The following is a 115,343-nucleotide window of genomic DNA, read 5'->3' on the forward strand; positions in this document are numbered from 1 at the left end:
GACGACCTCGTTGAACGAGCGCGCCGAACGAGGCGTCACCCGCGCGGCGGGTGCGGCCAGCGCGGCTGGCGGCCAGTTGGATCACGCGGCGGGCCAGGCCCATCAGGTGAGCGCGGAAGGAACTGCCGCGGCAACGAGCGGTACCGGCTCGACCTCCACGCCTTCCACGACGACTTCCGCGCCTTCGCCTTCCTCGCCGGCGTCCCCTTCCACGCCGGCCTCGCCCGAGCGCGCCCACGGCGCGCAGGCCAGTGGCAGCGCGAAGGCCTCGGGCTCCGCGCAGGCCAGCCGGGACGGCGGTCGGGTGAGCGGGCAGGGCAGCGCGAGCACCTCGGCCGAGGCCAAGGCCGGCAAGACCGGCGGGCAGTGAGCCCGAAGCGGCGAGGGCGGGCCGCTTACCGCGGCGCCCTCAGCCGCGCCACTTCATCCAGCGGCGTGGCGCCGAAGTAGCGCTTGAACTCGCGGCTGAACTGCGACGGGCTCTCGTAACCCACGCGCGTGGCGGCGACCCCGGCCTTCACGCCTTCGTTCAGCATGATCAGCCGCGCCTTGTGCAGCTTGTAGCTCTTCACGTACTGCAGCGGCGAGGTGTTGGTGACCGCCTTGAAGTTGTGATGGAAGGCGGACACGCTCATGTTCACGAGTTTGGCCAGCTGCTCGACGTTCAAGGGCTTGGCGTAGTTCGACTCGATGTGCTGCAGCGCCTTGGTCACCTGCGCGAAGTGCGTGTGCCGGTGGGCCAGCGCCTGCAGCGCCGCACCGCTGTCGCCGCACAGCACGTGGTAGACGATCTCCTTGACGATCAGCCGGCCCAGCACCTTGGCGTCGCGCGGATGGTCCATCGCGTCGACCAGCCGCTCGAGCGCGCACAGCACCTCCTCGGTGAAGGGCGCGCTGTTGACGCCGGGGCATTCGAGGCTGGCGGGCCGGTCGAAGTCCTCGTCCTCCAGGTCGATCAGCAGCTCCTGCAGCATCGCCGTGTCAATGTCGATCGACACGCCGACGAAGGGCTCCTTGCGGCTCGCGATCGTCTGGCACTCGAAGGGCAGGGGCACCGTCAGCAGCAGATAGTTGTCCGCGTCGTAGCGGAAGGTCCGGTCGCCCACGTGCCCCACCTTCGCGCCCTGCGCCACGATGACGATCGACGGTTCGTAGAGCACCGGCGTGCGGGGATGCGGCGTCTCGGTGTAGAGCACGCGCACGCCGGCCACCGGGGAGGGCGTCGCGAAGGACCCGGTCGAGAAGCGGGTCGCGGCGTCGACGATGCGCCGGCGGATGCTGTCGTTGAGGGTGGTCGCCATGGGATCTGAAGGACATCGGGCGCGGAAGGACCCAGGTCCGTCCGCGCCGCGCGAGGGGAAGGCCGTCGGCTCAGCGGGCCGCTTCGAGGATGCGCTGGCTGTCCTCGAGGCGGATGTCCTGGTGCTCGCCCAGCGCCGTGCCGCCGTGTTCCTGGAGCTTGGCGATCATCGCCGGGATGGTGCTGCCGTCCAGGCCGTAGGCTGACAGGCGCGTGCCCACGCCCAACTGCTCGAAGAACGCGCGCGTGGCCGCGATCGCGCCGTCGATGCGCTGCGCCTCGGTGCCTTCGCGCAGGCCCCAGACGCGCTCCGCGTACTGCAGCAGCTTGGCGCGCTTCTGCTCCTTCTTGTAGGCCAGCACCGACGGCAGCACGATCGCCAGCGTCTGCGCGTGATCGAGCCCATGCATCGCGGTCAGCTCGTGGCCGATCATGTGCGTCGCCCAGTCCTGCGGCACGCCGGCGCCGATCAGGCCGTTGAGCGCCTGCGTCGCGCTCCACATCACGTTGGCGCGGACGTCGTAGTTCTCGGGCTCGGTCAGCGCGCGCGGGCCTTCCTCGATCAGCGTCTGTAGGATGCCCTCGGCGAAGCGGTCCTGGATGCGGCCTTCGGCGGGATAGGTCAGGTACTGCTCGACGGTGTGGACGAAGGCGTCGACGACGCCGTTGGCGACCTGGCGCGCCGGCAGCGAGTAGGTGGTCGCCGGGTCGAGCACCGCGAACACCGGATAGGTGAAGGGCGAGAAGAAGGGCAGCTTGTCGCCGGTCTCCCGGCGGCTGATGACGGCGCCGTTGTTGGACTCGGAGCCGGTGGCCGGCAGCGTCAGCACGACGCCCATCTTCACCGCGTCGGCGACCTTGGCGCCGCGGGTCAGCAGGATCTCCCAGGTATCCGGCGAGGCCTCGTAGCGCGCGGCCGCGGCGATGAACTTGGTCCCGTCCGCGACCGAGCCGCCGCCCACGGCCAGCAGGAAGTCGATGCGCTCGGCCTTGACCACTTCGACGGCCTTCATCAGCGTCTCGAAGGTGGGGTTGGGCTCGATGCCGGCGAACTCGAGCACCGTGCGGCCGGCCAGCGCCGCGCGGACCTGGTCGAGCACGCCGTTCTTCTTGATGCTGCCGCCGCCGTAGGTGATCAGGATGCGCGCGTCGGCGGGAATCTCCTGGCCAAGCTGGGCGATCTGGCCCTGGCCGAAGAGGATCTTGGTGGGGGTGTTGAGGATGAAGTTGTTCATGGCTTGCGGCTCCGTGGCGGTGATCGAAGGATCGACTCGATGGGGCGGATTGTTCCGCCGGCGCCCAGGAGCCGACAAGGCACGAAACTGCTTTCGTCTTGCCCATTCCTGCTTGCGCGGGGATGAATGGGCAAGGCGGCGGGACCGATCCAGGAGGCGGCCGACGCCGGGTTACCCCGATGGTTGAACTAATTGTTTGGGGGCTGAATTAATTGGCCGGCTGACAACGCTGACATCGCGCGCGGTCTTCACGGCATCCTCACATCAACAACACACGGAGACCTATGAACCTCACCCATCGCACGCTGCTCGCAGCCGCCTTCGTCACTACGCTGGCCGCGGCCGCACCGGGCGCGCAGGCCGCCACCTGGGCCGCTTCCTCGCCGGCGACGTCCTCCTGCTCGGCGCCCAATCTCTTCGCCACCTGGACCTACGGCAGCTACGGCTTCAACAACGACGTCTGGTCGCCCTGCAGCAACCTGGCCGCCGGTGCCCAGACCATCTGGGCCAACTCGAACGCCGACTGGGGCGTCTGGTCCGATCAGCCCAACACCGGCGGGATCAAGTCCTACCCGCACATCGGCTACGCGGTGAACCGCACGATCAGCTCGCTGTCCACGCTGACGTCCACCATCAGCGCGACCACGCCATCGGGCGGCGCCTGGGAGTCGACCTACGACATCTGGGTCGGCAACAACGCCCACGAGATCATGCTGTGGCTGAACTACACCGGCACCGCCGGTGGCTGCGGCAACGTCAAGCCGATCTCCTACAACTGGACCTCCGCGGGCTGCGCGATCCCCGTCTACACCAACGTCTCGGTGGGCGGCTCCACCTGGAATGTCTACCGCGGCAACAACGGCAACAACATGGTGTATTCCTTCCTGCGCACCACGAAGACCAACAACACGACCGTGGACGTGCGCGCCATCCTCAACTACCTGAAGAACCTGGGCTGGATGGGCGACCTGGTGGTCGGCGATGTGCAGTACGGCTTCGAGATCACCTCCTCGGCCGGCGGCATGAACTTCGGTGCGAAGAACTTCTCCGTCACCGTGAAGTGAGCCGGTGCCGCCGCGGTGGGGCGGTGCCTCGCCGCGGCGGCACTGCGGCATCGTAGGCGGCGTCCTGGGCGGCGCGGACCTTCTGCGAAACTCGTCCCGATTCGCTCGAGAAGGTCGTGTTCATGAAATCGGATGAGAGGGAGGCCGCCGACCGGCGGCGCTTGCAGATGGCGGACATCGCGCGGATGGCCGGCGTGTCCGTCTCGACGGTGTCGCGCTGCCTCAACGGCAGCCCGCTGGTCAACGCGGAGACGCGCCGGCGGGTCGAGGAACTGGCCAAGTCGCTGAACTACACCATCAACCTCGGCGCCAAGAGCTTCCGGCTGCAGGAGAACCGCACCGTCGCGGTGGTCGTGCCCTACGACCGCGACTCCCGCCAGCACATCTCCGATCCCTTCTTCCTCACCATCGTCGGCGCGATCGCCGACGTGCTGACCGCGCGCGGCTTCGACATGCTGCTGTCGCGCGTCGACGCGGACCATCTCGACCAGGCCGTGCGCGGCGTCGAGATGGGCAAGGCCTGCGGCCTGCTGCTGATCGGCCAGTGGCGCCACCACGACCAGCTCAACGAACTGGCCGCGCGCCACATGCCGGTGGTGGTCTGGGGCGCGGAGCTGCCGCAGCAGCTCTACTGCACCGTCGGCGGCGACAACCATGCCGGCGGGCTGATCGCCACGCGGCACCTGATCGAGGCCGGCCGCCGTCGCATCGCTTTCCTCGGCGATGCGCAGCTGCCCGAGGTGCTGCATCGCCGGCAGGGCCACTGGCAGGCGCTGCGCGAAGCCGGCCTCGCGCCCGACCCGGCGCTGGAGCTGCCGGTCTCCTTCGCGCCGGCTGCCGCGCGGGTTCCGATCGAGGCCTTCTTCGCCGCGCACCGGGAGGTCGACGCGGTGATGGCCTGTTCCGACCTGCTGGCCCTGGAGGCGGTGCGCGCGCTGCGCGCGGCGGGGCGCTCGGTGCCGGGGGAGGTGTCCGTCACCGGCTACGACGACATGGCGCTCGCGGCTTACGGCACGCCCTCGCTGACCACCGTCCACCAGCCGGTGGCCGAGGCGGCCGAGGCGCTGGTCGATGCGCTGATGCAGATGCTTGCCGGCGAGCGCGTCGCGCCGTTGACGCTGCCGGTCCACCTCGTCGTCCGCGACAGCTCGCTGCGCGCAACGGGCTGAGGCTCGACTGCGGACGTGCGCCTCACGGCACTCTGCAACACTGAATGCAACCGATTGCATTTGATAGCCACCGATTGCACCCATTGCTGCGGTGTGCATTTAGCCCCATAGGTCCTTAATGCCGATCATGACGTGCCACCAGCGATTGTCACGGCGTTGGACTTAGGGTTTTCGCTGTTTTGCAATCGATTGCAATGAACGGCCGGGTCGACCACAATGCATGCAGGCCGCCACCAGTGCGGCGATCCACGCCGACCCACGTCGAGGTCGGTGCGGCACAACGACCGGAGACACCCGACATGCGTCCTTCCTCGCCCTTGCGCCGGCTGCCGCTGGCGATCGCCCTCTCGCTGGCTTTCCCCGCCGCCTGGAGCCAGACCGCCACGCCCGAGGCCGCGCCGCCGGCCGCCGCGCCCGCTACGGCCAATGAGCACGCCAGCGAGCCAGCCGCCGCTGCGGCGCCTCAGGAGGCGTCGACCGACGCGCTGTCGCTGAACCAGGTCGTCGTGACCGGGACCTCGACCAGGACCAGCAAGATGAAGCAGAGCCTGTCCATCAGCTCGATGGGCAGCGAGCAGATCGCCAAGACCGGCGCGACCAGCGCGGCGGAACTGCTGCGCGCGGTGCCGGGCCTGCGCTCCGAGTCCTCCGGCGGCGAGGGCAACGCCAACATCACCGTGCGGGGCGTGCCGCTGTCGGCCGGCGGCTCGCGCTACGTGCAGATCCAGGAGGACGGCCTGCCGGTGCTGCTGTTCGGCGACATCGCCTTCGGCACCGCCGACCAGTTCCTGCGCGCCGACGTCAACATTGACCGGCTGGAGGTGGTGCGCGGCGGTTCGGCCTCGACGCTGGCCAGCAACTCGCCGGGCGGCCTGATCAACTTCATCAGCAAGACCGGCAAGGGCGAGCAGGGCGGATCGATGGCGCTGACCGGCGGCCTCGATCACCGCCTGTGGCGCGTGGAGGCCGACTACGGCGGCTCGCTGGGGCGCGGCACCAGCTTCCACATCGGCGGCTTCCAGCGCCAGGGCGAGGGCGGCCGTCCCACCGGCCGCACGCTGGAGCAGGGCGGGCAGATCAAGGCCAACCTGACCCAGACCTTCGACGCCGGTTACCTGCGGCTCAACCTCAAGGCGCTGGACGATCGCACGCCCTCGTTGATGCCGGTGCCGGTGCAGGTCGTGAACGGCCAGATCCGGACCGTCGCCGGCATCGATCCGCGCCAGGCCTTCTTCCTGACCTCGGGCCTGCCCGCCGACACCACCGTCGACAGGAACGGCAATCCCGTCACCACGAGCACGCGCGACGGGCTGCGGGTCAAGAGCTTCGCCATCGGGCTGGAGACCAGCCTGGACCTGGGCCAGGGCTGGACGCTGGAGGACCGCTTCCGCCGCAGCAGCAATTCGGGCCGCTTCATGGCGCTGTTTCCCGCGGACAACGGCAACAACGGCAGCAATGCCTTCTTCACCGGCACGCTGTTCAACACCTCGCTGGACGACCTGGGCAACACCTTCAACGATCTGAAGCTGAGCCGCAAGTTCGCGCTGGCCGGCGGGTCGGCGACGGTGCTCGGCGGCCTGTTCAACGGCGTGCAGCAGGTGGCGCAGACCTGGTTCTGGAACCAGTACAACCTGAGCTTCAGCAACAACGGCGCGCGTGTCGTCGATGCCGCCGGACAGCCCTCGACGCTGCCGGTGAGCAGCGGTTGGGACACCTGGGGCGGCTGCTGCGCGCGGACCTTCGACGTGCAGTACACGCAGACCTCTCCCTACCTGGCGCTGGCCTGGGAAGGCGGCCCGGTCAACGTCGACCTGAGCGTGCGCCGCGACGGCCAGCGGGCCAGCGGCTACACGCTGGCCGGCAATGCCCAGACGCGCAACTGGGATCCGGCCTCGCGCCAGGAGGTGGACTACAAGGTCTCCCACACCTCCTATTCGGGCGGCGTGAACTATGCGGTCAGCAGCGACCTGGCGGTGTTCGGGCGCGTCAGCAACGGCGTGGCCTTCTCCGCGGATCGCCTGCTCTACGGCAATCCGCTGGACGGCTCCGTGCCGGTGGCGATCAACGAGATCGACCAGACCGAGCTCGGCCTGAAGTGGCGCGACAAGTCCGGCCTGAGCCTGTTCGTCACCGCCTTCGATGCCCGCACCAACGAGAGCAACTACGAGGTCACGACGCGGACCTTCACCGCCAACCGCTACCGCGCCCGCGGCCTGGAGCTGGAAAGCGCGTACACGAGCGGCCCGTGGCGGCTGACCGCCGGCGCGACCTGGACTCATGCCCGCATCCGCAGCGCCAACGACCCGGCGCTGGTGGGCAACAAGCCGCGCCGGCAGGCCGCGCTGGTGTGGCAGCTGGCGCCGTCGTACACCATCGGCGACCTCGAACTGGGCGCGGCGGTGGTGGGCTCCGGCAAGTCCTACGGCGACGATGCCAACACCATCACGATGAAGGCTTATGCGGTGGTCAATGCCTTCGTGAACTACGCGCTGACGGAGAAGATCATGCTGGGCCTGTCGGCCAACAACCTGTTCGACAAGCTGGCCTACACCGAGATCGAGGGCGACGGCCACGCCGCCCGGGCGCTCAATGGCCGCACGCTGCGCGCCACGCTGAAGATCGACTTCTGAGGTCCGCGCATGCACGATCCGACCCCTTGGCGGGCCGCGCTGGCCGCACCGGAGCAGCCATGAACGGCATCAAGCCGCGCCTGAGCCTGGCGCAGATCGTCAACATGAATGTCGGCTTCCTCGGCATCCAGTTCAGCTTCGGTCTGCAGCAGAGCAACATGAGCCCGATCTACAAGTACCTCGGCGCCGACGAGGCCACGCTGCCGCTGCTGTGGCTGGCCGGCCCGGTGACGGGGCTGCTGGTGCAGCCGCTGGTCGGCGCGGTCAGCGACCGCACGGTCACGCGCTGGGGCCGGCGCACGCCGTACTTCCTGTTCGGCGCGCTGCTGTGCAGCCTGGGGCTGCTGCTGATGCCGATGAGCCCGGCGCTGTGGTTCGCCGCGGGGCTGCTGTGGATCCTCGACGCGGCCAACAACATGACGATGGAGCCTTACCGCGCCTATGTCAGCGACCGGCTCGACGAGTCGCAGCACGTGCCCGGCTTCATGATCCAGAGCGCCTTCACCGGCCTGGCGCAGACGCTGGCCTACCTGACGCCCTCGCTGCTGGTGGCGATGGGCATGAGCCGCGACGCGGTCGGCGGCAACCACATCCCGCAGACGACGACGGTGGCCTTCGGGCTGGGCGCGCTGCTGTCGTTCACGACGGTGTGGTGGTCGGTGCGCCGCGTGCCGGAGCTGCCGATGACGCCACGCGCGCTCGACGCGCTGCGCGCCCAGCCGCGCACGCCGGGCGCGATCGTCGGCGAGATCGTCTCGGCGCTGCGCGAGATGCCCGAGACGATGCGCCGGCTGTGGTGGATGAAGCTGTGCCAGTGGTACGCCATGATGTGCTACTGGATCTACATCGTGCCGAGCCTGGCGCGCTCGCTGTTCGGCACCAGCGACGCGTCCTCGGCCGGTTTCCGCGAGGCGGGCCTGCTCAACGGGCAGATCGGCGGCTTCTACAACTTCGTCGCCTTCCTCGCCGCCCTGGCCATGCTGCCGCTGACGCGCCGGCTGGGCGCGCGACGGGTGCATGCGGCCTGCCTGGTGGCCGCCGGCATCGCGATGTGGAGCCTGCCGCTGGTGCGCGAGCGCGCCTGGCTGTTCGTGCCGATGCTGGGCATCGGCGTCGCCTGGGCCAGCATGATGGGCAACCCCTACGTGATGCTGGCCGGCTGCATTCCGCCGGAGCGGGCCGGCGTCTACATGGGCATCTTCAACATGTTCATCGTGATCCCGATGCTGCTGCAGATGCTCACGCTGCCCTTGCTCTACGACACGGTGCTGCGCGGCGATCCCGCCAACGTGCTGCGCCTGGCCGGCACGCTGATGCTGCTGGCCGCGCTGGCGACGCTGCGGGTGAAGGCGCCCGCGCGCGCGCCGTCGCTCCCGCCCCCCGTCACCCTCGACCGTCCATGAAGAACCAAGTCCAACTCATCACCTATGTCGACCGCCTGGGCGGCGGGGATCTGCGCGCGCTGCAGGCGCTGCTGACGCAAGGCGAGGGCAATCCGCTGCGCGGCCGCTTCGGCGGCGTGCACCTGCTGCCGTTCTTCCATCCGATCGACGGCGCCGACGCGGGCTTCGATCCGATCGACCACACCCGGGTGGACCCGCGCCTGGGCGACTGGTCCGACCTGGCGGCGCTCGCGGCGCCGGAGAGCGGACTGGACGTGATGGCCGACGTGATCGTGAACCACATGTCTTCGCAGTCGCCGCAGTTCCTCGACTACCAGGCGCGCGGCGAGGCGTCCGAGCATGCCGGCCTGTTCCTGACGCTGGACGCCGTGTTCCCCGACGGCGCGAACGAGGCGCTGCTGACCGCGGTCTACCGGCCGCGCCCCGGCCTGCCGCTGACGATGCTGCCGGCGGGCGATGCGCGGCGCCTCTTCTGGACCACCTTCACGCCGCAGCAGATCGACATCGACGTCGAGCATCCCAGCGGCGAGGCCTACCTGGACGCGATCCTGCGTCGCTTCGCCTCGGTGGGCATCCGCAGCATCCGGCTGGATGCGGCGGGGTATGCGATCAAGCGGGCGGGGCGCTCGTGTTTCATGATGCCGGAGACCTTCGACTTCATCGCCGCCTTCAGCGCCAAGGCCCGGGCGCTGGGCATCGAGGTGCTGGTCGAGGTGCACAGCTACTACCGCCGCCAGATCGAGATCGCGCGCCAGGTCGACTGGGTGTACGACTTCGCGCTGCCGCCGCTGTTGCTGCATGCCTTCGCCTTCGGCACCGCCGGGCCCTTGAAGCAGTGGGCGGCCATGCGGCCGCGCAATGCGCTGACGGTGCTCGACACGCATGACGGCATCGGCATCATCGACATCGGCGCGGACGCCGCCGACCGCGCGGGATCGCCGGGACTGGTGCCGCCCGAGGAACTGGATGCGCTGGTCGAATGGATCCACCGCAACAGCCGCGGCGAGAGCCGCCTGGCCACCGGCGCGGCGGCCTCCAACCTCGACCTGTACCAGGTCAACTGCACCTTCTTCGACGCGCTGGGCGGCAACGAGCGCGACTACCTGCTGGCGCGGGCGATCCAGTTCTTCCTGCCCGGCATTCCGCAGGTGTACTACGTCGGCCTGCTGGCCGGGCGCAACGACCTGGCGCTGCTGCAGCGCACCGGCGTCGGGCGCGACATCAACCGCCATCACTACACCCGCGCGGAGATCGACGAACGCCTGCGCGCGGACGTGGTCCAGCAGCTGTTGCGGCTGATCGAGCTGCGCAATGCGCATCCCGCCTTCAACGGCCAGTTCGAGATGCGCGGCGGGAGCGACGAGGAACTTCGACTCGCCTGGACCCACGGCGAGCACCAGGCCGAGCTGTGGATCGACTTCAAGGACCCGGCGCGGCACGGTTTGCGCTTCTCGGGGACCACGGGCGAGGAGACTTCGCTGCGCTTGGGCTGAGGGACTTCAGCGAGGCAGGGGGAGCCGTTTTCAGTGCGGCGGCCGGGCGCCCCACAGGGCCTGATCGATCAGGTCGGTGCGTGTGGCGTCGATCTCGCCAAGCGTCCGGGCCAGCGCCCATTGGGCCTTGTCGCGGCGGTCCGGATCGCTGATGCGCCGCACCAGCGCGATGGCCTCCAGCGGCTGGTGTCGAGCCAGCTCGTCCTGGGTCGCATGCGCGGCGATGACGCTGTCCAAGCCTTCCTGGCTGCCCTGCGACAGGATCCAGTCCCGGGCGCCGACGCCATCCAGAGCCAGCCAGCGCGACAAGGACTCCTCGAGCAGGGCCTGCCCGGCGCCGCGAGGCAGCATGCTCGCGAAGACGGTCGCCGATCGGGCGTCCTGGTTGATCCAGCGGTCCTGGATCTGCGCGAGCAGATCCGCCGTGCCCGAGCCGCCGCGCGCGGCCCAGGCCGCGGCCTGGGCCGGGGCGGCTTCGGCCCAGCGCATCGCGGTGTCGGTCCGCCATCGCTCCCGCAGGTCCGCGTCCAGGGGCAGGCCATCGAGCTCGCGCAACAGCAGTTCGAACTCGCGGCGCTGCCACATCGGCGCCAGCAAGGGCGCCACGATGTCCCCGGTCCAGGCGGCATGCCGCTGACTCAACTGGAGGGCGTGGCGCCATGCCAGGGGCGCATCCAGGTTCAGCTCGGACAGCAGCAGCGCCGTCCACAGGGGCAGGGCGCGGGGGCCGAGGTCGGGCAGGCGTGACCACACCGCCTGCGGTCGACGCAGCAGCCAGGGCCCCAGGCGGGACAGGCTGTCGGACAACAGGGCCGGATCGGCGGCCCGGCCCTGTCGCGGCAGCGGTTCGCGCTGCCAGCGCTGCGCCAGCGAGGTCACCAGGGCCTCCAGTCCGGCCTCGTCGACGGTCTGCGCCAGCGTCGATGGCACGACACCGGAACTGGCCGACGGGCCGGAGGCGGCGTCGACCAGGGCGGTCACCGGAGCCCTCCCGGAAGACGGGAGCGCCGGATCGCCGCCGGTGGACGCGACCAGGGCCGCACCGCCCGCGACGGCGGCCAGCAGGACCAGGGCGCCCCAGGGCCCCGGCGCCGACCGGGTCGCCCAGCGCGCGAAGGCCAGGCGCCCACGCATCACTTGAAGACGCAGCTGCGCGCGATGTGGCTCGCATTGGTGTCCCTGGGAGGATCGCTGCCCTTGCCCGTGCCCACGTAGGTGTCGCACCGGGTCTTGGAGCCGGCGTAGACCAGGTCGACGATCGTGGCCACGTCGTACTGCCCGGAGATGCCGGACTTGCTGTCGTAGCTGCTGTTCACGCCCACCGCGGCCACGTTCAAGGTGCCCAGCCGGACGCCGGAGACGGTCGCCTTGCGCGCGTACTGGGTCGAGCAGTTGCCGCAGGAGCGGTAGAGCTTGCCCACGTTGTCGGCATAGAAGTCGGAGATGACCAGCGTGCCGTCGCCGTTGTGCTGGAAGACCTTGTCGGCGGCCTTGAAGGCGGCACCGCCGGAGATGGTCAGCTTGCTGGTGACGCCGCTGAGCTTGAGCAGCGTCGCCGCGTCCTCGCCCACATCGGCCCAGTACACGTTGGTGATGTTGCACACGCCATGGCAGTGGACTCCGTCCGCCCCGCCGGCCGCGAGGTTGGTGCCGGAGCCCAGCGCGCCGTCGCCGATCACGACGTTCTTCAGCGTCGCCCCATTGTTCAGCTTGAACATGGGGATCTGGCTTTCGCTCTGGGTGCCCTTCATGTTGGACGGGCTTCCCACGAGGCAGACCCACTTGCCGTACTTCGCCACGCCGTCCCAGGTGGTGCCCGCGGGCACGTCGATGGTGGCGTTGACCGAGACCTTCGTGCAGCTGGGCACCGAGCGCGCCGCCGGTGCCGCGTGGGCCAGCGCGGCCCCCGCGAGCAGGGCCAGGCCCGACAGGATCCGGAGCCACGCGCGCCGGGAGGTCCATCGAATCGATGAGGTCATGGAACTGTCCTTTGAAGAATGGATGAGGGAGAGCGGCAGGCGCGTGCGCGCCTGGACGGGAGGGTCGGCAGGACCCGCGCGCTCGAGGGCTTGGACGTTCCATGACCTTCACGGGACCTCGCGGAGGGAGGCGTGCGTGGCTGGAGCCCGGGTGACGGCCGTCAGGGCCGACGTGTCCGAGGGAGGTCAGCGGCTGTGGCTGACGCCCTCCTGAGGATCGGGCCATTGTGAGGAGGGCGGCCCGCTTCGGACATCTGTAAGAACTGTCAGGGCCCGCCGGGCGGCGACGCCTCGATGTCGCCGCCGGCGCTCGTCGCGAAGTAGGCCACGCGCAGCACCGCGGGCCCCCTTGGCGCGATGGCCGGCTGCCCGAGGCGCTGGACCTGCACGCCGGAGATGCGCAGCTCCAGCGCCGCGTCCCGCGGGTCGACGCCCGCGAACAGCACCGCGTGGCTCCCGTCCGGCGCCAGGCGCGAGGTGGTGGCGCCCGGTCGCCAGCCGAGCTGCTGGAAGTAGCGGGCCAGTTGTCCGCCAGCCTCGACCATGCGCTGGCGCTGGGCCTCGTCGGGGGCGTTGCCGGTGGACCAGACGACGTTGACGTGGATCAGCCGGTGCGAGGTCGCGCCCAGGAGGTAGCTGATCGTCGCGGCGCCCGGACCGGGCTCGAGCGCAGCCAGCCGCAGCACCAGCGCGCGGGTGCCCTCGGTCGGGTGCCCGGTCACCTGCAGCGCGTCGGCCGCGCCCCCGAAGTCCCGCGCGATCGCGGCGCGCAGCTCGTCCTCGTCCATCCCGAAGCGCGCCGAGCGGAAACCGGTCACGCGGTGCGGCGCGACGGGCTGCCCCGGCTCGGAGGCGGACGCGGCGGACGCCGTCGCCGGCGCGGAGGCCGGGCTCGGTGCGGCCGCCAGCCGCAGCCGCAGCATCGACGGCCCCGGCGGCGCGACGCGGTGTTCGCGCGCGCGTGCCGGCGAGGCGGCCGTGCGAGCCCGCGGCTCGACGTCCACATCGACGCCGGTCAGCCGGATCTCGGCGCCCGCGCCCTCGGCATCGCGGCCGGCGAACACGATCAGCGTGCCGTCGGGCAGCAGGCGGCCGCGCGTCGTCGCCAGCGGCGGCCAGCGCCAGCCGGCCATCGTCGCGCCGACCGCCTTCGCGGCCTCGACCAGCGCCGTGCGCTGCGCCGCGGTGGCGGGGCCGTCGGTCCGCCATTCGGCATCGATGGCCACCAGCCGGCCGCCGGGCGTGCCGCCATCTGTGCCGCCATGTGCGCCGAAGTGGTAGCGCAAGCTGCCCGGCAGCGCCGCCGGCGCGAGCGACGGCACCTGGATCGTCCAGGCGACGCCGCCCGTTTCCGGATCGGCGTCCTCGCGCAGCGACGCGAGGGCCTTGGGATGTTCCCGGCCTATCACCGCGCGCAGCTCGGCGACGCTCATGCCGAAGCGGGCACCGCCGTGGCCGGTGATGCGGTAGGGCGCGCCCTCGACGAGGTAGCGGGTCGGCTGGCCGGTCAGGGACACCTCGAACGGACCCTCCGGCGCGACCTGCGCCGCGCAGGTCGTCGCGGCGAGCAGGGCCAGCAGCGCGGCGACCGGCGACTGCGCGGCACGGGACAGGCCTGGCCGCCAGGCCGCACGGGTGATCATGGACATCCTCCTCATCGACCGCCCCCGGCGACGTAGGTGACCTGGCCGTCCACGACGGCCAGTTGCACGCCGAGCTGCCGGGACAGCCCCTGAAGCGCGCTTTCCTCGTCGCGGTTGGCCTGGACGAAGTTGCCGCTGTGCGACATCTCGATCGCCGCTTTCGGGTCGGTCTTCAGCAGGTCCAGGAAGCGGGCCTGGTCGGTCTGCTCCTTCTTGATCAGGGTCTGCGTGCGGCTCAGCAGCTGGTTGTAGGTGTTGAAGAAGTTCTGCATGTTGTCCCAGTCGGTCCGGGCGTCGGGGTTGCTGTCGTAGTTCCACGGCCGGTCGCGCCACCGGGTGTTGCCGGCCAGGTAGTTGTAGCGCTCGACCGGATCGCCGATCGAGGCCGCATGGCGCGAGTCGGCCTCCGAGTAATGGTTGTCGGGCTCCCGGTGATTCATGCCGAAGGCGTTGATGACGAGATCGCCGACCGGCGAGTTGGCGATCGCGCCCGCCAGTCCCATCGGGTCGATGGAGAAGTTCAGCGACAGGCCCAGCCCGCCGAAGCCCAGTTGCGCGCCGAGGTCCAGCGAGACGCTGATCGCGCCGTCCGACAGGCCGACCGAGTAGTTGAAGGTGCCGCCGATGGAGCCCGGCGTGTAGACCGTCGCGCCGCCGCCGACCGAGCCGGTGCTGCCCGACACACCGGCCGAGACGCCCGCCGACGAGCCCACGCCCACCGCGTTGTCGAAGCGCTGCACGACCTGCCCGTCGCGCAGCATGTACTGCTCGTCGGCGCGGGCGTAGACGAAGGTGCTGACCGTCGTGTCCGCATGCGCGTCGCCCAGGCCGTCCACATGGCCGCTGGCGCCGGCCTGCGCCGACACGCCGGCGCGCGCCTCGGCGCCGATCCGCAGCCCGTTGCGTCCCAGCGAGCCGATCGCGTAGGCGTCGCCCTGCGCGCCGAACATCACGTAGCCGGGGCCGCTGGTGATGGTCACGTCCACATGCGCATCGGCGCTGGCTTCGAGCCGGACGCCGGTGATGCCGAACTTGGCCAGGCCGGCGATCTCGCCGCTGGCCTGGGCCGACAAGTCGGCTCCGCCCAGATCGACGCTCCCTTCCACCACGCCGCTGGCGCGGCCGGAGACGCCTCCGCCGGTCGGACCGAGCGCCACGCCGCCGACGATGCCGGTGGCGTCGATGTTGCGTCCGAAGTCCTCCTCCTGCCCGCTGCCGCTGCTGCGGAACTGGCCGTTCAGCGGCGGCGCCACCGGCAGGGCCGGCGAGGCGACCGGCGCGACGGTCGGGATGACCGGCGGCGTCGGCAGCGGCTCGACCAGCCCCAGCCCCAGCGAGCTCGACGCGAAGACGTCCAGCGTCCCCGCCGGGCCGTCGCCGACGCGGTAGTCATGCGTATCGGCTCCCGTCAGGCCGGTGACCCGGAAGGTGTAGCGGCCGACGGTCAGCTGGCTCAGGTCGGAGACCGGCCGTCCCTTGGGGTCATAGGCGGTGACGATCGGCGCGATGTCCAGGCGGCCGGTGATCGGGCCCTGCAGGTCGGACAACGTCGCCTCGCCGGGCGTGCCGTACAGCTGGCCCAGGAACACGCCGCTGCTGACCGTGTAGCTCAGCGGCATTGGCAGGATCTTGTAGAGGCCGGGCCGGCTGCCGCTGTCGGCGATCCGGTAGTTCTTCGCCGAGTCGCCGGTCAGGCCGGTGAGGACCTGGAAATAGGTGCCGGCATGGGTGCTGCCGTCGATCGTGATGAGCTGGCCGGTGAGGTCGGTGAAGGCGACGTTGCCGCCGAGCGTGTCGCCGGACAGCACGCCCTGGAATGTCGTCGCGCCCGGCAGGTAAGGCAACGGCGTGCAGCCGGACGGCGTGCAGGCGCGGGTGTAGTTGCCGTAGACGCCTTCGGCGTCCTTGATGCCGTAGATCACGTCGCGTCGCGCGATCGAGACCCGGCCGCCGATCGGATCGACGACGTAGTTGCCCCGCCGGCTGCCGGTCAGCGACGCGCTCCAGAGGTGGTCGCCGGCATCCACGCGCGTGGCGTAGTTCAGCGTGCCGTTGCCGTTGAGGAGCTGCTGCGACTGGAACCCGTCGCCGGCCTCGAGGCGCACGCCGACGTCGTCGCCCGGCAGCACGCCCGACAGCGCGCCCAGCGTGAGCGCATCGCCGTAGACCGCGGTGGTGCTCGCGGCCGGCGTGAAGGTGAGCGGCTTGCGCGCGATCGTCAGCGGTGCCGACGCGCCCGGGGTCGACACGAAGACGTAGTTCTTCGTGTAGTCGGGCATGCCGCTGAAGCCATTCTCCAGATGCAGGCCGGTGACCTGCTGGGTGTAGCTGCCCGCGTTGCTGCGGTCGTTGTAGGTCAGGAAGCCGCTCGCGCCCACGACGTCGAAGTTGGGCTTGACCCAGTTCTGCTCGCCATTGACCAGCCCCCAGACCGACACGGACGGTGCCACGTAGCTGCCGTAGACGGTGCTGATCGGGTCGATGGTGACGGTGACCGGCTTGGGGGCGATCGTGACGGTGCCGGCATCCCCGCCGCTGACGTAGTTCGCCGCGTCGCGTCCGCTCAGCCGCGGCACGTAGCGATACGTGCCGACCGCCAGCGAGGTGGACAGCGCCGTGTCCCGGCCGTCGAGGACCGGCAGGCCCTGGACCTGGGTCGGCACGACGACATTGGTCATGAAGACCTCGTCGCCCGGCAGCACGCCGCCGGTCAGGCGCAACTGCGGCAGCGTGTCGCCGTAGGTGATGCTCAGGCTGCCGGGATCCATCGCGCGCTGGAGGCTGCGCGGCAGCACCGTGAGCTGGCCGCTGCGCGACAGCGGCAGGCCGGGCGCGCCGAAGTTCTCCGGGCTCAGGGCGTAGTTCCCCGCTTCCGCGCCCGCCAGTCCGGTGGCGTGGATGCCGTACTGGCCCGCAGGCATCCGCCCGTTGCTGGCGGGCACGCCAGCGATCGCCGTCGTCACCGAGACCGTGTCGCCCGCCAGCACACCGTACAGGTTGCCCCCCGTCGCCGGCAGCGCGTCGCCATAGGTGCTGGCGGTGTTGTCGATCACGGCCGTGAGCAGCTTGGGTACGACGCGGAAGGTGCTCGTGGACGCGCGGAGCATCACGTAGTTGCCCTTGTCCGCGCCTAGCAGCTCGCTGTCGACGCCGTACGTGCCAGGGGTCAGGCGCGCGGGCAGCGTGGTCGAGCGGCCGCCGGGGAGATCGGCCCAGGCGCCCAGCGCGACGTCGTCGCCGGCGAAGGCGTTGAGGAGCTCGGTCCTGAGGGTGTAGTTGGCCGCGGACCCGTAGGTGGGCGAGACGTCGGTGTGATCCGTTCCTTGCACCCAGGCCGCATTCGCCACCACGGCAGGCGTGATCCTCAGCGTCGCGAAGCGGTTGCCCGCCGCGGCCATCACGTAGTTGCCGGCGTCCGCGCCCTCCAGGCCGGTGGCGCTGAAGGTGTAGGTGCCGACGTTGAGCCGCCCCGTGCGGGACCGCGTGATCGGCGTGGTGGCGGTCGTCACCGCGACCTGGTCGCCGGCCAGCAGGCCGTTGATGCTGCCGCTGGCCCGCGGCGTGTCGCCCGTCCCGTAGGTGAGCGCCCGGTCCATGAAGCTGTCGTGGAAGCCGCCGAACATCGTGAAGTAGCCCTGCACCGTGACCGTGACCGGCTTGGGCGCGACGATGAGCGTGCCCGTCGTCGAGCCTGTCTCGGTGGGGACGTAGTTGGCTGCATCGGCGCCGGTGAGGCTGCGCAGGCCCAGCGTCCAGCTGCCGGCCGCGGTGCGCTCGGCGGGCGCGACGCCGCTGGCGAGCAGGACGGCCGGGCCGGCGCCGACGCTGTCGCCGGCCAGCACGCCCTGCACGGTCACCGCGCCCGGCGTGGCCGCGGTGCCATAGGTCGACGAGGCGTCCTGCGCGATGTAGCTGATCGGCCGCGGCTGCACGGTCAGCGTACCGGGCGCGTTGCCCGCGCTGGCCAGCAGGTAGTTCGGATTGCCGGTGAGCGCGGTGACTGTCTCGGTATAGGCGCCGGCGCCGGTGCGCGCGCTCAGCGTGACCGGCGTCGAGCCCGCGAGGATCGCGGCCGTGTAGCCGACCGAGTCGCCGGCGAGCACGTTGTTCAGCGTCACCGCGCCAGTCGTGGCGAGGTTGCCGTAGACCGAGCTCGCATTGGCCACCGAGAAGGTGACCGGACGCGGCGTCACGGTGAGCGCGCCCGCCGTATTGCCGCTGCCGGCGAGCAGGTAGTTGGCCGCGTCGGGGCCGCTCAGACCGGCGACGCCCGCCCACCAGGTGCCGCCAACCGTCGGCCGGGCGACCGGCGCGCCATTGCCGTCCAGCGCGGTCAGCGCCGGGCTCACCGACGCGCCGGGCAGCAGTCCGTCGAGGACCGTGACGTTGGTCGACGCGGTCGGCGCATTGCCGTAGATTGCCGATCCGGCCGCGACGCTCCAGGTGATCGGCTTGGGCGTGACGGTCCACGTGCCGTTCGTGTTGCCCGCCGCGGCGATCGTGTAGTTGCCGGCGCCCGCGCCCGACAAGGAGCCGGCGACCACCGTCGAGGTGTAGGTCCCCGCGCGGGAGCCCGCGTCCAGCAGCCAGAGATTGCCGCCTGATTCGATCGCCGGGGCGGCCGTGACCTGGTCGCCCGCGACCACGCCGGAGAGCGCCGGCATCGCACCGCTCTGCGGCGTGCCGTAGACGTTGCTGCCGGTGGCCGCGACATAGGTCAGCGCCTTGGGCAGCACGTTGACGGTCGTCGCGGTGTTGCCGCTGCCCGCGATCACGTAGTTGCCGGCGTCAGCGCCGGTCAGCCAGAGCAGCGTCGTGGCGTACTGGCCCACCGGCCACGCCTGCGAATGACCGCTGCCTGCATCCACGCGCAGCGCATCGACCTTCTGGAAGCCGGCGACGACGTCTCCCGCCAGCACGCCGTTGAGCACCGGCGAGGGCAGGGCAAGGCCGTAGACCTGGTCGACCGTGGTGCCGGTGTAGGTGACCGGCTTCGGGGCGACGACGAACTGCCCGGGCGTGTTGCCGCTGGTGGCGAGCGCGTAGTTGCCGGCGTCCGCGCCGGTCAGCGCGGACACGATCGCGGTGTAGGTGCCGGCGCGGGTGGTCGCGGCCGGCGCGAACACGGTCGAGCCGCCATCGGCGCTGGGCGAGACAGTGCCGTTCACGACGTCGCCGGCCAGCACGCCGCTGAGCGTCGCGCCGCCGAGCGAGCCCAGCGTCCCGTAGACGCCGCCGCCCGCGCCGACCGACCAGGTCAGCAGCTTCGGGTCGACGCGATAGACGCCGTCGTGGTTGTTGATCGTGCCCACGCTGTAGTTGGACGCGGAAGCGCCGCCCAGCGAGGTGACCGAGGCGACGTAGCTGCCCGCGGCCAGGCGGTCGTTCACCGCGACGGGCGTGCCGCCGGACGAGAGTCCGACCACCGGCGTCACGTCGTCGCCGGCCAGCATGCCGCCGATGAAGGCCGTGGGCATCGTGTGTGTCGAGCCATAGGTCTGCGAGCCGTTGCCGACGAAATAATCCAGCGGCTTCTTCGCGATCGACAGCTGGGCGCTCACCATGCCCGACAGGTCCAGCGTGTAGTTGGAGGCCGCGCTGCCGCCGAGGCCGGTCAGCGTGAAGTTCCAGCTGCCCGCGCCGACCCGGTCGGCGAAGCCGTAGCCGGCGCCGTTCGCGCCCATCGCGACGCCGCCTTGCGCGCCGAGCGTCGCGATCGGCGCGACGTTGTCGCCGTTCACGACGCCGGCCAGGCTCACGACCGCGCCCGGCGAGCCGTAGACATAGCTGCCGTTCGAGACCGTCGGTGTCAGCGCGCGGCGCGTGATCGTGAGCGGCATCGTCGCCGCGCTCAGGTCGACGAAGAAGTTGCCGACGGCCGCCGCGTCGATGGCCGCGGAGCCGGTGGCCGACAGCGTCAGCGTGCCGCTGCCCGCGGGCGCGGCGACGCCGGGGCCGGTCACGCTCAGCGAGCCGGCGGCGAACAGCCCATCCACCGAGGCCGGCGTCCCGCGCACCACATGGACCGGCGCGCGGCCGAGGTGATCGGCATCCGGCTCCGCGTCGCCATAGACGCGGGTGACCGCCGTGCCGGTGTCGTTGCCGAGCGCGACGCGCGTCGCGTCGACGCCGCCCAGCCGCGCGAGCCGGGTCACGATGCCGTTCTCGACGAAACGGAACCCGCCTTCGCCGAGGATCGTGTCGCTGCCTTCCGTGGTCCAGGTGACGGAGCCGCCAGCGACTTCGCTGGCGCCGCTGACGCGGATCGGGCCGCTCAGCGTGGCCGCGCCCGCCACCGACACGTCGCCCTGCAGGATCAACTCGGCGGGCGAGCCGCCGCCGGTCGTGGCCGTCGTCATCACCGTCGCCGTCAGCGACTGGCCGGCGAAGGCACCGATGCGCAGCGCGCCCGCGGTGCGCTCGGTGTTGCCGGCGCCGTCGGCCAGCAGCAGCGTCAACGGACCGTTGTCGTTGATGAAGCGCGCGCCCGACAGGTCCAGCGAGGCCGGGCCGGCGCCGCGCTCCGCATCGATGACGCCATGCGCGGCGGTGTCGTTGGCGGTCAGCGTCCAGTGGCCGCCGCCGTTGCTGAAGACGCCCGAGAGCGTGATGGTGCGTCCGGCCGCCAGCATCAGGTCACCCACCGGCGCCGCGCCGCGCGTGATGCCGGTGAAGAAGGTCGACCAGCTGATGTCCTGGCTGGCCTGCAGGCGGACGCTGACGCCGCTGCCCAGCAGCGCGGCCAGGTCGGCCGAGTTCAGCGTCGTCGCCGTGCCGGGCGCGTCGCCGTAGCCGATGTCGCCGGGCGGCGTGACCGAAGCGCCGTCGCCGATGACGATGTCCTGCGGATCGAGCAGCAGGCGCGCGCCCGCGCCAAGGGTCAGGCGGTTCAGCGCGACCGATTGCACCGTCGAGGCGGACGAGATCTCCACCGCGCCGCCCGATGACGCGCCGCTCGCATCGAGACGGCCGAGCATGCGCGTGGCGCGCTCGCTCCACAGCACGGCGGTGCCGCCCAGGCCTTGCGGGCCGCGCGCGGAGACGTCGATCCGGCTGCCGGCGTCGACCGACACCTGCTCGGCCGAGGCCAGCGCGGGCAGTGGACCGAAGCGGTCGAGGAAGCGTTCATGTCCATCGGCCTGGGCGCCGCTGGCCTTGCCCCCCTGGAAGGCGCCGCCGACGCGGACCAGACCGCCGCGGGTCGCGCCGCTGGCATCGAGCGCCGCGCCGGCCAACTCGACCCGCTGGCCGGTGATGTCGATGCGCCCGCCCGCGGCATCGGCCGACGAGGCGTCCACGCGGCCGCTGACGCGCACCGTGCCGCCGGCGCCGCCGTCCAGCACGATCGCGCCATCGCTGCCGGAGAGCGTCGTCGCGCGGATCTCGCCGGGCAGGTGGATGGCCTCGCGCAGCGCCTCGCGGACCGTGGCGGCGCGCAGCGCGACCAGGCCAGCCGCGATGCGGCCGCTGCTCTGCACGAGCGGCCGGCTGTCGCCGTCGACCGCGTCGGCCGGCAGGATGACCTGCAGGAACCCATCGCCGGAGAAATCCAGCGTCGCGACCGAGGCGCTACCCAGCGCGACCTTGCCCAGCGGGGCCAGGATGACGCCGTCGTTCTGGACATGGCTGCCCAGCAGCGCGACCTGACCGCCGCCGCCGGCCGTGATCAGACCCTGGTTGAGCACGGTGCCGCCGCGCCCGTTGAAGCGCAGCCGGCCGGCCATGAAGTCCTCGTCGGACAGGCCCAGCGTCGACGCGACGAAACCGGCGCGCGTGTCGACGACGCCGCTCGGCGTGATCGCGATGCCTTGCGGGTTGATCAGGAACAGGCTGCCGTTGGACTTCAGCGAGCCGGCGATCTCGCTGCCCAGCGGGCCGGTGACGACGTTGAGCGTCGCGGCCTGGGCATTCGGCAGCTTGAACTCGACGGCGCTGCCGGCGCCGACCGAGAAGCTGTCCCAGCGCAGCACCGCGCGCTGCGACTGCTGCAGGATGTCGAGCCGGTGGCCGGCGGGCGCGCCGATGACGGCCTGGCCGGCGCTGACGCTGCCGTTCCTGGGCAGCGTCGGCGATGCGGCCGTCTGGGCGCCACCGGTCAGCGGCAGCAGGCCGGCGAGCATCGCGGCGGTCAGCGCCGTGAGGCGCGGGCGCCGGACCGGAGCTCGGCGGGAGCCCGCGGGGAGGGCGGGGAGAGCGGGGAAGGAGGAGGGGGTGGGCAGGAGGCGGGTCATGGTCGTCAGAACTGGACTTGCGCTTTCACGAAGGCCTGGAACTCGTCCATGCCGAAGGGGCGGTAGCGGCGGCGGCCGGCCTCGACCGAGAGCTCGGCGCCGCGCCATTGGGTGCGCAGGCCCGCGCCGCCGGACGCGGCCAGGCGATGGCCCGCCGCGGGCAGCTCGGACATCGGCCGGCCCAGCGCCGCGAACAGGTAGGGCTGCAGGAACAGGCCGGCGCCGCCCAGCGTCGGCGACCAGGCGCGGGAGAGCTCCTGGCGCAGCGTCCAGCCGCCGTCGTCCGAGATCGCGCCCGAGCGGAAGGTCGACAGCGCGTCCTCGCCGTCGAGGCTGAAGAGCTCCGCGCTCGGCAGCACGCCGCCGAACGAGTCCTGCAGGCGCGCCGAGGTCCGCGCGTTCAAGCCCCAGGGCAGCGGCAGCTCGACGCTCGCGTTGGCCTCGAGCTTGGTGAAGTACGGTTTCGCGCCAGGCCGTGAGACCGGGATGCCGGTCGCCGCGAGGTCGGCGGCGGTGCGCGCGCCCAGCCCGGGCAGGCCGCGCGACAGCGTCACGCCGGCGCGCAGCCGGGCCGCGTCGCTGTTGCGGCTCCAGTCGACGGTGAGCCGGCCGACGCGCAGCTTGTCCTCGCTCATCGTGAAGTCGAAATCGGGCAGCGAGTCGACCTGCCGGCTGGCGTCGAGCGTGGCGGTCAGGTTGATCTCCTGGGCGCGTGTCAGCTGCAGCGGATAGATCAGGCGCAGGCTGTAGCGCTCCAGCTGGCTGCGCGAACGCAGGCTGCCGGCGGGCACGCGTGGCTGCGTGTCGGAGACGGTGAACTCGGGGTTGAGGCTCAGGCCGTCGGCGCTCAGCGGCACGATCGCGCCGCCGCCCAGCACGCGCCGCGGCGCGTCGTCGCGCCAGGCGGTGCCCCAGTCCTTGCCGCCGGAGACGTAGCTGTAGAACTGCTCGCCGCGCCGCAGCGGCTGATTGAGGCGCAGCTGGATCGTCGTCTGCCACGGGCCCAGCGATTCGCCCAGGCGGCGGTCGGCCGAGACGGTGAGCGCCGTCGCCTGGTGCTCGCCTTCGAGCACCAGCACCGTGCCGCCGAGCTCGCGGCCGGCGCCCAGCGCGCTGCGCAGCTGCAGGCCGGGACCGCGGCCGGCGATCGTCAGCGCGCGTTCGAGCTCCTCGCCGCGCAGCCGGCGGCGGCCCAGCAGCGGGGCGAGCGAGCGCTCGACCGCATGGCGCGCGCGCTCCGGCACGGCAGCGGTGTCGATGCGCTCGATGTGGCCGTCGACCACGCGCAGCGCGAAGACGCCGCCATCCTTCACCGACTGCGGCGGCACGACCACGCGCACCAGCGGATAACCGGCCTCGCGGTAGGCCGCCTCGATCGCGTCGGCCAGCTCGTAGAACGCCGACACCGGCAGGCGCTGACCGCGCAGCGGCGCGGTGAGGGCCTCGGTGGCGCTGGCGAGTTCGGGGAAACCGTCCTCGACGCGGATCCCGGCGGGCGACACGCGCAGCGCACGGGCCTGCGCCGGAACGGCGTTGGGCGCGGGCGTGGGCAGCGGCGCGGCGGAGGCGGCGGGCTCGGGCGGACGCAGGTCGCGCGGCGTGACCTGAGGCGCTTGCGGGGCCTGCTGGGCGAACGCGCCGCCGGCGGCCAGCGCCAGGATCGCGCCGCTCAACGCGGGGGACGGGAATCGACGGGGAGAGAGCATGCCGCCACTGTCGACGCCAGGCGCGGCAAAGTCCTGAAGCCCGTCTGAATCGTTCCGAAACGATTCAGCAAGGTGGCGTTTCAGGATTTTTCAGTGGCGCGCCGTCCTGCTTTCTGCGGGCCTGCTCGCGCGCCGGCGCCGAGGGCCGGGGCCCCGTCAGTCGACGTCGGTCAGCGCGAACGCCAGCGCGCCGATGTCGGCGTTGCGCAGCAGCATGCCGTCCTGCTTCAGGCGCTCGAACTCGGCCGCGCCCAGCGCTTCCCGCGCCAGCCGCTGGGCGCGGGCGCCCGCCAGGGCCTCGTTCTCGCCGAAGCGCAGGAGGCCCGCGGTGCCGGACTCCACATGGCCCGCGAGCCGGGCCGCGGCGCGCGGCCGGCCCTCGAGCGCGGCCAGCAGCGACAGGTACTGGCACCAGTAGCGCTGCAGGTCGGCCTTGGCCGCCAGCGGCCAGCCTTGCTCCGCCAGCGGGCGGAATGAGCGGGTGTCGCCGAGCGCGAGATACGCGGCCGCGGTGTTGAGGCGGGCATAGGCGAGCCCGTACTCGTCGCGGCCCGGTTGCAACTGCGCCAGCAGCGCGATGCCGGTGCGGATCGCGCCTTCCGGATCGCCCGCCAGCAGCTGGGCGTCGGCCAGGTTGGCGAGGTAGATCGGGTTGGCGTCGCCGCCGGCGCGGCAGTTGGCCACGATCCGGTGGCCCAGGCGCAACTGCTCCCGCGGATCGGACCGGTTGAGCATCAGGCCGATCAGGCCGTAGTGCAGGCGCTGCGGCGGCCAGTCGGGATCCTCGAGCGCGCACAGTTCGGCGTCCTCGTCCTCGCGGCCGGCCGGCGGCATGGCCAGGGACATGGCGAGCGCGCGGTACAGGTGGAAGCGGCCGTCGGGCGCGTCGATCCGCGCGCGGGCGACCTCGACCATCCGCCGCATGTGCGCCTGGGCGCGCGGGTTGTGGACGCTGTTCAGGTATTGCATCGCCACGCCGAGGCTGGCCTGCAGCCACATCGGGCCCTGGGCGCCGCCGGCCAGTGCGTCGAAACGGTCGCACAGCGCGTTGCGTTCAGCGTGCAGCGTGCGCGGCAGCGCGAAGAGCAGCATCGCGATGATCGCGAGCGCCGCGTCGGTGTCGCCCAGCGCCTGCGCGCGCAGCAGCGCCTCGCGTGCGTTGTCGAGGTCGGCGCGGGCGCGTTCTCCCCAGGCATCGACGCCGATCTCGCCGCTCAGGCGCGCGTGGTGCAAGGCTTCGCACAGCGTCGCCACGGCGCGCGCGTGCCGGTCGCGGACCAGATCGTCCTCGTCCGACCGCGCCAGCAGTTCGCGCGCGAAGGCCCTCGGGCTGTCGAGCAGCCGGTAGCGCGGCGGCGACTCCGCGTCGTCGCCGACGACGCACACGAGCAGCGAACGCTCGACCAGCACCGTCACCGCGTCGAGCACGGCCCACTCGTCGAGCTCGACGGGGTCCTGGGCGTCGAGCGGCCCCTGGACCGGACGGCCGCCCGGCGCGTCGCCGGCCACCTGCTGGATCAGCTCGAGCGAGGCGCTGCCCGCGATGACGGCCAGGCGCCGGAACACGATTCGCTCGCGCTCATCGAGGAAGCCGTGGCTCCACTCCAGGGCCGCACGCAGCGTCTGCTGGCGAGCCGGCGCGTCGCGGTTGCGGCTGCTGGTCAGCAGGCGCAGCCGCTCGTCCAGCGATGCGGCGAGCCGCTGCACGCCGAGCATGGGCGCCCGGGCCGCGGCGAGCTCGATCGCGAGCGCCAGGCCGTCGAGCGCGCGGCACAGTTCGATCACAGCCGGCGCATTGGCGTCGGTCAGCGCGAAGCGCGCGTCCGCGGCCTGGGCGCGTTCGACGAACAGCGCGACCGCGCCGAAGTTCAGCGCCTGCGCCGCGGACACCGCCCCCTGGGGCGTGGACAGCGCTTCCAGTCGGTAGACGCGTTCCGGCGGCAGCTTCAGCGGGGCCTGGCTGGTCACGACGATGCGCAGGCCCGGCGCCGCGGCGTGCAGCACGCCCGCGATCCGCGCGGTGGCATCGAGCAGGTGCTCGGCGTTGTCGAGCGCGAGCAGCAGGGTCAGGGACGCGAGGGCGGCGGCCAGGCCGTCCAGCGGCTCCTCGCCGGCGCCCAGCCGGATGCCCAGGGCCGCGGCGATCGCGCCCGGCAGTGCCGCGGCGTCCGTGACCGGGGCCAGTTCGACCCAGCACACGCCATGCGGATAGGCCTTGGTGCGGGAGTGCAGCAGCGCCTGCGCGAGCCGCGTCTTGCCCATGCCGCCGGCGCCGACGAGGGTCACGAGGCGGTGGTGCTCGATCAGGCTGAGCAGGGCGGCCAGGTCCTCGTCGCGGCCCAGCAGCCGCGGCAGACCGGCCGGCAGGTTGGTCCGCAAGGCGAGGGTCGCGGGCGGCGGCGGGGAACGGGGCGAGGAGAGGGGCGAGGAGGGAAGCGAGGTGCGCGGCGGCGCGGCGTGCGTTGCGTCCTCGACGCGCGCCGTGAAGCGGTAGCCGCGGCCGGGAATCGTCGTGATGACATCGCCGCCCAGCACCTTGCGCAGCGCGCTGACCTGCACCTGCAGGTTGTTCTCCTCGACGACGACGCCGGGCCAGGCCAGGTCGATCAGCTCGCTTTTCCCGACCAGTTCGCCAGCGCGCTGGATCAGCGCGATCAGCACGTCCAGCGCCCGGGAACCGAGCGTCGCGGGCTGGCCGTCGACCAGCAGGCGTCGCTCCAGCGGTTGCAATTCGAAGCGGTCGGCGAATCTGAGGCTGGCGGCGCGCATGAAGGGGACGGGACGGGGCGGGGACGGCGGGCAGGCCCGGGGGCCGGCGACTGGGGCGCGCACGGGCGCGGAGGTGCGCGCAGGATAGCGGAGCGGGAGCCCCCCTGAAGAATCCTGAAACCGGCCGCGTTGCGACTTTCCGGACGATTCAGCCGCAATTCATCCGGGGCTCAGGACTTTCAGGTCGCCGCGGCGCAGAGTGCGGGGCGACGGCTCATCCCATGGGGCTCGATACGTCCAGGAGTGACCGGCGCATCCTCCGCCCGCCCGCCGCTCAACCGAGATCAAGCACCAGCCGGTCGCTCCGTGCGCGCGAGCAGCAGGGCGTGAACTGATCGTTGGCCGCCTGTTCCTCCGGCGTGAGGTACAGGTCGCGGTGCTCGGGCTCGCCGGCCAGCACGCCGGTCAGGCAGGTGCCGCAGACGCCTTGCTCGCAGGACGTCAGCAGCGGGACGCCCGCCGCGATCAGCGCCTGCGCGGCGCTCTGGCCGACCGCCACGGGAATGACGCGGCCCGAGCGCAGCTCGAGCTCGAACGGGCGGTCCTGGCCCGGCGCCGGTGCCTCGGCGCCGGCGAAGAACTCGTGATGGACCCGGTCGCCCGCCCAGCCCAGTGCCCGGGCGGCCTCGGTCACGGTGTCGATCAGGCGCTTGGGTCCGCAGACGTAGACATGCGTGTCGGCCGCCTGCGCCGCCAGCAGCCCAGGCACGTCCAGCCGGTCGGGGCCGACATGGAAGCGGGCCGCGCCGGCCCAGGCGCTGGCCTCGATCTCCGCGCGGAAGGCCATGCGCTCGAGATCGCGGGCCGCGTAATGCAGCGCGAAGTCCGCGCCCGCGCCGGCGAGCTGGCGCGCCATCGCGAGCAGCGGCGTGATGCCGATGCCGCCGGCGATCAGCAGGCTGCGACGGGCCGACGGCACCAGCGGGAAATGATTGCGCGGCGCGCCGATCTGCAGCGTCTGGCCCGGCATCAACTGCTCATGCACCGCGCGCGATCCGCCGCGCGAGGTCGCTTCCAGCAGCACGCCCAGCACGTAGCGATGGGTCTCGGCGGGATCGTTGCTGAGGGAGTACTGCCGCACCAGGCCGCCCGGCAGATGGACGTCCACATGCGCGCCGGCGGTGAACGCGGGCAGGGCGCCGCCATCGGCGGCCACGAGGGTGACGGCGCAGACGTCCCGCGCGGCGGCGGCCTTGGCCTGGACGCGGACGGGGATCAGCGCCGTGATGGGCGCGAGGATCGGCGCGCTCATGCCCGCGCCGCCATCAGCCGATCGATGACTTTGCGCGACTGCACGCCGCCGCCGTCGATGTTGAGCATCAGCAGCTGGCGTTGCGGCCAGGCCAGCAGGTTCTGCTGCTGGCGCTCCAGCATCTCCTGGTCCTCGGCGAAGATCCGGCCCTGGCCTTCGCGGATCTGCTCGGTGAGCGCCGGGTCCTGGGGTTTGAACTTGCGCGCCATGCCCCAGAAGTAGTGGATGGAGGTGTCGGTCTCCGGGGTGATGAAGTCCACCACCCAGCTCGCCGCCTTGACCTCGTCGGGCGCCTCGTAGCCCCCGTGGCCGGCCAGCGCCACGCCGACCTCGATCATGATGTGGCTGGGCGGCGTGAAGTGGCAGATCTGCCAGCGGTCCACCGGCTGGTCCTCGGGCAGGCCGTTCATGCGCAGCGCCATCCGCCAGAACGGCGGCGCCTCGATGCCCTGCATGTGGCGCTCGGTGATGACGTGGTCGCCGTCCACGCGCGTGGTGCAGGGGATCTCGTCGATCTCCTTCTGGCCGATGCTGCCGGCATGCACGTAGGTCTCGTGGGTGAGGTCCATCAGGTTGTCGATCATCAGCCGGTAGTCGCAGGCGATGTGGTACAGGCCGCCGCCATAACCGAAGGCCGGGTTGCCCAGCCACTCGAAGGCCGGCAGCGCGGCCAGGTCCGCCTGCGCGGCGTCGCCCGGCCAGACCCAGATGAAGCCGTGCGCCTCATGGACCGGGAAGCTGCGGATGGCCGGAAAGCCACGCACGCGCTGGCAGGGCATGGACACGGTCCTGCCGTCGCCGCCCATGGCCAGGCCGTGGTAGCCGCAGACCAGCGTGTCGCCGTTCACGCGGCCCAGCGACAGCGGCGCGCCGCGGTGCGGGCAGAAGTCCTCCACCGCGCGGACGGCGCCGGCGCTGTCGCGGAAGAAGGCCATCGCGTGGTTGCAGACCTTGCGGCCCAGCGGCTTGTCGGTGCCGACCTCCTCGCTGCGGGCGGCGACGTACCAGGTGTTGGTGATGAACATGGGAACTCCTCGGGAACGGACCTGGGGCGGGACCGGCGCGCTCAGCGCGGCGCCATGCGCAGCGCGCCGTCGAGGCGGATGACCTCGCCGTTGAGGTGGCCGTTGGCGACGATGTGCGCGGCCAGCGCGGCGAATTCCTCGGGCAGGCCCAGGCGCTTGGGGAAGGGGATGGCCGCGGCCAGGTTCTGCTGCACCTCCTCGGGCAATTCCTTCATCAGCGGGGTGGCGAACAGGCCGGGCGCGATGGTGCAGACGCGCACGCCGAACTGGGCGAGGTCGCGCGCCAGCGGCAGCGTCATGCCGACGATGCCGCCCTTGGAGGCCGAGTAGGCCTCCTGGCCGACCTGGCCATCGAAGGCGGCGACCGAGGCGGTGTTGACGACGACGCCGCGTTCGCCATCGGCCAGCGGCGCCAGCGCCGCGATGCGGCTGACCGCCAGGCGCGTCATGTTGTAGGTGCCGATCAGGTTGATGCGCACGACGCGTTCGAAGTCCTCCAGCGGCGCCGGCGAGCCGTCGCGCTGCACGATGCGCTTGGCGGTGCCGATGCCGGCGACGTTCATGAGGATGCGGGCCGGGCCGTGGGCGGCCGTGGCGGCGTCCAGCGCGGCGGTGACGGAGGCGGCATCGGTGATGTCGCAGCGCAGCGCCAGCGCGCGGTCGGCGCCAAGGTCGTCGGCCACGCGGCGCGCGCCGGCTTCGTTGATGTCGAGCAGCGCGACGCGAACGCCTTGGGCGGCGAGGGTGCGGGCCACGGCTTCGCCGAGGCCGGAGCCGGCGCCGGTGACGAGGGCGGCTTGTCCAGTGAGGTTCATGGTGGTCAGCGGTGGGGGGTGATGACGTCGGGATGGCCGTCGGCGGCCTCGTGCAGCAGCTCGACCAGCGCCGCGCGGCGGCTCAGCACCGCGCGCTGGTTGATCGAGCCCTTGTCGGTGATCTCGCCGCCGTCGATGGACGGCGGCTCGGCCAGCAGCAGCAGCCGCGCCGGGCGGTTGGCGCTGCCGGTGCCCTGGGCCCAGAGCTGGTCGGCCAGGTCCTGGAAGAAGCCGCGCACGATCGCATGGGCCAGCACCTGGGCGGCGGGCAGGCTGTCGGGCAGCTCCGCCAGCCGGCGGACCTCGCCCAGGCGCGGCACGATCAGCAGGCCGATCTCGTCGCGCCCCAGGCCGGTGACGACGGCGTCGTGCACGCAGGGGAAACCCAGCGCGACCACGCGGGCGCGCAGCGGTCCGACGCTGACGAAGGTGCCGGTGGACAGCTTGAAGTCCTCGGCGATGCGGCCGTCAAACATCAGGCCCTGGGCCGGGTCGGCGGGATCGGCGGGCCGCGCGGCGTCGCCGGTGCGGTAGTAGCCCTCGTCGTCGAAGGCCTCGCGCGTCAGCTCGGGCTCGCGCCAGTAGCCGGGCATCACGTTGGGGCCGCGGAAGCGCACCTCGTGCTTGTCGCCGGCCGGCACCAGCTTGACCTCCACGCCGGGCACCGGGCAGCCGATGAAGCCGGGCCGGCTGTCCTCGGGGATGGCGAAGGTGCAGGTCGGGGCGGTCTCGGTCATGCCCAGGCCCGCGGCCAGGCGGATGCGTTCGCCGATGGCAGCCTCGGCAAGCTGGTTGAAGGCGTCCAGCGTCTTGGCCGAGAGCCCCGCGCCGCCGCATTCCACCAGGCGCAGCCGGCTGAAGAAGTGGTCGCGCAGCGCGGTGTCGGCCCGCAGCGCCGAGACCAGCTCGTCATAGCCCTTGGGCACGTTGAAGAAGATCGTCGGCGCGATCTCGCGCAGGTTGCGCAGCGTGTCCTCGAAGCGGCCCGGCACCGGCTTGCCCTCGTCGATGTAGAGGCTGCCGCCGTTGTAGAGCACGATGCCCAGGTTGTGGTTGCCGCCGAAGGTGTGATTCCACGGCAGCCAGTCCAGCACCACCGGCGGCTCCTCCGCCAGGAAGGGCAGCGTCTGCAGCGTCATCTGCTGGTTGGCGCACCACATGCGCTGCGTCACGATCACGCCCTTGGGCGCCTTGGTCGAGCCCGAGGTGAACATCAGCTTGACGATGGTGTCCGGACCCACCTGCGCATGGGCGGCGTCCAGCGCGGACCCCGGCGCGGTGTCGAGCAGGTCGTCGAAGCGCTCCGTGGCCCGGCCGGCGAGCCGGCCTTCGCCGAGGATCACGCAGGTGCCGGCGTCGACCACGGCCTCGATGGCCGCCGCGTAGCCGGGATCCGCCGCGTAGACGGCGCCCGGCGTGGCCTTGCCCAGGATGTGGCGCAGGCGGCCGAAGTCGGTCGACACCAGCGAGTAGGCCGGCGAGATGCTGACGCTCGGGATGCCGGCCCACATCGCGCCCAGCATCAGGCTCAGGTGCGGGAGATCGTTGTCGGACAGGAGGACCAGCGGCCGGTCCACACCCAGGCCGCGGTCCAGCAGCGCCTGGCCCAGCGAGCGCGCCCGCGTCAGCATGTCGGCGTAGCTGAGAGCGCGCCAGGCGCCGTCCGGATCGCGCTTCGCGGCGAAGAGCCGGTCCGGCGCGGTCCGCGCCCAGTGCTGGAGACGCTCGCCCATGTGCCGGGGATAGGCTGCCAGCGCCTCGGTCGAGCGCAGCACGAAGCCGCCGTCGTCGCGCGGCTCGACGCGGGTGTGGTCCAGGCAGCCGCCGATGGCGACGGGGCGGTAGCGCGGCTTCATGACTTGACGATCTTGGGGCTGCGTTTCTGCAGGAAGTCCTGCAGCCGTTGCTTGGCCACTTCGTCGCCCTGGGCGATGGCGGCCATCAGCGACTCCATGAACAGGCCGTCGGCCTGCGGCAGGTCGGCGATGCGCGGCAGCGCCTGGGTCACGGCGAAGTTGGACAGCGGCGCATTCTGCGCGATGCGGCCGGCCAGTTCGATGGCCTTGGCGACGGCCTCGCCGGGCGGCACCACGTACTGTGCCAGGCCGCGCCGCTCGCCCTCGTGGGCATCCAGCACGCGGCCGGTGAGCATCATGTCGGTCATGCAGGCCGTGCCGGCCAGGCGCGGGATGCGGGCCGAGCCGCCGCCGCCGACGAAGATGCCGCGCTGGCCCTCGGGCAGGCCGAAGTAGGCGGTCTCGTCGGCCACGCGGATGTGGACGGCCGCCGCCAGTTCCAGCCCGCCGCCCACGACCGCGCCGTGCAGCGCCGCCACCACCGGCACGCTGCAGAACTGCAGCGCGTCCATGACCACATGCCAGCCGCGCGAGTGCAGCACGCCTTCGGCCACGCTGCGCTCGCTGAGGTCGGACAGGTCCAGGCCGGCGCAGAAGTGCGCGCCTTCACCGCTGACGACCAGCGCCCGCGTCGACGCCGGCAGGTTGAGCAGGGCGGTGTGCAGCTGCCGCATCAACGCCTCGTTGATGGCGTTGCGCTTGGCGGGGCGGTTCAGGCGCAGGTGCGTGACGGCGCCGGCATGCTCGATGAGCAGCAGGTCGAGCTGGGCCAGCAGGCCGCTGGCGGGGAGGAAGTCGGTGGCGGCGTTCATGCGGGGCTCGCGGAGGTGAGGGCGGCGGCCAGGCCGCCCCAATGGTCGCGGAAAAGTCCGGCGTCCATGGTCTTCACGTCGCGCATCAGCGGGCGGAATTCCATGTGGGCCAGCACGTCGCGCTCCAGGTCGATGCCGGGCGCGATCTCGGTCAGTTCCAGGCCGTTCTCGCGCAGCGCGAAGACGGCGCGCTCGGTGACGAAGAGCACCTCCTGGCCGCGGCGCGCGGCATCGCGACCGTTGAAGGTGATCTGCTCGACCTGCTCGACGAACTTGCGCGCGCGGCCTTCCTGGTGGATGCGCAGCTGGCCGTCGGCAACGGCGAGCTCGACGCCCCCGGCGGTGAAACTGCCGCAGAACACGAGGCGCGGCGTCGAGGCGGTGATGTTGATGAAGCCGCCGCAGCCGACCGGGCGGCCGTTGAACTTGCTGACGTTGACGTTGCCATGGCGGTCGGTCTGGGCCAGCCCCAGGAAGCTGCAGTCCAGGCCGCCGCCGTCGTAGAAGTCGAACTGCGAGGACTGCTCGATGATGGACTCGGGGTTGTAGGCCAGGCCGAAGTCGCCGCCCTGCGCGGGCACGCCGCCGTTCACGCCGCATTCGACGCTCAGCGTGAGCAGGCCCGCCACGCCTTCCTCGGCCGCCACCGACGGCACGCCGGCCGGGATGCCGATGCCCAGGTTGGTGACCGCACCGGGCCGCAGCTCCATCGCGGCGCGGCGGGCGATGACCTTGCGCTCGTCCAGCGGCAGCGCCGGCACGCGGTCCAGCGGCACGCGCACGTCGCCGCTGAAGGCGGGATTGAAGGCGGTGGTGATGGTCTGCAGGTGGTTCTCCGGCTGGGCGACGACGACGTAGTCCACCACCAGGCCCGGCACCTTGACGCTCTTGGGATGCAGGCTGCCGGCGGCTACGACCGCCTCGACCTGCGCGACCACGATGCCGCCGCAAGCGCGCGCGGCCTGCGCGATGGTGAGCTGCTCCAGCAGCACGCCTTCCTTGTCCATGCTGAGGTTGCCCCGTTCATCGGCATAGGTGGCGCGGATGAAGGCGACGTCGATGCGCGGCGCGGGATGGAAGAGCCACTCCTCGCCTTCGAACTCGACCAGGCGCACCAGGTCCTCGCGCGAAGCGGCGTTGAGCCGGCCGCCTTCCTGCCGCGGGTCCACGAAGGTGCCCAGGCCGACCTTGGTCAGCAGGCCCGGCGAGCGGCTGGCGATGTGCCGCGTGAGGCTGGACAGCGAGCCCTGCGGGAAGTTGTAGGCCTCGACCTCGCCGGCATGGACCCGGGCCATCATGGCCTTGCCCGTCTGCCCGAAATGGCCGGCGACGACGCGCTTGACCATGCCCGGATGGGCCAGGTGGGCCATGCCGCCGCTGCCGGCGTTGCCGATCGCGCCGCAGGCCCAGGTGGTGAGCTGGTTGGGATGGCCGGTGGCGAGGAAGTGGCGCTCCAGTCCCTGCAGCACTTCCTCGGCCAGGCCCATCATGGCCAGGCCGCCGAGGAAGAGGGTGGCGCCATCCTTGACGAGGGGACCGACCTGGTCGGCGGTGATGATCTTCATGGGGGCCTCAGGCAGCGGGGTTTTCGATCAGCAGGGCCATGCCCTGGCCGCCGCCGACGCAGGCGGAGACGATGGCGTAGCGGCCACCGCGACGCTGCAGTTCGCGCGCGGCGGTGAGGGTCAGGCGCACGCCGGTGGCGGCGAGCGGATGGCCCAGCGCGATGGCGCCGCCGTTGACGTTGAGCCGGTTCAGGTCCAGGCCGAGCTCCTTCGCGCAGGCCAGGGTCTGGGCGCCCTGGGCCTCGTTGATCTCGAAGAGGTCGATGTCGGCCAGCGTCAGCCCGCAGCGCGACAGCAGCGCGCGGATGGCCGGCGCGGGGCCGATGCCCATGATCTCGGGCGGCACGCCGGCCGCCGCCGCGCCGCGCAGGCGCGCCAGCGGCCGCAATCCGCGATCGCGCACCTGGGCGCCGGAGGCCACGACCACCGCCGCCGCGCCGTCGACCAGCGCCGAGGAGTTGCCGGCCGTCTGCACGCCGCCTTCGTACACCGGCCGCAGCGCGGCGAGTGCCTCGAGCGGGGACGGGCGCGGATGGGTGTCGCGATCGGCGACGGCGACCTTGCGCGGCAGCTTGATGCCGCGCGGCTCATAGCCGTCGAGCTCGAAGCGCTCGCTCGTCACCGGCACGATCTCGCCGGCATGGAAGCCCTCGGCCTGCGCCCGCAGCGCGCGCTCGAACGAGGACGCGGCATAGGCATCGACCTCGGCGCGCGAGATGCCATATTTCCGCGCAAGGTTCTCGGCCGTCTGGATCATCGAGACCTTGGCGGCCGGGTCGTCGAGCGCTTCCCACAGGAAGTCCTTGAACTCGACCGGCGCGCCGAGCCGGAAGCCGCCGCGGTGCGTGTAGGCGCAGATCGGATTGCGCGACATCGACTCCGCGCCCACCACCAGCGCCAGGCTGGCGTAGCCCAGCGTGATCTGGTCGGCGGCCTGGCGAATGATCTCGAAGCCGCTGCCACAGATGCGCTGCACCAGGATGGCCGGCACCGCGATGGGTACGCCGGCGTACAGGCCGACGTGGCGCGGCAGCATGTAGGCGTCGAAGGAGGCTTGCGCCATCGAGGCGGTGACGACCGAGTCGATGGCGGCGCCGGGCACCTGGGCGCGCGTCAGCGCGGCGCGGGCCGCCTTGATGCCCAGGTCGATGGGCGAGACCTCGGCCAGCGCGCCGCAGTAGTCCACCAGCGGCGTGCGCGCGCCGTCGAGGAGCCAGTGATCGTCGAATCGGGCGGAGAAGTCGGGCATGGGGGCGTCTGGCGAGGCCAGCTGCTTGGCTGCTGATGATTAACAGTATTAACTAAAAGAAGAGTGAGACATTCAGGGTTTGCACGGACATCGGAACCGCAATCAGCGGCTTCACTGGCACCTGATCGGCAGTGCGGCGCAGGCTTGCGCGGCCGCGGCGATGTCGCCGGCGGCTATCAAGCGATGGATTGATTACTGAAATGAATTGATTGCCACAGCCAAAATGGCCGCAGTTCAGCCGGCCGGCGCTGGCGGCTGCGCCGCGCGCTGCAGGCGATAGGCCAGCTGCGCCCGCGTGAGACCCAGGCGGCGGGCGGCGGCGGCGAGGTTGCCGTGCTCGGCCTCGGTGGCCTCGCGCAGCAGCTGGCGCTCGATGGCGTCCAGCGCGACGTGGCCGGCGCTGCCGAGGTGCAGCGCCTCACCGAGCAGGTCCAGCAAGCGCGGCGCCGGCGCGCCGCCCTTGCGCAGCGTGCCGTGCGCGCCGATGGCCAGCAGCGCCTCGTCGCTGAGCTGCTCGCGCCGGAACATATGGGCCACGTCGATGGCCTGGCCGTCCTCGGCCGAGATGACGCCGCGCTCGACCAGGTTCTGCAGCTCGCGGATGTTGCCGGGGAAGGCGTAGTGCAGCATCGCCCGCACGGCGCGGGGCGTGAAGCCGGTCGGATGGCGGCCGTGCCGCTGGGCCTCGCGCCGCAGGAAATGCGCCATCAGCAGCGGGACGTCGTCGCGCCGCTCGCGCAGCGGCGGCAGGTGGATGGGGTAGACGTTGAGGCGGTAGTAGAGGTCCTCGCGGAAGCGCCCGGCGCTGACCTCGGCCTGCAGGTCGACGTTGGTCGCGGCGACCACGCGGACGTCGACCTCCAGCACGCGCGTGCCGCCCACGCGCTCGATCTCGCCCTCTTGCAGCGCGCGCAGCAGCTTGCCCTGGCTGACCAGGCTCAGCGTGCCGATCTCGTCCAGGAACAGCGTGCCGCCGTGCGCCCGCTCGAAGCGCCCAGGGCGCGACTGGCTGGCCCCGGTGAACGCGCCGCGCTCGACGCCGAAGAGCTCGCTCTCGATCAGCGTCTCCGGAATGGCCGCGCAGTTCACCGCCATGAAGGGCCCGGCCGCGCGCGGACTGACGCGGTGCAGCCGGCGCGCGAAGGCCTCCTTGCCGACGCCCGATTCGCCGGTGAAGAGCACGGTGGCGCGGGTGGGCGCCACGCGCGCGAGCTGGTGGCAGGCGGAGTTGAAGGCGGAGGAGGCGCCGACGATGTCATGGCGTTCGGCTTGGCGGTCTGCGTGGCCTTCTGGGGGCGCTCCATCCCGCTCCTTGACTCGCTCGCCGCTGGTGTCGGCCGGCGCGGCCGGCGACGACGGGGCGGGCTCCGCGGCGGCGTTGATGCGGCGGAAGTCCTTGGCCTCCAGGTAGCGCAGGTCCTCGCTGATGTCGCCCCAGGCCGCGGCATGGCGGCCAATCACGCGGCAGACGCTCGCGCCCATGGCGCGGCACTCCACCTCGCGGAAGATCACGAGCTGCCCGAACAGGCTGGTCACGTAGCCGGTGGCGTAGCCCACCTGCGACCAGCAGGCCGCCTCGGTGCCGATGCCGTAGGCGCTGATGTGCTCGTCGTCCTCGCTGGAGTGCTCCCAGAGGAACTCGCCCTCGTAGGTGCCGCGGTCGATGTCGAAGTCGAAGGCCAGCGGCGTCACCTTGACCACGCCCTCGAGCGCATGCAGCCGCGTGCCCGCCATGAAGACGTTGGCCGCGTCGGCCTGCGGCCAGCGCTCGCGCACCAGCTGCGCGTCGCGCGCGCCAGACACGTAGCCGGCTCGCGTGAGCAGGCCGCGCGCGCGCTCCAGGCCCAGCGTGTCGATCAGCTCGCGCCGCAGGTGCCCGACGGCGGAGCTGTGCAGCAGCAGCATGCGCTGGTCGTTGAGCCAGATGCGGCCGTCGCCGGGCGAGAAGAACAGCGACTCGGTCAGGTCGTCCATCGTCGGCTGCTGTGCCTCGACGAAGTGCCGGCTGTCGCCGCGGCGCAGCATCGCGCCGGTCTGGCGGGCCACTTCGGCCAGGGAGATGCGAGGCGGCTTGGTCATGGCTTGATCAATTGAGCAGGTCGACCGCGGGTCGGGTCCTCAAATTGTTTTCATTTCATAAATATCGATGACCCGGGATAACCCGTGACAGTGGCATTCACATTGAGGGCAGGGAAAGTCCCAGGGCGGGCGATGGTTTCACTCTGAAAACGATCCAGGCCGGCGCATCGATGCACCGCGGCGGCGCGCCGCCCTGGCATGGCGCGGCACGGGCGTTGCACTGGAAGAGGGCGAGCGAACACCGGGTTCGTGCCTTTCAACCTCTTCAGCGTGGCCTGACATGACCTCTCGACCCTTCCTCGACCCCGCCCTGTGGCAGGAGCACGTGTACAGCGGTGGCTGGCGCGCCGCCGCCGAGTCCGCCGACCTGATCGAGCCCGCCACCGGCGCGGTGCTGACGCGCACCGGCGTTGCCGTGGCGGCCGACGTGGCGCCGGCCGCGCGCATCGCCGCGCAGGCGCAGGCGGGCTGGGCGGCCACACCGCCGCGCGAGCGCGCCGCCGTGTTCCTGCGCGCGGCGCAGCTGTTCCAGGATCACTTCGACGAGCTGGCGCTCTTCGTCACCCGCGAGAGCGGCGCCATCCTGCCCAAGGGCCAGCACGAGCTGCGCGAGGCCATCGCGTTCTGCCAGATCGCAGCCTCCATGCCGCTGCAGGCGCAGGGGCAGGTGCTGCCCAGCACGCCGGGGCGGCTGTCGGTCGCGCGGCGCGTGCCGCTCGGCGTGGTGGGGGTGATCTCGCCCTTCAACTTCCCGCTGGTGCTGACGCTGCGCGTCGTGGCGCCGGCGCTGGCCGCGGGCAACGCCGTCGTCATCAAGCCCGACCCGCGCACGCCGGTCAGCGGCGGCTTCCTGATCGCCCGCGTCTTCGAGGCCGCCGGCCTGCCCGCCGGCCTGTTGCACGTGCTGCCGGGCGGCGCGGCCGTGGGCGAGGCGCTGGTCGAGGATCCGGCCATCGCGATGATCTCCTTCACCGGCTCGGTCGGCGTGGGGCGCCGCATCGGCGAGCTGGCGGGCCGCCATCTGAAGAAGGTCTCGCTGGAGCTGGGCGGCAGCAATGCGCTGGTCGTGCTCGACGACGCCGACCTCGACCTGGCCGCGAGCAACATCGCCTGGGGCGCCTGGCTGCACCAGGGCCAGATCTGCATGGCCAGCAACCGCGTGCTGGTGCACGAGGCCATCGCTCCCGCCATCACCGAGCGCCTGGTCGCCAAGGCCCGGCAGCTGCCGGTGGGCGACGGCGCCACCGGCCAGGTCGCGCTGGGGCCGCTGATCGACGAGCGCCAGCGAGACCGCGTGCATGCCGCGGTGCAGGCCAGCGTCCGGGCTGGCGCCCAGCTGCTGGCTGGCGGCACGTTCGATCGCCTCTTCTACAAACCCACCGTGCTGGCCGGCGTGCTGCCCGGCATGCCGACCTACGACCACGAGACCTTCGGCCCCGTCGTCAACCTGGTGACCTTCAAGACGGACGAGGAGGCCGTGGCGCTGGCCAACGACAGCCAGGGCGGGCTGGCGGCCGGCGTGATCTCGCGCTCGGTCGGTCGCGCACTGGCGCTGGGGCGGCAACTGCGCGCCGGCATGGTCCACATCAACGACCAGACGGTCAACGACGACGCGGTCAATCCCTTTGGCGGCCCCGGCATCGCGGGCAACGGCAACTCGCACGGCGGCCCCGGCGACTGGGAGCAGTTCAGCACCTGGCAGTGGCTGACCGTCAAGGACGCGCCGCCGCAGTTCCCGTTCTGACGCGCGCCGCGCGAGACGGCGCGGGCCCGCGGCAGCAGACAGACGACAACACACAAGGAGACAAGCATGAACTTCCATGGCAAGACCATCGTCATCACCGGCGCGAGCTCCGGCATCGGCGCCGAGACCGCGCGCTTCCTGCGCCTGAAGGGCGCGCGCGTCATCGGCGTGGATCGCAACGAGCCCGCGCTGACGCTGGACGGCTTCATCAAGGCCGACCTGTCGGAGCAGGCCGCCATCGACGCCGCCTTCAAGCAGCTGCCCGAGCGCTTCGACGCGCTGTGCAACATCGCCGGCGTGCCCGGCACCGCGCCAGTGGACCTGGTGGCGCGGGTCAACTACCTCGGGCTGCGCCACCTGTGCACGCGCGCCATCGAGCGCCTGCCCCATGGGAATCACGGCGGCGCCATCGTCAACATCGCGTCCATCCTCGGCGCCGAATGGCCCGAGCGGCTGGCGCTGCACAAGGCCCTGGCCGAGACGCCCAGCTTCGAGGCGGGGCTGGCCTTCCTCGCGAAGAAGCCGGTGGCGCAGGACACCTGCTACCAGTACTTCAAGGAAGCGCTGATCGTCTGGACCGTCACGCAGTCGCAGAAGTGGTTCCTCGGTCACGGCGTGCGGATGAACTGCGTCGCGCCCGGTCCGGTGATGACGCCCATCCTGGGCGACTTCGTGCAGATGCTCGGCGAGGAGCGCGTGCAGAAGGATGCCCACCGCATCAAGCGCCCGGCGCTGGCGGATGAGGTCGCGCCCGTGATCGCTTTCCTGTGCGCCGATGAGTCGCGCTGGATCAGCGGCGTGAACCTGCCGGTCGACGGCGGGCTGGCCTCGACCTACCTCTGATTCATTCAAGCGGGCCACCGAGCCCGCACCACCCTCGAGGAGACAACATGACCCGACCCACCCGCCTCGCGCTGGCGGTGGCGGCAGCTTTTGCCCTGCCGGCCGCCCACGCCTTCGACATCGACCTGCCCAGCAGCGACTACAAGCTGCGCCTGGACCTGACGCCCAAGTACAGCACCGCCGTGCGGCTCAAGAATCCGTCCGCCGCGCTGACGCGGCTGGACGTGGCCGTCGATCCCGGCACCGTCAACGAGGACGACGGCGACCACAACTTCAAGCGCGGCCAGATCTCCAACCGCTTCGACCTGCTGGCCGAGCTCGACCTCACCAGCCAGAACTTCGGCGCGCGGCTCAGCGGCAACGCGTGGCGCGACGCGGTCTACCTGCGCAAGAACCGCTACGCTGGCACCGAGGTCTACGCCGGCGGCAACGACCTGGGCACCGCCGTGTCGACGTCCAACGGCTTCCCCGGCCAGGCCGCCAACGAGTTCCTGCCCGACACGCGCCGCCAGCACGGTCGCAGCGGCGAGTTCCTCGATGCCTTCGTCTACTTCAAGGGCGAGATCGCCGGCATGAAGGGCACCGTGCGCGTCGGACGCCACACGCTGCAATGGGGCGAGAGCCTGTTCTTCGGCCAGAACGGCATCGCCAACGCGCAAGGGCCGGTTGACGTGGCCAAGATCATGTCGGTGCCCGGCTGGCAGTTCAAGGAAGTGCTGCTGCCGGTGGAGCAGGTGTCGGGCTCGCTGCAGATCGCCGAGGGCCTCTCGCTGGGCGCGTACTACCAGCTCAAGTGGCGGCCGAGCAAGATCCCCGGCGTCGGGAGCTACTTCTCCAACCAGGACTACGTCGGAACCGGCACCGTCAACTTCGGCCAGGCGCCCGACGGCAGCCCCATCCTGCTGACCTACGACAGGAGCCGTGACCTGCGGCCGCGCGACTCGGGGCAGGGCGGCGTGCAGCTGCGCATCAGCCCGACCGGCAGCGACTACGAGTTCGGCCTCTACGCCGCGCAGTACCACGACAAGACGCCGGCCGTGCCGGTGTTCGACTTCGTCAACGGCAATGTGCATCTCGCTTATGGCGACGACATCCGCACCCTCGGCGCGAGCGTCACCTCGTCGATCGGCCAGTTGAACTGGGCCGTCGAGGGCTCGCTGCGCTGGAATGCACCGCTGAACAGCGACCCCGCCGTGCTGGGCCTGGGTCCGGTGCTGAGCTGCGGTGGCAGCGACTCGCCGTGTTTCGCGGTGGGCCGCACCGCCCACCTGCAGGCCTCGGGCATCTACGTGCTGCAGCCCGGCGCGTTGTGGCAGGGCGGGGCGCTGCTGGCCGAGCTGGCCTACAACCGCCGGCTCAGCGTGACCAAGGACATCTTCGCCGCCAGCAATGGCGCGAGCCAGGGCATCGGCGGACTGGACCCGAACACCACCAAGGGCGCCTTCGCGCTGCGCGTGCTCTTCGAGCCGCAGTACTTCCAGGTGCTGCCGGGGCTGGACCTTTCGGTCCCCATCGGCCTGGGCTGGAACTTCGGCGGCCGGTCCTCGGCCATCGCCAACTTCGCTGGCGGCGCGTCCAAGGCCGGCGACTACAGCATCGGGCTCAAGGGCAAGTACCAGAACGCCTGGAACGTGGCGCTGACCTACAGCGACTTCTTCGGCACCGCCAGGACCTTCACCGAGACCTTGGTCGCCGGCAGCGGCTCGCCGCGCCAGCTCACCTTCGGCCAGACGCTGCGCGACCGCGCCTTCGTCAGCCTCGCCGTCTCGCGCACCTTCTGACGCTCCACGAAAGACCTCCCATGAATCGCATCCCTCTCCCGGCGCGCGTGTTCGCCGCCACTGCTGCCTCCGCCGCTGCCGCGGCCGCCATGCTGCTCTCCGGTCCCGCGCTCGCCGCCGTCACGGCCGAGGAGGCCGCCCGGCTCAAGACCACGCTGACCCCGCTGGGCGCCGAACGCGGCGCCAACAAGGACGGCAGCATCCCCGCCTGGGACGGCGGCATGACCAAGGCGCCCGCGGGTTTCAAGGCCGGCGACGCCCGGCCCGATCCCTTCCCGGGCGAAAAGCCGCTGTACTCGATCAGCGCCAAGAACATGGCCCAGTACGAGGCCAAACTCAGCGACGGCGTGAAGGCGCTGATGAAGAAGTACCCCGACTTCCGCATCGAGGTCTATCCGACCCATCGCACCGCTGCCGCGCCGCAATGGGTCTACGACAACACCTTCAAGAACGCCACGCGCGCCAAGCTCGTGGATAACGGCCACGGCACCGAGGGCGCCTATGGCGGTACGCCGTTCCCCATTCCCAAGGATGGCTACGAGGTGTTCCAGAACCATCGCCTGGCGTGGACCGGCACCTACATCCAGGCGCCGGTGCGCGTGTGGGTCGTGACAGCGGACGGCAAGCGCGCGATGGCCTCCGGCGGCACGCAGAGTTTCCGCAAGCAGTTCTACGATCCCGAGGGCAGCCTCGAGAAGTTCGATGGCTACTACCAGCTCGGCAAGTTCGCCGTCAGCGAGCCCGGCTCCAAGACCGGCGAGGCCATCCTCGCGCACGACAACCTGAACGCGAGCAACCCGCGCGGCCTGTGGCAGTACCTGGTGGGGCAGCGCCGGGTGCGCAAGGCGCCGTCGGTGGCCTACGACACGCCGGACTCGGTGACCTCGGGCATCGGTTTGTTCGATGAAGCCTTCAACCTCTTCGGCCCGATCGACAAGCACACGCTCAAGCTGGTGGGCAAGCGCGAGCTCTACATCCCCTACAACAACAACCGCGCGGCCTCGGCGAAGGTTGCGGACCTGGTGACGCCGGGCACGCTCAACCCGAGCCTGGTGCGCTGGGAGCTGCACCGCGTCTGGGAGGTCGAGGCCACGCTCGCCGAGGGCAAGCGCCACGTCGTGCCCAAGCGCAAGTACTACATCGACGAGGACAGCTGGCAGATCATCCTGTTCGACGGCTGGGACGCCAAGGGCGACCTCTGGCGCACCAACTACACGCTGACGCTGCTGGCGCCGGACATCCCGGCCCTGGTCGGCAACATGTACTGGGGCGGCTACGACCTGCAGACCGGCGCCTACTACCTGAACATGGCCAGCAACGAGCTGCCCAGCCAGTACAAGGTCGTCGCGCCGCTGCCGCGCAGCTTCTTCAGCCCGGAGGAACTGGCCAACGAAGGAGCGCGGTGATGCGGAGGCTGGCCGCCTTGGCGCTGCTGAGCGCCGTCTCGGCGCAGGCCGCTGCGCCCGCGCCCAGTGCGGGCACTGCGCCCACTGGGATCTTGGCACCCGGCGTGAGCGCCAGGGCCGGCGCGCCGGTCGAGCCGATGGCGCCCACCGCGGTCACCGCGCCGGCCGTGGTCGCACCGGCCGCACCGGCCGCGCTGGCGGAACCAGCCCTGATCAGCCCCAAGGCGCTCGGCGCGGCCACGTTGGCCGTGGCTCGTGCCGGCGATCGCCTGGTGGCCGCCGGTGAGCGCGGCACGGTGCTGTGGTCCGACGACGGCGGCAAGACCTGGCAGCAGGCCCGGGTGCCGGTGCGCGCGGGGCTGACGGCGCTGCGCTTCGTCGATGCCCGCACCGGCTGGGCCGTCGGCCACCTCGGCGTCATCCTGAAGACGGAGGACGGCGGCAAGACCTGGACGCTGCAGCTGGACGGGCTGCGCGCGGCCCAGGCACTGCTGGCCGCCGCGACCGATGACGCCAGCCGCCGCGCCGCGCAGCGCCTGGTGGAGGAGGGCGCCGACAAACCCTGGTTCGATCTGGAGGCCCTCGACGGGCAGCGGGCCATCGCCGTCGGTGCCTACGGCCTGGCCATGGCCACGCGCGACGGCGGCCGGACCTGGGACCCGCTGCCGCTGCGCGCGGTCAACCCGCGCGGCCTGCACCTGTACGGCGTGCGCGCCGTCGGCGGGCCTGGCGGCGCGTGGGTCATCGCCGGCGAGCAGGGCCTGCTGCTGCGCTCCAGCGACGATGGCGTCTCCTTCACCGCGCTGGCCTCGCCCTACAAGGGCAGCTTCTTCGGCCTGCTGGCCACGCGCAGCGGCGCGCTGCTGGCCTACGGCCTGCGCGGCAGCGTCTACCGCTCGGGCGATGCCGGGACGAGCTGGGACAAGGTCGAGCTCGGCACGCCGGTCAGCCTGCAGGCCGGCCTCGAGCGCGCCGACCGCGGCGAGCTCACGCTGCTGGCGCAGAACGGCGAGCTCTTCGTCAGCACCGACGACGGCCATCGCTTCACGCGCCGTCCCCCGCCCGCCGGGCCGCTGCCTGCCGCTGGCCTGGCCGCCGCTCCCGATGGCGCCTGGGTAATCGCCAGCCTGCGCGGTACCCGCCGCGCCTCACCCGCACCCTGATCCACTCCCTGACACCAACGATGCACGCCGCCACCGACCCGGCCGGCACCCCACCCGTGGTGACCCGGCTCGACGACTTCGACACCCGCTCCGGCTCCTGGGCCGAGCGGCTGCTCTTCAACCACCGGCCCTGGGTCATGCTGCTGTGCCTGCTGGCCACGCTGTGGCTGGGCCAGCAGGCCTTGCGGCTGACGCTCAACGCCAGCTTCGAGAAGACCATCCCGACCCAGCATCCCTACATCGTCAACTACCTGACGCACAAGGGCGACCTCGGCGGCCAGGGCAATGCGCTGCGCATCGTCGTCGAGGCGCGCCAGGGCACGATCTACGACAAGCGCTACCTCGACACGCTGCAGAAGATCAGCGACGAGGTCTACCTGATGCCCGGCGTGGACCGGCCCTTCATGAAGTCGCTGTGGACGGCCAACACGCGCTGGGTCGCGGTGACGGAGGAGGGGCTGGACGGCAACACCGTCATGGGCGACAGCTACGACGGCTCGCCCGAAGCGCTGGCCGAGGTCCGGGCCAATGTCGAGCGCTCCGGCGAGATCGGCCAGATCGTCGCCGGCGACGCGCGCTCCAGCATCGTCTTCGCACCGCTGCTGGACGTGAATCCCAAGACCGGCCAGGCGCTGGACTACGGCGCGCTGGGCCGGCAGATCGAGGCGCTGCGCGCGAAGTACGACGGCGACGTCGTCACGCTGCACGTGACCGGCTTCGCCAAGGTCATGGGCGATCTCATCGAGGGGCTGCGCCAGGTGCTGGTGTTCTTCGGCGTGGCGCTGGTGATCTGCGCCGGCGTGCTGTGGGCCTACACCCGCTGCGTGCGCAGCACCGTGCTGGTCGTGGCCTGCTCGCTCATCGCCGTGGTGTGGCAGTTCGGGCTGCTGGCGCTGCTGGGCTACGCGCTGGATCCGTACTCGGTGCTGGTGCCCTTCCTGGTCTTCGCCATCGGCATGAGCCATGGCGCGCAGAAGATGAACGGGATCATGCAGGACGTGGGTCGCGGCACGCACCGGGTGGTCGCCGCGCGCTACACCTTCCGCCGCCTCTTCGTCGCGGGCCTGACCGCGCTGCTGTGCGATGCCGTCGGCTTCGCCGTGCTGGCGCTGATCAAGATCCAGGCCATCCAGGACCTGGCGCTGGTGGCCAGCATCGGCGTGGCGGTGCTGATCTTCACCAACCTCGTGCTGCTGCCCATCCTGCTGTCCTACGTGGGCGTGAGCCCGGCCGCCGCCCGGCGCAGCCTGCGCGACGACCCCGCGTTCAATCCCGCCGCGGGCAACTCGGGCCTGTGGCGCCTGCTCGACCGTTTCACGCAACGCGGCCCGGCGCTGATGGCGCTTGGCGTTTCGGCGGTGCTGGCCGTGGCGGGTTATGCGGTCAGCACGCGGCTGCACGTCGGTGACCTCGACCCCGGCGCGCCCGAGTTGCGCGCGGACTCGCGCTACAACCGCGATAACGACTACGTCACCCGGCACTACGCCGCCTCCAGCGACATCCTGGTCGTGATGGTCGCCACGCCCGAGGACCAGTGCACGCGCTACGGCACGCTGGCCAAGGTCGATCAGCTCGCCTGGCGGCTGGAGCAGTTGCCCGGCGTGGAGTCCACCAACTCCATGGCGGCGCTCTCCAAGCTCGCGATGGTGGGCTACAACGAGGGCCAGCTGAAGTGGTACGAACTCATCCCCAATGACAGCGCGCTCGGCGGCGTGCAGACCCGCGCGCCGCGCGAGCTGTTCAACCAGGGCTGCTCCTTCCTCTCGCTGTACGTCTACCTGAAGGACCACAAGGCCGAGACGCTGACCAGCGTCGTCGACACGGTCGAGGCCTTCATCGCCGCCAACTCCACCAACGCAACGGCACCGAGTGGTGGCGCCGGGCCGTCCGGGCCGTCCGGGACAGCGGTTGCGCCCTCCGAGCGCTTCATGCTGGCCGCCGGCTCGGCCGGCATCGCCGCGGCCACCAACATCGTCGTCCAGCAGGCGATGCGGGAGATGCTGTGGTGGGTCTACGGCGCCGTCGTCGTGCTGTGCTGGGTGACCTTCCGCTCCTGGCGGGCGGTGGTGGTGGCGGTGCTGCCGCTGGTGCTGACCTCCATCCTGTGCGAGGCGCTGATGGTGGGCCTGGGCATGGGGGTCAAGGTGGCCACGCTGCCGGTGATCGCGCTGGGCGTGGGCATCGGCGTGGACTACGCGCTGTATGTGCTCAGCGTCATGCTGGCCCGGCTGCGCGCGGGCGAGAGCCTCTCGGCGGCCTACCTGCACGCGCTGCAGTTCACCGGGCGGGTGGTCATGCTCACCGGCGTGACCCTCGCGCTGGCGGTGGGCACCTGGGCGCTGTCCCCCATCAAGTTCCAGGCCGACATGGGCCTCCTGCTGGCCTTCATGTTTGTCTGGAACATGGTCGGCGCGCTGGTGCTGCTGCCGGCGCTGGCCCACTGGCTGCTCAAGCCGACCGGCCCAGCCACCCACGCCGCCAACGCGAACGGCAACACGCCCACCACCAGCGGCGCGGCCACCACCAGCGGCGCGGCCAGCACGGCCGGGCCCGCCTGACACGACGCCTCACCTCACCTCGATCGTCTTGAAGGAGACCCCATGCTCGACCTGCATCTGAAGCACGTGCTCGCCCAGGCGGCCGGTGCGCCCGATCTCTGCGACCTGCCGCCCGACGCCTGCCGCGGCCTGTACCGGCAGATCTGCACGGCTGCCACCGTGCCGCCCGCCGACGTGGAAGTGACGCCGCACGAGGCCCGCTTCGGCGGCCAGGCCCTGCGGGTCCGCGTCTACCGGCCGCGCGGCGCTGCCGGTGCCTTGCCGGTGACGCTGTACTTCCACGGCGGTGGTTTCGTGCTGGGCGACCTCGACGCCTATGACGCGGTGTGCCGCCAGCTCTGCGCGGACAGCGGCGTCATGGTCGTCTCCGCCGCCTATCGCCTCGCGCCGGAGCATCTGTATCCCGCGGCCGTCGAGGACTGCTTCGCCGCGCTCGGCTGGGTCGCCGAGGCGATTCGCGGTTTCGGCGGCGACCCGGCCCGGCTGGCGGTGGCCGGCGACAGCGCCGGTGCCGCGCTGGCGGCGACCACGGCGCTGATGGCGCGCGATGCGGGCGGACCGGCGATCGCGTTCCAGCTGCTGGTCTATCCGCCGGCCGCCGGCGGCCACGACGGCGCCTATCCGTCCCGCGAGCGGCATGCCGCGGGGCCGACGTTGACGCGCCGGACGATGGACTACTTCAGCCGTCATTACTTCGGCCCCACGGCGAAGGCGCCCGACTGGCGCGGCGCGCCGCTGCTGGCGCCCAGCCTGGCCGGCCTGCCGCCCACGCTGCTGGTGCTCGCGGCCCATGACGCGCTGCGCGACGAGGCCATGGCCTACGGCGAGGCGCTCGGCGCGGCCGGCAATGCCGTCACCGTCGTCGAGTACCACGGCCTGGCGCATGGTTTCATCAGCATGGCCGGCGCCGTGCCGGCCGCGCGCCTGGCGCTCGCGCAGATGGCGCAGGCCTTGAAACAGGCGCTGGCCTGAGCGCGCCAGCGGGCGACGAGCGAAGGCCCTCGCAGGCGAGCACAGGCGAGCACGAAAGCGCGGCGAAGGCGAGGGCGCCCGAGCTGCCGTCTCGGCTGCCTCGGCCGCCTCAGCGGGCGACCTTGGCGAGCAGTTCCTGCAGCAGCAGGCGCTCGCCGCTGGTCAGCACCTGCTCGAGCGCCTGCTCGGAGTCCTGCAGCGCCGCGAGGCTCTTCTCGGCCAGCCGGGTGCCCGCGGGCGTGAGCCGCAGGTGCAGCGCGCGGCGGTCGTTGGCATCGCGCTCGCGCACGAGCCACCCGCGTTCCTGCAACCGGTCCAGGATCAGCGTCATCTGCGGCGCCGGCACGCGCAGCAGGTCGCACAGCCGCTTCTGCGTGGTGGCGGGATTGGAGAAGATCAGCTGCAGCAGCGTGAACTCCACCGGCCTGAGTCCCAGCGGATCACCGACACCCTGAGCGAACAGCTGGTTGGTGGTGACCGCCGCGCGCGCGATGGCGTAGCCCAGCGTGTGGGCGAGGCGGGACTGGTCGAGGGGAGCGGATTTGTCGCGCGTCGAGCTCATGGGCGAGCAGCATAACTGCAGCCTTGCCGCGGCCCCTGGGTTCATGGCGGTTCGTGGCGCGATGGCGGGCGCCGCGTCACGCGAGCGCCGCCCCGGCGCGCAGCTGCTCGTACAGCCGATCGACGGCCTGCCGGCTGGGCGGCGTGGCGCCAGCGTGCTGGCAGGCGGCCGAGCCAGCCGCCAGGGCCGCGTGCAGGTGATCCGGCAAGGCACGCTCGGGATGGCTGGCGAGGCTGTGCAGCAGCCCGGCCACGCTCGCATCGCCGGCGCCGACGGTGTCGACCACCTCGACCCGAGGCGCCTGCGCGTCGCAGCGCTGTTCACCGCGCAGCAGGCTCGCGCCGGCGCCGCCCCGGGTGAACAGGCACAGCGCCGACGGGTTCATCGCGCGCAGCTGGCGCAGGGATTCGTCCGGCGCCACGCCGGGGAACAGCCCCAGCAGGTCCTCGTCGGACACCTTCACCAGATCGGCCAGCGCGGCCATGCGCCGCAGCGTCGGTGCGTAGGAGGCGTCCATCAGCGTGCGGTAGTTGGGGTCGTAGCTGATGGCCACGCCCTGGCGCTTCAGGCGCTCGGCCAGCGCCACCAACCGCTCGGCCAGCGGCTGGCGGGCCAGGCTGATGCCGCCGAAATGCGCCCAGCGCAGCCCTTGCGACCAGCCGGCGGGCAGCGCCTGCTCGTCGAAGTGCAGGTCGGCGCTGTCGTTGCCGATGAAGAAGTAGGACGGCGGCTCGCCCCGCTCGACGACCGCCAGCAAGGGCGCGCGATCGACACGCTGCATCAGGCGCAGGTCCAGGCCGGCGGCTTCGCTGGCCCGCCACAGCGCGTCGCCGAAGTGGTCGCGGCTGACGGCGCCGGCAAAGGCGGTGGGCTCGCCCAGCGCCGCCAGCGCACGCGCCACGTTCCACACCGAGCCTCCGACGCGGCTGACCCAGCGGTCCTCGCCCTGGTGCAGCAGGTCGGTCAGCGCCTCGCCGGCGCAGAGCATCAGCGGCGCGTCATGCATGAGCGGCTGCTCCCATGGCCCGGACGATGTCGTAGCAGGCGCCCATCGTGTGGTAGTCGACCTTGCCCGCGGGGCTCTTCTCATCGCTGAGCTTGCGGTTCTCGCGGTCCAGGATGCGGTACCAGGCGCCATGCGCGTGGTCGACGAAATGGGTCCAGCTGTAGGCCCAGAGCCGCTGGTACCAGTCCCAGTAGAAGGCCGCGTCGCCCTGGGTGCGGACCGCCAGCAGCGCCGCGGCGGCAGCGCTCTCGGCCTGCACCCAGAAATACTTGTCCGCGTCGCACACGCTCAGGTCGGGCGCCAGCGAGTAATGCAGGCCGCCCTGCGCGCGGTCCCAGCCCTTGTCCATCGCGACCTTGAACAGGCGTTCGGCGGTGGGCAGCGCCCAGCTCAGGTCCGCCTCCAGCGCGTCACCGCGCGCTTGCAGCTGCAGCAGCAGCTTGGCCCACTCGGTGAGGTGGCCGGGCTGGTAGCCCCAGGGGCGAAACAGATGAGCCGGGTTGTCGATGTTGTATTGCCAGTCCGGTTGCCACTGCGTGTCGTAGTGCTCCCAGATCAGGCCGCCGCAGCGCTGGGCCTGGCGCTGGGTGATGTTGTCGGCCAGCTGGTGGGCGCGCTCGAGGTAGCGGCGTTCGCCGGTCGCGTCGAAGGCGGCCAGCAGGGCCTCGCAGGCATGCATGTTGGCGTTCTGGCCGCGGTACGGCGACAGCGCCGACCAGTCCGCGCTGGCCTCGTCCGCATACAGGCCGGCCGCCGCGTCCCAGAAGCGCCGCTCCATCAGCTCGAAGGTCTCCGCCAGCCAGGGGCGGGCCTCGTCCAGGCCGGCCATCACGGCATGGGCGTAGGCCAGCAGCACGAACGCATGCCCGTAGGCGTGGCGCGTGCCGTCGAGCACCTCGCGCCGATCGGCGCGGCAGTCCAGCAGCCAGTGGTAGCCCTCCTGCGCCGTGTCCCGGTGCGCCTCGCGCAGGAAACGCAGCGCATGGCGCAGGCCCTCCAGATGGGCCGGATCGCCGAAGTGGCGGTAGGCCATCGCGTAGGTGAAGACGAAGCGGGTGCTGCTGACCAGATGGCGCTGATGCGCGTCGTAGACGGTGCCGTCGTCCTTGAAGAAGTGGTACATCCCGCCACTGGGATCGATGCAGCGCGGGTGATAGAAGTCCATGGTGCGGCGGGCATGCGCGAGCAGCACGGCTGGAGACCTGAAGTCGGGGAGGGCGGGAAGGTCGCGGGCGTTGGGCATGGTGAGGATGGGTCCGTGGGGATCGCCGGAGCAACGCCGACGCCCCGGAGGGTTTGCGCGCCGTTATAGGGGGCGCGCCTCGCCACGGTCAATCTCGCCGGAGGGAATCGGCCCCAATTTCGCGACGTTTAGTAAACAAGCCGGGTTCCCGTCCGGCCGTTCCGTCCCGCGCTCAACGCTCCAGCAGGTCCGCGCCACGTGCCTCCAGCCGCAGCGTGCCGTCGAAGCGCTTGCCGCTGAGCACGCCATGCATCGCGCCGTCGATGGCCACGTCGACCGGCGCGTTGTTGGTGTTGACGTAGAGCACGCGGCCGTCGACCGCACGGGCGAAGACGCCGTCCGGCGTCTTGGGGCCGGCTGCGATGCCGAGCTCGGCACGGAGCTGCCGCAGCAGCGGCCGCATGATCTGCGGCTGCGCCGGCGTGGCGACGTAGTACGCGCTGCCCTTGCCGAAGCGGTTGACCGTGATGGCGGGCGGCGTGCCCTCCAGGTTGGTGAAGCGCGCCAGCACCTGCGCGCTGGAGGGCTCCAGCACCTCGTAATGCTCGACCGTGCCCTTGATCTCCTCGCCGCCGAGCGTCAAGGTGCCGGCCGCGTCATAGAACTCGTTGGTGCGCAGGCCGAAGACATCGGTCAACTGGCCCGGCAACGGCGTGTTGTGCCACTGGTTGTTGTCGCCGACCTTGGCGGACTGGGCCGTCATCACCACCGTGCCGCCACCGGCCACGAACTGGCGCACCGCCTCGGTCGAGGCCCGGTCCAGCAGGTACATGCCGGGCAGGATGATCAGGCGGTAGCGGCTCAGGTCCTCGTAGGACAGCTTGATGATGGCGACGTCGACGTTGTCCTTGAGCAGCGGCTCGAAGGCGCCCTGCGCCTGTTTCAGGTAGGGCGTCTTGATGTACTGGCGCACCGTGTTGGACGGGCCATTCGGGCTGGTGGCGTGGACGTTCTCGAACGAGTAGGCGATGGCCACCTGCGGCTCGACGCGGCGCGGGAAGCCGAGCTTTTCCAGCTTGGCGTAGTCCGCGGCGATGGCCGCCCATTCCGCCAGCTTCCAGGAGGGCCGGTCGTCATGGTCGATCAGCCCCATCAGCGCCTGCTCCTCGCCGCCGAGGTGGCTGTTGAAGGTCCAGGCCAGCGCGGCCTGGCCGCCCATCAGCAGCACGAAGTGGGCCCACATGCGCGACCAGCCCTTGCTGCCGTAGGAGCCGCCGCCGCCGGCGGCGAACTCGTTGAACCAGGTCGGCGTGCTCATGCCGCCCTTGATCATCGTGGCCTCCCAGCCGCCGTTGATCGCGTCGCCGGCATAGAAGCCCATCGCGCCATAGGTGGTGTGCCGCCGGTAGCTGCCCAGGAAGTCGAATCCCTTGCGGCCCGACCAGTCCCAATAGTTGGACAGCACTGGTTTGTTGGGCGTGTTTTTCCTGCGCACCGCTTCCAGATCGCCGAGCGTGGCGATGGTCACATCGGACCAGAAGCGGCGCAGGTCCAGGTAGCGCTCTGCCGGGCCGGGGCCGTCTGCGTAGGGCAAGCGCACCTCGTCCCAATTGCCGATGCGACGCGACCAGCGTTGCGTGGCCCAGGCCTTGTTCAAGGCTTCGATGCTGCCGTAGCGCTTCTTCAGCCATTCGACGAAGCGCTTGCGATCGGCCTCCGAGTAGGACATGAAGCCGTTGCCGATCTCGTTGTCATAGCCCACCGCCAGCAAGGCTGGATGCTTGGCATAGCGCTTGGTCAGGGTGTCGGCCATGCGGATGGCCAGGCGCCGGTAGTCCGGGTCGCCGATGTTGTCCATGTAGCGCTCGGCGGGGGCCAGCCGCGTGCCGGCCTGGTTGGTGATGTCGACGCCGGGGTACTTGTGATGCAGCCACATCGGCGCCGGCAGGCCGGGGATGTCCAGGATGACGCGGATGCCGGCGGCATGCACCGCATCCATCACGGCGTCGAAGTGCCTGAAGTCGAACCGGCCTTCCTCGGGCTCGAAGTAGTCCCAGGACAGGTCGCCCATGCGCACGACCTTGAAACCGGACTGCTTCATCAGCGCGACATCGCGCCTGACTTGCTCGAGCGTGCGGTCCACCGGCTGGTAGTTCACGCCGGCGAAGAGCTGGCCGGGGCCTGGCCAGTCGGGATGGCCCTCGGCGCTCTGGGCGCACGCGGAGCCCAGGGACGCCAGCGCCAGCGCGCAGGCAATGAAGGTTTTCTTGAGAGCTTGCATGGTGAGCGGCTCGGCGAGAGCCCCTGTGGCTGGTTGGATGTCGCGGCGGAACTCAGGCCAGGCCGCGACCGAACACCTTCAGCGCAATGGCCGGCGAGCCGGCCAATCCCTCCGGCACACGCACCTCCAGCCCCTGGCGGGTGCGCTTGAAGGGCAGGCTGCCCGCGGCGCCTACCACCTCGACGCGGTCGATGCTGCCGGGCGCGAAGGCCGAGTCCTGGGCCAGCGATTGGACGCGCATCACGCCGTCCTGCGGCCAGCCCAGCCCGATGGCATGGAGCGCGTCGCCCCGGGTGGTGAAGCGGATGTCCTGCGCGGTGAAAGGCGTCGCCGGCTGCTCGCTCATCGCGCCGCCCTTCACGACCGTCGGGCCCTCGCCGAAGCGTCGCCAGGGCCGCGTGCCGTGGATGGCCTCGCCGTGGCGCGCCATCCAGGCGGCAAGGCCCTCCAGCGTCTGGCGCTCATCCGAGTCGATCGTGCCGTCCGCCTTGAGCGGCACCGACAGCAGCAGATTGCCGTTCTTGGACACGACGTCGCACAGGATGTGCAGCACCGTGGCGGCCGACTTGTACTGGTGGTTCTCGAAGACGCTGCGGCTGTAGTGCCAGTCGCCGATGCAGGTGTCGGTCTGCCAGGGGTGGGGCTGGATGTCGTCGCGCGAGCCGCGTTCGACGTCCTCCACCACGGCGAGGCGGCGATCTCCCTGCAGGCCCTTGGTGTTCAGCACCGCCTCCAGCTGGCCGCCATGCCAGGCCCGGCTGGCGTTGTAGAAGTGGGCGGCGATGTCCATCCCCGCCTGGCCCAGCGGAAGGCCGTCGTTGTCGAAGTACAGCAGGTCGGGCCGGTAGCGGTCGATGAGGTCGCGGCAGCGCAGGAACCAGCGCCGCGTGAAGGCCGGGTTGTGCGCCGGTGGCGGCACGTGCCACACGCCGTCGTTGGCGGCATGCCACTCGGCCGCCGCCTTGACGTCGGTGAACCCATCGGGGATGACCATGTTGCGACCGGTGTACAGGTCCTGCGGATCCAGTCCCTCCCACCAGGTGCCCTTGCCGTCGGCCACGGTGAGGCGGAAGGCGTCGTAGCGCCGGCCGGCCAGCGGCCCTTGCGCGTCATAGCCGTAGGCGGTCTGCAACCAGTGCCAGGCGTTGCCCGAGTGGTTGCTGACGCCGAAGCGCAGGCCGCGCCGGCGGGCCGCCTCGGCCCACAGGCCGACCAGGTCCCGCCTGGGGCCGATGCGCGTGCTGTTCCAGCCGTGGTATTTCGACTCGTAGTTGTCGAAGTTGTCGTGGTGGTTGGCCAGGGCCACGAAGTACTTCGCGCCGGCCCGGACGTACAGGTCCAGCAGGGCGCCGGGATCCCAGTTCTCGGCCCGCCAGCGATGGTTCATCTCCATGAAGCCGACCTGGGTCGGATGACCGTAGGTCTTCAGGTGATGCGTGTACTGGGCATGGCCCTGGACGTACATGTTGCGGGCATACCAGTCGCCCGCCTCGGGCACGCACTGCGCGGTCCAGTGGGCCCAGATGCCGAACTTGGCATCGCGGAACCAGTCCGGCGCGCGGTAGCCGCCGATGAGCGACGCCCAGTCCGGCGTGAAGGCAGGCGCAGCGGCATGGACCCGCGCCGACGCCAGCGCGCCGGCCGCGGCCGTGGCCTGGAGAAGGGATCGGCGCGTCAACGCGGCGCCGGTCTTGCCTGCGTGCATGTGAGGACTCCAAGCGTGATCAAACCAGCCCCTGGCCCTGGATCTTCAGCGCGATGGCTGCCGAGCCGGCCAGGCCCTCCGGCACGCGCACTTCCAGCGCCTTGGCCGTGCGCGAGAAGCTCAGCGGCTGCGCGGCGCCCAGCGCCTCGACGCGCTCGATCGCCCCGGGCGCCAGCGCCGAATCCCGGGCCAGGGCCGTGAGGCGCAGCACGCCGCTCTCCGGCCAGCCCAGGGCGATGGCGTACAGCGCGCCGTCCTTGGTCGTGTAGCGGATGTCCTGTGCGCCGAACACCATGGGCTGGCCTTCCTCGGCATCGGCGCGGACGCGGGTGGGACCTTCGCCGTAGCGGCGCCAGGGGCGCGTGCCGTGGATGGCCTCGGCGTTGCGGCCCATCCATTCGGCGAGGTCGGCCAGGATCTTGCGCTCGTCGGCATCGAGGGTGCCGTCGCCGCGCAGCGGTACCGACAGCAGCAGGTTGCCGTTCTTGGCGACGATGTCGCACAGCCGGTGGATGACCGCGGCGGCCGGCTTGTACTGGTGGCCCTCGTAGATCCAGCGGTTGTAGTGCCATTCGCCGATGCAGGTGTCGGTCTGCCACGGCAGGGGCTCGATGCCCTCCCGGAACCCGCGTTCGGTGTCCTCCACCAGACCGGCGCGGCGCTCGGGCGGCAGGAACTTGGCGTTGACCACGGCCTCGAGCCTGCCGCCGTGCCAGGCCATGTTGGCGTTGTAGAAGTGGGCCGTGATGTCCAGCCCGGCCTGCCCCAGCGGCAGGCCGTAGTTGTCGAAGTACAGCAGGTCGGGGCGGTAGCTGTCGACCAGGTCGCGGCAGCGCAGGAACCACTGGCGGGTGAATGCGGGGTTCCCGGCGGGCGGATCCTCGTTCCAGATGCGGTCGTTGGCCTCATGCCAGTCCTGGGCCGCCTTGATGCTGGTGATGCCGTCGGGAATCACCATGTTGGGGCCGGTGTACAGCTCCTGCGGGTCCAGGCCTTCCCACCACTGGCCCTTGCCGTCGGCCTTCCTGAGGCGGAAGGCGTCGTAGCGCTGGCCGGCCAGCGGGCCTTCGGCGTCATAGCCGTAGGCCGGCTGCAGCCAGTGCCAGGCATGCGCCGAATGGTTGCTGACGCCGAAGCGCAGGCCCCGCCGGCGGGCCGCCTTGGCCCAGATGCCGACGATGTCGCGCCGGGGGCCGACGCGCACGCTGTTCCAGCCGTGGTACTTCGAGTCGTAGGCATCGAAGTTGTCGTGGTGGTTGGCGAGCGCCACGAAGTACTTCGCGCCCGCCTTCACGTACAGGTCCATCAGCTCCTCCGGCTGCCAGTGCTCGGCCTTCCAGCGGTTCTGGATCTCCATGAAGCCGACCTTGGACGGATGGCCATAGGTCTTCACGTGATGGTCGTAGTGGCCATGGCCCTGCAGGTACATGCTGCGCGCGTACCAGTCGCCCACCTCGGGCACGCACTGCGCGCTCCAGTGGGCCCAGATGCCGAACTTGGCGTCGCGGAACCAGTCCGGCGCGCGGTAGCCGCCGACCAGCGAGTCCCAGGTCGGCGCGAACGCCGCAGGCGCGGCCGGGACGGCATGGAGATGCGGCGCCGCCAGCGCGCCGGCGGCGGCCGAGGCCTGGAGGAACGAGCGGCGTGTCCAGTCCGCGCCAAGGGTCTTCTTGGGTGCTTGCATCGGGGCGTGGTGAAGGTGAGAGATGACGGGCAACGCTGGAACACAGCGCTGGCGGGGCTCGCCGAGCGGTAGGGATCGGCGACGGTCGGTCGGTCAGGGCGGGGAGCGGGCGTCGGGGCCGTCGGCGGGGACGCCATAGACGATGCCCCGGCCGACCGTGCTCATGTAGACCACGCCTTCGGCGTTCATGTCGCCCGTCACGAACTGGCCGTTGCCGGGGCCACCGAACTGGTGGGCGTCGTCGTTGATGCGCAGCCAGGTGGCGCCGGCATCGGTGGAGCGATAGACGCCCAGCGGCTCGCCCTTGGGGGCGCCCCAGATGAAGACGGTGGGATAGGACGCACCCGCCATGGCCTTCCCGAAGCCCACGGCGCCGCAGCGGTCGATGGCGGCGAGCGTCTTGAAGCTGCGGCCGGCATCGGTGGAGCGCGCCAGGCCGCCGTCCTTCAGCGGTACCCACACGTCGCCCTCGCGTCCCGGCGCCACGCGCACCAGCGGCGAGCCGCCGGCCGGCAGCCGGGCGGTGGTCACGAAGCTGGCCCCGCCGTCGGTGCTGACCCGCACCGTGCCAGCGTCATAGGCATAGAACCTGGCGGGGTTCACCGGGTCGCCCACCGGCCGCACCGCTGCGCCCTCGAGGCCACGCACTGGCACCCAGGTCGGCTGGGCCTGGCTGAAATCGGCGGAACGCACGGTGACGGGGCGGCCATCGCTGGCGCGGAAGCTGTGCAGCAGGCTGACGCCATCCGCGGACAGCGCCACCGTCCCGGAACTGCCCTGCATGCCGGCCACCTCGACCCAGGTGCGGCCCGTGTCGGTGGAGCGGTACATCTTCTTTTCGCCCACCCGCACGACGACCGCCGTGCGGCTGCCCGCCACGGCCAGGCCCGTGGTGGAACCGATGCGCGGCTCGTGGATGGGCGCGTAGGCATCGAGCCGGTGATGGCGGAAGCCGTCGAAATCGGCGATCGCCGACAGCAGTGGGCCGCCCGGAACGCTGATGGCCACGTTGGGCACCGTTTCCTCGAGACCGTCGACCATGAAGCGCCAGGTGGCCGGCGTGGCGTCGATGTCGTCGGTGCGGAAGACGCCGTTGCCCGAGGTCACCCACACGGCGCGCGGATCGGCGGTGTCGAACTCGATGGCGCCGGCCCAGTGGATGGCATAACCGGCGACCCAGCTGACGCCGCGAGTGTCCATGGCGAAGCCGCGCGCCACCACGTCGGTCCAGTGGCCACCCCCGTCGGTGGTGAGGAAGAACCGGTCGCCGCCGTTCCTGCCGCCCTGCGGCATCCAGGTGTTGATGGTGGAGACGACCACCCGCTTCGGATTGCCGGGGTCCACCGACACGCCGGAGAAGGGCTTGTCCAAGCCCCCCGGCGTGACGTCGGTCCAGCGGCCGCTGGCGACGTCGTACTTCCACACCTGGCCGCTGGTCTGGGGCTCGGGCGGTGTCAGTTGTTTCCAGTCGCCATGCGGGCCGGCGCCGTTGCCAAAGGTGATGTAGAGCTGCCCATCGGCCGCGAGCGCCGCCCGCTGCGGCATGTGGCCGGACGGGGCGCCGGGCACCGGCTGGAAGGTGGCGCCGGCGTCGTCGCTGCGATAAAGGTTGGGGCCCACCGAGCCGAAGCGCGAGACGCCGACGAACAGGCGCTGCGCCACGCCCCGGGCCACGCTGGTGGGGTCGATCAGCACGAAGCTGAGACCGGTCTCGTTGGGTGTCGTGGTGACGGGGAGCGCCTCGACGCGCGAGAAGCTGACGCCGGCGTCGGTGCTCTTGAACAGGCCGTTGGCACGCGAGCCGAGGTACAGCACCTTGCTGTCGCCCGGGTCCACCTGCAGTCGCTCGCCATTGCCCCGGCCCATGCCGTTGCCGTTGGCGCGCAGCAGGTGGCTCACGTCGGTGATGCGGCTGAAGGTGGCGCCGCGGTCGGTGGAGCGCATCACGACGGTCCTGCCCTCGCTGAAATACGGCACGCCGGCCAGCAGGTAGAGGACATCGCCGTGCTGGGGATCGAGCGCGAGCGCGTCCACGCTCAACCAGCCGACGTCCGCCTCGGACACCCCATCCATCAGCGACACCCAGCGACGCTTGGTGGCCTCCCAGCGGTAGGCGCCGCCCACGTCGGTGCGGGCGTAGATCAGGCCGCGCTCGGTCTTGCTCGTCACGAGGGCGGCGACGTAGCCACCGCCCCCGATGGCCAGGCTGTCCCAGCGGTAGGACTCGGCCTGGCCGCTCAAGGCCAGCATCGCCAGGGCGGTGGCGAACAGCGAGCGCCAGGAGGTCATGGTTCGGAGGAGGGGCATGCGTGGGGCTGTCCCACGGGGCATCCCGGGGTCTTGCTCAATTGGTATATCCACTTTGCCAGAACCTGAATTTGGTCTTACCAGTGCATACCCCAATGGGGAGCTCGCCATCGTTTGGACGCGCCCGCAGCGCCTGAGCGCCAGTGACGTCGTCGTGATGGCGATGTGATGAGGTCGTGAAGCGTCTGGCGCAACCACCGCCGACCATGGCGATCCGGTCGGGGCGGCTTCGCATCAAAAGAACCCAGGGTCGCTGCTGGAAGTTGGTCAGACCGGGCGTTTGCCCTAGCTTAATTTGGTCAGGCCAAACATATGATTTAGCGGTCAATCCAGCAATTCTGGTCTAACCAGAAGAGCAGCCGTTGATGAGGCTTGGGCAGCGCTCCGGCCACCTACAAAAAAAGGAGACACAACGTGACGAAGAAGGTGTTGAGACATCGGGCCAAGCTGTCCGTGCTCGCGGCGAGCGCCCTGGTGGTGGCCTGCGGCGGCGGGGGCGGCGAGGGCGGAGGCAGCTCCGGCGCGTTCCAGGCCATCAGCTTCAATTACCCCGGCGGCGCGACGCTGCTTGCCGGGCCGGTGACGCTGAAGGCCACCGCCGATTCAGGCCTCCCCGTGGCCTTCAGGTCGGGCACGCCCGACATCTGCACCGTCTCCGGCGACCAGCTCACGCTGGTGGCCAAGGGCGAATGCAGCGTCATCGCCAGCCAGGCCGGCGGCGCCGGCGCCAACGGCAAGCAATGGGCCGCGGCGGACGAGGTCGGGCAGCTGTTCAAGGTGCTGGGACGCGCGCAGACGCCGGTCGTGCCGGTCGCGGTGATGCGGCGCGCCGCGACGGCGACGGTGAGCTTGTCGGGCAAGACCGATGCGGGGCTGGCGGCGACCTACCAGAGCACCACGCCCTCGATCTGCACCGTCAGCGGCACGAGCTTGACGGCACTCGGCGACGGGCTGTGCCAGTTGACGGTGACCGCACCCGCCGACGCCACCCACGAGGCCCTGGCCGGCACGACGGTGATCGCCGTGTCGCCGCTGCCGCCGGCCGTCGTGCAGAGCCAGGGCAAGACGCAGATCGTCGCGCTGGCCACCACCGACGCGGACGGCAGCGCCTTGAGCTATGCGAGCACCGCGCCCGCCGTCTGCGCGGTGGCCGGCAGCGAGCTGCAGATCCTGGCCAAGGGCACCTGCACGCTGACCCTGTCCAGCACCAGCGGCGCCACGGAGAACCTCGGCGTGGTCGTCGATCCGCACTTCTTCGCGAGCGGATTCAACCCGACGACCAATCGCACGCTGGAGTTCGGCGACATCAACACCGGCGCCGGCGTGCCCATCTCCGGTTGGTGCGGCGGCGCCGATCCGTCCTACTGCAACCTGACGGTGACTTCCTTCTCGTCGACCTTCGGGTTCGACATCAAGCAGAAGGCGGGCAGCGGCTGGGACGGCTCCACCGCCGGATGGTGGGCCTACTACAACTACGAGATCGGCGCGCCCAAGACCTCGAGCGGCGATCGCCTGCCCTTCGACCTCAAGACCGAAGAGTCGCTGTTCGTGACGCTCGGCCTGAACCAGACGCTGTTCGATGGCGGCGGCGCCGTGGCGGTCCGCATCCAGACGAACAACCTGCAGAAGAAGGCCAACGGCGACGAGTGCTACATCACCGCCTCGGTCAACGTGCAGCCGACGTCCGCCGCGCCCACCGCCTACTTCCTCCCGTTGAAGAATTTCTCGGTGACGGAGACCTGCGGCACCGACATCGCGCAGACGGCGGAAGCCGGGCTGGCGCAGATCCGCAGCTTCGGCGTGCGCGCCCTGCAGTTCGGTCCGAGCATCAACCTGAGCCGACCGACGCCGAACGCGGACGGCACGCTGCCCGCGCCAACCGACCCGGGCTACACGCTCAGCACCGACGTCACCGTCTTCGGCCCGATCACCTTCCAGTGATCGCCAGGCGCCGCACAACCGAATCAGAAAGAAAAACGATGAGACAGTTCCGCACCACCGCCGTCCATCGCGGCATGGTCCAGATGCTGTTGCTGACCGCTGGCAGCACCGCATTTGCCCAGACCACGCCGCCCCCCAAGGAGCCCGAGGCGCCGGCCGCGCTCGGCACCGTGGTCGTCAAGGGCCAGCGCGCCGCCTTGCAGTCGGCGCAGAAGATCAAGCAGAACTCCGAGGAAATCGTCGACTCCGTCGTGGCGGAGGAAGCAGGCAAGCTGCCCGACAAGTCCATCACCGAGGTGCTGCAGCGCATCGTCGGCGTGACCATCGAACGCCTGCGTTCGACCAACAACGACCCCAAGCATTTTTCCGAAGGCAGCGACGACCGCATCAACGTGCGCGGTCTGTCCTGGGGCTCGTCCACCCTCAATGGCCGCGAGATGTTCTCGGCCGGCTGGCCGGGGCGCGACCTGAGCTGGAGCGCCGTGCCCTCTGAGCTGATGGCCGGCGTGGACGTCTACAAGAACCCCTCGGCGGAAAAGATCGAAGGCGGCGTCAGCGGCCAGGTGGACCTGCGCACGGCGCTGCCGTTCGACTACGAGGGCACCAAGCGCGTCGTCTCCTTCGGCAGCAACTACGAGCAGCGGACGAAGAAGGCCTCGCCGACGCTCTCGGGGCTCTATTCGACGAGGTGGGAGGCCGAGTCGGGCCGCTGGGGTGCGCTGGTCGACCTGGCGATGAACCACTCGACCTATGAGCAGCAGAAGCTCGAGGTCCAGCCCTACTACCCGCGCAGCGACGTGGTGCCCGGCCGGACGGTGTGGGTTCCCGGCGCGGCGGACTGGGGGCAGAACCTCGGTGAAAGCGACCGCAAGGGCTTCTACGGCGCGCTGCAGTGGAAGAAGAACAACATGCAGTCGTCGCTGACGGCCTTCGTGTCGAAGTCGCGGGAGGAGAACACCGGCTCGAACATCTACCCGAGCTTCGCCGATGGCAACTTCAACATGTCGCCGTACAACGTGCGGGTCGACAACCCGGTGGTCGACGATCGGGGCGTGGTGGTGTCGGGCCACTACAGCTATCCGTTGCAACTGCCGCGCGATGCCAACGGCAACGTCACGGACTTCAACCGTGGCGGCAAGGGCGCGAACCAGTTCGCCGACGGCGGCATCATGATGGGCACCAGCCGGGCGTTCACCCAGCACCACACCAACACCGCCGAGCTGGCCTGGAATTTCCAGTGGGCCGTCAACGACCGCTTCGCCTTGCAGAACGACCTGCAGTGGGTCAAGTCCACCTTCCGCACCCGCGGCGAGGAAGTGCAGACGGCCACCTTCGTGCCGAGCATGGACATCACCACCTCCGGCAGCAAGCCGGTGCAGATCGGCTTCGACGAGCGGTCGCGCAATTTCCTCGCCGATCCGGGCAACTACTTCTGGCTGTCGGTCATGCCCGGCCGCTACAAGGGGGACGCCGACCTGTATGCCTGGAAGGTCGACGGCAAGTACGTGTTCGACGATTCGATCCTGCGCGACCTGAGAGTCGGCTTCCGCACCACCTACCGCACCTCCAAGCGCGAAGTGGCGGTCTATGCCGGTGACCCCACCAGCGTCGGCTGGAAGTCGATCGCCGAACCCTGGGTGGTGCGTCAGACCAGCACGCCGGGCCAGTTGCCCGGCCCCAACGATGACCAGAGCTGGAAGTCGCGCGGCAACTTCGCCTACCTGAGCGATCCGCGCTACGCGGCGGCCGCGCCGGTGGAGCTGTTCAACTACGCCGCCTTCGGCGGCAACCGCCCGCCCAGCGTAGTGTTCCCGACCTATGGCGCCCTCAAGGACTACAACACCTACAGCAAGCTGATCGGTGACGTCCGATACAACCAGTGCCTGGACTCGCAGGCGTGGGCGAAGGGGCAGAACGCGAAGAACCCGCAGAACCAGATCAACGTCCCGACCTGCAACGCCAGCGACTACCAGTACGACACGACGCTGTACTACGGGCTGAACCCGAACATGACCAGCGACGTCTCCGAGCGCACCCATGCCGTCTACGGCAGCCTGCGCTTCGGCTTCGATGACTGGAAGATCCCGGTGGACGGCAACCTGGGCCTGCGCGTGGTCTACACCGGACGTTCGTCGCACGGGCATACGACCTTCGACGCGACCTACGACGACCGCACGCCGCCCGACGTGCCGCGCTTCGGTCCGATCAACGAGAACCTGAATGTCGACGCCAATCATGTCGACGTGCTGCCCTCGCTGAACCTGAAGTTCAACCTGACGGGCGACAACAAGCTGCTGGGGCGCATCGCGGCGGCCCGCAGCGTGTACCGGCCGGGTTTCAACCAGCTGCAGGAATCGGTGTCGCTCAAGCAGAACATCGACACGGCCAACAACCGCATCACCTACACGGGCGAAAACACCGGCAACGCCAAGCTCAAGCCGCTGACGTCCGACAACTTCGACCTGGGGCTGGAGTGGTACCCGCGCAGCGGCCAGATGGTGTCGGTCACGGCCTTCTACAAGGACGTGAAGGACGTGATCTACGACTCCACCTACACGCGCGACTACAACAGCCTGGCGGGCAACCCGCAGACCTTCCAGATCAAGGGCCCGCGCAACGCGGCCCGGGCCTGGGTGCATGGCATCGAGCTCAAGGCCGAGACCTACCTGGACCATTTCGACTTCCTGAAGGACCGGCTGCCTGACTGGGCCAAGGGCTTCGGCGTGTCGGCGGACTACACCTACCTCGGCAGCAGCCAGCGCTTCTACCGCGATGCCCAGGTGCAGTTCTGCCCGCCCAACGGCACGATCACGAGCGACGCGCTCAAGGTGTATGGCTGCGACACCAACGGCAGGCCCTTCGGTGCGCTGCCGGTGCCCGGCCTGGTGAAGAACGCCGCCAACTTCGCGCTGCGCTATGACCGCTACGGCTTCTCGGCCCGCCTGGCCTACAACTGGACCAGCCGCGTGCTGAGGAACGTCGGCGTCGACTTCAATGGCCAGAACGGCACGAGCGCGGATCCGGCGCGCGCCGGCGCACAGGACACGTGGTGGGGCCTGCCGCAGTACCAGGAGGCCTTCGGGCAGTGGGATGGGGGCGTGTCGTACAACTTCACGGAGAAGTTCGGGCTGTCGCTCAGCGTGACCAACCTGAACAACGTGACGGTTCGTCGCACCTTCCAGCAGACGCCGGGTGCCATGGGCGCGAGCTGGAACTTCCCGGGACGCAGCTACTACCTGACGGGGCGGTACGAGCTCTGAGGCGAGGGCGGGGCGCAAGCCCCGACCCCAACAAGGCGAAGTCATGCCCATGTCGTTCCGGGTCGCGCTCACCGCGACCTTCGTCCTGCTCTCAGCCGGCGCCGCCAGCGCCCAGCAAGCCGGCACGGCCAACCTGGACCGCGTCGAAGTGGCCGGCAGGAAGACGGAGGTCTCGCCGTGGTTCCGCGCCGAGAGCCCGCATTTCGTCGTGTACTCGGACACCCGCGAGGAGGACGTCGCGCCCCTGCTGGACAACCTGGAGAAGCTGGACCGGCTGCTGCGGGCCTACCTCCTGCCGGCCGGCCCCGCCGAGTCGCAGGCCGAGCCGCCGGCATCGAAACTGACGCTGTACTACCACGCCAGCCTGTCGGGCCTGCGGGCGGTCCCGGGCAGCGTGCCGGTCGATGCCGTCGGCCTGTACACCAGCTGCGCCGAGGGGGTGCAGGGCTTCGGCGTTCACCTGGAACGCATGGCCGCGCTGGACGACGAGCAACTCGAGAAGGCGCCGCTGAACGACTCGCTGACGCATGTCTTCGAGGCCTATGCGCGGCACTTCCTCTATCGCCATACCGACATCCGCAGCCCCGCGTGGTTCATCGATGGCTTCGCCCAGTACTTCTCCAGCGTGCGGTTCTCGGCGCAGCAGACGGTCGTCGGGCGGGCGCCCAGGGACGTCGCCGGCTACCTGAGGTTCCTGGGGGCGGGGCGCAAGTACCACCTCGAATGGGAGGATGTGCTGGCGCATCGGCTGGCTGATGCGCACGGCCATGGCGGCGAAGCCGGCGCGCGTCTCGAGTTCCAGGCGAAGTCCTGGCTGCTGACGCACTACGCACTGTCCTCGGACGACAACCGCAAGCGCCTCAGCCGCTATCTCCGGCTCGTCGGTGACGGCGCGTCGCCGACCGCGGCGTTCGAACGGGCCTTTGGCCTGACAAGCGCGGCGCTCGGCCCGGCGATGTGGCGCTACGGCCAGCGCGGCATGGAAGTGCTGCGAGGTGCGCCCCAGTCGCTCCCCCCGACGCCGGTCCGTTTCCGGACGCTCACGCGGGGAGCGGGCGAGTTCGTGCTGGTGGACGCCGCCCTGCGGTCCTGCCCGGGCCGGCAGGTCGGCGAGTCCCTGCTGAAGGAAGCCTCCGAGCTGGCGGCCAGGTTCCCGGAGGATCGGCCAGGGCGACTCACCTGGAGCCGGGCGCAGATCGACTGGGGTGATCCGCAGGCGGCGCTCTCCCGGCTGGAGGCCGACCTGCGGGAGGACGACACGGGCTTCGAGGCTCCTTACCTGGCGGGCAGGGCGCATCTCAGTCTTGCGGGGCGCGGCGAAGGCGCGTCCCGGGCGGCTCATCTCCAGGCGGCGCGGCAGCACTTGCAACGCGCGCTGGCGTTGAACCCGCGATCACCCGAAGTCGCTCTCGCAGGGTTCAAGGCGGAGGTCGCCGCGGCGGACCCGCCGGATGACGCCGCGTTTCAAGGCGTCATTGCCGTCTGGCAGACCGCGCGAGACGTGGACGCGCTCACCCGCTTCGCGGCGCTGGCCTATGCGCTGACCGGCAAGGCGGACGAGGCGTACCAGGCCCTGGGCACGCTCGCGCAGAACGGGGAAGTCCCGGCCGCCATGGCGCAATGGGCGCGCGAGTGGCAGGGGCGACTCGAGACCGGCGTGACGCGCGGCGAACTCCTCGCCGAGTTGCGCCGGACCGACGTGCCGGACGTGCCGGTCAAGGAATGGACCCTCAACAAGCGGCGCGTGTTGCAGAAGGTCGAACTCAGCGCGGGTCTGGAGGCTGCGGACGCCTTCATCAAGGATCGGCAGCAGCAGAGCGATGGCGGGCCGCCCCCAGGCAACGCCGCGGGCGGCGCAGGGAGGCGGTAGGGCGCAGACGCCGCCGGCTGCCCGTCGGCCTTGGCGCCGGCCCCGGCGCGCCGGTTGCCCCTTCCTGCCGCCACCTCCCGGAGCTACCCCCATGCAGCCAACGACCGCTGAGTCCGCCCCGTCTTCCGCCGTGAGCCCCAGCGCTTCGACGCTCACCGGCCATTGCCTCTGTGGCGCCGTCACGATCACCGTGGCAGGCCACCACGACCCGCGCGTCGGCGCCTGCCATTGCCGGATGTGCCAGCGATGGACCGGCGGCCTGTTACTGTGTTTCACCGCCGACGTCCCCGCCGTGACCGTCACGGGCGAGGTCGCGCGCTATCGCTCGTCCTCCTTCGCCGAGCGCGCCTTCTGCCCGCGCTGCGGCTCGCACCTCTGGTTCAACGACGTCGACGACGCCGGCCAGCCCAAGGACTACGAACTCATGCCGGGGCTGTTCGATGCGGCTCGCCCCTGGCCGCTGCGGTCCGAGATCTACGTCGACCGCGCGATGGCCGCCGTGCCCCTCGCGGGCGACCATCGCCGCAAGACCCGCGCGGAGTACGAGGCCGACAACCCGTTCATCGAAGGCGACCTCGAGTAGCGCTGGCGCGACCGGCCAGGCGCTGAGGCCCTTGCCGAGCGATGGCGGAGCCGGAGGCGCGAGGGCAGGGCACCAGGGTATGGCGACGGGGTTCCGGGTTTTCCCTCAATGATCCTAGGGGGGTACCCCGCCGCTGCATACAAGGCGCATCGCGCCGTGCTTCCTAGACTGCGCCTCGCCCGATGCATGTTGCATCGCGGGCGCATCCACTCAGGGAGACACCATGACCCAGTCAGCTTCGTTGCGACGCGCCTTGCGCGCCCTGGTCCTGTGCGGCACCTTCGCGGCCGCCGGCGCCTCGGCTCAGGTCGGTCCGGACCCCACGTCCGCCAGCCTCAATGCCACCGCCGGACCGTTCGCGGTCTCGACCAGCAACGTGGTGCTCGCGCGCGGTTTCGGCGGCGGCACGATCTACTACCCCACCGCGACCGGGCGCTACGGCGTCGTGGCCATCAGCCCGGGCTTCACCGCCACGGAGTCCAGCGTCGCCTGGCTCGGCCGCCGCCTGGCCACGCACGGGCTGGTGGTCATCACCATCAACACCAACACCACGCTCGACCAACCCGCCAGCCGCGCCACGCAGCTGATGGCGGCGCTCAACCACGTCGTCAACAGCGCGAGCAGCACGGTGCGCAGCCGCGTGGACAGCACCCGCCTGGCGGTGGCGGGACATTCGATGGGCGGGGGCGGCGCGCTGATCGCCGCGCAGAACAACCCGACGCTCAAGGCCGCGCTGCCGCTGACGCCGTGGAACCTGAGCAGCAGCTTCACGCAGGTGCGGGTGCCGACGCTGATCGTCGGCGCGGATGGCGACTCGGTGGCGTCGGTGGCCGTGCATGCGCGGCCGTTCTACGCGAGCCTGCCCGCCACGACCTTCAAGGCCTATGCCGAGCTCAACGGCGCGAGCCACTTCACGCCCAACAGCACCAACACGCCGATCGGCCGCTACGGCACCGCGTGGATGAAGCGCTTCGTCGACGCGGACAGCCGCTACTCGCCCTTCCTCTGCGGCGCGCCGCACGAGGCCTACGCCACGGCGCTGGTGTTCGACCGCTACAGCCAGAACTGCCCGTACTGAGCCCGCAGCCGCAGGAGGACGCCATGTCGCACTCGTCCGATCGACCCCGGGGCCGGCGCATCGCCTGGGCCCTTGCCGCCGGCCTCGGCTCGGCGATCCTCCTGGTCTGGCTGGCCGCCGCGGCGCTCGCCCCGGCGGCCGCGGAGGAACCCGCCGCGGTGTTCCCCTGGGCGCGCACCCCGGCCGCGGCGTCGTCGTCCGAATCGGGGACATCGCCCGGCACGGCGCCTGTCGTCGCAGGGCAGGGGACGTCGGCGTCGCCGGCATCCTCGCAGGCGTCGGCGGGGTCGGGCCTTGCCAGCACGTCATCCAGCGTGTTCCGGGCCGATGCGCAGGGCCGGCTGGTCGTCGACCAGGCGATGCGGCTGCGGGTCGAGGCGTTGCTGGCGCTCCATGAAGGCGACGCGCTGGCCGCGCGCCTGGACGCGGAACTGGCGGGGCTGACGCCGACCGCCGCCGCGCGGGCGCGCGAGCTGGTCGCGCAGTTCGAGGCCTACCAGGGCGCGCAGGCCGCCGCGTTCCCGCCGGGCAGGGCGCCCTTGGTGCCCGAGGAGGGGCTCGCGCAACTGCAGGCGATGCAGGCGCTGCGGGCCAACCACTTCGGCGCCGACGCGGCGCGGCAGATGTTCGCGCAGGACGATGCCGTCGCGCGCCGGATCCTCGAGCTGATGCGGGAGGACACCTCCACCGCGCGCAGCATGGAGGAGAAGGCGATGCGGGCCCAGGTGCGCTATGACCAGGAGCGCGGTGCGGTTCCGCCTTGACGCCGCGACGCGCGCCCGGGAGCATGCCGCCATGACCTCTGGCGACACCGTCGAGCCTCGCCTCGGCCTGCTGGGTGACAGCTTCATCTACGCCAGCGCGGCCTTGCGGTCGCGCGTCTGCCGGCACTCCGCGACGCTGGCCTGCGCGCTGACGCCGCAGCCGCTGAGCATCAGCGCCGACGGCCAGCAGTGGCGAGGTCACCTGATGGCGATCCGCCCGTTTTCCTGGCGCGCCATCGACTCGGGCGGGCAACCCGTCGTGCTGATCGACCTGGAGCCCACCCATCCGCGCTACAACACCTTCAGCCACTGGCCCGACCGCGCGCCGGTGCGCGTGCTCGACGCCCACGGCTTCGCCGGCCTGCGCGATTGCGCGCGGGCCTTCGCGCATCGGACCTTGAGCGGCCGGCGCCTGCAGGCGTCGGTGCAGTTGCTGGTCGGCAGCGTCGCCGACAGCGTGGCACCGCACCGACCGCTGGAGGTCCGCGTGCGGCAGATGATGGCCGCATTGCGCCTGGACCCGTCCCTGGACCTGACGGCGCTGGGCGCGGCGGTGGGCCTGTCCGCGGCGCAGGCCTCGCGCGGCTTCGTGCGCTCGCTCGGCATCACGGCGCGGCAGTACGCGCTGGCCGCCAAGATCCAGCGCGCGGCGATGTTCTTCGGCAGCGGCCGCGCGCTGACCAGCATCGCGCAGGCGTCCGGGTTCACCGATTCCGCCCACCTGGCCAAGGTGTGGATGCGCTGTTACGGTGACTGCCCGTCGCGCTACTTCGCCCAGCACGACGGCTCGCTCGACGGCCGCGTCGACCACGCCTGGCGACAGCGCGTGAGCCTGTCGGAGACCTTCAACTGAGCCCTTCGTGACACGCCCGACGCTCTGGCATCGACTTCGACATGCGGCTGTTCATGCGCCTGGCCTGGGCGTGCTGCTGCTGGCCGTGCGCAACTACGTGCTCCACCAGAGCGCCAACCAGGCGGGCAGCATGGCGTTCTCGATGGTGCTGTCGATGTTTCCGCTGCTGGTGCTGCTGTCCGCGGGCGCGGCGTACATCGGCGCTCCCGGCGATGCCGCGGCGCTGGCGCGGCGTGTGGCCGAGTACGCGCCGCCGCTGGTGCGCGGCGCCTTGCAGCCGGTCGTCGACCAGGTGCTGGCGCAGCGCAGCCAGACGCTGGTGACCATCGGCCTGTTCGTCACGCTGTGGACCGCGTCCTCCGGCATGCAGGCGGTCCGCACCGCGCTCAACCGGTCCTACGGCATCGAGCGCGGGCTGTCGTTCTGGCGGGCGCGCCTGAAGGTGACGGTGTTCACCGTGGTCGTCGGTGGCGGCATCCTCCTCACCTTCAGTTCCATCATCGTCATGCCCTACGTGTGGGAGGCGCTGGAGCGCAGCACCGGCGTGGGCAAGGAGACGCTCTGGCTGCGCAACAGCGTGCGCTACGGCCTCGCGTTCCCGATGCTCACCGTGCTGTACGCGCTGCTGTACGGCTGGCTGCCCGACATCCGCCAGCGCCTGCGCACGGTGCTGCCGGGCGCCGTCGTCGGCGCGGCGCTGTGGGTGGCGCTGGTGGCGGTGCTGTCGTACTCGCTGCGCAGCGCCGGGAAGCTGGCGCTGCTGTACGGCAGCTTCGCCGGCGTGGTGGCCACGCTGGTGTTCCTCTACCTCAGCGCGGCGACGCTGATCTATGGGGCCGAGGTGAATGCGGTGATCCGGGGGAGGTTGGTCGGGGCGGGGAATGACCTGGAGGAGGCTGAGCGGTGAATCGGCGATCGGGGAAGCTGCATGCCGGTAGCAGCCGAGGCCCTCCTTTGCGCGCCAACACGCTTGGCCCTGCGTCGGGTTATCGAGGGCCAGCAGCCCGGTCACTTCGAGGTCCGGATGGTCGGCGAAGTGGTCGTCAGGTACAGCGACCGGCCGGTATCCGCCGGCTTGGCCGCGCCGCGGTCCCGGCAGGCCAGCGCGTCGCCGTGTTTCTTCACCAGCTTGCTCAGCGTGGCCCGCTGCATGTTGCAGATGCGCGCGGCCTCGCTGATGTTGCCGTTTCCGACGGCCATCGCCTCCATCACGAACTGACGCTCGACGTTGACCACCGCCGCGCGCTTGGCTTCGCGCAAGGAGGCGCAGCCGCGTTCGCCACTGCGCTGCGCCGCCGCTTCCCGCAGCCCCGGTGAGCTGGTGAGCAGCGTGTCGACGTCGATGCAGCCCGCCGTCGTGCTCAGGCAGGCTCGCACCAGCGTGTGCTCGAGCTCGCGCACGTTGCCCGGCCAGTTCAGCGATCGCAGCAGCGCCAGCGCCTCGTCGCTGATCGCCTTGGGCGGCCCGGTGGTGGTCTGCGCCACGCCGCGCAGCAGGTGCGGCACCAGCAGGTCGAGGTCCTCCGGCCGCTCGCGCAGCGGCGGCAGGTCCACCCGCAGCACGTCCAGCCGGAAGAACAGGTCCGAGCGGAAGCCGCCTTGCTGCGACAGCGAGAACAGGTCGACGTTGCAGGCCGCGACGATGCGCACGTCGGCCTTGTGCGTCTGGTCGTCGCCGACCGCGCGGAACGACGCGTCCTGCAGGAAGCGCAGCAGCACCACCTGGCCGCGCGGCGACAGCGCCTCGATCTCGTCGAGGAACAGCGTGCCGCCTTCGGCCTCGCGCACCAGGCCCCGGCGCGTGCGCGCCGCGTCGGTGAAGGCGCCGCGCGCGTGGCCGAACAGCTCGCTCTCGATCAGCGTGTCCGGCAGCGCGCCGCAGTTGACAGGAATGAAGGCGCCATCGCGCCGCGGCCCCAGGTAGTGGATGGCGCGCGCCACCAGGTCCTTGCCGGTGCCGGTCTCGCCGACCACCAGCACCGGCGCCGCGCAATCGGCATAGCGTGCCACCAGGTCCAGCGCCTTGCGCAAGCCCGCGGACGTGCCCACGAGCATCGCGTCCAGCGTCCCCGGGTGAGCCTTGGTTGGGGTGCTCATCGTGTCGCCTCCCTGGCCTGACATCGGTCGGCAGGCAGTGTACGGAAGGCCGTTTGCCGAGCACCTCCCTAATGTTGACGACCGTTACAACCCGGGCGCGATCGGGCCATCCGTGCCATCGCGACACGGCCGTGTCGCGATCGACACAGGGCCTCGCGAGGCCCGCCACGACGGCATCGCGGCCTTGCCCGCGGTCGCGCGGGTCCGTGTCGGCGGTGACTCGGACGATGTGACGCAGATCACGATTGCCTCAATCAAATCAAGGACTTGAGGCGGGCCGGCCACCTGGCACGGTTTACGCATGGTCAGCCGGCATGACCACCCCTCCGTCCAGCGCCGACGTGGCCGCGATGATCCTGCGCTACGTCATCGCGCATCCCGGCGCCTGCGATTCCATCGATGGCATCTGCGATTGGTGGCTGGTGCGGCAGCAGCGCGACGACCTGCGCAGCGCCGCCGAGGCGGCGCTGGTGCTGCTGGTGGCCGATGGCCGCATCGAGGTCATCACCCAGGTCGACGGCAGCACCGTCTATCGCGCCTTGCCGCCCGCGCGGCATTGACGGATGCGCACCGCCATGCCCGCCATCGCCTCGAACCGCCCGCCGGACTTCCAGATGGAAGGCCTGTGGGCCGCGCTCGGCCGGCTGGACCGCATGCTCGAGCGCGCCGCCAACGCGGCCGATGCCGCGGCGGTCCCGGCGGCCGCCGGCGCGCAGCCCGAGCCGTATCGCGGCCTCTACGTCACGACGCAGGACGTGCAGCGGCTGGTCCGCCAGGGGCCCGGCGAACCGTGGCTGGCCGGCCACGGCCCGGGTGCCGGCGCCGTGGAGCCCGCCGCGCCGCCGCCGATGCCCGAGAGCTCGCGTTTCCCATGGCTGCAGCAGGCCTTCGGGCTCGACACCATCGACCTGGACATCGTGCTGGTCGCGCTCGCGCCCGAGGTCGACCTGCGCTACGAGCGGCTCTATGCCTACCTGCAGGACGACGTGACGCGGCGCAGGCCCACCGTCGACCTCGTGCTCAACCTGCTGTGCGCGTCGCGCGACGCCAAGATCCTCGCGCGCGCCCGCTTCGGTCCCGAGGCGCCGCTGGTGCGGCACCGGCTGGTGCAACTGGCCGGCGATGCCGGCGCGATCGGCACGCCGCTGCTGTCGCAGGCGATCAAGCTCGAGGAGCCGGTGGTGCGGCTGCTGCTGGGCCAGCCCTGGCTGGACGCGCGGTTGCGCGGCGTGGCGCGGTTCACCGCGGCGCCCGAGGCCGGCGAGGCCGGCGAGGGCGGCGAGGGCGGGGCGGCCGACACGCTGGCGCTGAGCCTGTCCAAGGCGCTGGCCGACGGCAGCGGCCCGCAGTTCTACCTGGAAGGCGAATCCAGTGCCGGCCAGGAGGCCGCGGCGGTGAAGCTCGCGGCGCGGCTGGGGCAGTCGCTGATCGTCGTCGACCTCGTGCGCGCCGCCGATCCGGCCGACCAGTTCGCGACCACGCTCGAGCTGTTGCTGCGCGAGGCGCACCTGCTGTCGGCGGTCGTCCACCTGCAGGGGCATGACGCGCTGACGAACGCGGAGCGCGGCACGCTGGCGCAGGCCCTCGCGGCGCGGACGCCAGCGACGGGGCTCGTGATCGTGATGTCGGGCGCCCGGCCCTGCGATCCGCGCTTTCGCGGCATGGCGTCGGTGCCGGTGGCCGCGGCCGGCTTCCGCGACCGCCGTGCCGCCTGGACCGCCGGCCTGCGCGGCCAGCGCATCGAGCTCGATCCCCGCGCCCTCGATGACCTCGCCGCGCGGTATCCCCTCGACGAGGCGCAGATCGCCGCCGCCACGGCGCATGCGGCGCGCCAGTCCGCCTTGGAGCAGACCACGCCCGACCCGGCCGCGCTGGCCCGGGCCGCGCGCCAGCAGCTCGCGCGCGACCCCGGCACCCTGGCGCGCAAGCTCGCCCCGCTGCATGTCTGGAACGACCTCGTGTTGCCGCCGGACGCGATCGCCCAGCTGAAGGAGATCTGCCGCCAGGCGCGCTTTCGCCATGTCGTGTTCGGCGACTGGGGCTTCGATCGCAAGCTCTCCGTCGGCAAGGGCCTGAGCGCGCTGTTCAGCGGCCCGCCCGGCACCGGCAAGACGATGGCGGTGGAGGTCATCGCCAACGACCTCGGGCTGGACCTGTTCAAGATCGACCTGTCGCAGGTCGTCAGCAAGTACATCGGCGAAACCGAGAAGAGCATCGACCGCCTGTTCCTCGAGGCGCGCGCGGGCAACGCGATCCTGTTCTTCGACGAGTGCGACGCGCTCTTCGGCAAGCGCACCACGGTGCAGGACGCGCACGACCGCTACGCCAACATCGAAGTCGCCTACCTGCTGCAGAAGCTCGATGAACACGAGGGCCTGAGCATCCTGGCGACCAACCTGCGGCAGAACCTGGACGTGGCCTTCACCCGCCGGCTCGGCTTCATCGTCGACTTCCCGTTCCCCGACGAGGACAGCCGGCGCCGGCTGTGGGAATCGATCTGGCCGCCCAAGGTGCCGCGCAGCCAGGACCTGGACCTGGGTTTCCTGGCCGCCAACTTCAAGGTGCCCGGCGGCGCGGTGAAGAACATCGCGGTGGCCGCGGCCTTCCTGGCGGCGGAGCAGGGCGGCGAGCTCAAGACCGAGCACCTGCTGTGGGCCGCGCGGCGCGAGATCGAGAAGTCCGGCCGGCGCGTCGCCGGCAGCGAGTTCGGCCCCTACGCGGCGCGCGTGGAGGCGTTGGCCCGGGCGGGAGATCGTCATGCTGCATGAGGTCACCGACAGCCTGGAGGCCTTCTTCAAGCAGCCGGGGCTGGCGCCGCCGCTGCGCGACGCGGCGATCCGCTTCGACCGGCCGACCGATCCGTACGCGCTCGACCAGACCACGGTCAACCTGTTCCTGTTCGAGGTGCGCGAGCACCTGGAGCTGCGCAACAACGAGCCGGTGACGCGCCGGGTCGGCGGCCAGTCGCTCGTGGTGCCGCCAGCGTGGCGCGCCAACTGCCTCTACCTGGTCACCGCCTGGCCGGTCGGCGGCACCGACCTGCCCAAGCAGGAGCACCAGCTGCTGGGCCAGGTGCTGCAGCTGATCGCCGGTTCGCCGGTGATCCCGCCGGCCTTCCTGACGCCGGCGCTGCAGGCGCAGGAGCCGCCGCTGCCGATGCTGATGGTGCAGCCCGACGGCGTGCGCAACCCGGCCGAGTTCTGGGCCGCGATCGGCAACCGGATCAAGGCCTCGCTGCTGCTGTCGGTGACGGTGTCGCTGGAGGTCTTCGAGACCGAGACCTATCCCAGCGTCATCACCAGCGAGATCCGCCTGGAATCGCTGCCCGACGGCGCGGCGCTGGAAGCGCCGTTCTTCCGCATCGGCGGCGTGGTGCGCGACAACGCGTCGGTGCCGGTGGCCAATGCCGGCGTCCAGCTGCTGGGGCGCGGCCGCAGCACGCTGACCGACGCCGAAGGCAAGTTCTCGCTGTCGGCCGTCGCGGCGGGCAGCTACACCCTGCGCGTGACGGCGGGCGCCGTCACGCGGGACCGTGCCATCGTCGTCCCGGCCCCCGCGGTCGCGGGCTACGACGTGCAGTTGATCTGACCGAGAGAGGGCATCGATGGCTAACTATTTCGCACCCGGCGTCTACGTCGAAGAAGTCCCGCCCGTCGCCCGGCCGATCGCCGGCGTGGGCACCAGCACGGCCGCCTTCATCGGCGTGGCCGACCGGCTCGATCCGGCCGATGTCGGCAAACCGAGGAAGTTCACCAACTGGGGTGAGTTCGCCACCTTCATCGTCGGCGCCGGCGCCACGCCGACGACGCCCATCCACACCACCGCCAACCGCATGCTGGCGCTGGCGGTGTTCGGCTTCTTCGCCAACGGCGGCACCACCTGCTACGTGGTGCCGGTCGCGGCCGGCGGGCTGGCCAACCTGCAGGCGCCGCTGGAGACGCTCAAGGCCTTCGACGACATCGCCATCGTCGCCGCGCCCGGCGCGCAGGGCACCGCCGCCAAGGTCCAGCTGATGGACCACTGCTTCGAGATGCAGGACCGGGTGGCCGTGCTCGACGGCGAGCACGCGCCCGCCTCCGACAGCACGCCCGCCGACATCTACGGCGGCCCCATGCCCGGCGGCGGCCCCTCCACGCCGGACAAGTTCAGCTACGGCGCGATCTACTTCCCGTGGGTCAAGGTCTTCAATCCGCTGTTCACCGGCACCGGGCCGGAGACCGAGCTGATCGACCAGCCGCCCAGCGGCCACGTGGCCGGCATCTGGGCCCGCGTGGACGCCACGCGCGGCGTGCACAAGGCACCGGCCAACGAGGGCGTGATCGGCATCGTCGACCTGGAGCGGCCGATGGGCAAGGACAAGCAGGTCAGCCTGAACCCCCCCGGCATCAACGTGATCCGGCCCTTCGGCGGCTCGCCGATGGTCTACGGCGCGCGCACGCTCGGCGGCGACCGCAACGGGGAGTACCGCTACCTCAACGTGCGGCGCTTCATGAACTTCCTGAAGGAATCGATCGACGAGGGCACGCAGTTCGTCGTCTTCGAGCCCAACTCGCCGGCGCTGTGGCAGCGGATCATCCGCTCGGTCAGCGACTTCCTCTACAACCAGTGGCGCGACGGCGCGCTGTTCGGCGCGACAGCGAAGGAAGCCTTCTTCGTCAAGTGCGACCTCGAGACCAATCCGGCCAGCGAGCGCGAGGCCGGGCGCGTCATCACCGAGATCGGCGTGGCGGTCGTCAAGCCCGCGGAGTTCGTCATCTTCCGCATCCAGCAGAACACCGGCGCCTGAGGAGAGCAGACATGGCCAGAAAAGATCCCTATCGCAACTTCCGCTTCCTGGTGGAGATCGACGGCATCGTGCAGGCCGGCTTCGCGGAGTGCAGCGGCTTCGGCTCCAACATCGAGGTGGTCGAGTACCGCGAGGGCGGCGAGGTCGCCACCGTGCGCAAGCTGCCCGGCAAGGTGTCCTATCCCGACATCACGCTCAAGTGGGGCGTGACCGACTCGCGCGAGCTCTACGACTGGCACCTGGCCGCGGTCAACGGGACCATCGACCGACGCAACGGCTCGATCATCCTGCAGGACGACGCGGGGCAGGAGAAGGTGCGCTGGAACTTCTTCAGCGCCTGGCCCAGCAAGTACGACGGGCCGGACTTCAACGCCAAGGGCAACGACGTGTCGCTGGACGCGCTGACGGTGAGCTGCGAACGCGTCGAGCGCGCCTGAACCGGGGTGCACCATGTTCCAGACCGAGTTCGAGTTCACGCTGCCGCTGGGGTATGTCGATGCCGACGGCGACCTGCATCGCGAGGGCGTGATGCGCCTGGCCACCGCGGCCGACGAGATCCTGCCGCTGCGCGACCCGCGGGTGCAGGGCAACGAGGCCTACCTGACCATCATCCTGCTGTCGCGCGTGCTGTCGCGGCTCGGCTCGGTGGGGCAGGTCACGCCCAAGGTGGTCGAGGGCCTCTACGCGGCCGACCTGGCCTACCTGCAGGAGTTCTACAACCGCATCAACCGCAGCGGCCGCGCCACGATCGAGGCCGCCTGCCCGAAGTGCGCGCACGAGTTCGCGATGGAGATGAACAGCCCGGGGGGATCGTAGGCTACCCCCTGTCCGCGCTGTACAGGGAGGTAGCCTTCGTCGCCTACCACTTCCACTGGTCGCACGAGGACGTGCTCCTGCTCGAGCACAAGGAGCGCCAGCGCTGGGTGGAGGAGATCTCCGCGATCAACGACAGAGCCAACAGCGAAGCCGTTCAGTGACACCACAGGAGTCGACGTGAACCGATGGCAAGCATGGGCAGGGCGTCTGCGCGCGCGGCATGGCCGCGTCGACGCGTGGCGCGCGGCCGGCGAGATGGCGCTGCGACGCGGCGCCGGCGCGGCCGGCACCGTCGTGCAAGCGCACGCGGGACCGGTCATCCACCAGCACCTGCGGCTGGCGGTCACGGCGCGTTTCCCGCTGAGCCTGCGCGCCCGGCCGGCGGCGCCGATGGTGCTGCGCCAGCCGATGCCCGTGGGTGCCCTGCAGGCGCCCGCCGAGACCCCTCGCATGACCATCGCGAGCGCCGGACCCGATGGCCGCCCGGGGCGGCCCGGACCCGCGGGACCGGACGGCGCGCCCGGACATCCGGGCGAGATGGCGAGCGTGCCGATGACGCACCGCATGGCCGCGCCGCTCTTCGTGCCGGCCAGGGAGGCGACCGCGCGGCCGATGCTGGCGGCGTCGCCGTCCGCGCCGGTGCTGCGTGCCGGGGTCCGGCAGATCGCGCCGGTCGCGGCCGCGCATGCGGCGCAGATCGCGATGCGCCTGCGCCGCGGCGCCACGCGCGAGGAACTGCCGCCGGCCCCGTCCGCGGCGGTGCTGTCCGCGCCGGGACGCGCGGCGGCGCGCGCCGCCGAGGCCGAGGCGAAGGCCGCCGTGCAGGCCGCCGCCCGCCAGCAGCCGAGCGCGCCGCGTCAGGCACCCGCCGCGCCCGCGGTGGACGTCGACGCGCTGACCGGCCTGGTGATCCAGCAGATCGACCGCCGCCTGGTCGCCTGGCGCGAACGGATGGGGAGGGTCTGAGCGATGGCACTGGCCAAGGCCCGCATCACCGTCGAGCACACCGGGGCGCAGTTCGACGTCATGTTCAACCCCGAGGAGTACAGCCTCAACAAGGACAACAACTTCGCCTCGCAGGCGATCCCGGGGCTGGGCTCGCCGATCCTGCAGTTCGTGCACGGCAACCTGCGCACGCTGGAGATGGAGCTGTTCTTCGACACCACCGACACCCGCGCCGACGTGCGCGGCCAGACGCAGAAGGTGGTGGACCTGCTCAAGATCGATTCCGAGCTGCATGCGCCGCCGGTGCTGCGCGTGGCCTGGGGCTCGCTGCAGCTGCGCTGCGTGCTGACGCGGGCGAACCAGAAGTTCATCAAGTTCCTCGAGGACGGCCGGCCGACGCGGGCCCGCATCACCGTCAGTTTCAGCGAGTTCATCGATCCGGAGCGGGAGGCCAAGGAGGTCAACCGCCAGACGGCCGACTTCAGCAAGGGCTGGACCGTGCAGCGCGGCGACACGCTCCAGTCGATCGCGTGGCGCTTCTACGAGGACCCGGCGCTGTGGCGTCCGATCGCGATCGTCAACGGCATCGACGATCCGCGCAGCCTCGTGCCCGGGCAGGCGCTGCGCGTGCCGGCGCTGCCCTTCACCGATCCGGCCACCGGGGAGGTGAGCTCATGAGCCGCCTCGCCCCGGAATGCACGATCCGCATCAACGGCGACACGATCCCCGCGGCGCTGCGCGCCTCGATCGTCAGCCTGAGCCACACCGACGGCATGGAGGGCGCGGACCGCGTCGAGCTGAGCATCGCCAACACCTCGCTGCAGTGGCTGGACCATCCGCTGCTGCAGGTCAACAACGAGTTCCGGCTGTCGCTCGGGTATGCGCCGGGGCCGCTGGAGGAAGTCTTCGTCGGCGAGATCACCGGCGTGGAACCCTCGTTCCCGTCCAGCGGCATCCCGATGATCCGGCTCACCGCGCAGGACTACCTGCAGCGGCTCACCGTCGGCACCAAGGACCGCGCCTTCGCGATCAAGATCCCCACGGTGGGCAACTTCCCGCTGCCGGACTCGGCGGTGGCGGCGCTGGTGGCCGGCACCAACGCGCTGATCCCGGCGCTGGACCCGGTCGGCGGCACGCTGTCGACGCTGGTGGGCCTGGCCACCTACCTGAGCTTCCCGCAGTTCGCGCAGATGGGCGTGCGGCGCCAGAGCGGCGTCAACGACTTCCAGTTCCTGAGCGAGGTGGCCAAGGAGAACGGCTGGCAGATGTACATCGACCACACGGCCGAGCCGCATGGCCGGGTGCTCAAGTTCCAGTTCCTGATCCAGGACTACGCGCCCAGCCTGACGCTGAAGTGGGGCGCCTCGCTGACCGACTTCACGCCGCGCATCACCACCGTGGGCGAGATCGAGGGCGTGGCCGCCAAGGTCTGGGTCGACAGCATCAAGATGGACTTCACCATCGCGCTGAACTGGGACTACGACCGCGCGATGTTCAAGCTCTCGATCACGCCGGGCGGCCAGCTCGGCGAGCTGCTCGCGCCGGGCAAGGTCACCACGATCAAACCCACCAGCTACGCCACCGCGCCGTCCAAGATCCTCACCGAGCTGCTGCCCAAGCTCAACAACCGGCTGACCGGTTCCGGCAGCACCGTCGGCGACCCCCGCATCAAGGCCAGCCGCGTCGTCAACCTCGAGGGGCTGGGCGACCAGTTCGGCGGCCTGTACCGCATCACCTCGGCCACGCACACGCTGGACGGCAGCGGCTATCGCACCAGTTTCCAGGCGCGCAAGGAAGTGTGGTTCGGCGCGGTGCCGCTGCCCAAGGGGCGCGGCGGGCTGGTGCGGCTGCAAGGGCAGTTCACCGTGTGAGCGGCGACAGGAGCAGGAACACCCACCATGGATGAACAACTCTTCGAGCGGCTGGACCACCTCGGCGTCGAATCGCTGAAGGAGGGCTTCGCGATCTCGCCCGGCGTCGTGACCAGCAACTTCGACGCGATGTCGGAAGGGCGGGTGCAGGTGCGCATCCCGTCGATCCCCGGCATGGAGCCCTGGTGCCGGCTGCCGTCGATGGGCGGCGGCTCGGGCCGCGGCTTCATCTGGGTGCCGCAGGTGGACGACGAGGTGCTGGTGGCCTTCGCGCAGAACGACGCGGCGGCCGCCTACGTGCTGGGCGGGCTGTGGAGCACCCGGGACCGCCCGCCGCTGACGCTGCAGAGCGACTTCCTGGTCAAGCGCCTGATCAAGACCGGCCTGGCCGGCGGCGTCGGCCACGAGGTGGAGTTCGACGACGCGCTGCAGTCCATCACCATCACCACGAGCACCCGCCAGAAGGTCACGATCGATCCGCTGCAGATCAAGCTGGAGAACACCGCCGGCACGCTGTCGATCGCGATGGACAACAAGACGCAGACGATCACCGTGCAGTCGGCGCTGAAGATCGAGCTCAAGGCGCTGCAGATCGCGCTCGAGGGCACGCAGGTCGACATCAAGGGCAGCGTCGTCAACATCCAGTCCGCCGGTCCCTGCAGCGTGCAGGGCCTGCCGATCAAGCTCAACTGACGGAGGGACGACACCATGCCTCCCGCAGCCCGCGTGGGCGACCCCACCGGTCATCCTGGCGTCATCACCGGCCCCGGCGTGGCGATGGTGCTCATCGGCGGCATGCCCGCCGCGGTCGTCGGCGACCTGCACGCCTGCTCGATGCCGCCGACCGCCGGCCCGCACCCGCCCACGCCGATCGCCAAGGGCAGCGCCACGGTGCTGATCGCCGGCCGGCCGGCCGCGCGCGTCGGCGACATGAGCGGCTGCGGCGCGCCCATCGTGATGGGCTGCCCGCTGGTCGAGATCGGGGGCTGAGGCCATGGCCGCCGCGCAGACGCCGTCCACCTTCCTCGGCCAGGGTTGGGCGTTCCCGGTCGGCATCGAGGCTGGCCAGACCGCCACCGCCGCCTATGACGAGGACGTGCGCCAGGCCATCCTGATCATCGTCGGCACCAACCCCGGCGAGCGCGTGATGCGGCCCGACTTCGGCGCCGGCCTGAACGCGTTCGTCTTCGAGCCGCTGAACCCCGCCACGCTGGAGGCGATCCGCCAGCGCGTGATGGAGGCGCTGGTCGACTGGGAGCCGCGCATCGACGTGACGGCGGTGACCGCCGTCGCCGATGTCGCCGACACCGGCAAGGTGCGCATCGAGATGAGTTACCGCGTGCGGGCGACCAACTCGCATGCGAACCTCGTCTACCCGTTCTACCTCGAGGAAGGATCGGCGCAGTGAACACCCCGCCCCGCGTCGAACTCGACGGCCGCGATGCGCCGGCGCTGCTGGCGCAGCTGCTCGCGCGCCGCGCCGGCTACACGCCGGAATGGCTGGCGGCGGACCGCGGCGCCGGCACCGGCCTGGCCGCGATCGCGGCCCGCTACCTGGAGGCGCTGACGCAACGCCTCGGCCAGGTGCCGGACAAGCTCAAGCTGGGTTTCCTGGACGTCGCCGGGCTCAGCCTGGTGCCCGCGCAGGAGGCGCGCGCGCCGGTCGTGTTCCGGCTCTCCGACCAGGCGACGGGTGGCTCGGCGCCGGCCCGCACGCCGGTCGGGGCGCCACCGCCGGCCGGCAGCAGCGAGCAGGTGCTGTTCGAGACGGAACGCGCCGTCGGCGTCACCGCCGGCCGCCTGGTGGAGCTGGTGAGCCTGTGGCCCGGCCGCGACCAGTACGTCGACCACGGCGCGGCCTACCTCGCCGGCCAGCCGGTCGAGCCCTTCGCCGCGCGGCTGCTGCGGCCGACGCCGCATGAGCTCTACCTGTCCCATCCGGTGCTGCTGGCACTGTCGGGCCGGGTCAAGCTGTCGGTCGAGTTCGAGCTGCAGCACGACGCGACCACGCCGCTGGACATCGTCTGGGAGTACTGGGACGGCGTGACCTGGCGCGGGTTCATCGACACCAGCACCGAATGCCGCGGCTCGGCGACGAGCGACGTCGCCGGTGACGAGGAGGACGGGGAGGACGACGAGGACCTCGACGACCAGGGTGTCGACACCGTCGTCACCGATGTGGACAGCACCAACGGTCTGACGCAGAGCGGCAGTTTCCAACTGGTGACCGACTGCGCTTCCGCCGGCAAGACGACGGTGAACGGCATCGAGGGCTACTGGCTGCGCGCGCGGCTCGACGAGTCGCTGCCGCCCGATCCGGGCCAGTCGCTGCCCGAGGTCGACACGATCCGCCTGTCCAGCACCGTCAACGGCGCGCTGCGCGGGCGCATCGCGGTCGGCCAGCCGGTGGCGCCACAGACCCAGACGGGGCAGGGCACGCCGGGCATCCTCGCGATCGCGGCGGAGTCACCGGTACCGTCCGCGCCCAACAGCCTCGGCGGCATCGTCCGCAATGACGCGGGCCAGCCGGTCGAGGGCGCGGTGGTGCGGCTGACCGACCCGGCGGACCCGACGCGCGCGGCCTACACCTCGCAGCCGACCGGCAAGACCGGCGCCTACCTGATCGCCAACGTCAACTTCACGCGCGACTACCTGTTCAGCGTCGCCTTCGCCGGCATCGTCTTCACCGCGCCGCAGGCCTCGCGGCACGCGCATCCCGCGCCGTCGGCCACTCGGAGCGTCGTGGACCTGACGCTGTCGGTCACCGGCCTGGCGCCGGACAAGGCCTTCGCCGACGGCGCCGCGCTCGACGTCAGCAAGCCCTTCTATCCGCTGGGCCAGCAGCCGCAGCCGGGCTCGGCCTTCTACTTCACCAGCGAGGAGGCCTTCGGCAAGCCGCTGGCGAAGGTGCGGCTGTTCGTCGGCCGCAGCCTGTCGCCGCAGGACCAGGGCGCCATCGCGGGTTCCGCCGCGCTGGCGCACCAGCTCGACTGGGAGTACTGGAACGGCCGGCTGTGGGCGCCGCTGCCGGTGAGCTCGAGCCTGGCCGGCTCGCAGCGCGACCTCGACCGCACCGAGGTCATCGACTTCACCGTGCCGATCGACATGGCGCCGGTCAGCGTCAATCAGCAGGAGGCGCGCTGGGTGCGCGTGCGCCTGCAGAGCGGCTCCTACGGCTTCAGCCGCACCGTCGGCTTCAACGCCGACGCGGCGGGCGGCGCGGTCAACACCTTCACCTACGTCGTCGCGCAGCCGCCGGTGCTGGGCGCGTTCTCGATCGGCTACACCTGGCAGTACGGGCCCTTCCACGCGGAACGCGTGCTGGCCCGCAACGATTTCCGCTTTGTCGACCGCACCGCCGAGGCGATGTGGCCCGGCACGACCTTCGCGCCGTTCGAGCGGGTCGGCGACCTGACCCCGGCGCTCTACCTGGGCTTCGACAAGGCGCCGCCGGTCGACCAGCTCGGCCTGTTCGTCGACGTCGTCGAGGCGCCGGACACGCCGGCCGGTCCGGCGCTGGTCTGGGAGTACTGGAACGGCGACGCCTGGACGCGCACGCCGGCCGACGACGAGACCGGCGCGCTGCGCCGACCGGGCATCGTCAACGTGCTGGCACAGGCGGACGACGCCGAGCTGGCGCGCTTCGGCACGCCGCGCCACTGGCTGCGCGCCCGGCTGAAGGAGGACGGCCCGCCGGGCGAGCCCGTCTTCGCCGGCCTGCATGTCAACGCGGTGTGGGCGAGCGAGCGCCACACGCTTCACGACCTGCCCCTGGGCACCAGCAACGGCACGCCGGACCAGGTGTTCCTGCTGACGCAGACGCCGGTGCTGGCCGGCGAGCGCCTCGAGGTGCGCGAGCTCGGCGGCGCGCGCGCCAATGTCGAGTGGCGGATCCTGGCGATGGAACTGTGGCAGGGCGACAGCGCCGTGCTGGGCCGGCTGGAGCGGCTGCTGGCGGTCGAGTCGACCGAGCCCAGCGTGTCGCTCGGCCCGTTGCGGCTGACCCGCAACCGGCACAAGCAGGTCACCGAGGCCTGGGTGCTGTGGGAGCGGCGCGAGCAGCTGTTCTTCTCGTCGCCGACGGACCGCCATTACGCGCTGGACGGCGCCAGCGGGCGAGTGCGTTTCGGCGACGGCGTGTCGGGCCGCGTGCCACCGGCCGGAGCGGCGATCCTGGTGCGCCGGATGAGCGTCGGCGGTGGCTCCCGCGGCAACGTGCCGGCCCGCGCGATCGCGCAGTTGCTGGGCGTCGTGCCCGGCATCGAGGCGGTCTTCAACCCGCGCGCGGCCGAGGGCGGCGCGGACGGCGAAGCGCCGTCGGCGGTGCTGGACCGCGGACCGCGCACGGTGCGCCACCGCGGCCGTGCGCTGACGCCTTCGGACTACGAGACGCTGGCGGTCGAGGCCTCGCCGGCGGTGAAGATGGTGCGCGCCATCGCCGGCCGCAGCCCCGGCGGACGGACGCTGCCGGGCTGGGTGACGGTGCTGATCGTGCCGGGCAGCCTGGACGCGCGGCCGCAGCCGTCGTTCGGCCTGCGCGAACAGGTGCGCCGCCACATCGAGGCGCGCGCGCCCGCCGATCTCGCCGCGCTGCACCGCATCCATGTGACCGGCCCGACCTACCTGCCGGTCGGCGTGTCGGCCCGCATCGTGCCGCTCGATCCGAGCCAGGCCGGCGTGGTCGAGCGCGCGGTGCGCGAGACGCTCGAGCGCTTCCTGCATCCGGTCGTCGGCGGCCCGGGGGGCAGCGGCTGGGCGCTGGGGCGCGACGTGTACGTGTCGGACGTCGCGGCGGAGCTCGAACGCACGCCGGGCGTCGACCACATCGAGGCGCTCGACCTCGTCCTGGACGGCGTGCCGCAGGGCGAGTCGGTACGCGTGCCCGACGACGCGGTGGTGGCGGCCGGGACCCTGGTCCTGCGCCTGGACGAATCGGAAGCGTGACGCCATGAGCATCCCCCTGCCTCAACTCGACGATCGTCGCTGGTCGGACCTGGTCGAACAGGGCCGGGCACTGATCCCGCTGGTCGCGCCGGCGTGGACCGACCACAACGCATCGGACCCCGGCATCACGCTGATGGAGCTGCTGGCGTCGGTGGCCGAGACGGACCTCTACCGCCTCAACCGCTTCACCGACGCGCAGAAGCGGCGCCTGCTGGCGCTGATGGACATCCGGTGCGCGCCGCCGCGGCCCGCGACGCTGGTGAGCGAGCTGCGCATCGCGGCGGGGCCGTCGCCGGTCGTGCTGCCGGCCGGCACCGAGTTCGACGGCATGCGGCTGGACGCCACCGCGGCGCCGCTGCGCACGACCGCGCCGGTCGAGGTCGTCGACGCGGCGCTGCGCGCCGTGCAGCGCAAGGACGCGGCCGGGTTCCAGAACCTGACGGCGGCCTGGTCGCGGCAAGAGCCGTTCGCCGCCTTCGGCGACGACCCGGCGGTCGGCGCGGAATGCCAGATCGGCTTCGACCGCGCGTTGCCGGCGGGGCGGTGGTCCCAGGTGTTCGTCTGCATCGAGGGCGATCAGGCGCGGTTGAGTGAGCGGGCCCGGTTGGCCGAGGAGGCGCCGATCGACGCGCCGCTCGTCCATCACGGCGCGCGCCTGGCCTGGGAGTACTTCGCCGACGACGGCGCCGCCGGCCGCTGGCTGCCGCTGGAGGTCGACGACGACACCCGCTCGTTCAGCCTCAACGGCGCGCTGCGGCTGCGGCCGGGCGCGGCGATGAAGGCGTCCGTGCTGGGCCGCGTCGCGCAGCCGCAGTGCTGGGTGCGGGCCCGGCTGGTCGACGGTGCCTTCGATGCCGCGCCGCGCCTGCGGCGGCTGCTGCTCAATGGCGTCCAGCTGGAGCAATCGACGCCGGTCTGGACCTCCTGGCCGATCGCGCCCGGCACCGTCGTGACCGGCGGTCCGATCACGCCCGGGCAGGGCGCCGCGCTGCGCCTGACGCTGCAGCAGGGGCGGGTCGTCGCGCTGTCGGTGGACGCCTCGGGCGAGGCGCCGGTCTTCACCGTGCTCGCCTACACCGCGGCAAGCGCGACCGACCCGGGCCTGCTGGCCGTCGACGGCACGCTCGCCGGCACGGGCAGTGGCGAGCCGTCCCAACGCCTGACGCTCGCGCAGCGGCCGGTGGTCGAGGCGTCGCTGCGGCTCTTCTCCGTCGAGGACGGCCATCCGCGCGCCTGGACCCGGGTGGACGACTTCAGCGCCTCGTCGCGCTCGGACGCCCACTTCACGCTCGATCCGACCAGCGGCGAGGTCGTCGGCGGCGATGGCGAGCGGGGTCGCGTCCTGCCGCGCGGCTGCCAGATGGTCGCGTTCCACGCGTGGACGCGGCCGGCGCCGGCGGTCGCGCGCATCGACGGGCTGGCCGACAGCCCGCGCAACCGCGTGTTCCTGCCGGATGCCGGCGCGATCGGGCGGATCGCCGCTGGTGTGCCGATCGTGCTGGAGGACGCCGCGCCGGCCGAGACGCTGGCGCATGCGTTGGGTCGCGCGATCGAGCAGCGCGAGGCCCGCCTGCGCGCGGTGACCCGCGAGGACTTCGAGGCGCTCGCGCTCGCCATGCCCGGCCTGCGCGTGGCCCGCGCCATCGCGCTGCCCAACTTCTGTCCCGGCCTGGCCTGCGTGAACGCCCCTGGCATGGTCACCGTGATCGTGCTGCCATTCCTGCCGCTCGGCCGGCCGTTCCCGAGCCGCGGCTTCCTCGACCGGGTCGCCGCGCGGCTGGAGACGCGCCGGGTCCTCGGCACGCGCGTGGTCGTGGCCGGACCGGGCTACCTGGAGGTGGCGGTCCGCGCCCGCGTCCAGGCGCTGGACGGCATCGACCGCCAGCGACTGGCCACCGAGGTGTCGGCGGCGCTGGACGGGTTCTTCGACCCGGTGAGCGGCGGCCCCGACGCCGCCGGCTGGCCGCTGGGCCGCGACGTCTACCGCGCCGAGGTGATGCAGGTGATCGACCAGACGCCGGGCGTGGACCACGTGATCGCGCTCGAGCTCGTCGCCGAGGGCTGCGCGCCGAGCTGCGGCAATGTCTGCCTGCGTCCGGACTGGCTGGTCGCCGCCGGCCGCCACAACATCGAGGTGGCCTGACATGTCGACGCCGTACCGCCGGGATCTCGAACGGCTGCAGTACTGGCAGGGCCAGACGCTGCGCAGCCGCGACGCGCGCGACCAGCAGCGCTTCGAGGCGCTGCGCCGCCAGCTGCACAACCGCGCGCTGCATGAGACGGGCGGGATCGCCTTCGGCCTGGTGAGCGCTGAAGTGACTGAAGACGGGACCGGCGAGGTGACCGGCATCGAGGTCGCCTGCGGGCTGGCCTACGACCGCCGCGGCCGCGAGCTGATCCTGCAGCGCGCGCGCCGCGTGCCGCTGCCCACCGAGGCCGCCTGGCTGGTGCTGCGCCTGCGCGCCACGCGCCGCGGCGGCGGGAACGGAAGCGGGACGTGCTGCGTGCCCGACGAGCCCGGCTGCGTCCTGGACGACGCGCGCCTGCTCGAGAGCGACGTGGAACTGGCCTGGGTGCCGATCGCCGCGAACGAGGCGCCGGACGGCGCGGTGCTGGCCCGCTACGACGGCGGCTTGAAGACCGACTTCCGCCCGCCCCGGGTCCGGCCGCTGGCCCGGCCGCGGCTGGCGCGCGGCGAGACGGTCGAGGGCGGCACGCCCTGGGAACCGTGGATCGTCGAGTCCCCCGACGGCCGCGGCGGCATCGTCAGCAAGGTGGTTGGCGTGCAGACGCGGGTCGACACCTCCGCCAGCGGCTTCACCGAGGTGCCGCGCTATGTGGCCAACGTGCAGGCGCGCAGCTGGAACCTGGCCAAGGCCGAGTTCGCGCCGGCCTTCTTCCCCGAGGTGGCCGATCCGGCCGTCGACGGCTTCACCTTCCGGCTGCTGATGGCCGAGATCGGGCGCCGCCGCGTCGCCGCCTGGTACGGCCAGACGCGGGTGTCGGCGATCCGGCGAGGCGCCGGCGACCAGCTCTCGATCGACCTCGACGACGCCGCCGTCTTCAAGCCGAACGACGTCATCGCGCTGCTGCGGCCGCGGGCCCGCACAGCGGTGTCGCTGACCGCGGCCGAGGGATCGACGGTGACGCTCTCCGCGCCGCTGGACGGCGTGCGCGTCAACGACAGCGTGCTGGCGCTGGGCAACCTGCCGCGCCTGGCCGAGGTGGTGACGGTGCCCGACGACAGCGCGGCGATGCTGGCCGACTACACCGCCGCGCCGGCGATCAAGAAGGGCGACGTGCTGCACCGGGACTCGGACGGCGCCGTCGCGCTGATCGACGGCGTGAGCGCCGGCCGGATGACCGTGGAGCAGCCGCCGCCGGCCTGGAAGGAAAGCGACGAGCTGCACGTGGCGCGGATGACCGACGCCATCGACATCAAGCGCGCGACGCTGTCGGCCGACGGCAAGTCGCTGCAGCTGGAGCTGAAGTCGGCGCCGCAGGGATTGGACAAGGGCGCGCGGGCGGTGCTGCTCGACGCGGACCGGCAGCCGCTGGCGACGGCGCCCGAGGTGACGGTGAGCGACGGCGCGAAGCTCGAGCTGCAACCGCCGCCGACGGCGGCCGAGGTGGCCACGCTGACGCGCGCGGTGCCGCTGTCCGGCGGCCTGACGATCCAGCGCCTGGTCCCGAAGGCCAGCAGCGAGGTGGGCGTCAGCGACGTCGCGCCGTTCGCCGTGGGCGACGTCGTGGCGCCGATGCGGGACCTGTCCCTGGTCGCGGTCGTCGACAAGATCGTGAAGAAGCGCAAGGCGCTGGTGCTCAGCGCCGGGCTGGGACTGGCGGTGGGCGATCGGCTGGTGGCGGCGGACTGGTGCTGCGCCACGACGATCGACGCCTTCGAGCCCAAGCGGCCGAACGAAGTGCGCGTCGGACGCGCGAGCGCCGCGCGGGTGAAGGACGTGCTGCGGCTGCGCGTGGCCGACGGCGCCGAGTCGCCGCCGCCGGCATCGGTGGCCGCGGTGACGGGCACGCTGCTGGGCCTGGGGTCGCCGCTGGTGGAAACGGCTCGCCGGCTGGACCTGCTGGCCGTCGGCCGCTTCGGCCGCGTCGCGACGGTGGTGGCGCAACAGACCGACGAGACACGGATCACGCTGGCCGAGTCCGCCGCCTTCGCCGTCGGCGACTGCGTGATGGCCTGGCCGCTCATCGGCAGCGTGACGCTGGAGAGCGCGGTGGCGCAAGTGGTGGCGATCGTCGGGGTCGACCTGGTGCTGTCCGGGTCGCCGGGGGCGTTGGCCACCGGGGACCGGCTCGCGACGGTGCACTGGCGCGACAGCGCGCGGATCACCCGCGTCGATGCCGATCCCCGGGAGCTCGATGTCGCCGACGACCTCGTCTTCGGCCCGAACGACGTCGCGGGGCTGCTGGTCCATCACGCCGATGTCTCCAACGGCGCCTACGTGCAGCAGATCGTGGGCAACACCGTCACGGTGCGGCCCACGCTGGCGCAGGGCGACGGCATCGTGGACCAGGGCTGGATCGACGGCGGGCTGGTCGGGCCGGCGGCGCTGACCTGGGACCCGGCACGGCCCATGGACTTCCCGGCCACCTGGCAACCGCTGGTGCGGATGGACTCGGCCGGCGGACTGGACGGCCGCGCGATCGCGACCTTGTACGGACTGGACCTGAACACCGGCGTCTACCAGTCGCGCGGGGCCTGGCCGTATCCGATCGACGCCGAGCTGCACCTGTACGCGGTCACGCCGGCGACCACGCCGGCCTACCGCTTCCGGCCGGAGACGCTGTCGCTGATCACCAGCTTCAACAGCGACTTCCCGGCCGCCTTCGTGACTTTCGCGCAGAAGAAACGGCTGGTGGTGCGCTGGTTCGGCTGCCAGCAGGAGTTCCGGCCCGTGACCGACTGCCCCGGGCAGACACCCGGCGATCCCTGCGCCTGACCCCTGAGGAAGGAACCGGACATCATGGCCCTCATCGGTGACACCCGTTTCGCGGAGCGCAGCAGCTTCTTCAACGGCCAGCGCCTGTTCGCATCGGACCTGCAGGAGCTGGACGACTTCAACCGCCAGATGCGCTGGCTGCACAACCAGAGCCTGCACCAGCCCGGCATCGGCGCCGGGTTCGCCACCACCGGCACCAAGGGTGCGCGCGAGGTCTCGATCCAGCCCGGCTACGCGATCGACGCCCGCGGCCGCGAGATCGTGCTGGCCGACGCGGTGGTGCAGCCGGTGCCGCCGGTGGCCGGCGACGACTTCGGCGCGCCGGTGTTCTTCGACCTGACGGTGTCCTATCCCACCGAGGCGCTGGAGGTGGCCGAGACGCGCGAGGGCGCGTGCGGCGCCACCGGCGGCGCCATCCGGCTGCGCGAGACGCCGGTGTTCTGCTGGGTGCGGCTCGGCCCGGCGCCGGACTACCTGCCCACCGATGCGAAGCTGCGCGACGCGGTCGTCAACGGCACCCAGCTGCGCCTGGCGCGGGCGCAGGTGCTCAACTGCCGGCTGGAGCAGCCGCTGTCGCTGGCGCAGCGGCGCAACGCGCGGCCGGCCGCGCAGCCCTACGTGGCCAGCGGCCTGGTCGCCAAGCCGGCCTGGACGATGCCGGCGGCCGGCGCGGGCGCCTCGGGCTTCGGGCTGCAGTTGGAGGCGGTGGTTGACACCACCTCGGCCGGTTTCCGGACCATGCCCTGCTACTCGGCGCAGGTGCTGGGCCGGCGCGATTTCAGTTTCGACGTCGGCGATCGCGACGTGGTGCGCCTGGTCGACGGTTTCGTGATGTTGCTGGCGGCGGACAAGGTCGGGTTCAAGTTCTCGATGCTGGTGCCGGACTCGCTGCTGGCCAGCCTGCCGCCCGGCGCGGACGATCCCGATCCGCAGAGCGAGGACTTCCGCAAGCAGCTGCTCAAGCAGGTGCGCGACGAGTGGCGCATCGAGTGGATCGGGGTGGAGGGCTGAAGCCATGGGCGCACCGGACCTCCGACCCTTCCGTCATCTCAACGAGGACGGCCTGTGGCCGCGTTTCCATTGGCGCGGCCTCGCGCGCGGGGACGACGGCGCGCTGCGCCTGGCGGCGCTGCCGGTGTTCGAGGGCGAGTTGCCCGCGGCGCTGGGGACGCTCGCCGACGCGCAACCGCAGGGCGGCGTGGCCGTCGATGCCGGCGGCACCGTGTTCTTCACCGATCCCGCGGGGGGCGTGGTGTCGTGGATCGAGGGCTGCTTCGGCGCCATCGGCCCGGTGCCGTGCCTGGGTGGACCGGGCAGCGATGCGACGCGCTTCGATGCGCCCGCGGGGCTGGCGATCGCGCCGGCGCGCGGCGCGCTGTATGTCGCCGACGCCGGCAACCACCGGGTGGAGGTCTTCGACCTCGGCAGCCTGGCGCTGGTGGAGGTGCTGGAGGGGTTCCAGCTGCCGGTGTCGCTGGCGCTGGACGAGGCGGGGCAGCTCTACGTCGCCGACCTGGGCGACGGTCGGGTCGAGTGCATCACGACGTGGGGCGACCGGGCACCTGCCTTCGGCGACGCGGTGCGGGCCAGCGGGCAGGCGGATCATCCGTGCGCGATCGCGTGGTCGGACGGACGGCTGTGGGTGCTGGACGCCCAGACGCATCAGGTCACCGCGTTCACGCCGCAGGGCGCGCCGATGGAGAGCATTCCCACCGGCATCGAAGGCGCCATCGCGCTGGCGGTGTCCGGCGATTCGCTGTTCATCGGCGATCCGGGGCGGCGGCGGATCGCGGTCTGGTCGCGCGGTCAGGACGGGTCCTTCTTCCACGCCGGCGATGCCGCGGGCTATGAAGGGCCGGTCGCCGCGCTCGCGATCGACGGTCGCGCGAGCGCAAGCGGCGGCAGTGGCGGCGACGGCGACGGCGCGTTGTGGGTCTCGCCTGGCGGTGGCCTCGCGCCGCTGCGGCTGGCGCTGCAAGGCAGCCATGCGGCCGAAGGCTGGTTGTGGAGCGACGCGATCACCGTCGACACGCTCGATCACGTCTGGAACCGGCTGCACGCCAGCATCGACCTGCCCGCGGGCAGCCATGTGACCTTCCACATCGCGACGGGAGCGCTGGCCGCGCCCGTGCCGCCGCCGACGGCGGACGGGCTCTTCGCCGCGCCGTGGCGCGCGGTCGGCGCCGACGTGACCGATTTCTTCATCGACCTGGACGACACCGGGCCGCAGCGGGCGCTGTGGATCGGCGCGCGCTTCGCCAACGACCTGCACGGCACGCCGGTGCTGCGCCAGGCGCGCGTGGACTTCGACCAGGCCAGCTACCTGCCGGACCTGCCGGGGATCTACCGCGAGCGTCCGCCGTCGCTGTACCCGGACCGGCCGCGGGACAACTTCCTGCTGCGTTACCTCAGCCTGTTCGAGAGCTTCTTCCGCGAGATCGAGGCGACGACCGGCGAGTTGCCGGCGCTGCTGGATCCGGCGGGTGCGCCGGACGAGGCGCTGGACTGGCTGGCCGGGTTCCTGGCCGTGCCGCTGTCGCAGACCCAGGACGAGGCCACGCGGCGCGCGTCGATCGCCGGCGCCTGGGCGCGCCATGCGCGGCGCGGCACCGCGGCCGGGCTGGGCGAGGCGCTGCGCGACGAGGCCGGCGTGCGGGCGGTGATCGAGGAACCGCTGCAGGCGCTGGGCTGGTGGGCGCTGCCGGCGCCGTCGAGCTCGTGCAAGCCGGGACAGGCCGGGACCTGGGCTGACGGCGGAGACTCGGTGCTCGGCTTCAACACGGTGCTGCCGGCGTCGGAACCGCAGGGTGCGGTGCTGGGCAGCACCGCGACGCTGGACCGGTCGCGGCTGATCGCGTCCGACGCCTTCGGCACGCCGCTGTTCGAGGAGGCGGCCTACCGCTTCCTGGTGCGGCTCTATCCGCGCGACTTGCACTGCGCCGACACGCTGGCGCGGGTGCGGGAGATCGTCGAGCGCGAGAAGCCGGCGCACACCCTGTGGCAGCTGTGCGCGATCGCGCCGGGGCTGCGGGTGGGATACCAGGCGAGCCTGGGCGTGGACACGCTGCTGGGGGGTGGTCCGCCCGAGCCGGGCCCGCTGGGCGAGGGCGCGCTGGTGCTGGGCGGGGAGCCGCGCGCGCGCCTGGGCGTGGACAGCCGCGTGGGTGCGCGGGCGCAACTTTGATGGCCATCAGGAGAAGGCACATGCGAGACGAATCGGTCGAATGCGAGGCGCTGCGAAGCTTTTCGCGTCCGCGCTACTTCCACGGTCAATTGCTCGACGTTCGTCATTTCGAATCCGAGCAGGCCTATTTCAAGCGCAAGCAGTGGATGCTCAACCGCCTGGTCGCCGGCTTCGGCGTGGTGTGCGGGCTGGACGTGCAACTGGGCGAGGACGACCACAGCGTGGTCGTGATGGCCGGGCTGGCGCTGGACAAGCAGGGGCGCGAGATCGTCGTGCCGTCGCGGTCCAGGCCGCTGGCGGTGCCGTCGCGCGCGGCGCCGCCGGCCGAGTCCGAGTCGGACCCCGTGCCGACCGGCGCCGCGGCCAACGCCGCCGCGGCCGCGCGGGGACAGCGCAACGGTGGCCGCAACGGTGGCCGTGATGGCGAGGGCCACTGCGACGACGACTGGATGCACCTGGTGGTCTGCTACGAGGAGTGCCGGACCGATCCGGAGCCGGTGATGGCCGGCGGCTGCGACACCGCCACGCGCTGCGCGCCGGGGGCGATCCGGGAGGGCTACTCGCTGGTGCTGCGACCCGGCAAGGCGCCGCACATCCCGGTGGACGCCGACATCCCGGGCCTGATCAAGGGCAACAGCGTGAACTACCAGGCGCTGGCGGAATGGGTCAGCCGACCCTGCGACTGCGACACCGGCGCGGGCTGCATCACGCTGGCCAACCTGCATCTGCCCGCGGCGGGGCAGACGCTGGAGCTGTCGGACATCGACATCGCGGTCCGGCCGATCGTCTACGGCGCCGACGTGCTGTGGGAACTGGTGCTGGCGCTCAGCCATGAGTCGCAGGCCCGGCGCGGCGGCAAGTACTGAAAGGAACGACCATGGCTTCAATGACGACAGGCTCGGGCGACTGCGGTTGCGGCGGGGGTTGCGGAGGCACCGCGACGAGCGGATCGGGCACCGGCGCGCGCGGCGGGATCGAGTGGCCGCGTTTCTTCCCCCGGCAGCTCATCACGCCCGACGACCTCACGCTGGGGCAGGACTACTTCCGCGACCGGCTGCGCCGCATGAACCGCTACCTGCACGGCTGGGGCGTGGTGTGCGGCGCCCGGGTCGAGGCCAGCACGCAGGCCTGGCGCGTGGTGGTGCAGCCGGGCTACCTGCTCGGGCCGCAGGGCGACGAGATCATGATCGAGCGCGACGTGTGCTTCGACCTCCGCACCCGTTGCGTGTCGGCGGTCAGCGGCGATGCCTGCGACGACATCGCGATCGACCCGCTGTGCCCGGACCGCACCGTGTCCACGCGCGATCCCGGCGCGCCGCTGTTCGTCGCGGTGCGCTACCGGCAGGTGGCCGCGCGGCCGGTGCGGGTGCAGCCGGTGGGCTGCGGCTGCGACGACACCGGCTGCGAGTTCTCGCGTTGGCAGGACGGGTACGAGCTGTGCGTGCTCGATGCCTGCCCGGAGTCGCATGCGTCGCCGCCGTCGATGGCGCAGTTCACGGAACCGGGCGCCATCCCGGATTGCCCGCCATGCCCGACCGATCCGTGGGTGGTGCTGGCCAAGGTCACCGTGGACGAGCAAGGCAAGGTGAGCGCGCCGGACAACTGCGCCTGCCGGCGGCAGCTGCGAACGACGGGGCCGTATTGGTGGAACTGCAATGAGGGCACGCGGTCGGAGACCCAGCCCGGGTCGGCGACGGAGGCGGGGACGAAAGCGGAGACGAAGACAAAGGCGGATCCGGCCCGACCCGCTTGACGGCAGGACGACCGTGCGAACGCCCACGCGAAAGGCCCCCTCCGAGCGCGCGGTCGACGCGTTGCGTGGCGCGGGAGGGCGGCCCCTGCCGCCCCAGGTGCAGCAGGAGGCCGCGCAGCGTTATGGCTTCGGTTTCGGCCACGTTCGCGTGCATGACGGACCGGGGGCGCATGCCGCCGCCGGCGCCTTGCATGCGTCGGCCTACACGGTCGGCAGCGACATTGCCTTCGGCGCGGGGCGGTATGCGCCGGAGTCGCCGCAAGGGCGCGCCTTGCTGCGGCATGAATTGCGCCACGTCGCACAGCAGCATTGGGCGGTGGCGGCGCGGGAACCGGTGGTCGATGCGCCCGATTCCCCGCACGAGCAGGATGCCCGCACGCTGCTGGCGTCCGACGTGCCGACCTTGCCCGTGCAACGCATCCAGTGCGCACCGGAGGAAGAGGCGCCGTATTCGCTGGGAACCGGGCTGATCGACACGGTGGGACGCAAGGCCACCAGCGACGCGTCCTGGCCGTTCATCAAGGCGGTTCTCGAGGGATTCGTGGGCGGGTTGAAGGCCGATGTCCGCGCGGGCCGCGCCGACGCCGCCAAGGCGCATCTCTCCGAATTGATGGTGCCGTGGAACGCCGCCAGGTTCTACGGCGGGTACCTCGTCGGGCTGGTCATCGGCCTGGTCAGCCCGATCACCGACCTGGTCAAGGGCGTGGTCGGCCTGGTCAGGCTCGGCCTGTCCGGGCTGGAGTGGCTGGCGAAGTGGTCGCCGCTGGGGATCGCGGTGAGTCCGGAACGGCAACGCAAGATCGCGGAGCTCAACGTCCGGCTCAACGCGTTGATGGGGGAACTGGGCGGTGCGCTGGCGAGCTTCGTGACGGATCCGAAGGGCACGGTGCAGAAGTTCTCGGGACTGCTCGACAACCTGATGCAGATGGCCCAGTCCAAGGCGCGGGACATGGGCGCGAGCGGGGCGCATGCGATCTTCGACCTGCTGGGCAAGGACTTCTACGAGATGGGCAAGGGCATCGGGGAGGTGGTCGGCACGCTGGTCGCGCAGGTGCTGATGCTGGTGTTCAGCGAGGCGATCGGCAACCTGATCGCCAAGGGCGCCAGCCTGGTGGGCAAGGCCGCGGAGTTCGTGGCGGGCAAGGCGGTGCAGGCGTTCGGATGGATCAAGGGCGTGTTCTTGGAGGCCGGCGCGCTGCTGCGCAAGGCGGTCAATGGGGCGCTCAAGTTCTTCAAGGGCGTGGTCGACAAGGCGGTCGAGGCCTTCGACGCGCTGGTGGCGGTCTTCAGCGAGGCGGCGGCCGGCGAGCAGGCCGCGGCCGGCGTGGGCAAGGGCGTCGGCGGCGCGGTGTCGACCAACATGGAATCGCGCATGGTCAGCGGCGCCCGCACCACGCCGACGACCGTCGCCGACCTCAGGACGCCGAAGGTGCATCCGTCCAACACGTCGACAGGGACGTCCGGTTCAGTCCGGAGCTCCAGTGTGCAGGGGCCCCAAGACACCGGTGAAGCGCTTGAGGAACTTCAGGCGACGAGGGACGCGGGGCATGGCAAGGACGCCGCGAGCATCGGGACAGGCATCGAGTCGATGGAGGTCGAGGACTGGGCCGCCGAGCTCGCGGGCAAAGGCTATGAGACTTTCCCGAGGAATCGCTTTGGCGACGCCAGGGTCGGTGGCCGAAGACTGAGTTCGATGTTCACCGATCAGCGGGCTCGTCCGGATCTCATCGGGATCAACCATGCGGACAAGACCATCATCGTGGGCGATATCACCGCCAGGCCAGGCACCCTGGCAAAGATCCCCGGCGCGATCGGTCAGGAGGAAGGGCTGCATCTGGAAAAGACGATCGAGTACGCGAAGCAGTTGAGACGCCAATTGCCGCGCGACCTTGGGTACAAGGTCTTTGCCCAGGAGCGGCATTGGAGCACCGGGACGAAGACCAAGTTGATTCAGATTCTGTGACCCGCGCCTCTGCGTCGGGCCCCGCGTGACGTCATGAGCCAAGCAAGATCCTCGCCTCAGTCCGTAGCCGCAGCCACGCGCAGCGCTGCTGACTCGTCGTCGCTCGCGCGCGCGTCCACCGGTGCGGCGCCCGCGCAGCCCCTTCATGAGGGCGCCGAGCGCGAGTCCGACCGCATCGCCGACTCGGTGATGCAAGGCGGCGACTGGCATCGGCCGGAGCAGGCCGGATGGTCCGCGGCGAGCGGGCCCCAGGCACGCCCGGCTTCGCTGCTGGTGGCGGACGATGGCGAGCCGGCCCCCGGGCAGATGCGCAAGAGCGAGTTCCTCGCCGCGCTTCGCGGGGATGTCTGCGTGGCGGTGGACGCGGCGTTGAGCGGAACGGGACGCGACAGCCAGGGCTGCCCGTGGATCGACCACTGGTTCGGCTACTACGCCGAGCGTGGCAGCGGCGACGTCGAGCGCGCGCTGCAGCGATACGCGCCCGAGACCCGCGGCGCGCGCGACGCGCAGGACGGCATCCGCCTGGTCACGGCGCGCGTGCGGCGCAGCGCGCAGGTCTGGGCCAGGACCGGCGAGATCGATGCGCCCCCGGACCTGCCGGGCCTGCCCGCGATGGCCGGCGGCGGCGCGCTGGCGGTCTTCGGCGGCATGTTCTTCAAGGCGCGCCCCGGCGGCGCGCGATGGGCGGATCCGGCGTCGGTCCGTGCGGGGCTGGGCAGCGGCGAGCCGATGCCGGGCCCGGTGCGGGGACGGATGGAATCCGCGCTCGGCATGGGCCTGGGCCATGTGCGCCTGCACACGGACGCGACGGCCGCGCAGGCGGCGGACCGCCTCAACGCGAAGGCCTTCACCATCGGCCGCGATGTCGCCTTCGGCTCGGGCGAGTTCCAGCCGGGCACGCCGCGCGGCGACGCGCTGATCGCCCATGAACTGGCCCACGTGGCGCAGCAGGACGGCGCGCGGGCGCCGGACGCGGGCCGCGACATGGGGGAAACGCCCGGCCTGGAGGAAGAGGCCGACCGCTCGGCGTTGGGCGCGCTGTCGACGCTCCACGGCAAGGGCAGCGCCGGCCCGCCGGTGCGCCATGGCGGCCCGCCCACGCGCGGCGGGCTGCGGCTGCAGCGCTGCAAGTCCGAGTCCGAGAAGGCGCGCGAGGCGGAGATCAACCGGCTCGGCGGCCTGCAGTACGACTTCCTCGAGAAGCAGCGCAAGGAAACCGAGGACCGCAAGCGCAAGGAGGCCGAGGAGGCGGCGAAGAAGTCGGGCCTGCCGCCGCCGGTCACGCCGCCGACGGTGACCGTCGACGACATCATCAAGAGCGAAACCAAGGCCGCCGATCCGCCCAAGCCGGCCGATGCCTGGACCAAGCTGGACCCCAAGGTGCAGGACGACTGGAAGAAGCGCGCCGATGCCGCCTGGAAGAAGGTCGTGGCCAGCGTCGCCGGCACCGAGCTGGAGACGGTGATGAAGGGCAAGCGCCTGAAGTTCGACCCCAAGGACGCGCTGGAGCAGGGCTACTTCGGCGCGCAGCTCGGCGACGAGCTCGAGGTCGGCATGCAATGGGTGGAGCTGGCCGAGAAGGACGCGAAGAACGTGTGGCCCAACGTGGCGCACGAGCTCGGCGGTCACTTCGAGTACGGCAAGGCCTATGCGACCGAGATCATGAGCGCGGCGCTGGAGCGCATGCCCGAGGCCGAGCGCAAGAAGTGGAAGACCGATCCGGTGCTGCGGCAGAAGTTCTTCGACACCTACGAGTACGCGGAGACCGAGATCTTCGCGGAGCTGCGCGAGCGTCGTTATGCGCATCCCGAGACCGGCACCGCGCCGCCCAATCCCACCGACGATCCGGACGTGGACGTGCCGCGCCAGCTCAACGTGCTGAAGAAGGCGCTGCATCCGGAGGTCGCCAAGGCCGTGGTGGCGCACCTGAAGGCACGCGTCGACGCGTCGCCCTCGCTCCTGGAACGCGACAAGAAGTTCTTCGCGGAACAGGTCAAGGCCGTGTTCGGCCCGCCCTGACATGGACGCGACCCGGGCAGCCGCGCAACCGGCGTCGGCCACCGCGCGCGTGCCGTCCCTCAAGGAGACGGTCGCGCCGGCCAACGACCCCGCCGAGCACGAGGCCGACCGCATCGCCGACGCGGTGCTGCAAGGCCGGCGATGGCCGCTCCCCGGCCAGTCCGGCTGGTCCGCCGCGACCGATCCTGCCTCTCTTGCCCCCTCTCCCGCGGGGCGGGAGAGGGCAGGGGTGAGCCTCATCCAGCGCTCCGCCAAGCCCGGCGATGGCGAGCCCGCGGCAGTCACCGCCCCGACGAGCGCCTCGCCGCTGCTGGTGCCCGACGACGCCAACGCGTCCCCCGGACAGATGCGCAAGGGCGAGTTCATGGCCGCCCTGCGCGCCGGCATCTGCGCCGCGGTCGACGCGGCGCTGGCGGGAACCGGGCGCGACTCCGAAGGCTGCCCGTGGATCGAGCACTGGCTCGGCTACTACGAGACCCGCAGCGCCGTCGACATCGAACGCGCGCTCTTGCGCTACGCCCCCGAGGCCGCCGGCGTCCCGACTGCCGCGCAGTACATCCGCGTGGTCACCGCGCGCGTCAGCCAGAGCGCGCAGCGCTGGGCCCGCACCGGCGAGGTCACCGGCCTGCCCGACGAGATGCCTGGCGCCGCGGGCGGCGGCGGGTTGCTCGCCGGCTTCGGCGCAATGTTCTTCAAGCCGCGCTCCGGCGGCGCGCACGCGGCCGACCCGGTCTCGGTGCGAGAGCAACTGGGCCGCGGCGAGTCCCTCGGCGGCGGCCTGCGCGCACGCATGGAAGGCGCCTTCGGCACCAGCTTCTCCGCCGTGCGACTGCACACCGACGGCACGGCGGCGCGCTTGTCCAACCAGCTCAACGCGCGTGCCTTCGCGATCGGCCCGCACATCGCCTTCGGCGGTGGCGAGTTCCAGCCCGGCACGCCGGCGGGCGACGCGCTGATCGCGCACGAACTCGCGCACGTGGTGCAGCAAGGACAGGGCGGCGAAGGCGCCCCAGGTGGCGCCCCCAGCGGCGCTCGCGAGCCCGTGGCCTCCGGCGCCACATCGACGGCGCTCGAGCACGACGCCGATGCGTCCGCCGCCGGCGTGGCGGCGACGCTGTGGGACGCTGGCTCGGTGTCCGGTCTGCATCGCGAGGCCCGCCCGCGCCTGCGCTCGGGTCTGAGCCTGCAGCGCTGCGCCAGCAAGCCCAAGACCGCGGTGCCCGGCGCGCAAGGGGCGCCGGCCAAGGTCAAGCTCACCCCGCTGCAGGAGCGCCAGCAATCGCTGTCCGGCGCCGGCGAGCGCCTGCGCGACGTCAGCGCCTGGGCCACGGGGCAGCAGAAGCAGCAGGGCGTGCCCGACATCAAGGGCGTGAAGGACCTGGCGCCGGCCGAGGCCGCCAAGGTGGCCGAGGCGATCGACCTGCTGACCAAGGCGAACGCGACCTTCGGCATCCAGGCGCTGGACGAGATCGGGCCGCAGCTCGACGAGGTCGTCGCCAAGACCAGGGCGGCGCGCTCGACCAGCGGCGCCACCGGCGGCGACAGCCAGGACCAGCGCCTGGCCGCCAACCAGACGCGGCTGTCGCTGAACCGCGCGATCGACGCGTCCAACGAAGTCAACACGCGGGTGACGGCCTTGAGCCAGACGCTGGACGTCGCCGCGATCAAGGAACACACCGATGCCATCGCCGCCGCGCTCGACGGACTGCAGAACGACGCGAGCGCCATCGACGACGCCTACGACGCGATCCGCAAGCATGTGCGCTCGGTCAAGGAGCTGGTCCGCGACCTGAAGGCCCGGTCGTCTCAACTGCCGGCGGCGGTGGGCCGCATCCTCTTCGTGCTGCGCAGCTTCCAGGCGCTGAACGCGCCGGGCCGCGCCGTCGCGCCGACCGACGACGAGATCAAGGCCTACCTGGCCGGCACGCAGGGCAACCTGGGCCAGGACTTCAACCTGGTCTTCGGCGACGGTCGCGAGACGATGGGTTTCGACCTCTTCGTCATCTATGCGTCGGTGCTGGAGCAGCAGCTCGCGGTGCGGGCCAAGATGGCGGCGGCGCAGGTCAAGCCGGCCTCGCCGGTGCCGACGCTGGGCAATGCCGAAGACTTCTTCAAGGCGCTCAAGACCAAGGGCAACGCCGAGGTCATCGACGCCTACGACAGCTACGCCGGGGCCTACTTCTATCACCGCGTCATCGACAAGTTCGACGACATGAAGGTCAGCGGCGTGGCCGAGTTGTACACGCGGCCGCTGTCGATCTTCGGCCTGCGGCCGCTGGTCTGCACCGGTTTCGCGATGCTGGGCGCGCACCTGCTGCAGCAGGCCGGCGCGTCGCTGAAGGCCTTCCACGTGGCGGTGCGCGCCAGCGACGAGGCGATCGTCGAGAACCGGATCGACGCCGGCCATGCGCTGGCTCACCTGACGCGCAAGGGCCAGGACCTGTGGGTCACCAACGCCACCGTCGAGGCGTCCAAGGCCGATGCCGAGCGCACCGTCGGCTGGGATCCGAAGGACAAGACGCTGCGCGAGGCGACGGGATCGACGGTGCCGGGCGCCAACGCCAACCTGGAGAAGGCGCTGGGCGAGCGCGGCGACGCGATCCGCAACCGCGGCAGCGGCGGGCGGCGCAGATAGGCGGCAGCATGAAACGGGCACCGACCGCTTCCAGGACCTCGTCGAGCGTCGGCCGGGCGTCGCTCGGCGCGGGTGGGCGCGGCCGGTTCACCGAGCCCATGGGCCCGCGCGATGACGCGTTCGAAGCCGAGGCGGACCGCGTCGCGCGCGCGGTGGCGAAGGGACCGGGCGGCGGGGCGGCCTGGTCCCTGGCCGGGGGCGCGGCGCCGCGGGAGAGTCCCACGATCCGGCTGGCACCGAGGGCGGGGGCCGACGCCTCGTTCGAGGCGACCGCGATGCCGGCACCCGCCGAAGCCCCGCCTGAGGGGGCGGCGTCCGGACCGTCGGCGGCCGAAGGGCGGGGCGCCTTGCTGGCGGATGACGAGGGTCCCCTCCAGCCGGGGCAGATGCGCAAGGGCGAGTTCCTCGACGCGTTGCGCGTGGCCTTGTGCGAGGCGGTCGACGCCGGATTGGCCGGCACGGGGAGGGACTCGCAAGGCTGTCCCTGGATCGATCACTGGCTCGGGTACTACGCGGAACGCGGCGCCAGCCAGGTTGAACAGGCGCTGAGGCGATACGCCCCGGAGTCGCGCGGCGCCTCGCGCGCGGCCGACTACATCGGCGCCGTGTCGGCCCGGGTGGGCCGCAGCGCACGCACCTGGGCCACGACCGGCGAGCTCACCGGACTGCCGCAGGACATGCCCGCCTCGCCGATGGCCGGTGGCGGGCTGCTCGACGCCTTCGGCGGCATGTTCTTCAAGGGGCGCCCGGGCGGTGCGCAATCCACGCGACCGCCCGCCTCGGTCCAGCGGGAACTGGGGCCGGGCCAGCCCCTGCCGACGTCGGTGCGCGAGCGCATGGAGCCCGCGTTCGGCACCAGCTTCGCGGGCGTCCGGCTGCACGACGACGGCCCCGGCCGCCGCCTCTCCGATGAGTTCAACGCCCGTGCGTTCACCGTGGGACATCACGTGGCCTTCGGCGCCGGCGAGTTCCACCCGGGGACGCCCGCCGGCGATGCGCTGATCGCGCATGAACTGGCGCATGTCGTCCAGCAAGGCCATGCCCGCGAGCCCGGTCCGGGCTCGGCGGCGCGCGCGGGCTCGCTGGAGGCCGACGCGGATCGCAGCGCCGAGGCCTTCGTGCGGAAGGACTGGCTGGGCGGGCAGGCCCCGGCGCGCGAGGTGGCGCCGCGTCTGCGCAGCGGTCTGAGCTTGTCGCGCTGCTCCAAGGACAAGACCGCGGCACCGGCCGTGGCCCAGGGCAGGGACCTTCACGCAGGCGCCGTCGCGCCGGACGCGGCCAAGCTGCAGCAGGTGCAACGCGAACTGCATCCCGCCGCCGCCGCCGTGGGCGCGGCGCTCGCCGCCTGGGACGCCGGCGCCGCCGCGCCGGGAACGGTGGCCCAGAAGAACGCGTTGAAGGCGGACCTGAAGACCAAGGTGACGCAAGCCATGCTGGCGGAGCTCACCGCGACGATGCCCGGCATCCATGCCGTCTCGGGCACCGCACGGGTGCCGATCGCCGACCTGGAGGGGCCCGGCAACGCCGCCAAGAAGGTGGTGGACGGGCACTTCGGCGACTGGATCTCGGTGGCGGCGCTGACGCCTTCGCAGTCCAGCGTGCGGCATGGCTTCGCGTTCCGGGCCTCGGGCGCCGGCAAGAACCTGTTCGACGCGAACGATCGCGCGCAGCGCGCGCTGGCCAATCTGCCGATCGACGCGCATGATCTCGCGGGCTGGATGGCCGAGACCTTCGGCGCCGACGCGATGAAGCCGCACAACTTCAGCCCCACGCGCGGCGGCGAGGAACAGGCCTTCCTCGAGACCGAGATCCTGACGCCCTTCGTCAACGCGCACAAACCGGACCTGGAGCTGTTCGACCTGTTCGGTTTCGCCCTGACCGATCCGAGCACCGGCAAGATCGTCATCGGCACGGCGACGAGCCCCGGCCTGGGGACCGCGCCGGGTTCGGGGGGCGCGCCCTCCGAGGCGCAGCGGTCGCTGCGCTGGTCCGCCTGGGAGACCCTGGTCCACGAGTACATCCACACGCTGGAACATCCGGTGTTTCACACCGCCGGCGGCGCCAGCAACCGCATCATGTCGGAGGGCTTCTGCACGATGTTCAGCGAGGAAGTGCTGCTCGACCAGATTCCCAAGGCACCGAAGAACGCGGCGCTGCGGGCGGACATCGAGGGCGGCCACTTCCCCGAGCCGCCGGCCGGCACCGTGCCGCCGTTCGAGGCCGGCAGCTACGCGGAGTACCTGAAGCATGCGACGGCCATCCGTACCGCCGTGGGAGACAGCGCCGTGAAGGCGGCCTTCTTCCAGGGGCATGTGGAGTTCCTCGGGCTGACGCCGGGCGGCGCCACCGCGTCGCCGGTGGTCGCCGCGGACCGCGACCTGGTCACGGTGCCGGCGGGCATCGCGACGGTGAGCGAGCTGGCCAGGGCGGCCCACGTGGCGGAGGCCGACATCGTGGCCGCCAATCCGGGCCTGAGCGCCGGTTCGCCGGTTGCCGGCACCTTGCATGTCCCGGGCGCGCGCGAACATGTCGTCGTGGAGGCGGGCGCCGGTGGATCGGAAACGCAAGTGCAGATCGCCCGGCAGAACGGCATCACCGTGGCGGCGCTCACCGACGCCAACCCGGCGGCGTCGTGGGGATCGCTGGCCGCCGGCACCCGCCTGCTGATTCCGAAGCGATGAACGCCCGTCCCGTCGCCGGCGCCGCGCTGGTGGTCTTGCTGCTCCTCTCATCGAACCTGGAGGCTGAACCGATGAATGCACCCATGCCGTCCGTCTGCGTCGACGCGATGCGGGCGCTGGTCGAGGGTCGTCTCGATGCCTGGCCGGGCTTGCCCAGGGGGTGCGGACGCCAGGCGGCGGAGGCGGCTTTCGGGCCCGGGGAGGGCGGTCCGGACGGCGTCGCTCCGCTCGAGGGCACGGCGACCGCCTTCCGGCGCTATGGACCCTCGCCGCGCGTGCCGCATGCCGTGCAGGTCTGGTTGCGCGACGAGGCGATCCTGGCGATCGAGGTGGCCGGTCTCGTGCCCGCCGGGCCGCTGGATGAGTTGCTGGGGCCTGCGGAAGCCATCGAGCGCTCGGGGCTGGGGAGCGTCCACAGCCAACACATCCATGCGTCGCGGGGGCTGGTGTTGCACGTCCAGAACATCACCGGCGCGATCGTGCGCGCGTATGGCTTCCCGTCCTGCACGCTGGCGCAGTTCAACGAGTTGCCCTGGGGGCGACTGCAGGTCGAGCGCCGGCCAGTGCGCTGAAAGGGCTCGTCCATGCTCGTCCCGCGCCGCTTCGCCAGCCCGCCGCCGCGGATGACTCTCCTCGGCCGCCGCGTGTCGAGTTTCCAGGTCTGCGGCGCCGTCGGTCTGGTGGTGGCCACGACGCTGGTGTCGGTGCTGACCTGGCATCTGCGGCTGCCGCCCTGGATCGTCCCGTGCCTGCTGGCCAGCGGCCTGGCCACCGCCTTCGTGCTGGCGATGGCGACCAAGGTCCTCACCGGCCAGGAGACGCTGGTCTTCTATCACCACGAGATCGCGATTCTGGCCACGAGCGCGCTGCAGTTGCAGGCGCTGGGCGCGCCGGTGCTGCGCGTGCTGGACCTCAACGCGCTGTGGCTCGGCGCCTTCCTGGTCTTCGGGCGGCAGGGCTGCCTGATGGTCGGCTGCTGCCACGGCCGGCCGCACCACTGGGGCGTGCGCTACAGCGAGTCGCATGCCAACGAGGGATTCCCCGCCTGCTACGTCGGCGTGCGGCTGTTCCCGGTCCAGGTGCTGGAGTCCCTGCTCGTCGCCGCCATCGTCGTGGCGGGCAGCGCGTTGGCCTGGCGCGGCGCCCCGGCGGGCAGCGTGCTCGCCCTGCACGTCGTCTGCTATTGCGCGGTGCGGATCTGGCTCGAGGAACTGCGCGGCGACGCGGCCCGGCCGTACTGGGGACGCTTCTCGGAGGCGCAGTGGACCTCGACCGTGTTGATGGCGGCGGTGCTCGCCAGCGAATGGCAGGGCCGGCTGCCGCGCGCCGACTGGCACTTCGGCGTGGGACTGGCGACGGCACTGGGGATGGCGGTGCTGGCGCTGACCGGCCGCGCGCGGCATCGCATCCTGGCGCCGCGCCACGCGGACGAGGTCGCGCGGCTGCTGCGGTCGCTGCGGTCGCTGCCAGAGGCGCCGCATGGACCGATCGCGGTGCGGCGCACCTCGCAGGCCTTCGGCGTCTCGTGTCAGGCGCTGGGGTCGGTGGACGGCCGCCCGTCGACGCTGTACGCGCTCTCGCACGCGGGACGGGCCCTGGACGAGCGGGAGGCCCGCGTCCTGTCCAGATTGATCGCGAACCTGGTCGGCGCGCGCGGCGCGCGGGCTCTGCTGCGCGGCGCGCGCGGCATCTACCACCTGATCGTGCGGGACGCCCCGCGCTGATCCCCTCCGTGTTTTTCGAGGAGACGCCATGCCGGACCTCAATCCCGAACCGCTCCGCCTCGCGGCACCGCCCGTGTCGTCGCGCGGCGGCCAGGCCGTCTGGGCCCGGTCGGTGCTGCGACTGCAGCGCAGCGTGGGCAACCGCGAGGTGGTGAGGATGCTGGGGCTGTCGCCGGCCCTGCCGGTGGCGCCCGCGCCCGATGCGCCGGCGCAGGAAGCACCGTTGGCCTTGGTGCCGGCGCCGGCGGCCGCGCCCTGGCGGCGTTGCCTGCAGCTCGCGTGGCGACGGCTGCGCGGCCTGCCGCCGCCGGACGAGGCCGTCGTCCTGATCGAGGGGCGGCGATGACACGGCCCGAGGCCCGTTCCGACATGCGGCCCGGCGCGCGGATCCTGGGCATCGACATCGGTTCCACCACCGTCAAGACCGTGGTCGTCGACGCGGCCAGCGGCGGAATCCTCTGGTCCGACTACCGCCGCCACGAGACGCGGCAGGCCGACGCGCTGGACGCGCAGCTGGCAGCGATCGAGGCCCGCTTCGGCGAGCTGGACGCCGACACGACGCGCGCCTTCGTCACCGGCTCCGGCGGGCCGCCGCTGGCGACGCTGCTCGGCGCGAAGTTCGTGCAGGAGGTCAACGCGGTCACGCTCGCCGTCGAGGCGCTGCATCCGGACGTCGGCAGCGTGATCGAGCTCGGCGGCCAGGACGCCAAGATCATCATCTACAAGCCGGCGCCGCCGGGCGCCTCGAACGCGGACCGGCGCGTGATCGCGTCGATGAACGACAAGTGCGCCTCCGGCACCGGCGCGACGATCGACAAGTGCGTGCTCAAGGCCGCGCTCGCGCCCGAGGCGCTGGGCGCGCTCGCCTGGGAACCGGCCAAGCTGCACCCGGTCGCGGCCAAGTGCGGCGTCTTCGCCGAGACCGACATCGTCGGCCTGCTCAAGGCCGGCATCCCGTCGGCCGAGGTCATGTGCTCGCTGGCCGACGCGATCGTGGCGCAGAACCTCACGGTGCTGACCCGCGGCCACACGCTGCAGCCGCGCGTGCTGCTGCTGGGCGGTCCCAACACCTACCTGCCGTTCCTGCAGGCCTGCTGGCGCCAGCGCATCGCCGAGCTGTGGGCCTCGCGCGGGACCGCGCTGCCGGCGGGCGTCCCGATCGAGGACCTCGTCGTCGTGCCCGGGAACGCCGCGCTGTACGCGGCCTACGGCGCCGCGGTGTACGGGATGCAGGAGGCGCCGGACATCGGCCGCTACGCCGGCGCAGGGGCGCTGCGCGCCTCGATCGCGCGTGGCCGCGGCGCGCGCGTGCTGCCGGCGCAAGGACCCGGGCTGGTGGCCAGCGACGAAGAGCGCGACGCCTTCATCGAGCGCTTCCGCCAGGCGCCGTTCGTGCCGGCAGTCTTCTCGCCGGGCCAGCGGGTGCGCGCGTTCCTCGGCATCGACGGCGGGTCGACCTCGTCCAAGGCGGTGCTGGTCGACGAGGGCGGCGAGGTCCTCTTCAGGGACTACCAGCTCTCGCGCGGCAATCCGCTCGCCGACGTGCAGGAGATCCTGCGCCGCGTGCGCGGCTTCGTGGCCGGGCAGGGCGCGGCGCTGGAGGTGCTGGGCGCCGGCGCGACCGGATACGCGGCGGACCTGCTGGAGGAGACGCTCGAGGTCGACGCCAACATCGTCGAGACGGTGGCGCACATGATGTCGGCGCGGCAGGCCTTCGACGATGTCGACGTGGTCTGCGACGTCGGCGGCCAGGACATCAAGGTGCTGTTCATGGCCGGCGGCGAGATCCGCAACTTCCGCCTGTCCAACCAGTGCTCGGCCGGCAACGGCATGCTGCTGCAGGCGATGGCGAGCCAGTTCGGCGTCGCGCTCTCCGACTACGCGGCGCTGGCCTTCCGCGCGCGGATGAGCCCGCGCTTCAACTACGGCTGTGCCGTATTCCTCGACACCGACCGCGTCACCTTCCAGAAGGAGGGCTACGGCAAGGAGGAACTGATGGCCGGCCTCGCGCTGGTGCTGCCAAAGAACATCTGGCAGTACGTCGTGCAGCTGCCGCGGCTGGCGGAGCTTGGCCGCGTCTTCGTGCTGCAGGGCGGGACACAGCACAACCTGGCCGCGGTGAAGGCGCAGCACGACTACCTCGTCGAGCGCGTGCCCGGCGCGATCGTGCGCGTGCATCCGCACTGCGGCGAGGCCGGCGCCATCGGCGCGGCGCTCGAGGCGCGACGCATCGTCGCGCGGCGCGGCCACAGCCGCTTCGTCGGCGTGGACGCGGCGATCGGCCTGGCCTGGACGTCCCGCAACGACGAGGGCACCGTCTGCCACTTTTGCGCCAACGCCTGCCGTCGCACCTTCATCGACGCGGCGACCCCGCAGGGCCGCAACAGCCGCTACATCGCCGGTTTCTCCTGCGAGCACGGGACCGTCGAGTCCAAGGACGCGCTCAAGGCGCTGGTGTCGCACCGCAAGTCGCTGAAGGCGCAGTTCCCCAACCTGGTCGACTACGAGGCCGGCCTGGCCTTCAAGGCGGGGGCCGCGCCGCGGCCGCTGCCTGAGGCGGGCTCGCCCGTCGATCCGGGGCGGCGCTCGCGCGGCTGGGCAACGGCGGCGCTGCTGCCCTGGCGCGCCCGCGCGGCGCGCAGCTTCGAGCGCTCGGACGGCGCGTCGCGGCGGGCCGGCTTGCGCATCGGCATGCCGCGGGTGCTGAACATGTACTCGACCGCGCCGCTGTGGCGCGCCTACTTCGAGACGCTGGGCGTGCCCCCGCGCCAGATCGTGTTCTCCGACGTCACCAGCGAGGAACTGTGGGAGGCCGGCAGCCGCTACGGGTCGATCGATCCGTGCTTCCCGTCGAAGGTGGTGCAGGCGCACATCCACGACCTGCTGAAGGTGAAGCACCGGGAGCGGCCGCTGGACTTCCTGTTCTTTCCCTGTCTGACGCATGTGCCGAGCTTCGTGCGCGGTCTGCCCGACACGACGGCCTGCCCGATCGTGGCCGGCGTGCCCAAGGTGATGCGCGCGGCCTTCACGCAGGAGGTCGACCATTTCGCGCGCGAGGGCGTGGTCTATGTCGACCCGGCGATCTCGCTGTGCGAGCCCCACTTCATGAAGCAGCAGATGTTCGAGGCCTGGGGGGAGCGCCTGGGCGTGACGCGGGACGAGAGCGACTTCGCCGTCGACGAGGGCTGGGCGGCGCTGCGAGCCTTCGACAGCGAGATGCAGCGCCGCGGCATGCAGCTGCTGGCGCAGCTCGAGGACGAAGGACGGGTCGGCATCCTGTTGCTGGCGCGGCCGTATCACGCGGATCCGGGACTGCACCATGGCGTGCTCGACGAGTTCCAGGCGCTGGGTTATCCGGTGCTGTCGATCCGCTCGATCCCGAAGGATCCGCAGTGGCTGGCGCGTTTCTTCGCCGGGGAGGGCGGCGACCCGCTGGGCGTGGCCGATGTCTGGCCCGAGGCCTATTCGACCAACAGCGCCGAGAAGGTCTGGGCCGCCAAGTTCGCCGCCCGGCATCCCAACCTGGTGGTGCTGGACCTGTCGAGCTTCAAATGCGGCCACGACGCGCCCACCTACGGAATGATCGACAACATCGTCGCGGCGAGCGCGACGCCGTATTCGGCGCTGCACGACCTGGACGCCAACAAGCCGTCGGGCTCGCTGAAGATCCGGGTGCGCACCTATGGGCATACGCTGCAGCGCCACGCCGAGCGCTTGCAGGACCTTCATGCCGCCAAGGACGAGCTGGCGCGGCGCATCGAGGCGAAGCGGCGCGAGCTGCGAGCGCGGGCGAGGGCACGTGACGGCGAGGTCAACCGTGAGGAAAAGGGCGGCCTCGTTGGCCTCGCGACGCACGCTCCGGCCTCGGAGGGCGACTACGCGGCCTGGCTGGGCGAGGAGACGGTGCCGCGATTCGCGCCGCTGGAGCCGACCACCGGGCGGGCCTGCGACACCGCCTCGAAGGCGCATCCGATCACCATCCACCGGAGGACCTCATGAGATTGACGGACGAGGGCGACCGCCCGGTGATCTGGCTGCGCGACGAGCTGGCGCGGGCCGCCGAGATCGAACGCGAGCTCGAGGCCTTCGAGCGCGAGGAACGGGCGCGGCTGGGACTGACGGAGGTGCCGGTGGCGCAGTGGCGCGATCCGGCGCCGCGGCCCTTCACGCGCGACGAGCGCGCCGGCACGACGCTGCTGTGCGGCGGACTGACGCAGGCGCAGGACCTGCTGATCCAGGGCGCGCTGCGGGGCATCGGCTACCGGGTGGAGGTGCTGGGCACGCCGGACGACGAGGCCTTGCGCGTCGGGCGCGAGTTCGGCAACCGTGGCCAGTGCAATCCCACCTACTTCACCGTCGGCAATCTCGTCCATCACCTGCAGCGGCTGCGCGACGAGCAAGGCCTGAACCCGCGCGAGATCATCGCGCAGCATGTCTTCGTCACCGCCGGGGCCTGCGGGCCGTGCCGCTTCGGGACCTACGCGACCGAGTACCGCAAGGCGCTGCGCGATGCCGGCTTCGAGGGCTTCCGCGTGCTGCTGTTCCAGCAGCAGGGCGGCCTGCGACAGGCCTGCGGCGATGGCGACGGGCTGGTGCTGGATCGACGCTTCTTCTTCGCGCTGCTGCGGGCGGTGGTGGCCGGCGACGTGCTCAACGCGATGGGCTACCGGCTGCGGCCGTATGAACGCGATCCGGGCGCGACGCAGGCGGCGCTGGCCCGCTGCAAGGCGGTGCTGCACAACGCGCTGGCGGTGCGCGGCAGCGTCCTGGCGGCGCTGTGGCGATGCCGGCGGCTGCTGGACGCGGTCGAGCTGGACCGCGCGCGGGTCAAGCCCAAGGTGTCGGTGATCGGCGAGTTCTGGGCGATGACCACCGAAGGCGACGGCAACTACCGGCTGCAGGCTTTCCTCGAGTCCGAGGGCGCCGAGGTGCTGGTGCAGCCGGTCACCGCCTGGCTGCTCTACAACCTCTGGCAGATGCGCTGGGACACGCGGCGGCGGATGGCGCTCCCGCGGCACGACGGCGGTCGCCACGGCCTGGCCGGCAGGTCGCCCTGGCGGCGGCTGGCGGCGGCGCGCGCCGCCGAGGCCGGCCTGCGCGGCTGCTATGCGCTGTATGCGGCGGTACTCGGCTTGCCGGCGCGCCGGCTGTGCAACCTCGACGAGATCGCGACGCTGTCACACCCGTTCTACGACAACCACCTGCGCGGCGGCGAGGGGCACATGGAGGTCGGCAAGCTGATCCAGAGCGTCACCGCGCGCAAGGCCCACATGGTGGTGAGCGTCAAGCCCTTCGGCTGCATGCCGTCGTCCGGCGTGTCCGACGGCGTGCAGGCGCTGGTGACCGAGAAGTACCCGCAGGCGATCTTCTGCAGCATCGAGACCACCGGCGACGGCACGGCCAATGCCCACAGCCGGGTGCTGCGCGACCTATTCAAGGCCAAGCGGCTGGTGGCCGCAGAACGGGCGGCCGGCACCTGAGCAGGCCGGGCCGGCCCGGCTTCGCGCTCGCATCGGGGACTCGGACGACGAACTTGTTGGAGGGGCCACGTAATGTGCGTTCCGCGTGGAAGCATCTAAGTGGTTTGTGAGCCATGCCCTTTTAGACGACAAGTACGTGCGCCGTAGCCAGGATGGTTTCGCCTACTGCTTGACAGCCTCGACTTGGATGACCAGGTGCACGTTGTCGGGGAATCCGTAGTTCAGGCCGTAGTTCACGCCGTACTGGCTGCGCACGATCGTGGCCTCGAAGTCGCCGCCGCAGACCTCGTGCTTGAGCATCGGGTTCTGGTAGCAGTTGAAGTTGACTGCATGCAGCGTGACCGGGTTGGTCTTGCCGTGCAGCGTCAGCGCGCCCGAGATGTCGGTCACCTTGTCGCCGTTGAAGGTGAATTTGTCGCCCGCGAAGGTCGCGGTGGGGTAGGTTGCGACGTCCAGCATCTCATTGCTCGAAATGTGCTTGGTGAACTGCGCGAAGCCGGTGTCCAGCGAGTCGGCGTGGACGGTCACGGACAGCTTGCCGGTCTTGGCGGCCTTGTCGAGTTCGACGGAGCCTTCGGTCTTGTTGAAGCGACCGCGGTTGGTCGAGGTACCGAAGTGGCCAATCTCGAACGTCGCGAAGGTGTGCGTTGGGTCGAAGTTGTAGGTCACGGTCTCAGCATGTGCGATGCCGGCAAGGCCGAGGGCGGCGAGAACGATCACAGAAAGCTTCTTCATGGGGGTGAGCTCCAGCGGGTCAGATTGGAATGGACATGAATTCCCCGGCGCTGACCGCGCCGCCAGGGGCTTGCCCAACGTTGGGACTCATCTGGGAAGTGAAGGCGCGACGGGCGGTCGCGCAACCCCGCGCGCAGGGTTGGGTTGCTCAGAAGGTTGGTCAAGGCAGGCGCGCCGGGGCGGGCACGCGATTCAGGATGTGGCCCAGGACCCGTCCGTCGATGCCGTGGCCCAGGCCGGGAACCACGTCAATCGATGTCGGCACACCGGCCTTTGCAAGATGGGCCAAAGCTTCGATGCTGTGGGCTGGCACCATGACGGTATCTTCATCGCCATGCACGAGGTGGACAGTGACACCCGAGGCCATCAATTCGGGCAGTCGGGCGAACCGACCGGACACTGCGATTACGCGCGCAGCGATCGCACTACCACCACCTGCGGCTGACTCCAGGGCCATGATGGCGCCTTGCGAGAAGCCGATCAGCGTTGTGGCTTCCGGCGGAACGTTTGCGTCGGATTGCCATCGGCGGATCGTCTCGACGAACAGTGGCAATGCGGCGGCGACGCGTTCGGGACGATTGCCTTCCGTGAGGCCCGTGACCGAGATCCATTGCAGCCCCTGGCCCAAGTCTGAGCGATACGGCGCTGCGACGGATACCACGAACGCCTTCGCGTCAATCGCGGCGATCTGCCGGCCGACGCCCGCCATGTTGGATGGCGTCGAGCCAAACCCGTGAAACAGCAGCACGAGCTGCGAGGCTTGGGTAGTGGGTCGCTGGACCACCAGGGATGCGTCGGACATGATGTGTCTAGGTGCCTGTTGATGTACGGCCGACGGCGGAGGACTCTATCGCGAGCACGCCGTGCTGGATGCCGCCTTCGATCACGGTGAAGGGAGGTACACGCCGCATTCGCACTTCGACCGCGTCCAGATCGCACTGCGTGCATCCGCCCTCTCGTCTCGGTCGTTCAGTGCCTCAGGACGACCTTGCCCTGGGCCCCTGAGGCGACAGCCTCGTGGGCCGCGCCGAGCTGATTCAACGGCAGGGTCTGGGCGATCGGCACGACTAGTACTCCCCGGGCACCCGCGTCCAACACATCGCCCAGCATCGCGGCATCCGTACGGTGATAGAGCTCGTGAATGGACACGCGGTTGCCTGGATTGACGTCCTTGGGCACGGGAACGATGCTCACCACCTTGCCGCCGTCGCGCACATGGCGGATGAGATTTCCTGCCACCGGGCCCGCCGCACTGATGGCGCGGTCGAACGTCGCACTGGTCGGCGGCACCGTGATGTCCAGCGCTTCGTCCGCGAGTTCGCGAGCCTCGCCCAGACGCTCCGGGCGAACCCCGGCAACCGGCGTTGCGCCAATCTGTTTCAGATACTGCAGCGCTGCGCGCCCGACCGCCCCGAGGCCTCCAGAGACCAGCACCCGATCGCCGGGCTTGACTCCGAGCGCTTCAACCGTCTGCCGACCGGTGAGGCCAGCCTTGACCAGGGATGCGCCCTCTTCGAAGCTCAGTTCAGCGGGAAGCTTGGCGATGGACGTGGCTGGGACCACACCATACTCGGCGTGGGCTCCCTTACCGTTCGCAGCGAAGTCGGCGACGACCCGATCGCCTACGGCCAGTCCCGTGACGCCCTGGCCCAGTTCGACCACGGTGCCGGCGGCATCTCCGCCAAGTACCGCTGGCAGCGGGAGCGGAATGTACTGAGCCATGAAGCCTTGCCGCAGGATGAGATCGAAGGGATTCACCGCGGAGGCCGCGATCTTGATCAGGACTTCGCCTGCAGCGGGTTGGGGAATCGGTAGGTCACCGATCTCGAACTGATCGACGCCACCATAGGCCTTGAGAAGTGCTGCTTTCATTGCGTTCTCCGGAGTAGTGCGTTGCCAGGTGGAAGCCTCGGGCTTCCGGCGGCAACGGAATGGATGGGATACCTGTGGCTGCTGTCTACTGCGCAGCGACGCGCCGGGCGTTGTCGAGCGTCAGGGCACCACCGCCGGCAGCGGCGACGTAGAGGAAGATGAAACAGAACAGGATCGCCGGTTCGCCCATGTTCAGCACGGGCCAGAAGGTTTGTGGGGCATGGGCCATGAAGTAGGCAGCGGCCATCTCGCCAGAAGCGACAAATGCAGCGATTCGGGTCTGGAAGCCGATGATCATCAACACGGAGGTGATGACCTCGATCGCTCCGGCGACGATCAGGATCGTCGGCAGCGGGTAGGTCATGCCTGGAACTGGTGCAGGGAACTGCAGGAACTTCATCGCCGCATGCTCGATGAAGAGCAGAGCCGCGACGATGCGCAGGGCGGTTAGAGCACGCGGAGCCCAGATGGTGGTATTCATTGCGGGATGGTCCTCGCAGGATTGGAAACGGGTGGGGCGCCGAAGCGAAAGCTCGAGGCTGTGAAGCCGCCGAAGAAGTCGGTCTGGTGATAGGTGGCGGTGCCCGGCTCATCCCAGGCGGCACCTACCGCGGCCATCAAAGGAAGAAGATGATCCTCGCGCGGGTGCGCGATGCGCGCAGCGGGCGCCTCTTCCCAGTCGATTAGCCGGCGGGCGCGCTCGTCGGAAGAGGTGTGAACCAGCGTCTGCTGCAACCATGCATCGAACTGCCGCGCAGGCTCGTAGCCGCTGGTGCCGCGCATTGCCTGCAAGTTGTGGAAGCTGAGGCCGCTTCCGATAATCAGCACGCCCTCGTCGCGTAGTGGCGCGAGCGCCCGGCCGACCGCGAGATGTAGCGCCGGATCGAGGCCGGCGTCGAGCGAGAGCTGGACGAGCGGCATGTCTTCCTCGGGGTAGAGCGGCTTCATGAGGCTGAAGGTGCCGTGATCGAAGCCGCGAGTACGGTCGGACCGTGCATCGATGCCGTCCGCGTGCAGCAACTCCTGCACCCGTCGCGCCAATTCCGGCGACCCAGGTGCGCCGTACTGGATGTGATAGAGATAGTCGGGGAAGCCGTGGTAGTCATAGACCATCCCGGGCTTCTCAGCCGAGGAAACGGCGAAGCCGCGCTCTTCCCAATGACCGGAGACCACGAGCACGGCCTTGGGTGCGTCGCTGAGCTCCATGCGCATGTCGAGCAGCGACTGTTCGAGCTGGGCCATGTTGGCGCGGAATTCCCCGGTCATGTAGGGCCATGGACCACCGCCATGGCTGATGAAATAGGTTGGAAGCCTGGGGCCAGTCACTTTCACATTCCCTTTTTGGTGCAACCCGGAGCCTTGCGGTCAGACTGCGTTCGTTGGTGACGACACTGTCGTGGTTTCCTGTAGGTGGATCAACACCCGTTATGTTGATGGATCATTTCCGATACATTGATGAAGATGGACACGATGATCAGCCTGCGGGTGTTCTGCCTCGTGGCGGAGCTGAAGAGCTTTGCCGCCGCCGGAAAGCGCCTAAACCTCTCGCCGGCAATGGTGAGCAAGCACGTGATCCATCTGGAGAACCGCATTGGGATCCGATTGCTCAACCGGACCAGTCGGCATGTCAGCCTGACCGAGCCGGGCGCGCTCTACTTCGCTCAAGCCAAGTCGACGCTCGACGGTCTGGACGAGGTGGAGGCGGCCATCAGCAATGTCGCGGTATCACCGCGAGGGACGCTCAGGCTAAGTGCGCCGGTTTGGACGGCGAACACTTGCTTCGTGAGCATGCTGGCGGAGTACAACCGGCGTCATCCCGATGTATCCCTCGACATGGACCTTAGTGGTCGCATCGTGAACTTGGTGGACGAAGGCTTTGACCTGGCCTTGCGCGCCATGACGCGCGATCGCCTCGATTCAGGCCTCGTCGCGCGTCCGTTGATGCAAGTGGAGTTCCGTCTGGTCGGATCGCCCCACTACCTCAAGCGGATGGGGCGTCCCAAAGACTTCACTGAACTCAACGGTCATGCGCTGCTTCGCTACAGCGGGGTCAGCATC

The 115,343-nt window shown here is 71.2% G+C and carries 80 protein-coding genes (2 of these 80 cut by a window edge); 51 read left to right on the forward strand and 29 right to left on the reverse strand.

What is annotated here, in order from left to right; all coding sequences use genetic code 11:
* On the forward strand, window positions 1–370 hold the 3' portion of the coding sequence (locus FHT37_RS05990; RefSeq protein ID WP_183479469.1) for a hypothetical protein. It extends 398 nt beyond the left edge of the window; only the last 370 of its 768 coding nucleotides appear in the window; the start codon falls outside the window, past its left edge; the stop codon is at window positions 368–370.
* A gap of 25 nt (window positions 371–395) precedes the next feature.
* Here FHT37_RS05990 and FHT37_RS05995 read toward each other — a convergent pair whose 3' ends face one another.
* Complete coding sequence (locus FHT37_RS05995) at window positions 396–1,301, reverse strand: AraC family transcriptional regulator (protein WP_091724561.1); 906 nt, start codon at window positions 1,299–1,301, stop codon at window positions 396–398.
* Window positions 1,302–1,371: 70 nt separating this feature from the next.
* The gene (gene yqhD / locus FHT37_RS06000; RefSeq protein WP_183479471.1) at window positions 1,372–2,535 is read right to left on the reverse strand and encodes an alcohol dehydrogenase; all 1,164 of its coding nucleotides are present in this window, start codon (window positions 2,533–2,535) and stop codon (window positions 1,372–1,374) included.
* 284 nt (window positions 2,536–2,819) lie between these two features.
* Between yqhD and FHT37_RS06005 the strand changes: the two genes are divergently transcribed.
* The 5 genes from FHT37_RS06005 to gtfA all read left to right on the forward strand — a co-directional run bounded on the left by FHT37_RS06005 (window position 2,820) and on the right by gtfA (window position 10,294).
* Window positions 2,820–3,599 carry a GH12 family glycosyl hydrolase domain-containing protein gene (locus tag FHT37_RS06005; protein WP_183479473.1) on the forward strand — a complete coding sequence of 260 codons (780 nt, stop codon included), beginning with the start codon at window positions 2,820–2,822 and terminating at the stop codon, window positions 3,597–3,599.
* Window positions 3,600–3,721: 122 nt separating this feature from the next.
* Complete coding sequence (locus FHT37_RS06010) at window positions 3,722–4,768, forward strand: LacI family DNA-binding transcriptional regulator (RefSeq protein ID WP_255489501.1); 1,047 nt, start codon at window positions 3,722–3,724, stop codon at window positions 4,766–4,768.
* 299 nt (window positions 4,769–5,067) lie between these two features.
* Window positions 5,068–7,398, forward strand: coding sequence for a TonB-dependent siderophore receptor (locus FHT37_RS06015; RefSeq protein ID WP_183479475.1), 2,331 nt, complete (start codon window positions 5,068–5,070; stop codon window positions 7,396–7,398).
* 59 nt (window positions 7,399–7,457) lie between these two features.
* Window positions 7,458–8,801: an MFS transporter gene (locus FHT37_RS06020; protein ID WP_183479477.1), complete on the forward strand. Its 1,344-nt coding sequence runs from the start codon at window positions 7,458–7,460 to the stop codon at window positions 8,799–8,801.
* Window positions 8,798–10,294 (forward strand): sucrose phosphorylase, encoded by a 1,497-nt coding sequence (gene gtfA, locus FHT37_RS06025; protein ID WP_183479479.1) that lies wholly within the window; start codon window positions 8,798–8,800, stop codon window positions 10,292–10,294. Before FHT37_RS06020 ends, gtfA begins: the two co-directional genes overlap by 4 nt.
* A 30-nt stretch (window positions 10,295–10,324) precedes the next feature.
* Here gtfA and FHT37_RS06030 read toward each other — a convergent pair whose 3' ends face one another.
* The 14 genes from FHT37_RS06030 to FHT37_RS06095 form a co-directional block, all read right to left on the reverse strand.
* Complete coding sequence (locus tag FHT37_RS06030; RefSeq protein ID WP_183479481.1) at window positions 10,325–11,275, reverse strand: hypothetical protein; 951 nt, start codon at window positions 11,273–11,275, stop codon at window positions 10,325–10,327.
* A 152-nt stretch (window positions 11,276–11,427) separates the two neighbouring features.
* Window positions 11,428–12,273: a pectate lyase gene (locus FHT37_RS06035; RefSeq protein WP_183479483.1), complete on the reverse strand. Its 846-nt coding sequence runs from the start codon at window positions 12,271–12,273 to the stop codon at window positions 11,428–11,430.
* Between the two features lie 266 nt (window positions 12,274–12,539).
* Window positions 12,540–13,916, reverse strand: coding sequence for a hypothetical protein (locus FHT37_RS06040; RefSeq protein WP_183479485.1), 1,377 nt, complete (start codon window positions 13,914–13,916; stop codon window positions 12,540–12,542).
* A gap of 11 nt (window positions 13,917–13,927) precedes the next feature.
* Entirely contained in the window at window positions 13,928–22,147 is an 8,220-nt protein-coding gene (locus FHT37_RS06045; protein ID WP_183479487.1) for an MBG domain-containing protein, read from the reverse strand.
* 5 nt (window positions 22,148–22,152) lie between these two features.
* Window positions 22,153–23,820 carry a ShlB/FhaC/HecB family hemolysin secretion/activation protein gene (locus FHT37_RS06050; protein WP_183479489.1) on the reverse strand — a complete coding sequence of 556 codons (1,668 nt, stop codon included), beginning with the start codon at window positions 23,818–23,820 and terminating at the stop codon, window positions 22,153–22,155.
* A 189-nt stretch (window positions 23,821–24,009) separates the two neighbouring features.
* Window positions 24,010–26,622, reverse strand: a complete 2,613-nt coding sequence (locus FHT37_RS06055; RefSeq protein WP_183479491.1) for a winged helix-turn-helix domain-containing protein — start codon at window positions 26,620–26,622, stop codon at window positions 24,010–24,012.
* 274 nt (window positions 26,623–26,896) lie between these two features.
* Complete coding sequence (locus FHT37_RS06060) at window positions 26,897–27,874, reverse strand: PDR/VanB family oxidoreductase (RefSeq protein WP_183479493.1); 978 nt, start codon at window positions 27,872–27,874, stop codon at window positions 26,897–26,899.
* Window positions 27,871–28,899, reverse strand: coding sequence for an aromatic ring-hydroxylating dioxygenase subunit alpha (locus FHT37_RS06065; protein ID WP_091724574.1), 1,029 nt, complete (start codon window positions 28,897–28,899; stop codon window positions 27,871–27,873). The genes FHT37_RS06060 and FHT37_RS06065 overlap by 4 nt, the downstream gene beginning before the upstream one ends.
* Window positions 28,900–28,940: 41 nt before the next feature.
* On the reverse strand, window positions 28,941–29,714 hold the full coding sequence (locus tag FHT37_RS06070) for an SDR family NAD(P)-dependent oxidoreductase (RefSeq protein ID WP_183479495.1): 774 nt from the start codon (window positions 29,712–29,714) through the stop codon (window positions 28,941–28,943).
* Window positions 29,715–29,719: 5 nt separating this feature from the next.
* Window positions 29,720–31,570: a feruloyl-CoA synthase gene (locus FHT37_RS06075; protein WP_183479497.1), complete on the reverse strand. Its 1,851-nt coding sequence runs from the start codon at window positions 31,568–31,570 to the stop codon at window positions 29,720–29,722.
* On the reverse strand, window positions 31,567–32,382 hold the full coding sequence (locus tag FHT37_RS06080; protein ID WP_183479499.1) for a crotonase/enoyl-CoA hydratase family protein: 816 nt from the start codon (window positions 32,380–32,382) through the stop codon (window positions 31,567–31,569). Before FHT37_RS06080 ends, FHT37_RS06075 begins: the two co-directional genes overlap by 4 nt.
* Complete coding sequence (locus FHT37_RS06085) at window positions 32,379–33,947, reverse strand: acyl CoA:acetate/3-ketoacid CoA transferase (protein ID WP_183479501.1); 1,569 nt, start codon at window positions 33,945–33,947, stop codon at window positions 32,379–32,381. The genes FHT37_RS06080 and FHT37_RS06085 overlap by 4 nt, the downstream gene beginning before the upstream one ends.
* 7 nt (window positions 33,948–33,954) lie before the next feature.
* Window positions 33,955–35,196 carry a thiolase family protein gene (locus tag FHT37_RS06090; protein ID WP_183479503.1) on the reverse strand — a complete coding sequence of 414 codons (1,242 nt, stop codon included), beginning with the start codon at window positions 35,194–35,196 and terminating at the stop codon, window positions 33,955–33,957.
* 234 nt (window positions 35,197–35,430) lie between these two features.
* On the reverse strand, window positions 35,431–37,275 hold the full coding sequence (locus FHT37_RS06095; RefSeq protein WP_183479505.1) for a sigma-54-dependent Fis family transcriptional regulator: 1,845 nt from the start codon (window positions 37,273–37,275) through the stop codon (window positions 35,431–35,433).
* A gap of 280 nt (window positions 37,276–37,555) precedes the next feature.
* On the opposite strand from FHT37_RS06095, the gene FHT37_RS06100 reads away from it, so the two are divergent.
* The 7 genes from FHT37_RS06100 (at window position 37,556) to FHT37_RS06130 (ending at window position 47,742) form a co-directional block, all read left to right on the forward strand.
* Window positions 37,556–39,019 carry a benzaldehyde dehydrogenase gene (locus FHT37_RS06100; protein ID WP_091724581.1) on the forward strand — a complete coding sequence of 488 codons (1,464 nt, stop codon included), beginning with the start codon at window positions 37,556–37,558 and terminating at the stop codon, window positions 39,017–39,019.
* A gap of 66 nt (window positions 39,020–39,085) precedes the next feature.
* The gene (locus tag FHT37_RS06105) at window positions 39,086–39,862 is read left to right on the forward strand and encodes a coniferyl-alcohol dehydrogenase (protein WP_183479507.1); all 777 of its coding nucleotides are present in this window, start codon (window positions 39,086–39,088) and stop codon (window positions 39,860–39,862) included.
* A 47-nt stretch (window positions 39,863–39,909) separates the two neighbouring features.
* Window positions 39,910–41,643, forward strand: coding sequence for a DUF1302 domain-containing protein (locus FHT37_RS06110; protein ID WP_183479509.1), 1,734 nt, complete (start codon window positions 39,910–39,912; stop codon window positions 41,641–41,643).
* 20 nt (window positions 41,644–41,663) lie between these two features.
* Window positions 41,664–43,049 (forward strand): DUF1329 domain-containing protein, encoded by a 1,386-nt coding sequence (locus tag FHT37_RS06115; RefSeq protein ID WP_183479511.1) that lies wholly within the window; start codon window positions 41,664–41,666, stop codon window positions 43,047–43,049.
* A complete protein-coding gene (locus FHT37_RS06120; protein WP_255489502.1) occupies window positions 43,049–44,212 on the forward strand; it encodes a YCF48-related protein in 1,164 nt (387 codons plus the stop codon). Before FHT37_RS06115 ends, FHT37_RS06120 begins: the two co-directional genes overlap by 1 nt.
* A 20-nt stretch (window positions 44,213–44,232) precedes the next feature.
* The gene (locus tag FHT37_RS06125; RefSeq protein WP_183479513.1) at window positions 44,233–46,770 is read left to right on the forward strand and encodes an RND family transporter; all 2,538 of its coding nucleotides are present in this window, start codon (window positions 44,233–44,235) and stop codon (window positions 46,768–46,770) included.
* 42 nt (window positions 46,771–46,812) lie between these two features.
* The gene (locus tag FHT37_RS06130; RefSeq protein WP_183479515.1) at window positions 46,813–47,742 is read left to right on the forward strand and encodes an alpha/beta hydrolase; all 930 of its coding nucleotides are present in this window, start codon (window positions 46,813–46,815) and stop codon (window positions 47,740–47,742) included.
* A gap of 109 nt (window positions 47,743–47,851) precedes the next feature.
* Here the strand turns inward: FHT37_RS06130 and FHT37_RS06135 are convergent, their stop codons facing one another.
* The 7 genes from FHT37_RS06135 to FHT37_RS06165 all read right to left on the reverse strand — a co-directional run bounded on the left by FHT37_RS06135 (window position 47,852) and on the right by FHT37_RS06165 (window position 58,470).
* Window positions 47,852–48,304, reverse strand: coding sequence for a MarR family winged helix-turn-helix transcriptional regulator (locus FHT37_RS06135; protein ID WP_175538265.1), 453 nt, complete (start codon window positions 48,302–48,304; stop codon window positions 47,852–47,854).
* A 76-nt stretch (window positions 48,305–48,380) separates the two neighbouring features.
* Window positions 48,381–49,310 (reverse strand): carbohydrate kinase, encoded by a 930-nt coding sequence (locus tag FHT37_RS06140; RefSeq protein WP_183479517.1) that lies wholly within the window; start codon window positions 49,308–49,310, stop codon window positions 48,381–48,383.
* Complete coding sequence (locus tag FHT37_RS06145) at window positions 49,303–50,553, reverse strand: AGE family epimerase/isomerase (protein ID WP_183479519.1); 1,251 nt, start codon at window positions 50,551–50,553, stop codon at window positions 49,303–49,305. Before FHT37_RS06145 ends, FHT37_RS06140 begins: the two co-directional genes overlap by 8 nt.
* A 172-nt stretch (window positions 50,554–50,725) precedes the next feature.
* The gene (locus tag FHT37_RS06150; protein WP_183479521.1) at window positions 50,726–52,774 is read right to left on the reverse strand and encodes a beta-galactosidase; all 2,049 of its coding nucleotides are present in this window, start codon (window positions 52,772–52,774) and stop codon (window positions 50,726–50,728) included.
* Between the two features lie 52 nt (window positions 52,775–52,826).
* Window positions 52,827–54,479, reverse strand: coding sequence for an alpha-L-fucosidase (locus FHT37_RS06155; protein WP_183479523.1), 1,653 nt, complete (start codon window positions 54,477–54,479; stop codon window positions 52,827–52,829).
* 19 nt (window positions 54,480–54,498) lie between these two features.
* On the reverse strand, window positions 54,499–56,163 hold the full coding sequence (locus FHT37_RS06160; protein ID WP_183479525.1) for an alpha-L-fucosidase: 1,665 nt from the start codon (window positions 56,161–56,163) through the stop codon (window positions 54,499–54,501).
* Window positions 56,164–56,256: 93 nt separating this feature from the next.
* On the reverse strand, window positions 56,257–58,470 hold the full coding sequence (locus FHT37_RS06165) for an exo-alpha-sialidase (RefSeq protein WP_255489503.1): 2,214 nt from the start codon (window positions 58,468–58,470) through the stop codon (window positions 56,257–56,259).
* Between the two features lie 414 nt (window positions 58,471–58,884).
* On the opposite strand from FHT37_RS06165, the gene FHT37_RS06170 reads away from it, so the two are divergent.
* The 8 genes from FHT37_RS06170 (at window position 58,885) to FHT37_RS06205 (ending at window position 69,726) form a co-directional block, all read left to right on the forward strand.
* Entirely contained in the window at window positions 58,885–60,411 is a 1,527-nt protein-coding gene (locus FHT37_RS06170; RefSeq protein ID WP_183479529.1) for a hypothetical protein, read from the forward strand.
* Between the two features lie 38 nt (window positions 60,412–60,449).
* Window positions 60,450–63,671 (forward strand): TonB-dependent receptor, encoded by a 3,222-nt coding sequence (locus FHT37_RS06175; protein ID WP_183479531.1) that lies wholly within the window; start codon window positions 60,450–60,452, stop codon window positions 63,669–63,671.
* A 43-nt stretch (window positions 63,672–63,714) separates the two neighbouring features.
* A complete protein-coding gene (locus tag FHT37_RS06180; RefSeq protein ID WP_183479533.1) occupies window positions 63,715–65,541 on the forward strand; it encodes a hypothetical protein in 1,827 nt (608 codons plus the stop codon).
* A 91-nt stretch (window positions 65,542–65,632) separates the two neighbouring features.
* Window positions 65,633–66,124: a GFA family protein gene (locus tag FHT37_RS06185; protein ID WP_183479535.1), complete on the forward strand. Its 492-nt coding sequence runs from the start codon at window positions 65,633–65,635 to the stop codon at window positions 66,122–66,124.
* A 223-nt stretch (window positions 66,125–66,347) separates the two neighbouring features.
* Window positions 66,348–67,202 (forward strand): alpha/beta hydrolase, encoded by an 855-nt coding sequence (locus FHT37_RS06190; protein ID WP_183479537.1) that lies wholly within the window; start codon window positions 66,348–66,350, stop codon window positions 67,200–67,202.
* Window positions 67,203–67,225: 23 nt separating this feature from the next.
* Window positions 67,226–67,966: a lipase secretion chaperone gene (locus FHT37_RS06195; protein ID WP_183479539.1), complete on the forward strand. Its 741-nt coding sequence runs from the start codon at window positions 67,226–67,228 to the stop codon at window positions 67,964–67,966.
* Window positions 67,967–67,997: 31 nt separating this feature from the next.
* On the forward strand, window positions 67,998–68,819 hold the full coding sequence (locus FHT37_RS06200) for an AraC family transcriptional regulator (protein WP_175538268.1): 822 nt from the start codon (window positions 67,998–68,000) through the stop codon (window positions 68,817–68,819).
* A 7-nt stretch (window positions 68,820–68,826) separates the two neighbouring features.
* On the forward strand, window positions 68,827–69,726 hold the full coding sequence (locus FHT37_RS06205) for a YihY/virulence factor BrkB family protein (RefSeq protein WP_091724601.1): 900 nt from the start codon (window positions 68,827–68,829) through the stop codon (window positions 69,724–69,726).
* Between the two features lie 101 nt (window positions 69,727–69,827).
* Here FHT37_RS06205 and FHT37_RS06210 read toward each other — a convergent pair whose 3' ends face one another.
* Window positions 69,828–70,916, reverse strand: coding sequence for a sigma-54-dependent Fis family transcriptional regulator (locus tag FHT37_RS06210; RefSeq protein ID WP_255489504.1), 1,089 nt, complete (start codon window positions 70,914–70,916; stop codon window positions 69,828–69,830).
* A gap of 314 nt (window positions 70,917–71,230) precedes the next feature.
* On the opposite strand from FHT37_RS06210, the gene FHT37_RS06215 reads away from it, so the two are divergent.
* From FHT37_RS06215 to FHT37_RS06350, 29 genes are all read left to right on the forward strand, one after another.
* Window positions 71,231–71,476, forward strand: coding sequence for a hypothetical protein (locus FHT37_RS06215; protein WP_091724603.1), 246 nt, complete (start codon window positions 71,231–71,233; stop codon window positions 71,474–71,476).
* A gap of 15 nt (window positions 71,477–71,491) precedes the next feature.
* On the forward strand, window positions 71,492–73,684 hold the full coding sequence (locus FHT37_RS06220) for an ATP-binding protein (RefSeq protein ID WP_183479541.1): 2,193 nt from the start codon (window positions 71,492–71,494) through the stop codon (window positions 73,682–73,684).
* Window positions 73,674–74,504 carry a Pvc16 family protein gene (locus FHT37_RS06225; protein ID WP_183479543.1) on the forward strand — a complete coding sequence of 277 codons (831 nt, stop codon included), beginning with the start codon at window positions 73,674–73,676 and terminating at the stop codon, window positions 74,502–74,504. Before FHT37_RS06220 ends, FHT37_RS06225 begins: the two co-directional genes overlap by 11 nt.
* 16 nt (window positions 74,505–74,520) lie before the next feature.
* On the forward strand, window positions 74,521–75,702 hold the full coding sequence (locus FHT37_RS06230) for a phage tail sheath C-terminal domain-containing protein (protein ID WP_091724606.1): 1,182 nt from the start codon (window positions 74,521–74,523) through the stop codon (window positions 75,700–75,702).
* Between the two features lie 11 nt (window positions 75,703–75,713).
* Window positions 75,714–76,139 (forward strand): phage tail protein, encoded by a 426-nt coding sequence (locus FHT37_RS06235; protein ID WP_091724607.1) that lies wholly within the window; start codon window positions 75,714–75,716, stop codon window positions 76,137–76,139.
* Window positions 76,140–76,152: 13 nt separating this feature from the next.
* Complete coding sequence (locus FHT37_RS06240) at window positions 76,153–76,518, forward strand: hypothetical protein (protein ID WP_091724608.1); 366 nt, start codon at window positions 76,153–76,155, stop codon at window positions 76,516–76,518.
* Complete coding sequence (locus FHT37_RS25615; RefSeq protein WP_091724609.1) at window positions 76,470–76,679, forward strand: DUF6760 family protein; 210 nt, start codon at window positions 76,470–76,472, stop codon at window positions 76,677–76,679. The genes FHT37_RS06240 and FHT37_RS25615 overlap by 49 nt, the downstream gene beginning before the upstream one ends.
* 16 nt (window positions 76,680–76,695) lie before the next feature.
* Window positions 76,696–77,484, forward strand: a complete 789-nt coding sequence (locus tag FHT37_RS06245; RefSeq protein WP_183479546.1) for a hypothetical protein — start codon at window positions 76,696–76,698, stop codon at window positions 77,482–77,484.
* Between the two features lie 3 nt (window positions 77,485–77,487).
* A complete protein-coding gene (locus tag FHT37_RS06250; protein WP_091724611.1) occupies window positions 77,488–78,141 on the forward strand; it encodes a LysM peptidoglycan-binding domain-containing protein in 654 nt (217 codons plus the stop codon).
* Entirely contained in the window at window positions 78,138–79,334 is a 1,197-nt protein-coding gene (locus tag FHT37_RS06255) for a phage late control D family protein (protein WP_091724612.1), read from the forward strand. Before FHT37_RS06250 ends, FHT37_RS06255 begins: the two co-directional genes overlap by 4 nt.
* Before the next feature lie 27 nt (window positions 79,335–79,361).
* On the forward strand, window positions 79,362–80,027 hold the full coding sequence (locus tag FHT37_RS06260; RefSeq protein ID WP_091724613.1) for a phage baseplate assembly protein V: 666 nt from the start codon (window positions 79,362–79,364) through the stop codon (window positions 80,025–80,027).
* Between the two features lie 15 nt (window positions 80,028–80,042).
* Window positions 80,043–80,324 carry a PAAR domain-containing protein gene (locus FHT37_RS06265; RefSeq protein WP_091724614.1) on the forward strand — a complete coding sequence of 94 codons (282 nt, stop codon included), beginning with the start codon at window positions 80,043–80,045 and terminating at the stop codon, window positions 80,322–80,324.
* Window positions 80,325–80,328: 4 nt separating this feature from the next.
* On the forward strand, window positions 80,329–80,742 hold the full coding sequence (locus tag FHT37_RS06270) for a GPW/gp25 family protein (RefSeq protein ID WP_091724615.1): 414 nt from the start codon (window positions 80,329–80,331) through the stop codon (window positions 80,740–80,742).
* Entirely contained in the window at window positions 80,739–84,278 is a 3,540-nt protein-coding gene (locus FHT37_RS25620; RefSeq protein ID WP_221210963.1) for a putative baseplate assembly protein, read from the forward strand. Before FHT37_RS06270 ends, FHT37_RS25620 begins: the two co-directional genes overlap by 4 nt.
* A gap of 4 nt (window positions 84,279–84,282) precedes the next feature.
* On the forward strand, window positions 84,283–86,421 hold the full coding sequence (locus FHT37_RS06280) for a putative baseplate assembly protein (RefSeq protein ID WP_183479548.1): 2,139 nt from the start codon (window positions 84,283–84,285) through the stop codon (window positions 86,419–86,421).
* A 1-nt stretch (window position 86,422) separates the two neighbouring features.
* Window positions 86,423–89,239: a hypothetical protein gene (locus FHT37_RS06285; RefSeq protein ID WP_183479550.1), complete on the forward strand. Its 2,817-nt coding sequence runs from the start codon at window positions 86,423–86,425 to the stop codon at window positions 89,237–89,239.
* Window positions 89,240–89,263: 24 nt separating this feature from the next.
* Window positions 89,264–90,250, forward strand: a complete 987-nt coding sequence (locus FHT37_RS06290) for a hypothetical protein (protein WP_183479552.1) — start codon at window positions 89,264–89,266, stop codon at window positions 90,248–90,250.
* A 4-nt stretch (window positions 90,251–90,254) separates the two neighbouring features.
* Window positions 90,255–92,423 carry a phage tail protein gene (locus tag FHT37_RS06295; RefSeq protein ID WP_183479554.1) on the forward strand — a complete coding sequence of 723 codons (2,169 nt, stop codon included), beginning with the start codon at window positions 90,255–90,257 and terminating at the stop codon, window positions 92,421–92,423.
* 20 nt (window positions 92,424–92,443) lie between these two features.
* On the forward strand, window positions 92,444–93,289 hold the full coding sequence (locus tag FHT37_RS06300) for a hypothetical protein (RefSeq protein ID WP_091724619.1): 846 nt from the start codon (window positions 92,444–92,446) through the stop codon (window positions 93,287–93,289).
* A gap of 11 nt (window positions 93,290–93,300) precedes the next feature.
* On the forward strand, window positions 93,301–94,176 hold the full coding sequence (locus tag FHT37_RS06305) for a hypothetical protein (RefSeq protein WP_183479556.1): 876 nt from the start codon (window positions 93,301–93,303) through the stop codon (window positions 94,174–94,176).
* A complete protein-coding gene (locus FHT37_RS06310; protein WP_183479558.1) occupies window positions 94,079–96,139 on the forward strand; it encodes a DUF4157 domain-containing protein in 2,061 nt (686 codons plus the stop codon). Before FHT37_RS06305 ends, FHT37_RS06310 begins: the two co-directional genes overlap by 98 nt.
* A 33-nt stretch (window positions 96,140–96,172) precedes the next feature.
* Window positions 96,173–98,158, forward strand: a complete 1,986-nt coding sequence (locus tag FHT37_RS06315) for a DUF4157 domain-containing protein (RefSeq protein WP_183479561.1) — start codon at window positions 96,173–96,175, stop codon at window positions 98,156–98,158.
* A gap of 1 nt (window position 98,159) precedes the next feature.
* The gene (locus FHT37_RS06320) at window positions 98,160–100,793 is read left to right on the forward strand and encodes a DUF4157 domain-containing protein (protein ID WP_183479563.1); all 2,634 of its coding nucleotides are present in this window, start codon (window positions 98,160–98,162) and stop codon (window positions 100,791–100,793) included.
* Window positions 100,794–101,068: 275 nt separating this feature from the next.
* Window positions 101,069–103,474 carry a DUF4157 domain-containing protein gene (locus FHT37_RS06325; protein ID WP_183479565.1) on the forward strand — a complete coding sequence of 802 codons (2,406 nt, stop codon included), beginning with the start codon at window positions 101,069–101,071 and terminating at the stop codon, window positions 103,472–103,474.
* The gene (locus FHT37_RS06330; RefSeq protein WP_183479567.1) at window positions 103,471–104,046 is read left to right on the forward strand and encodes a hypothetical protein; all 576 of its coding nucleotides are present in this window, start codon (window positions 103,471–103,473) and stop codon (window positions 104,044–104,046) included. Before FHT37_RS06325 ends, FHT37_RS06330 begins: the two co-directional genes overlap by 4 nt.
* Window positions 104,047–104,058: 12 nt before the next feature.
* Window positions 104,059–105,198: a prolipoprotein diacylglyceryl transferase family protein gene (locus tag FHT37_RS06335; RefSeq protein ID WP_183479569.1), complete on the forward strand. Its 1,140-nt coding sequence runs from the start codon at window positions 104,059–104,061 to the stop codon at window positions 105,196–105,198.
* Between the two features lie 28 nt (window positions 105,199–105,226).
* The gene (locus tag FHT37_RS06340) at window positions 105,227–105,544 is read left to right on the forward strand and encodes a hypothetical protein (protein WP_183479572.1); all 318 of its coding nucleotides are present in this window, start codon (window positions 105,227–105,229) and stop codon (window positions 105,542–105,544) included.
* Window positions 105,541–109,197, forward strand: a complete 3,657-nt coding sequence (locus FHT37_RS06345) for a BadF/BadG/BcrA/BcrD ATPase family protein (protein ID WP_221210964.1) — start codon at window positions 105,541–105,543, stop codon at window positions 109,195–109,197. Before FHT37_RS06340 ends, FHT37_RS06345 begins: the two co-directional genes overlap by 4 nt.
* On the forward strand, window positions 109,194–110,678 hold the full coding sequence (locus FHT37_RS06350; protein ID WP_183479574.1) for a 2-hydroxyglutaryl-CoA dehydratase: 1,485 nt from the start codon (window positions 109,194–109,196) through the stop codon (window positions 110,676–110,678). Before FHT37_RS06345 ends, FHT37_RS06350 begins: the two co-directional genes overlap by 4 nt.
* A gap of 162 nt (window positions 110,679–110,840) precedes the next feature.
* On the opposite strand, the gene FHT37_RS06355 is transcribed toward FHT37_RS06350, so the two are convergent.
* The 5 genes from FHT37_RS06355 to FHT37_RS06375 form a co-directional block, all read right to left on the reverse strand.
* Entirely contained in the window at window positions 110,841–111,413 is a 573-nt protein-coding gene (locus FHT37_RS06355; protein WP_091724629.1) for a YceI family protein, read from the reverse strand.
* 160 nt (window positions 111,414–111,573) lie between these two features.
* Window positions 111,574–112,215, reverse strand: coding sequence for an esterase (gene ypfH, locus FHT37_RS06360; RefSeq protein WP_091724630.1), 642 nt, complete (start codon window positions 112,213–112,215; stop codon window positions 111,574–111,576).
* 167 nt (window positions 112,216–112,382) lie between these two features.
* Window positions 112,383–113,285 carry an NADP-dependent oxidoreductase gene (locus tag FHT37_RS06365; protein WP_091724631.1) on the reverse strand — a complete coding sequence of 301 codons (903 nt, stop codon included), beginning with the start codon at window positions 113,283–113,285 and terminating at the stop codon, window positions 112,383–112,385.
* Between the two features lie 85 nt (window positions 113,286–113,370).
* On the reverse strand, window positions 113,371–113,766 hold the full coding sequence (locus tag FHT37_RS06370) for a DoxX family protein (RefSeq protein WP_091724632.1): 396 nt from the start codon (window positions 113,764–113,766) through the stop codon (window positions 113,371–113,373).
* Window positions 113,763–114,611 (reverse strand): class III extradiol ring-cleavage dioxygenase, encoded by an 849-nt coding sequence (locus FHT37_RS06375; RefSeq protein ID WP_147240898.1) that lies wholly within the window; start codon window positions 114,609–114,611, stop codon window positions 113,763–113,765. Before FHT37_RS06375 ends, FHT37_RS06370 begins: the two co-directional genes overlap by 4 nt.
* Before the next feature lie 135 nt (window positions 114,612–114,746).
* On the opposite strand from FHT37_RS06375, the gene FHT37_RS06380 reads away from it, so the two are divergent.
* Window positions 114,747–115,343: the 5' portion of a LysR family transcriptional regulator gene (locus tag FHT37_RS06380; protein ID WP_091725293.1), read on the forward strand. 342 nt of this gene lie beyond the right edge of the window; only the first 597 of its 939 coding nucleotides appear in the window; its start codon is at window positions 114,747–114,749; its stop codon lies beyond the right edge, outside the window.

Source organism: Mitsuaria sp. BK037 (genome assembly GCF_014193045.1).
GTDB lineage: Bacteria > Pseudomonadota > Gammaproteobacteria > Burkholderiales > Burkholderiaceae_C > Roseateles.

Bases quoted from the DNA above. Each gene is read 5' to 3' on its own strand.
- FHT37_RS06320 (WP_183479563.1), top strand. From the start codon at position 98,160: ATGGACGCGACCCGGGCAGCCGCGCAACCGGCGTCGGCCACCGCGCGC.
- FHT37_RS06095 (WP_183479505.1), bottom strand. From the start codon at position 37,275: ATGACCAAGCCGCCTCGCATCTCCCTGGCCGAAGTGGCCCGCCAGACC.
- FHT37_RS06150 (WP_183479521.1), bottom strand. From the start codon at position 52,774: ATGCAAGCTCTCAAGAAAACCTTCATTGCCTGCGCGCTGGCGCTGGCG.
- FHT37_RS06135 (WP_175538265.1), bottom strand. From the start codon at position 48,304: ATGAGCTCGACGCGCGACAAATCCGCTCCCCTCGACCAGTCCCGCCTC.
- FHT37_RS06220 (WP_183479541.1), top strand. From the start codon at position 71,492: ATGCCCGCCATCGCCTCGAACCGCCCGCCGGACTTCCAGATGGAAGGC.
- FHT37_RS06240 (WP_091724608.1), top strand. From the start codon at position 76,153: ATGTTCCAGACCGAGTTCGAGTTCACGCTGCCGCTGGGGTATGTCGAT.
- FHT37_RS06055 (WP_183479491.1), bottom strand. From the start codon at position 26,622: ATGCGCGCCGCCAGCCTCAGATTCGCCGACCGCTTCGAATTGCAACCG.
- FHT37_RS06230 (WP_091724606.1), top strand. From the start codon at position 74,521: ATGGCTAACTATTTCGCACCCGGCGTCTACGTCGAAGAAGTCCCGCCC.
- FHT37_RS06010 (WP_255489501.1), top strand. From the start codon at position 3,722: ATGAAATCGGATGAGAGGGAGGCCGCCGACCGGCGGCGCTTGCAGATG.
- FHT37_RS06280 (WP_183479548.1), top strand. From the start codon at position 84,283: ATGAGCATCCCCCTGCCTCAACTCGACGATCGTCGCTGGTCGGACCTG.
- FHT37_RS06060 (WP_183479493.1), bottom strand. From the start codon at position 27,874: ATGAGCGCGCCGATCCTCGCGCCCATCACGGCGCTGATCCCCGTCCGC.
- FHT37_RS06200 (WP_175538268.1), top strand. From the start codon at position 67,998: ATGACCTCTGGCGACACCGTCGAGCCTCGCCTCGGCCTGCTGGGTGAC.
- FHT37_RS06210 (WP_255489504.1), bottom strand. From the start codon at position 70,916: ATGAGCACCCCAACCAAGGCTCACCCGGGGACGCTGGACGCGATGCTC.
- FHT37_RS06340 (WP_183479572.1), top strand. From the start codon at position 105,227: ATGCCGGACCTCAATCCCGAACCGCTCCGCCTCGCGGCACCGCCCGTG.
- FHT37_RS06290 (WP_183479552.1), top strand. From the start codon at position 89,264: ATGGCCCTCATCGGTGACACCCGTTTCGCGGAGCGCAGCAGCTTCTTC.
- FHT37_RS06130 (WP_183479515.1), top strand. From the start codon at position 46,813: ATGCTCGACCTGCATCTGAAGCACGTGCTCGCCCAGGCGGCCGGTGCG.
- FHT37_RS06305 (WP_183479556.1), top strand. From the start codon at position 93,301: ATGGCTTCAATGACGACAGGCTCGGGCGACTGCGGTTGCGGCGGGGGT.
- FHT37_RS06070 (WP_183479495.1), bottom strand. From the start codon at position 29,714: ATGAACCTCACTGGACAAGCCGCCCTCGTCACCGGCGCCGGCTCCGGC.
- yqhD (WP_183479471.1), bottom strand. From the start codon at position 2,535: ATGAACAACTTCATCCTCAACACCCCCACCAAGATCCTCTTCGGCCAG.
- FHT37_RS06155 (WP_183479523.1), bottom strand. From the start codon at position 54,479: ATGCACGCAGGCAAGACCGGCGCCGCGTTGACGCGCCGATCCCTTCTC.
- FHT37_RS06300 (WP_091724619.1), top strand. From the start codon at position 92,444: ATGCGAGACGAATCGGTCGAATGCGAGGCGCTGCGAAGCTTTTCGCGT.
- ypfH (WP_091724630.1), bottom strand. From the start codon at position 112,215: ATGTCCGACGCATCCCTGGTGGTCCAGCGACCCACTACCCAAGCCTCG.
- FHT37_RS06310 (WP_183479558.1), top strand. From the start codon at position 94,079: ATGAGGGCACGCGGTCGGAGACCCAGCCCGGGTCGGCGACGGAGGCGG.
- FHT37_RS06335 (WP_183479569.1), top strand. From the start codon at position 104,059: ATGCTCGTCCCGCGCCGCTTCGCCAGCCCGCCGCCGCGGATGACTCTC.
- FHT37_RS06350 (WP_183479574.1), top strand. From the start codon at position 109,194: ATGAGATTGACGGACGAGGGCGACCGCCCGGTGATCTGGCTGCGCGAC.
- FHT37_RS06015 (WP_183479475.1), top strand. From the start codon at position 5,068: ATGCGTCCTTCCTCGCCCTTGCGCCGGCTGCCGCTGGCGATCGCCCTC.
- FHT37_RS06345 (WP_221210964.1), top strand. From the start codon at position 105,541: ATGACACGGCCCGAGGCCCGTTCCGACATGCGGCCCGGCGCGCGGATC.
- FHT37_RS06145 (WP_183479519.1), bottom strand. From the start codon at position 50,553: ATGCCCAACGCCCGCGACCTTCCCGCCCTCCCCGACTTCAGGTCTCCA.
- FHT37_RS06080 (WP_183479499.1), bottom strand. From the start codon at position 32,382: ATGAACGCCGCCACCGACTTCCTCCCCGCCAGCGGCCTGCTGGCCCAG.
- FHT37_RS06125 (WP_183479513.1), top strand. From the start codon at position 44,233: ATGCACGCCGCCACCGACCCGGCCGGCACCCCACCCGTGGTGACCCGG.
- FHT37_RS06255 (WP_091724612.1), top strand. From the start codon at position 78,138: ATGAGCCGCCTCGCCCCGGAATGCACGATCCGCATCAACGGCGACACG.
- FHT37_RS06110 (WP_183479509.1), top strand. From the start codon at position 39,910: ATGACCCGACCCACCCGCCTCGCGCTGGCGGTGGCGGCAGCTTTTGCC.
- FHT37_RS06215 (WP_091724603.1), top strand. From the start codon at position 71,231: ATGACCACCCCTCCGTCCAGCGCCGACGTGGCCGCGATGATCCTGCGC.
- FHT37_RS06325 (WP_183479565.1), top strand. From the start codon at position 101,069: ATGCCGGCACCCGCCGAAGCCCCGCCTGAGGGGGCGGCGTCCGGACCG.
- FHT37_RS06295 (WP_183479554.1), top strand. From the start codon at position 90,255: ATGGGCGCACCGGACCTCCGACCCTTCCGTCATCTCAACGAGGACGGC.
- FHT37_RS06315 (WP_183479561.1), top strand. From the start codon at position 96,173: ATGAGCCAAGCAAGATCCTCGCCTCAGTCCGTAGCCGCAGCCACGCGC.
- FHT37_RS06265 (WP_091724614.1), top strand. From the start codon at position 80,043: ATGCCTCCCGCAGCCCGCGTGGGCGACCCCACCGGTCATCCTGGCGTC.
- FHT37_RS06075 (WP_183479497.1), bottom strand. From the start codon at position 31,570: ATGAAGCCGCGCTACCGCCCCGTCGCCATCGGCGGCTGCCTGGACCAC.
- FHT37_RS06120 (WP_255489502.1), top strand. From the start codon at position 43,049: ATGCGGAGGCTGGCCGCCTTGGCGCTGCTGAGCGCCGTCTCGGCGCAG.
- FHT37_RS06035 (WP_183479483.1), bottom strand. From the start codon at position 12,273: ATGACCTCATCGATTCGATGGACCTCCCGGCGCGCGTGGCTCCGGATC.
- FHT37_RS06105 (WP_183479507.1), top strand. From the start codon at position 39,086: ATGAACTTCCATGGCAAGACCATCGTCATCACCGGCGCGAGCTCCGGC.
- FHT37_RS06160 (WP_183479525.1), bottom strand. From the start codon at position 56,163: ATGCAAGCACCCAAGAAGACCCTTGGCGCGGACTGGACACGCCGCTCG.
- FHT37_RS06250 (WP_091724611.1), top strand. From the start codon at position 77,488: ATGGCACTGGCCAAGGCCCGCATCACCGTCGAGCACACCGGGGCGCAG.
- FHT37_RS06100 (WP_091724581.1), top strand. From the start codon at position 37,556: ATGACCTCTCGACCCTTCCTCGACCCCGCCCTGTGGCAGGAGCACGTG.
- FHT37_RS06235 (WP_091724607.1), top strand. From the start codon at position 75,714: ATGGCCAGAAAAGATCCCTATCGCAACTTCCGCTTCCTGGTGGAGATC.
- FHT37_RS06355 (WP_091724629.1), bottom strand. From the start codon at position 111,413: ATGAAGAAGCTTTCTGTGATCGTTCTCGCCGCCCTCGGCCTTGCCGGC.
- FHT37_RS06180 (WP_183479533.1), top strand. From the start codon at position 63,715: ATGCCCATGTCGTTCCGGGTCGCGCTCACCGCGACCTTCGTCCTGCTC.
- FHT37_RS06330 (WP_183479567.1), top strand. From the start codon at position 103,471: ATGAACGCCCGTCCCGTCGCCGGCGCCGCGCTGGTGGTCTTGCTGCTC.
- FHT37_RS06090 (WP_183479503.1), bottom strand. From the start codon at position 35,196: ATGCCCGACTTCTCCGCCCGATTCGACGATCACTGGCTCCTCGACGGC.
- FHT37_RS06370 (WP_091724632.1), bottom strand. From the start codon at position 113,766: ATGAATACCACCATCTGGGCTCCGCGTGCTCTAACCGCCCTGCGCATC.
- FHT37_RS06065 (WP_091724574.1), bottom strand. From the start codon at position 28,899: ATGTTCATCACCAACACCTGGTACGTCGCCGCCCGCAGCGAGGAGGTC.
- FHT37_RS06285 (WP_183479550.1), top strand. From the start codon at position 86,423: ATGTCGACGCCGTACCGCCGGGATCTCGAACGGCTGCAGTACTGGCAG.
- FHT37_RS06045 (WP_183479487.1), bottom strand. From the start codon at position 22,147: ATGACCCGCCTCCTGCCCACCCCCTCCTCCTTCCCCGCTCTCCCCGCC.
- FHT37_RS06005 (WP_183479473.1), top strand. From the start codon at position 2,820: ATGAACCTCACCCATCGCACGCTGCTCGCAGCCGCCTTCGTCACTACG.
- FHT37_RS06175 (WP_183479531.1), top strand. From the start codon at position 60,450: ATGAGACAGTTCCGCACCACCGCCGTCCATCGCGGCATGGTCCAGATG.
- FHT37_RS06140 (WP_183479517.1), bottom strand. From the start codon at position 49,310: ATGCATGACGCGCCGCTGATGCTCTGCGCCGGCGAGGCGCTGACCGAC.
- FHT37_RS06260 (WP_091724613.1), top strand. From the start codon at position 79,362: ATGGATGAACAACTCTTCGAGCGGCTGGACCACCTCGGCGTCGAATCG.
- FHT37_RS06165 (WP_255489503.1), bottom strand. From the start codon at position 58,470: ATGCCCCTCCTCCGAACCATGACCTCCTGGCGCTCGCTGTTCGCCACC.
- FHT37_RS06085 (WP_183479501.1), bottom strand. From the start codon at position 33,947: ATGAAGATCATCACCGCCGACCAGGTCGGTCCCCTCGTCAAGGATGGC.
- FHT37_RS06185 (WP_183479535.1), top strand. From the start codon at position 65,633: ATGCAGCCAACGACCGCTGAGTCCGCCCCGTCTTCCGCCGTGAGCCCC.
- FHT37_RS06195 (WP_183479539.1), top strand. From the start codon at position 67,226: ATGTCGCACTCGTCCGATCGACCCCGGGGCCGGCGCATCGCCTGGGCC.
- FHT37_RS05995 (WP_091724561.1), bottom strand. From the start codon at position 1,301: ATGGCGACCACCCTCAACGACAGCATCCGCCGGCGCATCGTCGACGCC.
- FHT37_RS06020 (WP_183479477.1), top strand. From the start codon at position 7,458: ATGAACGGCATCAAGCCGCGCCTGAGCCTGGCGCAGATCGTCAACATG.
- FHT37_RS06225 (WP_183479543.1), top strand. From the start codon at position 73,674: ATGCTGCATGAGGTCACCGACAGCCTGGAGGCCTTCTTCAAGCAGCCG.
- gtfA (WP_183479479.1), top strand. From the start codon at position 8,798: ATGAAGAACCAAGTCCAACTCATCACCTATGTCGACCGCCTGGGCGGC.
- FHT37_RS06190 (WP_183479537.1), top strand. From the start codon at position 66,348: ATGACCCAGTCAGCTTCGTTGCGACGCGCCTTGCGCGCCCTGGTCCTG.
- FHT37_RS06270 (WP_091724615.1), top strand. From the start codon at position 80,329: ATGGCCGCCGCGCAGACGCCGTCCACCTTCCTCGGCCAGGGTTGGGCG.
- FHT37_RS06040 (WP_183479485.1), bottom strand. From the start codon at position 13,916: ATGATCACCCGTGCGGCCTGGCGGCCAGGCCTGTCCCGTGCCGCGCAG.
- FHT37_RS06365 (WP_091724631.1), bottom strand. From the start codon at position 113,285: ATGAAAGCAGCACTTCTCAAGGCCTATGGTGGCGTCGATCAGTTCGAG.
- FHT37_RS06115 (WP_183479511.1), top strand. From the start codon at position 41,664: ATGAATCGCATCCCTCTCCCGGCGCGCGTGTTCGCCGCCACTGCTGCC.